The sequence below is a fragment of the Citrobacter sp. C13 genome (assembly GCF_014596815.2).
Lineage (GTDB): Bacteria > Pseudomonadota > Gammaproteobacteria > Enterobacterales > Enterobacteriaceae > Citrobacter > Citrobacter portucalensis.
Genome location: NZ_CP115024.1, coordinates 4,720,776 through 4,836,118 on the forward strand (window position 1 = coordinate 4,720,776; position 115,343 = coordinate 4,836,118).

The following is a 115,343-nucleotide window of genomic DNA, read 5'->3' on the forward strand; positions in this document are numbered from 1 at the left end:
TGATTGATTATATTAACGCGAATTATAAAGTGGATAGAAGTGACTATGGGTATGTTACCCATAACTGTGCAACTATGGTTATAAATGCAATGGATCATGCCGGGGTTGCAAGAGATGCAATAGACGCAGTTTTAATACCAAATAGATATGATGAATTTCTACAAGGAACGCCAGCATACCTTCCATCTACAGTATCGATGATTGCCACGCTATCATCGGATATGCCTCCAGTTATTTCACCTCAGAATGGTGCAATCCCCACTAACTTAACGGAGTTTAATCAATGAGCAAGAATCATATAGTAATACCATTCCTATTAGCAGGCTTATTTATCTTATTGGGGATGTATGTTTATCGGATATTTCATCATGGTGAATTAGCAAATAAACCTATATGGGCTTTAATGCAATCGTTTGCTGCAAAAGAAGAATACACACCACCTCATACTCTCGGCGTGAAAATTGAGCCAGTTTTCGTTAAGGATGCTATAAAATATAAAAATCTTACGATTTATTGGGGATTCCCACGAAAAATGTACAATTCCCTTACTATTGGATTATCACCAATACTCACATTGATAATGATACGTCTTTGCCTATATTAGAGATAATTACGAACAGTGAAATTATTATTTTTCTTTTGGCGTATCCTCCGCATCAATAATTCTATTAGGAAATTCTAAGTTAGTGGATAGACAATATTTACTGGGAGATGAGAGAGTATCCATTTCAAACCTTTTGCAAAGATAAAAAAAGCCGCTGATAATCAGCGGCTTTTTTATTCTTACCTGAAAAAGAGCGTTAATTACTCTTCTTTCGCGCCACGCATTGCACGGCGACGATCGTTTTCAGTCAGGTGACGCTTACGGATACGGATAGAGGTTGGTGTTACTTCTACCAGTTCGTCGTCATCGATGAATTCCAGAGCCTGCTCCAGAGTCATCTTAACCGGCGGAACCAGAACCGTTGCTTCGTCAGTACCGGACGCACGCATGTTGGTCAGTTTCTTACCGGTCAGGCAGTTTACAGTCAGGTCGTTAGAGCGGCTGTGAATACCGATGATCTGGCCTTCGTAAACTTCAGCACCGTGACCCAGGAACAGCTTACCGCGATCCTGCAGGCTGAACAGTGCGAACGCAACTGCTTTACCCTGGCCGTTGGAGATCAGAACGCCGTTCTGACGCTGACCCACATCACCCGCACGAACGTCGTCGTAGTGGCTGAATGTGGAGTACAGCAGACCGGTACCGGAAGTCATGGTCATGAATTCTGAACGGAAGCCGATCAGACCACGGCTTGGGATCACGTAGTCAAGACGTACGCGGCCTTTGCCATCTGGATTCATGTTTTTCAGGTCGCCTTTACGCTCACCCAGAGCCTGCATCACAGAACCCTGATGCTGCTCTTCAACGTCCAGCGTTACGTTTTCGAACGGCTCTTGTTTACGGCCGTCGATTTCGCGGAAGATTACTTTCGGACGGGAAACCGCCATTTCGAAACCTTCACGACGCATGTTTTCGATCAGAACAGACAGGTGCAGCTCACCACGACCGGATACACGGAACGCATCCGCATCTTCGGTTTCTTCAACGCGCAGCGCAACGTTGTGCACCAGCTCTTTGTTCAGGCGGTCAAGGATCTGACGAGAGGTAACATATTTACCTTCTTTACCGCAGAACGGAGAGGTGTTTACGCAGAAGAACATGGTTACGGTCGGTTCATCAACGGACAGAGCTGGCAGCGCTTCAACATTCTGCGGGTCGCAGATGGTGTCGGAGATGTTCAGTTCGCCCAGACCAGTGATCGCGATGATATCGCCTGCTTCGGCAATGTCACTCTCGATACGTTCCAGACCCAGATGGGTCAGAACTTTACCGACTTTACCGTTACGGGTTTTGCCTTCGCTATCAATGATAGTGATCTGCTGGTTCGGTTTAACTTTACCGCGTTTGATACGGCCGATACCGATTACGCCAACGTAGTTGTTGTAGTCCAGCTGAGAGATTTGCATCTGCAGCGGGCCATCAAGGTCTACGCTCGGAGCCGGTACACGATCAACGATGGTCTGATACAGCGGAGTCATGTCTTCAGCCATGTCTTCGTGATCCAGACCCGCGATACCGTTCAGCGCAGAAGCGTAAACGATCGGGAAGTCCAGCTGCTCGTCGGTAGCGTCGAGGTTAACGAACAGGTCAAATACCTGATCAACAACCCAGTCAGGACGCGCGCCAGGACGGTCAACTTTGTTGATAACAACAATTGGCTTCAGGCCATGGGCAAAGGCTTTTTTGGTCACGAAGCGCGTCTGCGGCATCGGACCGTCCATTGCATCCACCACCAGCAGCACGGAGTCGACCATGGACATTACACGTTCAACTTCACCACCGAAGTCGGCGTGACCCGGGGTATCAACGATGTTGATACGGTAGTCATTCCATTTGATAGCGGTGTTTTTAGCGAGGATGGTAATCCCACGCTCTTTCTCCAAATCGTTGGAGTCCATCACGCGCTCTTGGGTTTCAGCACGTGCATCGAACGTACCGGATTGTTGGAGCAGCTTGTCTACCAGGGTCGTTTTACCATGGTCTACGTGCGCGATGATGGCGATGTTACGCAAATTTTCGATCACAACTTTGCCTCAGGCATTTTAGAAATAGCGCGTTATTGTACACGGATTAATCGCAGTACAAAACAGGATCACAAACATCCTCCGCAAACAAGTATTGCAGAGTTTCTTTGTGATCACATTCACGGAGCGTTAAAAGGGGTAATCTGACATGCTTTGCACCAATATGGTGCTTAATGTTCACATTAAAGCACTATAATGGTGCAATACAACCTTCATGGTGCAGCCCCTTTGCACGATGGTGCGCATGATAACGCCTTTTAGGGGCAATTTAAAAGTTGGCACAGATTTCGCTTTATATTTTTTATGGCGACACGGCCAATTTTTGCAGAATTGAAGACTTCGTTACCACGACGACAATAACCAATCCGGGAGAGTAAGTATGTCCGCTGAACACGTTTTGACGATGCTGAACGAACACGAAGTGAAGTTTGTTGATTTACGCTTCACTGATACCAAAGGTAAAGAACAGCACGTCACTATTCCTGCTCATCAGGTAAATGCCGAATTCTTTGAAGAAGGCAAAATGTTTGACGGCTCCTCAATCGGTGGCTGGAAAGGCATTAACGAATCAGACATGGTTCTGATGCCAGATGCGTCTACTGCTCTCATCGACCCGTTCTTTGAAGAGTCTACCCTGATCATCCGTTGCGATATCCTAGAACCAGGTACGCTGCAGGGCTACGACCGTGACCCACGCTCCATCGCTAAACGTGCTGAAGAATATCTGCGTTCTACCGGCATCGCAGACACCGTTCTGTTCGGGCCAGAGCCAGAGTTCTTCCTGTTTGACGACATCCGTTTCGGCGCATCTATTTCCGGTTCCCACGTGGCTATCGATGATATCGAAGGCGCATGGAACTCCTCCACCAAATACGAAGGTGGTAACAAAGGTCATCGTCCTGGCGTGAAAGGCGGTTACTTCCCGGTTCCTCCGGTAGATTCTTCTCAGGATATCCGTTCTACCATGTGTCTGATCATGGAAGAGATGGGCCTGGTTGTTGAAGCGCATCACCACGAAGTGGCGACTGCTGGTCAGAACGAAATCGCGACCCGCTTTAACACCATGACCAAAAAAGCGGACGAAATTCAGATCTACAAATATGTCGTTCACAACGTCGCTCACCGTTTCGGTAAAACCGCAACCTTTATGCCAAAACCAATGTTTGGCGATAACGGTTCCGGCATGCACTGCCACATGTCCCTGTCCAAGAACGGCGTAAACCTGTTCTCCGGTGACAAATATGCGGGTCTGTCTGAGCAGGCGCTGTACTACATCGGTGGCGTAATCAAACACGCTAAAGCGATCAACGCCCTGGCTAACCCGACCACCAACTCCTACAAGCGTCTGGTCCCGGGTTACGAAGCACCGGTCATGCTGGCTTACTCTGCCCGTAACCGTTCTGCGTCTATCCGTATCCCGGTAGTTGCTTCTCCGAAAGCTCGTCGTATCGAAGTGCGTTTCCCGGACCCGGCTGCTAACCCGTACCTGTGCTTCGCAGCGCTGCTGATGGCTGGTCTTGACGGTATTAAGAACAAGATCCACCCGGGCGAAGCAATGGACAAAAACCTGTACGACCTGCCGCCGGAAGAAGCGAAAGAGATCCCACAGGTTGCTGGTTCTCTGGAAGAAGCACTGAAAGAACTGGATCTGGACCGCGAGTTCCTGACCGCAGGCGGCGTGTTCACCAATGAAGCGATCGATGCGTACATTGCGCTGCGTCGCGAAGAAGATGACCGCGTGCGTATGACTCCGCACCCGGTAGAGTTTGAGCTGTACTACAGCGTTTAATCGTTTGAGTTGCCGTGGAACTTTTAGCCTGCTTAGGCAGGCTTGAGATCGATGGCGAATGATAGGACGCCTGATGGAGCAAACTTATCAGGCCTGGAGGGTAACATTACCTTGTAGGCCGGATAAGGCAAAACCGCCATCCGGCATCTATGTTTGCCAGTCATCTGTAGCCCATCCCAGGATGGGCTTTTTTCTCCACTAACAACCTGCTTTTTCGCGCTTTTTTGATGTAAAAAGCTATAATGCACTAAATTGGTGCAACACTTTTCAGGAGACTGCTGAATGGCAACCGGCACGCTGCCCGATGCTGGGCAGATCCTCAATTCTTTAATCAACAGCATCTTACTTGTCGACGATGAGCTGGCTGTACATTACGCCAACCCGGCGGCACAGCAGTTGCTCGCCCAAAGCTCCCGCAAACTGTTTGGTACACCGCTTCCCGATCTGTTGAGTTATTTCTCCTTAAACATCGGACTGATGCGAGAGAGCCTGGAAGCAGGCCAGGGCTTTACGGATAACGAAGTGACGCTGGTGATAGACAGCCACTCACATATCCTCTCTGTGACCGCTCAGAGGCTGCCTGATGGCCTTATCTTGCTGGAGATGGCCCCTATGGATAACCAGCGCCGTCTGAGTCAGGAACAGCTCCAGCACGCCCAGCAGATTGCCGCCCGCGATCTGGTGCGTGGTCTGGCACATGAAATTAAAAACCCGCTGGGCGGATTACGCGGTGCGGCGCAACTTCTCAGTAAAGCGCTTCCGGACCCGGCACTGACCGAATATACCAAAGTTATTATTGAACAGGCGGACCGCCTGCGTAACCTGGTCGACCGTCTGCTGGGACCGCAACAGCCCGGCATGCACATCACGGAAAGTATTCACAAAGTGGCGGAACGCGTGGTGGCGCTGGTCTCAATGGAGCTGCCGGAAAACGTCACGCTAATCCGGGATTACGACCCAAGTCTGCCCGAATTACTGCACGACCCGGACCAGATCGAGCAGGTTTTGCTGAACATCGTACGCAATGCTTTGCAGGCGCTGGGACCGGAAGGCGGCGAGATCATTCTGCGCACCCGCACCGCGTTTCAGCTCACGCTACACGGCATGCGTTACCGTCTGGCGGCACGAATTGATGTAGAGGATAACGGTCCAGGTATTCCCTCGCATTTGCAGGATACGCTGTTCTACCCAATGGTTAGCGGTCGCGAAGGCGGTACCGGCCTTGGATTATCTATCGCCCGTAATTTGATTGATCAACATTCCGGCAAAATTGAATTTACCAGTTGGCCGGGTCATACCGAGTTCTCGGTTTACCTGCCTATCAGGAAATAAGGTGACGTTTATGCAACGAGGAATAGTCTGGGTCGTTGATGACGATAGTTCCATCCGTTGGGTGCTTGAACGTGCGCTCGCAGGGGCAGGGCTAAGCTGTACCACATTTGAAAGTGGTAAAGAGGTACTGGACGCGCTGGCCAGCAAAACGCCGGACGTGCTGTTGTCGGATATCCGCATGCCGGGTATGGACGGCCTGACGCTGTTAAAACAGATTAAACAGCGGCATCCGATGCTTCCGGTCATCATAATGACCGCGCACTCCGATCTGGATGCCGCCGTCAGCGCCTATCAGCAAGGGGCGTTTGATTATCTGCCTAAACCTTTTGATATTGATGAAGCCGTGGCGCTGGTCGAGCGCGCCATCAGCCATTATCAGGAACAGCAGCAGCCGCGCAATGTTCAGATTAACGGCCCCACAACCGACATCATCGGCGAAGCGCCGGCAATGCAGGATGTCTTTCGCATTATTGGCCGCCTGTCCCGATCGTCAATCAGCGTATTGATAAACGGAGAGTCAGGGACCGGTAAAGAGCTGGTCGCCCATGCGTTGCACCGTCATAGCCCGCGCGTCAAAGCGCCGTTTATCGCGCTGAACATGGCGGCTATTCCGAAAGATTTGATCGAATCTGAGCTGTTTGGTCACGAGAAAGGCGCGTTTACCGGGGCGAATACCATTCGTCAGGGGCGCTTTGAACAGGCAGACGGCGGTACGCTGTTCCTCGATGAAATTGGCGATATGCCGCTGGACGTGCAAACGCGTTTATTGCGCGTATTAGCCGACGGACAGTTTTACCGCGTTGGCGGTTACGCGCCCGTAAAGGTAGATGTACGCATTATCGCCGCCACGCACCAGAATCTTGAACTACGCGTGCAGGAAGGCAAATTCCGTGAGGACTTATTCCATCGGCTGAACGTCATTCGGGTACATCTGCCACCGCTGCGTGAACGTCGGGAGGATATCCCCCGCCTGGCGCGTCATTTCCTGCAGGAGGCCGCCCGCGAACTGGGGGTGGAAGCCAAACAATTACACCCGGAAACTGAGGCTGCGCTCACCCGTCTGGCCTGGCCAGGTAACGTGCGTCAGCTTGAGAACACCTGCCGCTGGTTAACCGTAATGGCCGCCGGGCAGGAAGTACTGATTCAGGACTTACCAACCGAGCTGTTTGAAACCTCCGTGCCAGACGCACCGTCCCATATGCAGCCGGATAGTTGGGCAACGCTATTGGCACAGTGGGCAGATCGGGCATTACGCTCCGGCCATCAAAACTTGCTTTCCGAGGCCCAACCGGAGATGGAGCGCACGCTGTTGACTACCGCGCTCCGTCATACTCAGGGGCATAAACAGGAAGCGGCACGCTTGCTCGGCTGGGGTCGTAATACCTTGACGCGTAAGCTAAAAGAACTCGGAATGGAGTGACATATCGTCACTGTGTAAAGATTAATAATTGAGCGCAAATAGCTGCTATTTTGCGCTTTACTGTTCCGATGAGTTAAGTATGATCGTGCCCGGAAAACGGGGGGGAAGTCATCATGCTGGAATCAATCATTAATCTGCTGTCGAGCGGTGCAGTCGAAAGCCATACGCCACAAACTGCGGTCGCCGCAGTATTGTGCGCAGCGCTTGTTGGGCTTTTCAGCTAGCGGGTTCGCCGGGTGGCGCTTCGCTTACCCGACCTACGTATTGAGATTTTCGTAGGCACGATAAGCGAAGCGCCACCCGGAAAAGCGTTAAATCACCCGCGAGAATTGCTGCATCCGCGCTTTCTGGCGCAGATACGCATCGAAGCACATGCAAATATTACGGATCAGCAGACGGCCCTTCGGCGTGACCTGAATCCCCTTCTCATTGACATCCACCAGCCCATCCTTCGCCAGCGGTGCCAGCAGTTTCAGGTCTTCGGCAAAATAGTCAGCGAAGTTCAGATCCCATTGCTGTTCCACAGCGGCATAGTCGAGGCGGAAGTTGCAGATCAGGAGCTTAATAACATCACGACGAATGCAGTCATCGCGGGTCAGGGCAATTCCGCGCCACAGCGCGTCACCCTGCTCGTCTACCTGCTGATAATAGCGCTTCAGCTCTTTCTGGTTCTGCGCGTAGTTGTCACCAATCATACTGATGGCTGACACGCCCATTCCCAGCAGATCGGTATCACCCTGGGTGGTATAACCCTGGAAATTACGATGCAGCACACCCTTGCGTTGAGCAATCGCCAGCTCATCATCCGGGCGGGCAAAGTGATCCATACCAATGAACTGATAGCCAGTTTCGGTCAGTGAAGAGATGGTTTCCTGCAGGATATCCAGCTTCTGCTGCGCGCTGGGCAGGTCGGCATCTTTAATTTTGCGCTGAGCGGCAAACAGCGTCGGCAGGTGCGCGTAGTTAAAGACGCTCAGTCGGTCTGGATTCAGCTCAGAAACGCGTTTCAGGGTGAAGGCGAAACTTTCCGGCGTCTGTTTTGGCAAACCATAAATCAGATCGATGTTCGTTGAGGTAAAGCCAATCTCACGCGCATGATTCAGCAGCGCAAAGATAAACTCCTCATCCTGCTCACGGTTCACCAGGCGCTGAACTTCTTTATTGAAGTCCTGCACCCCCATGCTCAGGCGGTTAAAACCTTCAGCGCGTAAATGATCGAGCACATCCAGCTCAATTTCACGCGGATCCACTTCGATCGAAATTTCGGCGTCGTCGTTAAAGTTAAAGTTGCCACGTAGCAGCGACATCAAACGGCTGATTTGCGCTTTATTCAGGTACGTTGGCGTGCCGCCGCCCCAGTGCAGCTGACTGACATGGCGTCCGGCGAACAGCGGTGCGCGATGAATAATTTCTTGTTCTAAGACATCGAGGTATTGGTCGGCTTTATGCTGCTGGCGAGTCACGACCTTGTTACAGCCGCAGAAATAACACAGCTTGTGGCAGAATGGGATGTGAACGTACAGCGAGAGAGGACGCTCAGGATAACGCGCCACGGCCTTTAGAAATGCCTCAGTGCCGTAGTCTTCAGAAAACTCCAGCGCGGTCGGGTACGAGGTATATCGTGGCCCGGAATAGTTATATTTCTGGATCAGGGCCAGGTCCCAGTCTATTAACTGCTCTGACATGCTCACTCCTTCCGATGGCGTCTCTGGCGGGTACGGCGTACCGACTTAACCCCAGTACGGGTGATAAGTCGGTTGCGCAGCCACTTCTGTCGCCGCGACAACCGCTGTAGTTTAACGAATAACCACACCAGATAACATATAACCGGAAGGGTTATAAGCAGGACGGGAAGACCCACGGTGTAAAACCGTTAGTTGCCGCCTTTCAGCAGGCGCATCATGTCTTCCTGCTTTTCTTCTTCTTCCTCTTCTTCCTCGTCATCGTAAGAAAGACCCAGCTTTTGCATCAGCTCATCGATGCGATCCAGCTTGGCATCAACCCAGGACTGATCTTCCGCGCTCAGGGTTTCTCCTGCTTCAAGACGCTCCAGCAGCGCATCCAGGCGCTCATCCGTTTCCAGTAAATCCAACTCAGCCTGTGGTGAAAGCATAGGTTTCTCACTCTTCGGTTTGTGCTGTTTGGTGACTTTTTCGGTCACGCCCAATGGAATGGGGGTTTTGCTGCCAATACGAGGATCTTTTTGCTTATTTTGGTTTCCGCCACCAGATGCGCCTTCGCTACCGGACGCACGGCTACCTGCCGCATGACCACGGTGTTTTTTCTGGCGCTTACGGTCGCGAGCTTCCTGGTTAATTTCTTCGCGTGTTTTACGACGCGCTTTTGCAGGACCTTTACCGCGTGGTGTAGAAGTTGGTTTCATCATGATTCGTCTTTGGCTGTTTTTATTCAGTATATAATTGCGCCGGAATCTAGCAGAAATAAAGAAAAAAGGCGACAGAGTAATCTGTCGCCTTTTTTCCTGACTCTCAACCCTTACGGGCTCTACAATCCCTGTTGGCTATCAACACACCCTGTTTTTCCCTTAGCCTGTAACATTCCGTGTTGTTTCCATTTCCTTTTACTAACGTCTCCGGACGTTTGTCTTCCTGACAATCCTGTGTCTTCGCCTCCTGGCGCTCCTGACCTGAATCGCCACGGGTTTAACAGACACCTCAGAGTCATTTAAGATGGCTTAAAGAGAGGTGCCCATGAGCGGTAAGCGTTATCCCGAAGAGTTTAAAACTGAAGCAGTCAAACAGGTTGTTGATCGCGGTTATTCTGTTGCCAGCGTGGCAACACGTCTCGATATCACCACCCACAGCCTTTACGCCTGGATAAAGAAGTACGGTCCGGATTCTTCCACTAATAAAGAACAGTCAGATGCTCAGGCCGAGATCCGTCGTCTCCAGAAAGAGCTGAAGCGGGTTACCGACGAACGGGACATATTAAAAAAAGCCGCGGCGTACTTCGCAAAGCTGTCCGACTGAGGTACGCCTTTATCCGTGACAACACCTGTTGCTGGCCTGTTCGCCTGCTCTGTCGGGTGCTGGATGTTCATCCCAGTGGTTTTTACGCCTGGCTTCAGCAGCCGCATTCTCAACGCCATCAGGCAGACCTGAGACTGACAGGACAGATTAAACAGTTCTGGCTGGAATCGGGATGCGTCTATGGTTATCGCAAAATCCATCTGGATCTGCGGGACAGCGGGCAACAGTGCGGAGTGAACAGAGTCTGGCGACTGATGAAACGTGTCGGGATAAAGGCTCAGGTCGGATACCGGAGCCCGCGGGCACGTAAAGGCGAGGCCAGTATCGTGTCGCCCAACAGGCTCCAGCGACAGTTCAATCCGGATGCTCCTGATGAGCGTTGGGTAACAGACATAACCTACATCAGGACCCACGAAGGCTGGCTGTATCTTGCTGTGGTTGTTGATCTGTTCTCACGCAAAATTATCGGCTGGTCCATGCAATCCCGGATGACAAAGGACATTGTCCTGAACGCACTGCTGATGGCTGTATGGCGGCGTAATCCCCAAAAACAGGTGCTGGTTCATTCGGATCAGGGCAGTCAGTACACAAGCCATGAGTGGCAGTCTTTCCTGAAATCACACGGCCTGGAGGGCAGCATGAGCCGTCGCGGTAACTGCCATGATAATGCGGTTGCAGAAAGCTTTTTCCAGTTGTTGAAACGCGAACGGATAAAGAAAAAGATCTACGGAACGCGGGAAGAAGCCCGCAGTGATATTTTTGATTACATCGAAATGTTTTATAACAGTAAGCGTCGGCATGGTTCTAGCGATCAGATGTCACCGACAGAATATGAAAACCAGTATTATCAACGGCTCGGAAGTGTCTAGATTATCTGTGGCGATTCAACCCTCATCCTGAGTCATCTATCCTTTCAGCTTCCTCGCTATGGACGCTACTTTACCGTTTTGGTTTAAACGTACAAGTAACCTGGGTAACAATTTCTGATTTTAAGAATAGCGCCCAAATGTAACCATATGATTTATTTTAGTTCTGTCATTTTTTACTCTGTCATCTCGTATAGAAACTGTCGGCAATGTCTCACAAAGCGCGGGGTTTTTACTTACACAGCCCACTCGTCGAAAAACCAGCCTTTTGCTGGGGTTCAGGTATAATCGCTGCAAAGCCCTGATTGATGGAGAGGACTGCTTTGACTAACTTGAATTATCAACAGACGCACTTTGTGATGAGTGCGCCTGATATTCGCCACTTACCTTCCGATACCGGTATCGAAGTGGCTTTTGCTGGCCGTTCCAACGCAGGCAAATCCAGTGCGCTAAATACCCTGACGAATCAAAAAGGTCTGGCGCGTACATCTAAAACGCCGGGTCGTACTCAGCTCATCAACCTGTTTGAAGTCGTTGACGGCAAACGCCTGGTCGATTTACCAGGATACGGTTATGCCGAAGTTCCGGAAGAGATGAAGCGTAAATGGCAACGCGCGCTGGCTGAATATCTGGAAAAGCGTCAGAGCCTGCAAGGTCTGGTAGTGCTGATGGATATTCGTCACCCGTTAAAAGATCTCGATCAACAGATGATCCTGTGGGCGGTTGAGAGCAACGTTCAGGTTCTGGTACTGCTGACTAAAGCAGATAAGCTGGCCAGCGGTGCACGCAAAGCGCAGCTGAATATGGTACGTGAAGCCGTACTGGCATTTAACGGTGACGTGCAGGTAGAAGCATTTTCATCGCTGAAAAAACTGGGTGTGGACAAACTGCGGCAAAAACTGGATAGCTGGTTTAGTGAACTGGCACCGGTTGAAGAGGAGCAGGACGGGGAATAACCCACCGATATGCCGGATGGCGCCGCTGCGCGTCTTATCCGGCCTACAGATCTTTATTTTTGCTCTAAATAATTCGAGTTGCATAAAGGCGGCGACGCAGCAAATCCCAGGAGCTTACATAAGTAAGTGACTGGGGTGAGCGAGGAACCCAACGCGTATGCAGCTTGAAGTATGACGAGCAAAATAAAAAACGCCCCAGTCATTACTGACTGGGGCGGCTAAAATATTCAGCCAAATCCGATTACGTGAAGTAAAAGGTCTGAAAGATAGAACATCTTACCTCTGTACCCTACGAGAATAACTTTACTCTTTTTTGAGCAGCTCAGAAAGCACTTTTTGTAATTTTTTTTCATTCCTTACATAGGGAATTCTAATGGACATCACAAAAAGCTCTCTCTTATGTTGCTTAGTTACGAAAAAGGGGCGTTATTAAGTAAACCCTTAGTGCGCCTGATCCCAGTTTTCACCACTCCCGACTTCCACCAGCAACGGCACGTCAATCTGGGTCTCGTTTTCCATCAGTTGGTGGATCTTTTTAGAGACGCTTTCCAGATCATCTTTGTGCACTTCAAACACCAGTTCATCGTGTACCTGCATGATCATGCGCACTCGCGGTTGCTCGGTTTGCAGCCATCCATCCACAGCAATCATGGCTCGCTTGATAATATCTGCGGCAGTTCCCTGCATCGGGGCGTTAATGGCCGCACGTTCAGCACCAGCGCGACGAGCACCATTACTGGATTTAATATCCGGTAAATAGAGACGGCGACCTTCCAGCGTTTCTACATAGCCTTGCTCTTTCGCCTGCGCGCGAGTGCGTTCCATATATTCCAGCACGCCTGGGTAGCGTTCGAAGTAGAGATCCATGTACTTCTGTGCTTCTTTGCGCGGAATATTCAACTGGCGCGCCAGACCAAAGGCGCTCATCCCGTAGATCAAACCGAAATTGATGGCTTTCGCGCTGCGGCGTTGCTCGCTGGTCACGGAATCAAGCGGTAAACCAAAGACTTCAGCCGCCGTTGCGCGGTGAATATCTTTCCCTTCAGCGAACGCGGTAAGCAGACCTTTATCACGTGAAAGGTGCGCCATGATACGCAGTTCAATCTGTGAGTAGTCCGCAGAGACAATCACGTAGTCTTCTGGCGCAATGAACGCCTGACGAATACGACGACCTTCGTCATTACGTACCGGGATGTTTTGCAGGTTTGGATCCGTTGAAGACAAGCGCCCGGTGGCGGTAACCGCCTGATGGTAGGAGGTGTGCACGCGTCCGGTTTTCTTGTTAATCATCAACGGAAGCTTATCCGTATAGGTCGACTTCAGTTTTGCTAAACCACGATATTCCAGAATCACTTTCGGCAATGGGTAATCCAGCGCGAGCTCTTCCAGTACCTCTTCCGACGTTGATGGCGCGCCGCCTGGGGTTTTCTTCAACGGCTTAATACCCTGCTTTTCAAACAGGATAGTTTGCAGTTGCTTAGTGGAAGAGAGGTTAAACGCTTCTCCGGCGATCTCGTGCGCTTTTTGCTCCAGCTCATTCAAACGCAGCGTCAGCTCTTCTGAATGCTTGTGCAGAACAGCCGGATCGATTTTCACACCGTTGCGCTCAACGCGAGACAAAACCGGCACCAGCGGCATATCGATATTTTCAAAGACGTTCAACGGCCCTTTATGCTGCTGCAATTCTGGCCACATCTTCAGATGCAGCTGTAACGTAACGTCGGCGTCTTCCGCAGCGTAACGACCAGCCTCTTCCAGTGCTATCTGGTTAAAGGTCAGCTGGTTTTTGCCTTTTCCAGCAATCTCTTCAAAGGTGATGGTCTTATGTTTCAGCCAGCGGTCCGACAGGCTGTCCATATCGTGTCGTCCAGCGACGCTGTTAAGAATGTAGGATTCGAGCATGGTGTCAAAAGTGATGCCGCGCAGCTCGATGCCATAGTTCGCCAGGATGCCGCGATCGTACTTCAGGTTTTGCCCGACTTTGTGCGCGTTCTCATCTTCCAGCAGCGGCTTTAGCAGCTCCAGCGCGCGGTCGCGCGCGATCTGGTCAGGGGCATCCAGGTAATCGTGGGCAACAGGAACATACGCCGCCACACCCGGTTCAATGGCAAAAGACAGGCCAACCAGATTCGCGGAAATGTTGTCCAGGCTGTCAGTTTCAGTATCGAAGGCAAAGACAGGTGCTTTTTTCAGCTTAGCGATCCACGCTTCCAGCGTCGCTTCGTCCAGAATCGTCACATAGTTATCGTACGAAAGAACCGTGGCCGGCTCCTCAGGCGTTTCATCGACGACAATAGTTTCTTGCGGTTTTGCCGCCGGCTTCGTCCCTTTAGCCTGTAGCCATTTACCCGCTTCAACGTCGGTAACCCAACGTTTAAATTCATACTGTTTAAACAGGCCAAGCAGTTCTTCTGCAGCGGGCTGACGCACTTCAAGCTGCTCACAGGTCAATTCCAGCTCAACATCCGTTTTGATGGTAGCCAATTGATAAGAGAGGTACGCCACCTCTTTGTTCTGCTCAAGTTTGCCCGCCATGGTTTTCGCACCACGGAAGGTCAGCCCCGCTATTTTGTCTGATTCGGCATAGAGGGTATCCAGCCCACCCAGCCCCTGCAGCAGTGCCTGAGCGGTTTTTTCGCCTACGCCTGGAACGCCAGGAATGTTATCTGAGGAATCCCCCATCAGCGCCAGGAAATCGATGATCAGTTCCGGCGGGACGCCGTACTTATTCACAACTTCTTCCGGGCCGAGGATCGTATTGGTCATGGTGTTGATAAGGGTGATATTCGGCGTCACTAACTGAGCCATATCTTTATCACCGGTGCTAATCAGCACCGGGCGACCGATCTTCTCTGCTTCCCGCGCCAGCGTACCGATAACATCGTCCGCCTCCACGCCAGAAACAGCCAACAGTGGCAGCCCCATCGCTTTTACCATCGCATGCAGGGGTTCTATCTGTGCACGCAGATCGTCCGGCATAGGTGGGCGGTGAGACTTATAATGTTCGAATAATTCATCACGGAAGGTTTTACCCTTGGCGTCGAATACCACCGCAGCATGGGTTGGTTGATATTGCAGAATCAAGCTACGCAGCATGTTGAGGACACCGTACATCGCGCCCGTAGGTTCTCCTGCGCTGTTAGTCAGCGGTGGGAACGCGTGGTATGCGCGATACAGGTAAGATGAGCCATCTACAAGGATAAGTGGGTTTTCTGGGATCTGAACCATAATGTCCGTGCCTGTTTATCAGATTATGGGTAAAGGATGCCACAGACAGGATGAAAACATGAGTTTTTCGCCGCATTTGTCGAAAAACTTTTGCAGATCTTCTGCTTTGCTCGCAAAGACAGCTGTGGATAACTTTGTGAATAAATAATTTTCAGCTCTTTAAATATAGCAAGGCAATTAATGCTCCATTATATTTATACAACAATTTCAATTAGTTAAATAAACTCACGGCATTTTATTCCATTTTTACAGCTTATATCCTGATGTGGATAGATATTCTCTTTTTTTCTATTCAGGGAAGATCCATCATTTGGTTCGTTTTCTGATAAAATCAGCCCCTTGCGCCTCTTTCGCGCACTGTCTATGGCTAACCTTTTGAATAATTTAATTATGACGAGAATACTCGCTGCGATAACGCTGTTGCTGAGTATCGTGTTGACCATATTGGTCACGATTTTTTGTTCTGTGCCGATCATCCTTGCCGGAGTTGTGAAACTCCTTTTGCCCATTCCTGTCGTCTGGCGCAAGGTTTCCGTCTTCTGTAATTTCATGATGTACTGCTGGTGTGAAGGTCTGGCGCTACTGCTGCACCTTAATCCGCGGCTGAAGTGGGATGTTGAAGGGCTGGAAGGTCTTAGCAAGAAAAACTGGTATCTGCTCATTTGTAATCATTACAGCTGGGCCGATATCGTTGTGCTTTGCGTTCTGTTCCGTAAGCACATCCCGATGAATAAATATTTCCTCAAGCAGCAGTTGGCCTGGGTGCCCTTTATTGGCCTGGCCTGCTGGGCGCTGGATATGCCGTTTATGAAACGCTATTCACGTGGCTATCTGCTTCGCCATCCGGAACGCCGTGGTAAAGATGTCGAAACAACGCGTCGTTCCTGCGAGAAGTTTCGCGTACACCCGACAACCATTGTGAATTTTGTCGAAGGTTCACGCTTTACCAAAGATAAACGTGAGCAAACCCGCTCTCCTTATCAAAACCTGCTCCCTCCTAAAGCGGCAGGTATTGCAATGGCATTGAACGTACTGGGGTCACAGTTCGATAAAATGTTGAACGTCACGTTGTGCTATCCGGAAAACAGTAGCCGACCGTTCTACGATATGCTGAGCGGTAAGCTAACGCGGATTGTCGTGCGGGTGAATCTGGAGCCAATCCATGAAGAGTTACACGGTGATTACGTGAACGATAAGGCATTCAAGCGCCGCTTTCAGCTGTGGTTGAATACGCTGTGGAGTGAGAAAGACGCGCAGCTCGACGCGATTAAAGCCTCAAAATAAAAAAGCCGGTCAGTGACCGGCTTTTGCTTTTACTTCTGACCGACCAGGTATTTCACGGTATCCGCATACTGTTGTACAAAGATATCCATGCTGCTGGTATCCATGCCTTGCGGATTTACCTGATATTTACCATTCACGAACATCGCCGGAACGCCCTGCAGCTGTAAATCAGCCGCTGCTTTTTCCTGCTGTGCCACGAGAGATTTCACTACGAAGCTGTTCCATGCCGCATCATAGTCTTCGCCTTTAATACCCGCATCGACAAACACTTTACGGATATCAGCAACAGACTGAACGGTCTGGGTTTTCTGAACCCCTTCAAACAGAGGAACAGTGACCTGATCTTCAACACCCAGCGCCATTGCAACCGCCCATGCCTGCGTCAGGTCTTTGCCCAAAGGCCCGAGAAACTCGACGTGGTATTTGGTCATCTTGGTGCCTTCCGGCAGTTTTTTCTTCACGTTATCAGATACATGAAGCACTTCTTCAAACTGATAGCAGTGCGGGCAGTAGAAGGAGAAGAACTCCAACACTTGCGGTTCACCCGCAACAGGCTTCTCCAGGGTGATGTATTGTTTACCATCCTGGAACTGCGCTGCAGATGCGCTAAAAGCTAAGACCATACCAGCCAGCGCCAGCCATATTTTTTTCATGTTCAAGTTTCTCCGATTAATACATTGGCGTTAATTGTAAGGGGGGCTCTTGCAGAATTTTTGCCTGCTCAATAAAGGTCGCGGTCTGACGATGCCAGTAATCTTCCCCAGTTAACCACGGGAAATTTTTTGGAAATGCAGGGTCAGCCCAACGTCGAATTAGCCAGGCAAGATAATAAACTAAACGCATAGCGCGTAAAGGTTCTATCAGTCCGATTTCAAAGGTGTCGAACTCACTAAACTCTTCATAAGCCTCGATAATGGTTTCCAGCTGCATACGTTGTTCAGCTTTATCACCATTGAGGAGCATCCATAAATCCTGAATAGCCGGACCGTTTCGGGCATCATCTAAATCGACAAACATCGGGCCATCGCGCCACAGAATATTACCGGCATGACAATCACCGTGCAGGCGTAATGTGGTAAAACGCGTATGCCAGCGTTCGGTAACGATCGCGATAAGCGCATCCGTTGCCTTCAGGAATGCCGCTTTTTGCCCTGATGGGATTAGCTGTGCGTGTTCAAAAACTTTACGCGGTTCGGTCAGGTATTCTTCAAGGCCAATCGTTGGGCGGAAGGTAAAAATACGCTTGCTTCCGGTCTGGTGCATACGCCCGAGATAGCGCCCCACCGCTTCCATCTGATCGATGTTGTCGGCTTCAAACTGGCGTCCACCGACGCTGGGGAAGATCGCATAATGGAAACCCTGGTGGCTTAACAGCGTTTGGCCGTTCAGTACCAACGGCGCAGCTACCGGGACTTCATCGCTTACCAGTTCCAGAGCAAACTGGTGCTCTTCCTGGATCTGATCGACAGACCAGCGTTCAGGGCGATAAAACTTAACGACAAAGCGTCGACGGTCTTCGTCCTGGAATTGATAGACACGGTTTTCATAGCTGTTAAGCGGGGTAAGCCCGGAGTCCACCCGGATCCCCTGCTCAAACAGTGCATCCATGATGGTATCCGGGTGTAGCGTCTGGAAATTAAAAGCGTTGTCGTTCATCCCATCATCCGGAAAATACTACGAATGATTCAGGATATCATCTCGCAGCGCTTTCGGTGGCGGCGATTACAAGCTTTTACTCTTTAATTACGCCACGTGCGCGGAGTAGTGCGGTTTTAAAATCTTCTTCATAATCTTTCTGAATACCAGGAATGACCGCGTCTTTCGCCGAGTCACGCATTTTCAGGTGATAGATCAGAATGTCATCAGTTAAATCCGCCAGTTCGCCGTCAAAACCTGACTCTTGCGCCAGTTTCTGTAAAAATTGCATCAGGTTAAGATCGGGTTCCTTCTGCCAGGCAGGCTGGAGGAGTTCAATAACTTCATTCAGACGTTTACATTTCATGGTTGTGCTCCTTAGGCTCAATACAGATACGTTAGCAGGGTCAATCCCACATTAAAAGAGGCGATATCAGTGATTCTGGATAGTGCAATAACAGGGGTTGTGCTGGCTGGAGGTAAGGCCAGACGGATGGGTGGAACCGATAAAGGTCTGCTTGAACTGGACGGTAAACCTCTTTGGCGGCATGTGGCCGACATTCTCGCTTTGCAGGTCGAAACCGTGGTGGTTAATGCCAATCGCCACCGGGATATATACCAGCAAAGCGGCCTGAAAGTTATTCCCGATTCCTTGGCCGATTTCCCTGGCCCACTGGCCGGGATGCTATCGGTATTCCTGCAGCAAACGGGGGAGTGGTTTCTGTTTTGCCCGTGCGATATGCCCTATATTCCTCACGATCTGGTCGCTCGTCTAAAAGAGCAACGTAAAGATGCACCCGTTGTCTGGGTGCATGATGGGGAAAGAGATCACCCAACCATTGCGCTGATGCACCGCTCTATGCAGCCTTTGCTGCAGGATTATCTTCAGTCCGGTGAACGACGTGTCATGGTCTTTATGCGTCTGGCTGGCGGTCATGCTGTCGATTTCAGCGATCATAAAGATGCGTTCGTAAACGTGAACACCCCCGAAGAGCTCGCAAAATGGCAGGAAAAATCATGATCCCATTACTCGCCATTGCGGCATGGAGCGGCACGGGAAAAACCACGCTGCTCAAAAAGTTGATCCCGGAACTACGTGCCAGAGGTATACGCCCCGGATTGATTAAACATACTCACCACAATATGGATGTCGACAAGCCCGGTAAAGATAGCTATGAACTGCGCAAAGCCGGTGCAGCACAAACGCTGGTCGCCAGCCAGCAACGTTGGGCATTAATGGTAGAAACACCGGAAGAGCCCGAACTGGATTTAGCGTATCTGGTAAGCCGGATGGATGCTTCAACGTTGGATATGGTATTGGTTGAGGGATTTAAGCATGAACCTGTCGCTAAGATCCTACTTTTTCGCGAAGGCTGCGGGCATAGTCCTGAGGAATTGGTGATGGACGAATATGTTATCGCAGTTGCCAGTGACGTTCCGCTGGCGGTGGATGTTCCATTGTTAGATATCAACGATATACAGCAACTTGCTGATTTTGTTACGCAATGGATAAGATGGTAACCGTGGTGTTGTGATGTGCCTGATGCGCTGCGCTTATCAGGCCTGCAAAATACGTTCAGCCCGGCCCCTGCAGGCCGGATAAGGCGGCACGCCGCATCCGGCGGTTTTCATCCCGCACAGACGCAAAAAAGCCCATCCGGCAGGATGGGCTTCTTCACTTTAATTGATGCCTGGCAGTTCCCTACTCTCGCATGGGGAGACCCCACACTACCATCGGCGCTACGGCGTTTCACTTCTGAGTTCGGCATGGGGTCAGGTGGGACCACCGCGCTACAGCCGCCAGGCAAATTCTGTTTATCAACACGCTTTTAGCATGTCGATGTCATCTGTAATCAGGCTGAAATCGATGTCTTTCTTTCGCCAAAACATCTTCGGCGTTGTAAGGTTAAGCCTCACGGTTCATTAGTATCGGTTAGCTCAATGTATCGCTACACTTACACACCCGACCTATCAACGTCGTCGTCTTCAACGTTCCTTCAGGACTCTCAAGGAGTCAGGGAGAACTCATCTCGGGGCAAGTTTCGTGCTTAGATGCTTTCAGCACTTATCTCTTCCGCATTTAGCTACCGGGCAATGCCATTGGCATGACAACCCGAACACCAGTGATGCGTCCACTCCGGTCCTCTCGTACTAGGAGCAGCCCCCCTCAATTCTCCAGCGCCCACGGCAGATAGGGACCGAACTGTCTCACGACGTTCTAAACCCAGCTCGCGTACCACTTTAAATGGCGAACAGCCATACCCTTGGGACCTACTTCAGCCCCAGGATGTGATGAGCCGACATCGAGGTGCCAAACACCGCCGTCGATATGAACTCTTGGGCGGTATCAGCCTGTTATCCCCGGAGTACCTTTTATCCGTTGAGCGATGGCCCTTCCATTCAGAACCACCGGATCACTAAGACCTGCTTTCGCACCTGCTCGAGCCGTCACTCTCGCAGTCAAGCTAGCTTATGCCTTTGCACTAACCTCCTGATGTCCGACCAGGATTAGCTAACCTTCGTGCTCCTCCGTTACTCTTTAGGAGGAGACCGCCCCAGTCAAACTACCCACCAGACACTGTCCGCAACCCGGATCACGGGTCTACGTTAGAACACCAGCCATTAAAGGGTGGTATTTCAAGGATGGCTCCATGCAGACTGGCGTCCACACTTCAAAGCCTCCCACCTATCCTACACATCAAGGACCAGTGTTCAGTGTCAAGCTATAGTAAAGGTTCACGGGGTCTTTCCGTCTTGCCGCGGGTACACTGCATCTTCACAGCGAGTTCAATTTCACTGAGTCTCGGGTGGAGACAGCCTGGCCATCATTACGCCATTCGTGCAGGTCGGAACTTACCCGACAAGGAATTTCGCTACCTTAGGACCGTTATAGTTACGGCCGCCGTTTACCGGGGCTTCGATCAAGAGCTTCTCCTTACGGATAACCCCATCAATTAACCTTCCGGCACCGGGCAGGCGTCACACCGTATACGTCCACTTTCGTGTTTGCACAGTGCTGTGTTTTTAATAAACAGTTGCAGCCAGCTGGTATCTTCGACTGATTTCAGCTCCATGGGTAAACCACTTCACCTACATATCAGCGTGCCTTCTCCCGAAGTTACGGCACCATTTTGCCTAGTTCCTTCACCCGAGTTCTCTCAAGCGCCTTGGTATTCTCTACCTGACCACCTGTGTCGGTTTGGGGTACGATTTCGTGTTACCTGATGCTTAGAGGCTTTTCCTGGAAGCAGGGCATTTGTTACTTCAGCACCGTAGTGCCTCGTCATCACACCTCAGCGTTAAAAGAAGTCCGGATTTACCTAAACTTCCCGCCTACATGCTTAAACCGGGACAACCGTCGCCCGGCTAACATAGCCTTCTCCGTCCCCCCTTCGCAGTAACACCAAGTACAGGAATATTAACCTGTTTCCCATCGACTACGCCTTTCGGCCTCGCCTTAGGGGTCGACTCACCCTGCCCCGATTAACGTTGGACAGGAACCCTTGGTCTTCCGGCGTGCGGGTTTTTCACCCGCATTATCGTTACTTATGTCAGCATTCGCACTTCTGATACCTCCAGCATACCTCACAGTACACCTTCAACGGCTTACAGAACGCTCCCCTACCCAACAACACATAGTGTCGCTGCCGCAGCTTCGGTGCATGGTTTAGCCCCGTTACATCTTCCGCGCAGGCCGACTCGACCAGTGAGCTATTACGCTTTCTTTAAATGATGGCTGCTTCTAAGCCAACATCCTGGCTGTCTGTGCCTTCCCACATCGTTTCCCACTTAACCATGACTTTGGGACCTTAGCTGGCGGTCTGGGTTGTTTCCCTCTTCACGACGGACGTTAGCACCCGCCGTGTGTCTCCCGTGATAACATTCTTCGGTATTCGCAGTTTGCATCGGGTTGGTAAGTCGGGATGACCCCCTAGCCGAAACAGTGCTCTACCCCCGAAGATGAATTCACGAGGCGCTACCTAAATAGCTTTCGGGGAGAACCAGCTATCTCCCGGTTTGATTGGCCTTTCACCCCCAGCCACAAGTCATCCGCTAATTTTTCAACATTAGTCGGTTCGGTCCTCCAGTTAGTGTTACCCAACCTTCAACCTGCCCATGGCTAGATCACCGGGTTTCGGGTCTATACCCTGCAACTTAACGCCCAGTTAAGACTCGGTTTCCCTTCGGCTCCCCTATTCGGTTAACCTTGCTACAGAATATAAGTCGCTGACCCATTATACAAAAGGTACGCAGTCACACCCCAAAGGGTGCTCCCACTGCTTGTACGTACACGGTTTCAGGTTCTTTTTCACTCCCCTCGCCGGGGTTCTTTTCGCCTTTCCCTCACGGTACTGGTTCACTATCGGTCAGTCAGGAGTATTTAGCCTTGGAGGATGGTCCCCCCATATTCAGACAGGATACCACGTGTCCCGCCCTACTCTTCGAGTTCACAACACATGCACTTTTGTGTACGGGACTTTCACCCTGTATCGTGCGACTTTCCAGACGCTTCCACTAACACACATGCTGATTCAGACTCTGGGCTGCTCCCCGTTCGCTCGCCGCTACTGGGGGAATCTCGGTTGATTTCTTTTCCTCGGGGTACTTAGATGTTTCAGTTCCCCCGGTTCGCTTCATTACGCTATGTATTCACGTAATGATAGTGTGACGAATCACACTGGGTTTCCCCATTCGGAAATCGCCGGTTATAACGGTTCATATCACCTTACCGACGCTTATCGCAGATTAGCACGTCCTTCATCGCCTCTGACTGCCAGGGCATCCACCGTGTACGCTTAGTCGCTTAACCTCACAACCCGAAGATGTTTCTTTCGATTCATCATCGGTTTGCAAAAATTTGAGAGACTCGAACACACCGCTTTTCATTTCTTATTACGGAGAAATGAAACAGTGTGTCGTTTCAATTTTCAGCTTGATCCAGATTTTTAAAGAGCAAAACTTCGCAGTGAACCTTTTCAGGTACACTCTGAAGTTTTCTTGTGTTTTTGCAGTAAGGGATGGTGGAGCTATGCGGGATCGAACCGCAGACCTCCTGCGTGCAAGGCAGGCGCTCTCCCAGCTGAGCTATAGCCCCATCGTAGTTATCTCATTCACCTTAATTCTTGCTGAGACAAGGCGTGGAACGGTGAAGCATACTGAAGTATGCGAGTCGTTTCACAACGCGGTATCAGAAAGAATTTGGTAGGCCTGAGTGGACTTGAACCACCGACCTCACCCTTATCAGGGGTGCGCTCTAACCACCTGAGCTACAAGCCTGCAGAGATTTTCTTACTGCTAATTTTCATCAGACAATCTGTGTGAGCACTACAAAGAACGTTTCTTTAAGGTAAGGAGGTGATCCAACCGCAGGTTCCCCTACGGTTACCTTGTTACGACTTCACCCCAGTCATGAATCACAAAGTGGTAAGCGCCCTCCCGAAGGTTAAGCTACCTACTTCTTTTGCAACCCACTCCCATGGTGTGACGGGCGGTGTGTACAAGGCCCGGGAACGTATTCACCGTGGCATTCTGATCCACGATTACTAGCGATTCCGACTTCATGGAGTCGAGTTGCAGACTCCAATCCGGACTACGACATACTTTATGAGGTCCGCTTGCTCTCGCGAGGTCGCTTCTCTTTGTATATGCCATTGTAGCACGTGTGTAGCCCTACTCGTAAGGGCCATGATGACTTGACGTCATCCCCACCTTCCTCCAGTTTATCACTGGCAGTCTCCTTTGAGTTCCCGGCCGAACCGCTGGCAACAAAGGATAAGGGTTGCGCTCGTTGCGGGACTTAACCCAACATTTCACAACACGAGCTGACGACAGCCATGCAGCACCTGTCTCAGAGTTCCCGAAGGCACCAAAGCATCTCTGCTAAGTTCTCTGGATGTCAAGAGTAGGTAAGGTTCTTCGCGTTGCATCGAATTAAACCACATGCTCCACCGCTTGTGCGGGCCCCCGTCAATTCATTTGAGTTTTAACCTTGCGGCCGTACTCCCCAGGCGGTCGACTTAACGCGTTAGCTCCGGAAGCCACGCCTCAAGGGCACAACCTCCAAGTCGACATCGTTTACGGCGTGGACTACCAGGGTATCTAATCCTGTTTGCTCCCCACGCTTTCGCACCTGAGCGTCAGTCTTTGTCCAGGGGGCCGCCTTCGCCACCGGTATTCCTCCAGATCTCTACGCATTTCACCGCTACACCTGGAATTCTACCCCCCTCTACAAGACTCTAGCCTGCCAGTTTCGGATGCAGTTCCCAGGTTGAGCCCGGGGATTTCACATCCGACTTGACAGACCGCCTGCGTGCGCTTTACGCCCAGTAATTCCGATTAACGCTTGCACCCTCCGTATTACCGCGGCTGCTGGCACGGAGTTAGCCGGTGCTTCTTCTGCGAGTAACGTCAATTGCTGCGGTTATTAACCACAACACCTTCCTCCTCGCTGAAAGTACTTTACAACCCGAAGGCCTTCTTCATACACGCGGCATGGCTGCATCAGGCTTGCGCCCATTGTGCAATATTCCCCACTGCTGCCTCCCGTAGGAGTCTGGACCGTGTCTCAGTTCCAGTGTGGCTGGTCATCCTCTCAGACCAGCTAGGGATCGTCGCCTAGGTGAGCCGTTACCCCACCTACTAGCTAATCCCATCTGGGCACATCCGATGGCAAGAGGCCCGAAGGTCCCCCTCTTTGGTCTTGCGACGTTATGCGGTATTAGCTACCGTTTCCAGTAGTTATCCCCCTCCATCGGGCAGTTTCCCAGACATTACTCACCCGTCCGCCACTCGTCACCCAAGGAGCAAGCTCCTCTGTGCTACCGTTCGACTTGCATGTGTTAGGCCTGCCGCCAGCGTTCAATCTGAGCCATGATCAAACTCTTCAATTTAAAAGTTTGATGCTCAATGAATTAAACTTCGTAATGAATTACGTGTTCACTCGTTGAGACTTGGTATTCATTTTTCGTCTTGCGACGTTAAGAATCCGTATCTTCGAGTGCCCACACAGATTGTCTGATAAATTGTTAAAGAGCAGTGCCGCTTCGCTTTTTCTCAGCGGCGCGGGGTGTGCATATTACGCCATCCCGCTACGAAGTCAAGCATTTAATTTCGCTTTCTTCGCCGGAGTTCTCAGTGGAACCCCGCTGACCCGGCGGCTTGTAATCCGTTGTTCCGTGTCAGTGGAGGCGCATTATAGGGAGTTATTTCAGGCTGACAAGGGGAAATTTAAAATAATCTTCCGAGTGCGTATTTTTTATTCTTTACGCTTATTTTAACGACGCTTTGTTGGTTAATTGGGCTATTTCCCGCGCGAATCTCGCAACCTGTTCCCAATCGGTATACACCACTTCTTTATTCGTATCCGTTTCACCACCTGACATCTTCATTATCAGTTGGATCATAACGCGGTCATACCAGCGATAGCGTGGATACAGCAAAGCACCCGCAATAACTGCACTGTGGTCTGGTCGCCACGGCGAACTCATCAGGAACTTACGCGCATAGCTGTTGGTTTGCGGCGTACGTTTCTCCGGTTTACGGGCAACCAGGTTTACGGAGTAGAACGCGCTCGGCATCGAATTCAGCCGTGTGGCATGCTTTTTCACAAACTCCTGAAAAGCAGCATGGTAATGACCGTAGCGAATCGAGGCGCCAATTACCACGCTGTCATAATTTTGCCAGTCCGGCTCCGCAGTACGATGCAAATTAACAACATCTGCCCAAACGCCCAGCTCTTTGAGTTCAGAAGCCAGATATTCAGCGATTTCACGCGTTTGTCCGTCCCGGGAAGAAAAAAGAATCAGTGTTTTCACGTGTTACTCCATTATTCACGCCAGAAGGTAGGGGTAAAGAGCACCAGCAGAGTAAAGACCTCCAGACGACCAAACAGCATATTGGCAATCAGGATCCACTTCGCCACAGGGTTCATACTGGCAAAGTTGTCAGCGACAACCCCCAGTCCAGGCCCCAGGTTATTCAACGTTGCCACTACGGAGGCAAACGCGGAGAAGTCATCAACACCGGTCGCAATAATCGCCAGCATACTGATAATAAAGACCAGCGCATAGGCAGAGAAGAATCCCCATACGGCTTCAAGAATTCGCTCCGGCAACGCACGGTTACCCAGTTTGATACTGTAAACCGCATTCGGATGGACCAGTCGTTTCAATTCGCGGTTACCCTGCTTAAACAGCAGCAGGATACGAATCACCTTCAAGCCACCGCCCGTCGACCCGGCACAGCCGCCGATAAAAGCAGAACACAGCAACAGCACTGGCAGGAACAAGGGCCAGCGGGCAATACTGTCCGTGGTAAATCCGGCGGTCGTCGCCATCGATACCACCTGGAAAAAGGCCTGGTTGATCGTCGTGAGCGCCGAGCCATAGGTATTGTGTATCCATAGCACCAACGTACAGACTGCCACCAGCGTCAACTGCACGCCGATAAACATGCGGAATTCTGGATCCCGCCAGTAGACCTTCAGACTACGCCCACTTAATAAAGAGAAGTGCAGACCATAGTTACAACCGGAGATCAGCAAGAAGATAGCAATGATAGTGTTAATCGTGGGACTGTCGAAATACCCCACACTGGCATCGTGTGTGGAAAAACCACCGATGGCGATTGTGGCAAAACTGTGCCCAATGGCGTCAAACGCGGGCATCCCGGCAAACCATAGCGCCAGCGCGCACGCCACCGTCAGCAATACATAGATTAGCCACAGCGTTTTCGCCGTTTCGGCAATACGCGGGCGCATTTTATTATCTTTCAGCGGCCCCGGCATTTCTGCACGATAGAGCTGCATCCCACCAACGCCAAGAATAGGCAGGATAGCCACCGCCAGCACGATGATCCCCATCCCGCCGAACCATTGCAGCATCTGGCGATAAAAGAGAATCGCGTGTGGCAATGAATCCAGCCCCACCAGCGTCGTCGCACCTGTAGTGGTTAATCCGGAAAAGGATTCAAAAAAAGCGTCGGTTATCGTCAGGTTAGGGCTTTCCGCAAAAATGAACGGTAGCGCACCCACACTGCCCAGAACGGTCCAGAACAAAACGACAATCAGAAATCCTTCGCGCGATTTCAGTTCACCCTTCTCTTTACGGTTTGGCCACCACAGCATGGAGCCGATCGCCAGAGCAACGAAGAAAGTTTGGGTGAATGCACGCCCTGCCCCATCGCGGTAGATGAGCGCTACCAGTCCGGGGATAATCATTGTCCCCGAGAATAAGATGACCAGTAGTCCAACGATTCGGGTGATGGCGCGAAAATGCATCTCTGCCGCTTCCTTAGTTCTTTAAAATGAGGTGGGGATTATTCTTCAATCGCTAACAATTGCAATGAACCACGACTAAAATCCGCCAGTTTTGCCGAAAACTCATCCACTTTGGCAAAAGGAAGCGCCACCCTGAGCCGAACAAAAGCCTGGTAATCACTGGCAACGACTTTACCGTCAAACTGCCCCAGCAAGGCTTCAATGCCTGCCAGCTGACCGTACTCACACTGCAAAGTATATTCGGTTAATGGCGTCTTGCGCTGTGTCGTTAACTGGCGCAACGCCTGATTCACACCGCCACCGTAGGCTTTTACCAACCCTCCAGTACCGAGAAGGATACCGCCGTAGTAGCGCACGACTACAGCGGTAATCTCGCCGACGCCGCTCCCCATCAGCTGCGCGAGCATCGGTTTACCTGCCGTACCCGCCGGTTCGCCATCGTCTGAAAATCCCAGTTGCTGCGAGTCATTGGGCGCACCCGCCACCCACGCCACACAATGGTGGCGGGCGTCAGGGTGTTCCGCTTTGACTGACTCAACAAACGCCTTTGCCGCTTCTACGCCGTCCGTATGGGCGAGCAGCGTAATGAAGCGGCTTTTTTTGATCTCTTCAACGACGCTGACCGGCGCCGCAGGGATTAACCAACTGTCCATTACGCCAGTTTCAAATCCCGCGTCATGTTTTCGATATTGTTCTCGTGGACCACCACGTTGTCTTCAATACGAATACCGCCGAACGGTTTCAGAGCTTCAATTTTCTGCCAGTTGAAGTGTTTGCTGAACTGCCCTTCACGCCACGGCGCCAGCAGAGATTCAATGAAGTAGATGCCCGGTTCGATGGTCAGAACCATGCCCGGTTGCAGTACGCGGGTGCAACGCAGGTAAGGATACTTCGACGGCGCAGCCAGATGAGTACCGCTGTCATCCTGCATAAAGCCTGCGACATCATGTACCTGCAGACCCAGCGGGTGGCCAATACCGTGCGGCATAAACGGCCCGGTAAGATCGTTTTCCACCATCGCCTCTTCACTCATATCAGTGATGATTTGATGCTTACGCAGCAGCTTCGCGATGCGCTGATGGAACTGAATGTGATAATCCACGTAGCTGGTGCCTGCTTTCATGGTGGCAATCAGCGCCAGCTCTTCGTCGTTAACGTCTTTCACCAGATGCGCATAGTCATTGTCGCTTTTCGCCGACCAGGTACGCGTCAGATCTGCCGCATAACCGTTGTATTCCGCACCAGCGTCGAGCAGGAAGCTGCGGATTTCAGACGGTGCCTGATGATCCAGCTTGGTGTAATGAAGCACCGAAGCATGCTCGTTAAGCGCCACGATGTTGCTGTATGGCACGTCGGTGTCGCGGTGACCGGTGGCAGTCAGATAAGCGAGGTTGATGTCAAACTCGCTCATTCCGGAACGGAACGCTTCTTCTGCGGCACGGTGTCCATTTACCGCCATTTTCTGCGCTTCGCGCATACAGGCCAGTTCGTAATCAGTTTTATAAGCACGGTAATAATGCAGGTAGTCGATCACCCCTTTCGGGTTGATGTTGCTGGCCGCGATGTCCAGTTGCAGTGCACGTTCAGGAACCGGGCCGATGTAACCGATATTGCCGCGAGCAGCAGGCAGTTGGCTACCGATACCATCTGCTTTCGGCAGCGCGATGATCTCAATTTCTTCCGTCCAGAAGGAAGTAGGCAGCGGCTCAACGTTGTGCCAGTAATCAACCGGCAAGTAGAACCACAGTTTCGGCTTGTTTACGCCATCCACCAGCAACCAGCAGTTAGGAACCTGCGTGACAGGCACCCAGGCTTTGAATTGCGGATTGACCTTAAACGGGTACGGATGATCGTCGAGAAAGACGTTAACAAGTTCGCCTGAGTGAATAAGTAACGCATCCAGCTTGAAGCGCTCCAGCGCGTCGCGCGTCCGTTCCTGTAAGGTAACGATATGATTTTTATAGAGTGCGGCCAGCGATTCCATTTTCTATCCTTCTGTTTTTTGACCTCAAGTCTCCGCATCTTAGCACATCGCTTTGTGAGTGCGTGATTTCTGCCGAGCGTGATCGAATCGTCATTTCTTTAATCATTCATTTGCATTTTATTAACATAAAACACACACTTCGATTCATCTGGTATGACCAGATCACCTTGCGGATTCAGGAGACTGACATGCTTTACAAAGGCGACACCCTGTACCTCGACTGGCTGGAAGATGGCATCGCCGAACTGGTGTTCGATGCCCCTGGTTCGGTCAATAAACTCGACACGGCAACCGTTGCCAGCCTGGGCCATGCGCTTGATGTGCTGGAAAAACAACCGAATTTAAAAGGGCTGCTGCTGCGTTCTAACAAAGCAGCCTTTATTGTTGGTGCCGATATCACCGAATTCCTTTCACTGTTCCTCGTGCCTGAAGAACAACTGAGCCAGTGGCTGCATTTTGCCAACAGCGTCTTTAATCGCCTCGAAGATCTGCCTGTTCCGACCCTGTCAGCGGTAAACGGCTACGCGCTGGGTGGCGGCTGCGAGTGTGTTCTGGCAACCGATTATCGTCTGGCAACGCCGGACCTGCGCATTGGCCTGCCGGAAACCAAGCTGGGCATTATGCCGGGCTTTGGCGGCTCCGTGCGTATGCCACGTATGCTGGGTGCGGACAGCGCGCTGGAAATTATTGCGGCAGGTAAGGATGTTGGTGCTGAGCAGGCGCTAAAAATCGGCCTGGTCGATGGCGTAGTGAAGCAAGACAAACTGCTTGATGGCGCGATCGCGGTATTACGTCAGGCGATTAACGGCGACCTCGACTGGAAAGCCAAACGTCAGCCGAAACTGGAGCCGTTGAAACTCAGCAAAATTGAAGCGGCGATGAGCTTTACCATTGCTAAAGGCATGGTAGCGCAGACGGCTGGTAAACATTACCCCGCACCGATTACCGCGGTAAAAACCATTGAAGCAGCAGCCCGTTTTGGTCGTGAAGAAGCGCTGAATCTGGAAAATAAAAGCTTTGTTCCACTGGCGCACACCAGTGAAGCCCGCGCGCTGGTAGGGATCTTCCTTAACGATCAGTTCGTGAAAGCCAAAGCCAAAAAGCTCACCAAAAATATTGAAGCACCGAAGCAAGCCGCGGTGCTGGGCGCGGGCATTATGGGCGGCGGCATCGCTTACCAGTCAGCCTGGAAAGGCGTGCCGGTTGTCATGAAAGATATCAACGACAAATCATTAACGCTGGGCATGACCGAAGCGGCCAAGCTGCTGAACAAACAGCTTGAGCGCGGCAAAATTGACGGTCTGAAAATGGCGGGCGTGATTTCCACTATTCATCCAACCCTCGACTATAGCGGTTTTGAGCGTGTGGACGTGGTGGTTGAAGCGGTCGTGGAAAACCCGAAAGTGAAAAAAGCGGTACTGGCGGAAACCGAAGATCAGGTACGCCCGGGCACCGTACTGGCGTCGAATACCTCTACCATCCCAATCAACGAGCTGGCCAGCGCGCTCAAGCGCCCGGAAAACTTCTGTGGAATGCACTTCTTTAACCCAGTACACCGCATGCCACTGGTTGAGATCATTCGCGGCGAGAAAAGCTCGGATGAAACCATCGCCAAAGTTGTCGCCTGGGCAAGCCAGATGGGCAAAACGCCAATTGTGGTCAACGACTGCCCTGGTTTCTTCGTGAACCGCGTGCTGTTCCCGTATTTTGCCGGTTTCAGCCAGCTGCTGCGCGATGGGGCGGATTTCCGCAAAATCGACAAAGTCATGGAAAAACAGTTTGGCTGGCCGATGGGCCCGGCTTATCTGCTGGACGTGGTGGGAATTGATACCGCGCATCACGCGCAGGCAGTGATGTCCGCAGGCTTCCCTCAGCGTATGCAGAAAGATTATCGCGACGCGATAGACGCCCTGTTTGATGCGAACCGTTTCGGACAGAAAAACGGTCTTGGATTCTGGCGTTATAAAGAAGACAACAAGGGCAAGCCGAAGAAAGAAGAGGATGCCACCGTTGACGATCTGCTGGCAGAAGTCAGCCAGCCGAAACGCGACTTCAGCGATGAAGAGATTATCGCCCGCATGATGATCCCAATGGTCAACGAAGTGGTGCGTTGTCTGGAAGAAGGCATTATCGCCAGCCCGGCAGAAGCCGATATGGCGCTGGTTTATGGCCTGGGCTTCCCTCCGTTCCATGGTGGCGCGTTCCGCTGGTTGGATACGCTCGGCAGCGCGAAGTATCTCGATATGGCCCAGCAGTATCAGCACCTCGGAGCACTGTATGAAGTTCCGGCTGGTCTGCGTGATAAGGCGCGCCATAACGAACCGTATTATCCCCAGGTTGAGCCTGCCCGCCCGGTTGGCAGCCTGAAAACGGCTTAAGGAGTCACAATGGAACAGGTTGTAATTGTTGATGCGATCCGTACCCCGATGGGCCGTTCGAAAGGGGGAGCGTTTCGTAACGTGCGGGCAGAAGATCTCTCCGCACACTTAATGCGTAGCCTGCTGGCGCGAAATCCTGCGCTGGAGCCATCCGCGCTTGATGATATTTACTGGGGCTGCGTGCAGCAAACGCTGGAGCAGGGTTTCAACATCGCCCGTAACGCCGCGCTGCTGGCGGAAGTTCCGCACTCCGTTCCGGCCGTCACGGTCAACCGCTTGTGCGGTTCATCAATGCAGGCGCTGCACGACGCGGCACGTATGATCATGACCGGCGATGCTCAGGCGTGCCTGATTGGCGGCGTGGAACATATGGGCCATGTGCCAATGAGTCACGGCGTTGATTTCCATCCGGGCATGAGCCGCAACGTGGCAAAAGCCGCGGGAATGATGGGTCTGACTGCGGAAATGCTCTCTCGCATGCACGGCATCAGCCGTGAAATGCAGGACGCTTTCGCCGCACGTTCACATGCTCGTGCCTGGGCTGCAACACAGTCTGGCGCATTTAAAAACGAAATCATCCCGACCGGTGGCCATGATGCCGACGGCGTGCTGAAGCAGTTTAACTACGATGAGGTTATCCGCCCAGAGACAACCGTTGAAGCGCTCTCCACCCTGCGCCCGGCGTTCGATCCGGTTAGCGGAACGGTCACTGCCGGTACCTCCTCCGCGCTCTCCGACGGCGCAGCAGCGATGCTGGTCATGAGCGAAAGCCGCGCCCGTGAGCTGGGTCTGACGCCGCGTGCCCGAATCCGTTCGATGGCTGTTGTTGGCTGTGACCCGTCAATTATGGGTTATGGTCCGGTTCCGGCCTCAAAACTGGCGCTGAAAAAAGCGGGACTCTCCACCAGCGATATCGGTTTGTTTGAGATGAACGAAGCCTTTGCCGCTCAGATCCTGCCGTGCATTAAAGATCTGGGGCTGATGGAGCAGATCGATGAGAAGATCAACCTCAACGGCGGGGCGATCGCTTTGGGTCATCCGCTGGGTTGCTCCGGGGCGCGTATCAGCACCACCTTGCTCAATCTGATGGAACGCAAAGACGTACAGTTTGGCCTGGCGACGATGTGTATCGGGTTAGGCCAGGGCATCGCGACGGTATTTGAGCGAGTTTAATCAAAGCATGTGACTTATTGTAGGCCGGGCAAGCGAAGCGCCCCCGGCGACTATGCCGGATGGCGACGCTGATGCGTCTTATCCGGCCTACAACACAAATGCCATTGTATAACAATTTAGTTGCCGTTCTTCCCGCCTGTCAGGGGCGGGTTTTTTTATTTCCCTGAACTACCTCGCACCACTAACTGCACCGGCAACAGCAGATTCTCTTCCTGATTTTCTTCCAGCAATAAACGCAGCGCTTCACGCCCCAATTGTTGTTTATCAACCGCAATAGTAGTGAGTGGTGGATGTGACCAGGCCGCAGCATCGATATCATCAAACCCCACCAGCGCGAGATCTTCCGGGATGCGTATCCCCTGCTGTGCGCACACCCGTTGAACAACCAGCGCTGCCGCATCGTTATAGGCAAAAATAGCGTCGGGCGGCTCCGGCAATCTGAGTAGCTCATTTACCGCCTCAACAAGAGATTGATCAGTATCCAACAGCGGCGGCGCAACGGCTTCATACTCTGGCGGCATCAGCAAACGGGCCTCATACAATGCCTGACGGTAGCCCTTCTCGCGCTGACGGATGCTGTAGTGCGCAAGCGTGCTGGCAAGAAAAGCAATACGGCTGCGACCTTGTGCAATCAAATGTTGCGTGGCCAGATACCCACCCTGAGTGTTATCCGGGTTCACGCAAGGCAAGCCCGGCGCCCAGAGATCCACCAGCACCAACGGCAGCTTCATCTGTTGCAGCAAGCCAAGTAATTCAGGCTCAAAAAATCCGGCACAGATCAGTGCATCAGGCTGGTGCAGCAGCACCTGCTCACTCACTGCATCGCCTGGACCAATGGAGAGAAAGCTCAGCGCAATACCATGGTCACGACAGTTATCTTCTATCCCCAGCAGTAGTTGAGAATAAAACGGCAATGCCCGGCTGATATTGTGCTGGCGGTGAAGCAAAAACAGGACGCGTTTGATCTTGTCAGTATGCAGACGGGAAAAATCATAACCCTGCTGCTGCGCCACAGAAATAATGCGCAGCCGGGTGTCTTCACGTAGCCCCGGCTGCCCTTTTAGGGCGCGGGAAACTGCGCCAACTGAAACACCACAAGCTTCAGCAATATCTCTGATACGTACAGGTTTCGTCATTTCACTCTCATTGATTCTACTATGGCTTATTGTGCCCCCAGCCAGGCCGCACCGCGTACGCCGCTGCTGTCGCCGTGACGGGCCCGAACAATCGGTGTGCGGCACTGCTTACCAAATACGTACTGCGCCACTCGCGCCTGTAAACCCGAATACAGTAAATCGATATTGGATACCCCGCCCCCTAGCACGATAACATCGGGATCGAGCGTATTCACCACGCCCGCCAACGCACGCGCCAGTTGATCGCAATAGCGTTTCCATACAAAGCAGGCATCCGCATCACCCGATTCTACCTGTTGCATAATTTGTGGCACACCCACATGCTGCGCGGTGTGATTCAGGTACTGGCGTTCCAGACCGCTGCCGGAAATAAAGCTCTCAATACAGTTCAACTGTCCGCAATAGCATGTCACTCCAGCCCCGTCCTGAGATTCGTGGTAGCGCGGCAATGCATTATGCCCCCACTCTCCTGCGCAGGCGTTAGGTCCAGAGATCAAGCGGTTATCGATGCATAGTCCACCGCCGCAACCGGTACCGAGGATCACGCCAAATACCACGCTATGCCCGTGTCCGCTACCGTCCATCGCTTCCGACAAGGTAAAGCAGTTGGCATCATTAGTAACAGGCACGGGCATTCCTAACGCTCGCTCAAGGTCTTGCGCAAAGGCCTGTTGATTGAGCACCAGGATGTTGGAGTTCTTAATTAACCCCTCGCTATCCACCGCGCCAGGCACCCCAATGCCAACCGATAAAGGCTGATTAACGGCCAGTCTGGCCTTAGCAATCATCTCCGTCACGGCCTGGAAAAAATCACCGTAACTCTGCTTTGGTGTCGCGCATCGCTCGCGGTAAACAATTACACCCGCGTTATCAATCACCACCGCTTCGATTTTAGTCCCGCCAATATCCAGTCCGAGCCTCATGGTTTTCCTCGTTTGCGCCTCGCAATTTGATTGTGTCTAGTTTGCCAATTTTGTTTACTAAACAAAAAGAGACCTGTCACAAAAGCTAAGTTTTGTGATTAATAGATAGGAAAAATATGTTTACTAAAAAACGTGGTAAAAAAGAGAAACAACGAGATCGGGCTTGCACCCTGTTAGAAGAAGTAAGGTTGGTGATGAATGCGCCGGAAGGACTCCGGCGCACAGCGCTTAAATGAACGCGAAAGCGTCGCCAAACAGGCGATCTTCACGCGCACTGCGTTCATTACAGAACAGATCGCGCGCGATTTTGGCCATTTCGAAACGACCAGCGATGTAGATATCATGCTCCGCCAGGGTACCGTAATCCTGTAATACTGCCGTTAACACGGTTCCCGTACGACCACGCCAGCCGTCTTCAGGCTGTTCCACCACTGGCTCAACGCGCAAATTCGGGTGATTCACTGACAGCGCTTCCAGCTCGGAGAGATCGTAGAGATGCTTCTCTTCGCGCCCGCCCCAGTAAATGGTGATATCGCGATTTGGATTGCGCGCCAGCGCGGTAAGCAGAATGGAACGCACGTAAGAGAACCCTGTACCACCGGCAATCAGGATCAGCGGGCGCTCGTCTTCATCACGCAGCCAGGCTTCGCCATGCGGAATGTCGACCTTGATCTCCCGGTCTTTCAGAATACGGTCCATCACGGCCATGGCATAAAGATTTAGCTCAGAGGCGCCAACGTGCAGCTCAATGAATCCTTGCTCGTCCGGCGTTGATGCCATGGAGAACGGACGCTTATCCCTTTCGTCCATCACGACCATTAAATACTGGCCAGCACGAAAGGAAAACGCCGCGTCTGGCACTAAACGAACGCGATATACGGTGTCAGTGATAGCTTCTACCGAGGTCACTTTACAGCTTAAGGTTGTCATGCGCTCTCTCTGTCGGATCAATAGGCAAAACGATCGCGCCTCAGGCGCTTTTGCCGTCATTAAAGATGGCCAGTTCATCCCAAATTGCGTCAATGCGCGCAGTCACTTCAGGATCTTTTTTAATCGGACGTCCCCATTCACGTTGGGTTTCGCCCGGCCATTTATTTGTGGCATCCAGCCCCATTTTTGAACCAAGGCCGGAAACCGGCGAGGCAAAGTCCAGGTAATCAATTGGCGTATTCTCTACCAGTACCGTATCCCGGGCCGGATCCATACGGGTAGTAATTGCCCAAATCACATCATTCCAGTCACGTGCGTTGACGTCATCATCGCAAACAATAACAAATTTGGTGTACATAAACTGACGCAAAAACGACCAAACACCCATCATGACGCGTTTGGCATGGCCAGCGTACTGTTTTTTCATCGTCACGACGGCCAGGCGATATGAACAGCCTTCCGGAGGTAGATAAAAATCGACGATTTCCGGGAACTGCTTTTGCAGAATCGGCACGAAGACTTCGTTCAGCGCCACGCCGAGCACCGCGGGTTCATCTGGCGGGCGTCCGGTATAGGTAGAGTGATAAATTGCATCTTCACGCTGGGTAATGTGCGTGACGGTAAAGACCGGGAAGCTATCTACTTCGTTGTAGTAGCCGGTATGATCGCCATACGGCCCTTCCGGAGCCAGCTCGCCCGGTTCAATGTACCCTTCCAGCACGATTTCTGCACTGGCAGGCACTTCCAGGTCGTTGGAAATACATTTAACTACTTCGGTCTTGGTTCCGCGCAACAGCCCGGCAAATGCGTACTCGGATAATGTATCAGGAACCGGCGTCACGGCCCCCAGAATGGTCGCAGGATCGGCTCCTAACGCCACTGAAACCGGGAAACGTTCACCAGGATGCGCCGCGCACCACTCCTGATAATCAAGCGCACCGCCGCGATGGGACAACCAGCGCATAATGAGCTTGTTTTTGCCAATCAGCTGCTGACGATAGATGCCCAGATTCTGCCGCTCTTTATGCGGACCACGCGTTACGGTGAGCCCCCAGGTAATCAGCGGCGCGGCATCTTCCGGCCAGCAGGTCATAATCGGAATGCGGTTTAAATCAACGTCATCGCCCGAGTAGATTTTTTGCTGACAAGGTGCACCGCGCAACCGCTTAGTCGGCATGTTCAACACCTGCTTAAACTGCGGCAGCTTATCAAACAGATCGCGGAATCCTTTCGGTGGCTCTGGCTCTTTCAAAAACGCCAACAGTTTACCGACTTCTCGTAGCGCCGAGACATCTTCTTGTCCCATCCCCATCGCAACACGTTTTGGTGTGCCAAACAGGTTACACAGCACCGGCATTGAATAGCCTTTCGGATTCTCAAACAGCAACGCAGGCCCACCGGCACGCAGGGTGCGATCGGCAATTTCAGTAATTTCCAGGTGGGGATCCACCTCAAGCGAAATGCGTTTGAGCTCGCCCTGCTGTTCAAGCAGCGTCAGGAAGTCGCGTAAATCGTGATATTTCATGGCGTCCATTGTGGCCTCTTCGTAAGCGCTTCATTATACGGCGTTCATCATTGTGATGCTGTATTTTTGTTAAATTAGCGTGAACTCTGGCGATACATATAAGCCCCGGGCGTATATACCCATTGGGTTTCAGCCTGCGTTGAGGCGGGTATAATTAACTTAACGCATGGCTTTTGCTATGCTGGCGCTCAGAACAAGCGGATAAGAGTTATTATGCAATCCTGGTATTTACTGTACTGCAAACGTGGGCAACTTCAGCGAGCCCAGGAACACCTGGAAAGACAGGCGGTGAACTGTCTGACGCCTATGATCACCCTGGAAAAAATAGTGCGCGGTAAACGTACCACAGTCAGTGAACCACTATTCCCTAATTACATGTTTGTCGAGTTCGACCCGGAAGTGATCCACACCACCACTATCAATGCCACGCGTGGTGTCAGCCATTTCGTCCGTTTTGGCGCGACGCCTGCGACCGTCCCTTCTCCCGTTATTCACCAGCTTTCTATCTACAAGCCTGAAGGAATTGTTGACCCGCAAACTCCTCAGCCAGGGGACAGCGTGATTATTACTGAAGGGGCGTTTGAGGGGCTAAAAGCGATCTTCACCGAACCGGATGGCGAAGCGCGTTCCATGCTACTGCTTAACCTGTTGAATAAAGAGGTTAAGCAGAGCGTGAAAAATACCGGCTTTCGAAAAATTTAAGCCGTTTAGAAGGTCACTTCGAACAGCGTTCTGACGTTAGCATCAATGGTTGCTGACAGCCATTGAGGATCTTCTCCGCGCCAGTGGGCAATACGCTCAAGAATATGTGGCAGGTGCGCCGGTTCATTGCGCCGTGACGTCGGTTTAGGCGTTAAGTCGCGAGGAAGTAGGTAAGGCGCATCAGTTTCGATCAGTAGTCTTTCTACCGGAATAAACGGCAGCAGTTCCCGCAGTTCCATCCCCCGACGCTCATCACAGACCCAGCCGGTAATACCAATATAAAGCCCTCGGTCCACACAGTCCTGCATCTCCTGCCGCGTTCCGGTAAAACAGTGCAGCACCGCGCCCGGGAGGCTATCCAGCCACGGCTCCAGCAACGTCAGAAAACGCTCATGGGCGTCCCGACAATGCATGAAAATCGGCATCTGCAGTTCAGCAGCAATGCGCAGCTGCGCCTCAAAAGCACGTTCCTGCTCCTGCGGCGTGGAGAAATTTCGATTGAAATCCAGACCGCACTCGCCAATAGCGACCACCTCAGACTGGTTTGCCAGCGCGATAATCTCGTCTTCCGTTGAGGATTGCCATTGGCTACTGTCATGCGGGTGCACGCCAGCCGTGGACCAGCAATGTGGATAATGTTGCGCCAACTTCAGCGCCTGCTGGCTTTCGTGCAGGTTTGTTCCGGTCAGAAGCATACCGTTTACGCCCGCAGCAAAGGCGCGCGCCACAACATCATCCCTGTCTTTCGCAAATTGTGAACTGGTTAAATTAACGCCAATATCAAACATGCTACCTCCCATATGACAACCGCCCTGACGGGCGGTTGAATTTACTCTTCTGTTTTCTCGGTGGCTTCGGCTTCTTTTGCTTCTTCAGCCTCGTTGTCCTCATCTCGCGTACGTCGCTTACCGACATAGAAACGAGAGAAGAAAACGCCCACTTCAAACAGACAGTACATCGGTATCGCCAACAACGTTTGCGAGAAGACATCTGGCGGGGTCAGTAGCATCCCGACGACAAATGCGCCCACCACAACGTAAGGGCGTTTCTTGCGTAAATCATCAGGCGTCGTAATGCCCATCCAGCATAGCAGCACGATGGCGACCGGAACCTCAAAAGAGACACCGAAAGCCATAAACAGCGCCATTACGAAACTGAGATAGCTGGCAATGTCCGTCGATACCTGCACGCCTTGCGGAGCCGTGTTGGCCAGAAAACCAAACGCCAACGGAAAGACGACAAAATAGGCGAATGCCATGCCGATGTAGAACAACAACGAACTGGAAACCAGCAGCGGCACAACCAGTCGACGTTCATGTTTATACAAAGCAGGCGCAATAAATGCCCACACCTGGTAGAGGATCACTGGCGCTGACAGGATCAGCGACACCATGAAGGTCAACTTTATTGGGGTAAAGAACGGCGAGGCCACATCGGTGGCGATCATCGTTGCACCCTGCGGCATCTGTTTAATCAGCGGCGCCGCAACCATATGGTAAATGTCGTTGGCAAAGTAAACCAACGCCAGAAAGATCACGATAACCGCAATAATGCAGTTCAGGAGTCGCTTACGCAGCTCGATAAGATGCGTAATGAGCGGTTGGGTATCTTCTACAGCCATGTTTACGGTTTATCACTCGACGAGGGGGAGGATTCGACAACAGGTGCGGCAGCTTTCTTTTCTGCATCCATCAACGTGGCGGAAGTGTTTTCCGTCTGCTCTGGCGTTTTAGCACCCGCGGATTCCGGTTTTTGCTCCGGCGAACTGGCCTGGTTTTCAGCGGCGGCAGGGGTGACCCCTTCTCGCTGCGCTTCACCGTCTTTCACCACCGGATTATGGATAGTGTGCGCTTCATCGCTCGCTTTCTCAGGATCGTGCACGCTGTAAGAACGCTTCATCGATTCCGCCGCTTCACGCAGCTCATCCATTGACGCTTTCAGCTCCGGGGTCAGATTTGTCAGGCTCGCTTTCTCTACTTTCTTCAGGCTGTCCTGAAACTCCTGAAGCTTAAGCTCCTGGGTCAGTTCATTCTGAACAGTAGTTGCAAGGGAACGCAAAGCGCGAACCCAGCCAGCAACCGTTTTTACCGCTACAGGTAATCGTTGCGGCCCCAGAACAATGAGGCCGATCACGAACACCAATAACAGTTCGCTAAAACCGATATCAAACACGGATTATACCTGCTCTTTATCTTGGCTTTTGGCGTCTTCCTTTTTCACTTCACCCTGCTTATCGGTGATGGATTTAGCAGTAAAATCAGCGTCCTGGCTGGTTTTATCTTGTTTAGGCTCATCATCACCCATCGCTTTTTTGAAGCCTTTGATCGACGCGCCAAGATCGGAACCGATGGAGCCGAGTTTCTTGGTGCCAAATAGCAGTACAACGATGACGGCAATGATCAACAACTGCCAAATACTGATACCACCCATACATGTTCCTCTGTCATAGATGATGAATTAATAAGGCCGTAGTATACGTTACACGACCTGCCTTGGGCGATGAAAAATTCAGCGCATTTTGCGCCAGCCGATCAACCAGGCTATGACGCCTCCCGCCATTAACCAGCCCGGCATAAGCCCCCACTCAGGGCGGCTTACCAGCAGGAATGTTCCACTTAGCAACAATGTTGCGCCAATGCCCAATAAATAACGGGATTGTCCCTGGCGTACATGATTCGCGTGAAGCTCGCGGGCAATCTTATCAACACTGTGCTGTAAATATTTGCCCTGGCGCAAACTGTCATACACCAGTTCAGGTATTTCTGGCATTTTTTCGACCCAGAACGGTGCTTTTTCTTTAAATGCCCTAACGAGCGCCGGAATACCGACCTGATCTTTAATCCAGGATTCGAGGAATGGCTTAGCCGTTTTCCACAAATCTAACTGCGGGTAGAGTTGTCGTCCGACACCTTCTACGTACAGCAGCGTCTTCTGGAGCAATACCAGTTGAGGCTGAACTTCCATATTGAAGCGGCGCGCAGTGTTGAACAGATTCAGCAGCACGTGACCAAAGGAAATCTCCGCCAGCGGTTTTTCAAAAATCGGCTCGCACACGGTACGAATGGCAAATTCAAACTCTTCTACGTTGGTATCCGGCGGAACCCAACCAGAATCCACGTGCAGTTCAGCAACTTTGCGGTAATCGCGGTTAAAGAACGCAATGAAGTTTTCAGCCAGGTAACGCTTATCTTCTTTGTTTAAAGAGCCCACAATCCCACAATCAATACCAATGTATTTCGGGTTTTCAGGGTGCTCATAACTGACAAAAATGTTCCCGGGGTGCATATCCGCATGGAAAAAGCTGTCGCGGAATACCTGAGTAAAGAAGACCTGAACACCACGCTCGGCCAACAATTTCATATTGGTGCCGTTCTTCTCAAGCGTGGTGACATCTGAAACCGGGATGCCGTAAATGCGCTCCATCACCATCATGTTCTGACTGCAATAGTCAGAATACACTTCCGGGATGTACAGCATCGGACTATCTTCAAAATTACGTCGTAGCTGAATGGCGTTCGCCGATTCGCGCAGCAGATTCAGTTCATCGATCAACGTTTTTTCATATTCACGGACGACTTCTGTTGGTCGCAGGCGACGCCCATCTGGCAGCAGACGAGGAACCCAACGAGCCAGGCGGTAGATCAGTTTTAAATCCGCTTTGATGACCGGAAGTATGTCCGGGCGAATAACTTTGATCACCACCTCTTTGCCATTCGATTTCAACCGCGCAGTGTGGACCTGAGCAACAGACGCAGATGCCAGCGGCGTGATCTCAAAATCATCAAACCATTCCTCGACGGGCAGCCCGCCCATAGCCTCTTCGATTTGTTTTTTCGCTCTAAGCCCATCGAACGGGGCAACCCGATCCTGCAATAGCGCAAGCTGATCGGCGATGTGCGGAGGGAAAAGGTCACGACGGGTAGAGAGCATTTGCCCAAACTTGATCCACACCGGGCCGAGTTCCTGTAAAGCCAGTCTCAGCCTTTCTCCCAGCGGTTTATCTTTATGTCGGTTGGGCATCCAGAACAACGAGTAACGCCACAACCGAAGCGGCAGCGTGATTCGCATTTTGGGGATGAGTTCATCAAGACCGTAGCTTAAAAAAGTGCGAATGATGAAATAAAGGCGCCGTACTTCACCTGGCGTCATTTGGCCTCCAGTTTTTCCAGCCGTTTGGCCAGAGATTCAACCGCGCGCTCAACGGCTGCCGTTTCTTCAGCAAACCATGCAACCTCTAGTGGACCAGGTGCCATGCGCCACTCTTCGGTGATCGCTTCGGCGACATAGCGCTGCTGGCGCTGAAAGTTATGGCACAGGAACTTCGCTCCACCACGCAAGACTTTGCTGACCCCTTCTGCGACGATATCGCCGGTATAGGGTGCTAACAGTTCTGCAGGATCCAACTCCGCCAGATCGGCCAGCGCAACAAAGTTCTGTACTACCTGGATATCGCCCTGGACTTCCAGTTCACCGCTGCGGATAAGCGTGGTGAGTTGCTGTCGGTCACGCAATTTCGGTAACACACTGGCATATGTGATTACGGTGCAATCGGCTTCGCCTTCCCATGCCCCCAGCACATCGACCTGGCGCTCGCTAAACACCAGGACTAACGGTGTTGAAAATCCTTTGAGATCAACACGCAGCACCTTCCCTTGTAAACGCGTTCTGGCTGACTTCAGCGCAGGAGAACGGTACAGAAAGGTGTTGAGCAGATTTTCAACGCCTGCGGTTACTAAGGGTTTTAAAGGCATCCCCACTCTCCTGTCAGAACTTGTAACCACGATGCAGCGCAACGACACCTGCTGTCAGGTTGTAGTAATCAACGCTTTCGAACCCGGCATCTTGCATCATTGCTTTTAAGGTGTCCTGATCGGGATGCATACGGATGGACTCCGCCAAATAACGGTAGCTGTCCGCATCGCTTGCTACCATTGAACCTATGCGCGGCAGAACATGGAAAGAGTATGCGTCGTAGGCTTTGCTCAACGGTTCGATGATGGGTTTGGAGAATTCCAGCACCAGTAGACGTCCGCCCGGCTTCAATACGCGGTACATGGAGCGCAATGCTTTGTCTTTATCCGTTACGTTGCGCAGACCGAAAGAGATGGTGATGCAGTCAAACGTGTTGTCAGGGAAAGGTAATGCTTCCGCATTCGCCTGAACGTACTCAACGTTACCCACCACGCCAATATTACGCAGCTTTTCGCGACCCATTTTGAGCATTGAGTCATTGATATCCGCCAGCACAACTTTGCCGGTTTCACCAACCATGCGAGAGAATTTCGCCGTCAGATCGCCGGTACCGCCTGCTAAATCGAGAACGGTTTGCCCGCGACGCACGCCACTGCAATCAATGGTGAAGCGCTTCCACAAACGATGAATGCCAAATGACATTAAGTCATTCATAACGTCATATTTAGACGCCACAGAATGAAAAACGTGGGCCACCATGTCAGCTTTCTGCTCTTTAGCGACGGTCTGAAAGCCAAAGTGCGTCGTTTCTTGTGAATTATCCACCATCTCAGTGCCTGCTCATCCAAAAAATGTTCGAGAAGTGTAACAGATTGGGCCAATTTGCCCTACCCTTCTACCGGGTTCAACTACCCCAAATGGACTAGTTTGATTGCTGATTTATCGCTTCATCCTCGGGGTAAGACGCATCTTGTTGCGTCTCAGGGACCGAGCGCAAGCGGTATTCTTCATCCTGTGTAGTAGCTTGTTCAGCCAGCTCAGGATTAATCTCGCGCTTAATTTCCACGCCTAAACTACGAAACGCTTCTGCCTGCGACAGGACGTTTCCACGACCGGAAGAGAGTTTTTTCATCGCCTGTCGGTAGTTGTCCTGGGCTTTGTCCAGGCTTTGGCCTATTGCCGACATATCATCCACAAACAACCGCATCTTGTCATAAAGTTTGCTGGCCCGATCGGCAATTTGTTGCGCATTACGACTCTGATGCTCGTAGCGCCACAGGTTGGCGATCGTGCGCAATGCCACCAACAGCGTGGTAGGACTCACCAGCATAATGTTATTTCTAAGCGCTTCGGTAATCAGTTCGGGCTGTCTGTCGAGCGCCAGCAAAAAAGCGGGCTCAACGGGGATAAACATCAACACATAGTCAAGCGTACGCAGCCCAGGAAGCTGCTGATAATCTTTGCGACCCAGTAGTCGAATATGGTTGCGCACCGAGGCGATGTGCTCCTGCAATGCACTTTCGCGGGTGTATTCATCTTCTGCGTTAAAATAGCGCTCATAGGCGACCAGCGTCATTTTCGCATCGATCACCACATCTTTACCCTGCGGTAGCCGAACGATGACATCAGGCTGCATTCGCGAACGGCCGTCGTTTTCGATGCTAACCTGGGTTTCATATTCATAACCTTCACGCAGACCAGAGGCTTCGAGTACCCGCGTGAGTACGACCTCTCCCCAGTTACCCTGCGTTTTGTTATCGCCTTTTAATGCCCGCGTCAGGTTTACCGCTTCCTGCGCCATCTGCGCATTCAGTTGCTGGAGATTACGAATTTCGTGTGCCAGGGTATGGCGTTCTTGCGCCTCTTTACCAAAGCTATCCTGAACCTGGCGACGAAAACCGTCCAGTTGTTCACGAAGCGGCGCAAGCAGGCTGTTCAGACTTTGGCGATTTTGCTCATCAACACGGCGGTTGCTGTGCTCAAAAATACGATTCGCCAGATTTTCAAACTGTTCGCTCAGACGCTGTTCGCTGTTGATCATCTGGCGGATTTTATCTTCCGCATGCTGTTGGGTTGCTTCCAGCCGGGTAGTGACTTCACGGAGATCGGCTTCCAGAGAGGTGTTGATACTGTTCAGACTGCGTAATTCGTTATTGAGTAGTTCGCACTCATCGCGCCAGTGAGCTTCCTGCGAGAGCTGCTGGCGAGCGGCGCTTAGCGCAATATCCAGTTCACGTCGCTCTTCGATGAGGTCGGCACGGATTTGATCGGCGCGTGCTTTTGTCGCCAGCCACCCTACCAGTAGCCCTGCGGCTAACGCCAACACGGCACTCATCATAATTGAAATATCCACAACGCCCCCTTACAGCAACGACTTACCCGCACAAAATAGAATTGTGCTGTATAAACGTCCAGTTTAAAAGGAATTTCCTGCGAGGCACTACGCAAAATAAAAAGGCCGAACGCGTCGGCCTTTTTGAATAGAAGGGGGAATTACAGTAAACGACGCGCGGCTTCAACCACGATTTTCACCGCGTGACTTTCCGTTTGTTTCATCGTTTCCGCATTAGGGATCTCTTGCTGAGTACGGTTCACGATAACACCTGCGACCATACCGGCACGCAGACCCTGGCTTGCGCACATGGTCAGCAGCGTAGCAGATTCCATTTCGTAGTTCATGACGCCCATAGACTGCCACTCTTCCATTGAGCCTTTGAAACGGCTCACGACGCGACCAGAGAAGGTGTCATAACGCTCCTGGCCCGGGTAGAAGGTGTCAGAAGACGCGGTGACCCCCACGTGAGTGGTGGCGCCGATAGATTTCGCCGCTTCCACCAGCGCGGTGGTGCACTCGAAGTCCGCAACGGCCGGGAATTCCATTGGTGCGAAGTGCAGGCTTGCGCCGTCCAGACGAACAGATGCAGTGGTAACCAGTACATCACCTACGTTGATATGCGGCTGGATAGCGCCAGTCGTACCGATACGCAGGAAGGTACGAATGCCCAGCTGTGCCAGTTCTTCTACGGCAATAGAGGTGGACGGGCCGCCGATACCGGTAGAACAAACGATCACGGCTTTACCATCCAGCTCAGCACGCCAGGTAGTGAACTCGCGATGAGATGCCAGCTTAACCGGCTTATCCATCAGCGCGGCGATCTTTTCCACACGCTCCGGGTCGCCAGGGACGATAGCAAGCGTAGCCCCTTGTAAATCGTTCTTAGTGAGGCCGAGATGAAAAACATCAGACTTAGACATAAAAACTCCTCTGTGAATCGGTTTTGTCAGAAGAAGCAAAAACACACTTTACCGAAGGCATAAACATATTTTCGTGACAGTCATCACTATGATGTAAATCAATTGCATTCAATTACCATCAAAAAGTGATTAATGTCACATAAATGATGTGATGTAAGGAAGCCCTGCACAAAAGATAGCCCGTTTAAGGCAATGTGGTTCGTTGCATGTGTCTATAGTTAACAATGCGCTTTTTTGCTGAATATTTAAGGGTACGGAGAATACCATGACAACACGACAATCTGGCTTTGCACCTGCTGTATCTCCACCGACGTCTACCACGGTTCACACCCCGGATAATGCAATTATCGCCGGTGTAACGTCCATACCTTCACAAGGCGATGATATGCCAGCGTATCACGCACGACCAAAACAGACTGATGGCCTGCTGCCCGTAGTCATTGTCGTGCAGGAGATTTTTGGTATTCATGAGCACATTCGTGACGTTTGCCGTCGTTTGGCTCTGGAAGGGTATCTGGCTATCGCACCAGAACTCTATTTTCGCGAAGGCGATCCCAATGACTTTGCCGATATCCCTACGCTGCTTAGTGGCCTTGTCGCCAAAGTGCCTGACTCTCAGGTACTGGCCGATCTGGACCACGTCGCCAGCTGGGCCTCCCGCAACGGAGGAGATGCGCACCAGTTGATGATCACCGGATTTTGCTGGGGTGGGCGCATCACCTGGCTGTATGCCGCACATAATCCGCAGTTAAAAGCGGCCGTGGCGTGGTATGGCAAACTGGTGGGTGATAAAACCCTCAACTCGCCAAAACATCCCGTTGATATCGCAACCGATCTTAACGCCCCCGTTTTGGGGCTTTATGGCGGCCAGGACACCAGCATTCCGCAAGATACCGTTGAAACAATGCGCCAGGCACTACGCGCCGCCAATGCTAAAGCGGAAATCGTGGTCTATCCCGATGCCGGACATGCGTTCAACGCCGATTATCGCCCGAGCTATCACGAAGAGTCCGCGAAAGACGGTTGGCAGAGAATGCTGGAGTGGTTCGTGCAATACGGTGGGAAGAAATAAACGTTAATTGCCCGGTGGCAGCGACGCCTGACCGGGCCTACAACTATTGCGATTTCCTGTAACCCGGGTAAGCGCCAGCGCTTCCCGGGCACCGAATTACGCCTGACGCAAATTCTGCGCCGCTTTGACCATGTTCGCCAGCGCGGCACGGGTTTCCGGCCAGCCGCGGGTTTTCAGGCCGCAGTCCGGGTTCACCCACAGACGTTCTGCTGGAATGCGCAGCTCGGCTTTCTTCAACAGGGCTTCAATCCACTCCACGCTCGGGACGTTCGGCGAGTGAATATCGTATACGCCCGGCCCGATTTCGTTCGGATAGTCGAACTCTTCAAACGATTCCAGCAACTCCATATCAGAGCGCGAGGTTTCAATGGTAATCACGTCCGCATCCAGCGCCGCAATGGAGTCCATGATGTCGTTGAACTCGCAATAACACATGTGGGTGTGGATCTGGGTTTCATCCTTCGCTACCGCCGCGTTAATGCGGAAGGCTTCCACGCCCCACTCCAGATACGCCGCCCAGTCGCTGCGACGCAGCGGCAGACCTTCGCGCAGTGCCGGTTCATCAATCTGGATGATGCCGATACCCGCCGCTTCCAGATCCGCCACTTCATCACGCAGCGCCAGTGCAATCTGCTTCGCGATGGTTTCACGCGTCACGTCTTCACGCGGGAATGACCAGCAGAGAATGGTCACCGGACCGGTCAGCATGCCTTTTACCGGTTTGTCGGTCAGCGACTGGGCATATTTCGCCCACTCCACTGTGATCGCTTCCGGGCGGCTGACGTCGCCAATCACCACCGGCGGCTTCACGCAGCGAGAGCCGTAGCTCTGCACCCAACCGTTCTGGGTGAAGACGAAGCCGTCCAGGTGTTCGCCAAAGTATTCGACCATGTCATTACGCTCGGCTTCACCGTGTACCAGCACGTCGAGACCCAGACGTTCCTGTTCAACAATCGCCTGTTTAATATGTTCCGCAATTCCGGTGCGATAGTTACCAGCATCCAGGTTGCCCTTTTTGAAATCCAGCCGCAGGCCGCGAATTTCTGTGGTTTGCGGGAATGAACCGATAGTCGTAGTCGGCCATGCCGGCAGATTAAAGCGGGCACGTTGCGCCTCGGCACGAACCGGGTAAGCGTTAGCGCGCTGGCTGTCCTGGGCGGTGATTGCCGCCAGACGTTTTTCCACTGCGGCGTTGTGTACGCGGGTAGAGTGACGACGAGCCTGAATCGGTGCGCTCCACTCGACAATTGCCGCCGTATCACCGCTATTCAATGCATCGCGCAGCAGCGCCAGCTCGCCGCATTTTTGCAGGGCGAAGGCAAACCAGCTCTTCACTTCTGCATCAAGGCGGGTTTCAACACTGAGATCGATTGGGCTGTGCAGCAGGGAGCAGGAAGAAGCCACCCACAGGTTACGTTTCCCGACGATATCTTTGATTTGTGCGTATTTTTCGCTGAGATCGGCACGCCAGACGTTGCGGCCGTTCACCAGCCCCGCTGACAGCAGCCAGTCGGCAGGCAGACGTTTATGCAACTCGGCTGCATCATCTTTGCCGTGCACGAAGTCAACGTGCAGTCCCTGCACCGGCAGGGCGGTAATGGTATCCAGGTTTGGCGTTACGCCTTCGAAGTAAGTGGTCAGCAGCAGCTTCACCTGACCCGTCAGCGCGTCATAAGCTGGTTTGAAGGCGTCCAGCCACGCTTGCGGCAATTCCAGCACCAGAGCGGGTTCGTCAATCTGCACCCACTCAATACCGCGTTTCGCCAGCTCGGCCAGCACCTGCTGGTAAACCGGCAGAATGTCGTTCAACAGGCTCAGACGGTCAAACTGCTCGCCTTTCACTTTACCCAACCACAGGTAGGTTACCGGCCCCAGCAACACAGGCTTCACTTTGTGACCGAGCGCCAGCGCTTCGTCCACTTCATCCAGCAGTTGGGTCCAGGTCAGTTTGAACTGCTGACCTTTAGTGAACTCTGGCACCATGTAGTGATAGTTGGTGTTAAACCATTTGGTCATTTCTGCCGCCGCCGCGGGTTCACCCGTTGGTGCGCGGCCACGGCCAATGCGGAATAAGGTATCGATATCGACCGAGCCGTCTTTATTTTGATGGCGAGCCGGAACGTTGCCGAGCAGCAGGCTAGTAGTCAGCACGTGATCGTACCAGGCAAAATCACCCACCGGCAGCAGGTCAACGCCCGTCTGCTTCTGCTGATCCCAGTGGCGGGCACGCAGCTCGCGGCCAACGGTCAGCAAATCTTCACGGGAAGAATTTCCCGCCCAGTAGCTTTCTTGCGCTTTCTTCAACTCGCGACGCAGGCCAATGCGAGGGAAACCGAGGGTGTGATTCAATATTGTCATTTTTCTTCCTCTCTTATTTTATTGAATCTGAAGCAAAAACTCTAAATAGTTCGGTTTGCAGGAAGGCGGCGACACAGCGCATCCCCAGGAGCTTACTGAAGTAAGTGACTGGGGTAAGCGAGGAAGCCAACGCATCTGCAAGCCGAAATATGACGAGTTTTGGACGTCCAGATGTTTACACATCCATAATTGGCGGTTACTGTATATTCCTCAAGCGCAATTTATTCATGCCGAAGTGAAGGACTTTCATGATCGAGATTAAACACCTGAAAACGCTCCAGGCGTTGCGGAATAGTGGTTCTCTGGCAGCCGCTGCGGCGACGTTGCATCAGACCCAATCCGCCCTTTCTCACCAGTTCAGCGATCTGGAGCAGCGCCTTGGCTTTCGACTTTTTATCCGTAAAAGCCAGCCTCTGCGCTTTACGCCGCAGGGAGAAATCCTGCTGCAGTTAGCCAGTCAGGTGTTGCCGCAAATTGGTCGTGCGCTGCAGGCCTGCAACGAACCGCAGCAAACCAGGTTGCGAATCGCGATTGAATGTCACAGTTGTATTCAATGGCTGACGCCCGCGCTGGAGAATTTTCGTGCTAACTGGCCGCAGGTGGAGATGGACTTTAAATCCGGCGTGACGTTCGATCCGCAACCGGCGCTACAGCAGGATGAGCTGGATCTGGTGTTAACCTCCGACATCCTGCCGCGCAGCGGATTGCACTACTCGCCGATGTTCGATTTTGAAGTCCGCCTGGTACTGGCGCCTGACCATCCGTTGGCCAGCAAAACGCAAATCACGCCAGAAGATTTGGCCAGTGAGACGCTGCTCATTTACCCGGTGCAACGGAGTCGACTGGATGTATGGCGGCATTTCCTGCAACCTGCAGGCGTTAGTCCGTCGCTGAAAAGCGTGGATAACACCTTGCTGCTGATTCAGATGGTTGCAGCCAGAATGGGTATCGCGGCGTTACCGCACTGGGTGGTGGAGAGTTTTGAACGCCAGGGCCTGGTAGTGACCAAAACCCTGGGTGATGGATTGTGGAGCCGACTGTACGCCGCCGTGCGTGATGGCGAGCAGCGACAGCCGGTCACAGAAGCGTTTATTCGCTCAGCGCGGAATCACGCCTGCGATCACCTGCCGTTTGTACGGAGTGCGGAACGACCCACTTTCGATGTACCCACAGTGAAGCCACTATCACAGCCGCACCAATGATGAAGCTTGGCCAGTGAGGTTGTTGATGCCAGATAGCCAGGTTAACCAACAGTCCGGCAGGGACATGCATATTGTTCATGATGCCCAGCGTGCCCGCATCCACCTGGGTCGCACCGTAGTTCCACATAAAGTAACCAATGCCGGACGCCGCCACGCCAAGAAAGACCAGAATTCCCCACTGTAGCGTGGTTGCAGGCATTTTCTGCGCATTGCCCAGCATGAACCAGGCCACGACAGCCACCATAAAGGCGCCCATATAAAACCAGGCAAAGGCGTTGTGCTGCGGCATTGGCCGCGTCTCCATCAGACGTTTATAGCCCACCATACCAATGGCAAAGCTGATATTGGACAACTGCACCAGCAGCAGACCGGTCCAGAAGTGGCTGGTCACCTGATCGTAACGAATGATCCCCGCGCCAATCACCGCCAGTAACGCACTAAAGGCGTAACTCCAGCGCAGACGACGTCCGCTCATCAGATCATAAATCAGCGTAATGTAGAGCGGCGTCAGCACGGTAAAGAGCAGCAGTTCTGAAACCGTCAGGTACAGATAGGCGTGAAAACTCAGCATGTACATAATGCCAAGCTGCATGGCACCCACCAGCATATACAGCCCGATCGTTTTTACGCTGTGCCCACGAGTACGTAGAAACGGCAGGAACACCAGCGCAGCCAGCCCAACGCGCACCAGCACCGCAAAATAGCTATCGACATGACCGGCAAGGTACTCGCCAAACAGGCTAAAGGAAAAGGCCCACAGAATTGTGGTAATGATGAGTAACGCCACAATGGATGTCTCTTAACAAAAGGTACACCCATTGTAGCGAAGTTTTTAGTTGACAACTGGTCAACTAACGAACAGAAGGTTACTGCAAAAACAGTTCACGCAGATAGTGTGGCACGGCATCGTCGGCATTAAGACCAATGACTTCCAGTTCCGGGTGCAGATCCTTCAGGCGCTGGTGGGCGTTGCCCATGATGCAGCCTTTACCTGCCATGGAGAGCATTTCCGCATCGTTCATCCCGTCGCCAAAGGCGATGCAGTCTTTCAGGCTGTAGCCCATCGCTTTTGCTACCGCTTCCAGCGCATGACCTTTCGATACGCCGCCAGCCATGACTTCCAGACAGGTAAGCGTAGAGAAGCTGACGTTAACGCGATCGCCCCAGCGGGCGTTAATCGCCTGCTCCAGCGGCAGTAGCCTTTCGTGAGAGTCGGTGGTGAAGAACACTTTGCTGACGCCCTCAGGCTCCAGTAATGCAGGTTCAAACAGGGAATAGTTAAACACCGCTTCTTTGAAGAAACGCATTTCGTCCGGACGATGGCGATTCATAAACCACTCATCATCGCGATAAACGTTGGTCACGATGTCCGGGTTTGCATTCACTACGCCAAACAGGTCGCTGGCAATATCGCGATCCAGGTTATGGGAAAACACCAGATTCCCGTCAGAATCATGCACGCGCGCGCCGTTAGACGTGATCATGTAGGTTTTAATGCCGAGGTTATCGCGAATTTGCCCCACATCAACATGATGACGGCCTGTCGCAAACACGAAGTTAACGCCACGAGCGGTCAATAACTTCAGCGTCTCTTTGGCATAAGGGGACAAAGTATGGTCGGGAGAAAGCAGCGTACCGTCTAAATCAGACGCAACAACCTGATACATAAGAAAATTCAACCTCTAGGCAAAGCGGGTTCCGCTGGATGAGTTATGCTTGTCGAAAAATTCGACAATAGCGTTAAGCGCGACTGAGCGCATTGCGTCCTTTTCAAAAAGGATCTCATGGTACGCGCCTTTGATGACAAGCGGCTGACCCCCTTCTACAGGATGGCCTGCTGCGGCGCGGAGTTCACAAAAACGATCGTGCATGCGGTTATCTACCACCCGCTCTTCTTCAGCCTGAATCAGCAGCGTCGGCGTCGCGTCGTCTCCTGCTCCGGCCAGAACCTGTTCGCCTGCCAGAATACCTTCACGAACCCAGTGGTAGGTGGGGCCGCCAACGCGCAGTCGCGGCTCATCCGCATAGAAGCGCAGATTGCGCCGATAGCGCTGTCGACTATGCGTTAACGCATTCATACCGAATGGCAGCGCCCGCCAGCGCCCGGTTCCCATGGCATAGCCTTCGCGGATCCGCGGATGCCCTTCGGCCCAGTCCAGAATATGGCGTACCATCCAGTCGGGAAAGCGCATCACAATACCAAACATCGGCGCACAAAGCGCGATAGCATCACACTGATTCGGGTGGCGCTGCAGGAACAATGTGGCAATCGCACCGCCCATAGAATGCGCCAGGATATAGCGTTTTCTCCACGGACCGGGTAGCACTTCCTGCTGCCAGAAGGCGGTTAGATCGTCGACATAATCATTAAAGTTATCGACATGACCGCGGTGCGGATCCGAAAGCATACGCCCGGAACGCCCCTGGCCACGGTGATCGATAATGAGAACGTCAAAACCAGAATGAAACAGGTCATACGCCAGTTCAGCGTATTTCACGTAACTTTCAATGCGTCCAGGACAGACGACGATGACGCGATCGTTTTTTTCTGCATGAAAACGGACAAAATGTACGGGGATATCATCTACGCCCGTAAATTCCGCTTCTTCCCGCTGACGCCAGAAATCTGTCAGTGGCCCCATGGAAAAAGCAGCAAACGCGTTTTCTCTTGTTTCCCAGTCTTTTTGCTGCTGAAACATCGGGTATCCAGCCTCGCTGACCAAGTAAAATCGTTTTTTTCGCCGTCACTGACACAACCTAACGGCAGTAGCGTATTGTGGCATAAAAATAGACAATCCGGGAGTTTCTCATGACCTTTGAATGGTGGTTCGCCTACCTGCTGACCTCTATTATTTTGAGCTTGTCCCCAGGCTCTGGCGCAATCAATACCATGACCACCGCCATCAGCCACGGATATCGCGGTGCCAGCGCGTCGATTGCAGGTTTGCAGACCGGGTTGGGCATTCATATCGTTCTGGTTGGCGTAGGACTGGGAACGCTATTTTCACGTTCGGTGATCGCATTTGAGGTGCTGAAGTGGGCGGGAGCGGCCTATCTGATTTGGCTGGGTATCCAGCAGTGGCGCGCGGCGGGTGCTATCGATCTGAATACCATGGCGAATACGCAATCGCGCAGCCGCCTGTTCAAACGCGCGGTCTTTGTTAATCTGACCAACCCCAAGAGCATAGTTTTTCTTGCCGCTCTGTTCCCACAGTTCATCCTGCCGCAGGAACCGCAGTTGATGCAGTACGTGGTGCTTGGCGTCACGACCATCGTGGTCGATATCATTGTGATGATCGGTTACGCGACGCTGGCCACGCGCATTGCAGGCTGGATTAAAGGGCCAAAGCAAATGAAGGCGCTCAACAAAGTGTTTGGCTCGCTATTTATGCTGATAGGCGCTCTGCTGGCATCGGCAAGGCATGCCTAGCAAATGGAACAACGCTCGCAATGAAATGCTAACAGTATGAGCGTCTGAACATGACTTTTCGTACTTTGCCGCAAAGGGAGAAAAGCCTTTTATTCTGTACTGTTAGACGTTGATTGCTAATGCCAGAATTCCGCCACATTCACCTTTCACGGATGATTAACGATGGCGGAAGTAACAACACCACATGATGCAGTATTTAAGACCTTCCTCTCCCGCGTGGAAACTGCGCGGGACTTTATCGAACTTCATCTTCCGCCCTCGCTGATCAAAATCTGCAAACTGGATACGCTCCGTCTGGAATCAGGCAGTTTTGTGGAGGACGATCTGCGTCCCTATTTCAGCGATATTCTCTACTCACTGGAAACCACCAGCGGGCATGGCTATGTACACGTGCTCATTGAGCATCAAAGCTCACCGGACAAGCATATGTCATTTCGCCTGATGCGCTACGCTATCGCAGCGATGCAACGTCATCTTGAGGCGGGAAACGACACTCTGCCGCTGGTTATTCCAGTGCTCTTTTACCATGGCAAGCAAAGCCCATGGCAAGGTTCGATGAACTGGCTGGATCACTTTGAGGATTCAGCGACCGCCCTTCAACTTTACAGCACACCGTTTCCGTTGGTGGATGTGACGGTTATTCCAGATGATGAAATCATGCAGCATCGCAGCATGGCGGCACTGACATTAGTACAAAAACACATTCGCCAGCGCGACATGGCGCAGCTGCTGGATAAACTTACCCGTCTGTTTATGCTGGAGAAGATGAGCGGACAACAAATAACCGTGCTGGTAAACTACATGGTGCAAGCAGGGAATACACAAGATGTTCAGACATTATTGTATAAGCTGGCACAGCGTGTGCCGCAGCATGGAGACAAACTGATGACAATGGCGGATCAACTAAAGCAGATAGGCCGCGAAGAGGGTAAACGTATTGCCCTTACTGATGTGGCAAAAGCGATGCTAAAGCGGGGTCTTGATACCGACGCAATTATGGAAATGACCGGCCTTTCGAAGGACGAATTACAGAAGCTTGCGCAATAAACCGCATACCGCCTGGGACTCCCAGGCGGGTAACAAACTTAGCGCGAAATAATCAGGTGGATGCCGAAACCCGCAAACAGCGCGCCAGCAAAACCATCAATCCACTTCGCCAGACGCTGATAGCCACGACGCATTTTCGGCAACGCAAACAGGCTGGCGACCACGGTAAACCACGCCAGCGTTTCCACGATGATCAGGGCAAAAATCCCCCAACGCGCGCCCGTTCCCACGTTATCGCCAACGAACAATGAGAAGACGGAGCCGAAATAGATAATGGCTTTAGGGTTCGCCAGGTTGGTCAGCAGACCTTTCAAAAAACTGCGTCCGCTCTGCGCCAGCTCCACCTGCGGAGTGGGAGCTGCAACATCCTGTTTTTTAAACGCGCCGCGCAGCATCTGATAACCCATCCAGCACAGATACAGCCCCCCGCCCACCATAATAATGGTGTGCAGCCAGGCCATTTTTTCGATAATCAGATGCAGGCCGAGCAGCGCCACGCCAGCCCAGACCATGACGCCGCAGGTAATACCCAGCACGCCCATCATGGCCTCTTTACGCGAACGGCTAACCGCAGTTTGAGAAACAAAAAAGAAATCGGGACCGGGGCTCATCAGCGCAACGATATGCACCAACGCAACGGTGAAAAATAGCGTTAACATAAAAATGACTCGCGGGGGAATAGTTCAGTGAGTCACCATCCTGGCACTTTTTTGCCCGGCTGACTACTCTTCGTCGTCACCATCAACGTGTGCGCGAATAAGCGCCATAAACTCTTTACCGAAACGCTCAAGTTTACGCATCCCCACACCGTTAACGCTTAGCATTTCACTCGGTGAAACCGGCATCTGCTCGGCCATTTCAATCAGCGTGGCGTCGTTGAACACCACGTATGGCGGGATGTTCTCTTCATCGGCAATGGCTTTACGCAGCTTACGCAATTTGGCGAACAGTTTGCGGTCGTAGTTACCACCGAAGGATTTCTGCATCGCACGCGGTTTCAGCGCCACAATACGTGGTACAGCAAGCTGTAACGCAACGTCACCGCGCAACACCGGACGCGCGGCTTCGGTTAGCTGTAACGCGGAGTGATGAGCAATATTCTGCGTCACCAGGCCCAGGTGAATAAGCTGGCGAATAACGCTCACCCAGTGTTCGTGGCTTTGCTCGCGACCAATGCCATAGACCGGCAGTTTGTCATGAGCCAGTTCGCGAATACGCTGGTTATTCGCTCCGCGCAGCACTTCCACGACGTACCCCATGCCGAAGCGTTGGTTAACACGATAAATCGTCGACAGCGCTTTGCGCGCATCCATGAGTCCGTCATACTGTTTTGGCGGGTCGAGGCAGATGTCGCAGTTACCACACGGTTCCTGACGCCCTTCGCCAAAATAGTTCAGCAGCACCAGACGACGACAGGTCTGCGCCTCGGCAAACGCCCCCATCGCATTGAGCTTATGACGTTCGATATCCAGCAGTTGCCCAGCGGGTTTCTCTTCGAGGCAGCGGCGTAGCCATGCCATATCAGCCGGATCGTAAAACAGCATCGCTTCCGCAGGCAGGCCATCACGCCCGGCGCGGCCGGTTTCCTGGTAATAGGATTCGATGTTGCGCGGAATATCGAAATGCACCACGAAGCGTACGTTAGGTTTGTTGATCCCCATACCGAACGCCACGGTCGCCACTACGATTTGCAGGTCGTCGCGCTGGAATTTCTCCTGCACCTCGGCGCGTATAGCGTTTTCTAGCCCGGCATGATAAGCCCCGGCGCTGATGCCACGGCTTTGCAGACGCGCGGCGGTGTCTTCGACTTTGGCGCGACTGTTACAATAGATAATGCCAGACTTACCGCGCTGCTCTTGCACGTAGCGCATCAGCTGATCGAGCGGCTTAAACTTCTCCATCAGCATGTAGCGAATGTTCGGGCGGTCAAAGCTGCTGATCTGAATTAACGGATCGTTCAGTCCCAGCAGACGCACAATGTCCAGCCGGGTTGTCTCATCCGCGGTCGCGGTCAGCGCCACAAACGGCAGGGTTGGGAAACGCTGACGTAACTGGCCCAGCGCAGCGTACTCGGGGCGGAAATCATGCCCCCACTGCGAAATACAGTGCGCTTCATCAACCGCCAGCAGCACCGGATTCCAGTGCGCCAGATGCTCAAGGAAGTTATCCAGCATCAGGCGTTCGGGCGCAATATACAGTAAGCGAATCTGCCCGCTGCGACAGCCCGCCATCACCTCAAGCTGCTGTTCACGACTTTGAGTAGAATTCAGGCACGCCGCCGCCACGCCGTTGGCCAGCAGTTGATCGACCTGATCTTTCATCAGGGAAATCAGCGGGGAAACGACAACGGTGAGTCCGTTTAGCAATAACGCGGGAATTTGATAGCACAGGGATTTACCGCCGCCGGTCGGCATAACGACCAGGCAGTCGCGACCAGAGAGCACGGTATCAATGATTTCTTCCTGACCGGGGCGAAACTGTTGGTAGCCAAAGGTTTCCTGCAAAACCTGTTTAGCGCCCATTTCCAGATTCAACACTTCCGCCTGCGCCACATTAACCCCATTAGCCTGAAATAAAAACAGGCGCTATTTTCAGCGCCTGAGAGAGAAACTGCAATGATTAAAATACTCTCAATACCTGTCAGAAGATATCGTTGAGCATCACACCCACGCCAACACGGGTCTGATTGAAGTTGTAGTCGATCAGCGATTCGCCGTAACCACTGTAGACCTGAGTGTATAGACGCACATGCTTCGTGATGGGGTAACTGGCTCCCAGTTCTGCGCCACCGTAGCCGGTATTCCAGTTGTACTGGCCTTTCACGCTGATAACCGCGTCACCCAGGTGATAACCCATTTTCAGCTGATAGTAGCCCATATATTTGGTGATATCAGGGTTATCGTCAGTGCTACCAATCACGTACCACGGCTTAACTTCCACCAGCCAGTTACCATTTTCAGCCATCAGACGGGTATAAAGACGGTTCCAGCTACGTGAAGTGGGATCGGATCGGCCGTTGGAGTCATGGTTATAACCCATTTCGACATCACGAAGTGTCCAACCGGCAAAGCGATAGTCGGTGGCGAAACCGAGGAACAATTGCGGTTCGTAGTTGGTTTCGCGAAACGGTGAAGACTCTTCACTGTTCGAAAGCTGCCACCAGGACTTCTGGGTATAGGAACCGCCAAGTACCGAGTTTGGGCCTAATATCCCGCGCCAGAGCGGAAACGCCAGGCTTAGCTGAAACTTAACCTCATCTTTGCGCGCATTTTCGGACCAGCTATAACTGCTGATCGCCTCTTTGTTCATGTCGCTGGTATTGGTGTAAATAAGATAGTTGGTGTCATACGGATAAAGCGTGAAAGGGTTGTCATGTTCCTGCAGCATATTGGCGATAATACTGCCACGAACCGCCGGTGCATCATGAATCTCTTTCACTGTCGCTTCCTGCGCATACGCGGTCAACGGCAGCATAATTGCTGGTAGTAACCATCCCAGAATCGCCCGCATCGGTAATGTTCTCCTGAACCAAAATATTGATGAATTGTATAATTATCTGGCAAGTATTCTACATACTTAGCTAGTTCCTCGTTAGTTATCCCGTCCTAAAGTAGAAAACAACAAATAATAAGCATAATATCAACATTTCATTAACCATTGAGATGTAGGGATCGTATGTCTGCCGTACTTACTGCTGAGGAAGCGCTGAAGTTAGTGGGTGAAATGTTTGTCTATCATATGCCGTTTAACCGGGCGCTGGGACTGGAGCTCGAACGCTATGAGAAAGAATTTGCTCAATTAGCCTTTAATAACCAACCGATGATGGTCGGCAACTGGGCGCAAAGCATTCTGCATGGCGGCGTGATCGCCTCGGCGCTGGACGTCGCCGCGGGGCTGGTATGCGTTGGGAGTACGCTGACCCGCCATGAAACGATCAGCGAGGACGAACTGCGTCAGCGAATGTCACGCATGGGCACAATCGATTTGCGTGTTGATTATCTGCGCCCCGGAAGAGGGAGCCGCTTTACCGCCACCAGTAGCCTGCTGCGGGCGGGCAATAAAGTCGCTGTGGCGCGCGTGGAACTGCATAACGAAGAACAGCTTTATATTGCCAGCGCAACCGCCACTTATATGGTGGGGTAAGTGCCTAAAAAAAGGTAAACTGCTGTTACATTTCTGCAATGAGTTTTCCCGATGGATGCTAAACAAACGCGGCAGGGCGTGCTACTCGCTCTTGCTGCTTATTTTATTTGGGGTATCGCTCCCGCCTACTTCAAGCTGATTTACTATGTTCCGGCGGATGAGATCCTGACGCACCGCGTCATCTGGTCATTTTTCTTTATGGTGGTACTGATGAGCATCAGCCGCCAGTGGTCAGGTGTCAAAACGCTGCTACAAACGCCAAAGAAGATCTTCCTGCTGGCGCTCTCTGCAGTGCTCATCGGCGGAAACTGGCTGCTGTTCATTTGGGCGGTCAATAATCACCATATGCTGGAAGCCAGCCTCGGCTATTTTATTAACCCACTGGTGAATATTGTGCTGGGAATGCTATTCCTCGGTGAGCGCTTTCGTCGCATGCAGTGGCTGGCGGTACTGTTAGCCGCCTGCGGCGTGCTGGTACAGCTGTGGACCTTCGGATCGCTGCCAATAATCGCGCTGGGACTGGCGTTCAGCTTTGCGTTCTATGGGCTGGTGCGCAAGAAGATTGCCGTCGAAGCACAAACCGGCATGCTGATCGAAACCCTGTGGCTTTTACCTGTCGCCGCCATCTATCTGTTTGGCATTGCGGACAGCTCAACCAGCCATATGGGGCAAAACCCCATGTCGCTCAACCTGCTGTTGATTGCCGCGGGTGTCGTGACCACCATTCCGCTGTTGTGCTTTACCGGCGCGGCAACCCGCCTGCGTCTGTCAACGCTGGGATTCTTCCAGTATATCGGGCCTACGCTGATGTTCCTGCTGGCCGTCACCTTCTATGGTGAAGTTCCGGGAACGGATAAAATGGTCACGTTTGCGTTTATCTGGGTGGCGCTGGCGATTTTCGTGATGGATGCGATTTATACGCAACGACGGGTTCGTCGGAGCTAGGGGAGTGTCGGATGGCGCTTCGCTTATCCGGCCTACAAAAGCACATCGCCGTAGGCCGGATAAAGTACAGTGATTACAGCCAGTTCTTGCGCTTAAAGTACAGATACGGCGCCAGACCCGCGAGCATCATAAAGACAATCGCGCCCGGGTAACCGAAGCTCCAGTGCAATTCCGGCATAAACTCAAAGTTCATCCCGTAGCTGGAAGCCACCAGCGTCGGCGGCAGGAATACCACAGAAACCACCGAGAAGATCTTGATGATGCGGTTCTGCTCGATGTTGATAAAGCCCATCGCCGCCTGCATCAGGAAGTTAACCTTCTGGAACAGCGATTCATTATGCGGCAGCAGGGACTCGATATCGCGCAGGATCTCACGCGCCTGCTCCAGCTGACTGCCCGGCAAACGCGCTTTACGTACCAGGAAGTTCAACGCGCGCTGGGTATCCATCAGACACAGACGTACCTTCCAGCCGATATCTTCCAGTTCCGCCAATGTCGACAGCGCTTCGTCATACTCATCGCCCTGACGCCCTTCCATGATCACACGGCTGAGTTTTTCCAGGTCGCTGTAGATGTTTTCGATCTCATCCGCCAGCTGTTCAATTTTGGTTTCGAACAGGTCGAGCAACAGCTCGTAGGCGTTGCCATCCACCATCGCCTGGTTACGCGCACGCATGCGGTACAGGCGGAAGGCCGGCAGTTCGCGCTCGCGCAGAGTAAACAGGCGGCCTTCGCGAATGGTAAATGCGACGGTTGAGTTACCTGCGTGATCGTCGGCGTCTTCGTAAAAGAAGAAGGAGTGGATGTGCAGACCGTCTTCGTCTTCAAAAAAACGTGCGGATGCTTCGATGTCTTCCAGTTCAGGGCGCGTAGCCAGATTCTGGCCCAAGTCCTTTTGCACACGGTTTCGTTCTTCGTCATCCGGCTCGACTAAATCGACCCAGACCGAACTGGCCAGATGCTCGATCTCGTCTGCCTCAAGGCGAGTTAAACGATTGTTTTCCAGTTGAAATGCGCTCAGCATGACCGGGACTCCCAATGCAAAAAATTATCGGACAGTTCGGAGGGCACACAGAAACAAATTGGGTTTCAGACCATTAAACAGCCTGACTCAGCGCGACGGGAAAAAACAGAAGGTCGCTGACAACCGCGAAGGCTATCAGCAAAAAGGGATAGCCTTAGGAGTTGATCCTGGATGACAGGATAATGAGCCAGTATCTACTGGGTGTGTCCAAGGCGAATGTCCTCTTAGCGTAATCGTGCGCGCATGTTACGCCAGCAAAATTTTGACGTCAACACGCAACGGATGGCGAAAAAGTAATAATTTCCCCTTATACAGAAAGGTTAGCAGAGGGGAATTATTTATCTATGATTTCAGAATATTAACCGACAGATAGCCGGATGGCGGCTTCGCCTTATCCGGCCTACAAATCAAAATATTACGTTCTGCGTAGGCCTGATAAGCGCAGCGACATCAGGCGATCATACCGTTTCCAGTCTGGCGTAGGCGGCAACCAGCCATTTGATTCCCTGCCCCTGGAATGCGACCTGCAAACGACTGTGTTCGCCGCTTCCTTCCAGATTAACGATGGTGCCCTCGCCAAACTTAGCGTGGCGCACGCGCTGGCCGAGCTTGTAGCCGGTATCATTTTCCGCCATTGGCGTGCCCATCCGCTGATGACTCACCGGGCGGCTAACCGTGGCACGCAGGCGAACCTCTTCAACGCACGCTTCCGGCAGTTCGCCGATAAAGCGCGACGGACGATGGTAAACCTCTTTGCCGTACAGACGACGCGTCTCGGCATAGGTCAGCGTCAGCTTCTGCATCGCGCGGGTTACACCGACGTAAGCCAGGCGGCGCTCTTCTTCGAGGCGACCACCTTCGTCCAGCGACATCTGGCTGGGGAACATGCCTTCTTCCATTCCCACGATAAACACCTGCGGGAACTCCAGACCTTTCGCCGAGTGCAGCGTCATCAGCTGTACCGCGTCCTGCCAGGTATCCGCCTGCCCTTCGCCCGCTTCCAGCGCGGCGTGAGACAGGAACGCCTGCAGCGGCATTAAGTCTTCGTCTTCTTCGTTGTAGCTGAACTGGCGCGTTGCCGTCACCAGTTCGTCTAAGTTTTCGATACGCGTCTGGCCTTTCTCACCTTTTTCCTGCTCGTACATCATGCGCAGGCCGGAGTCTTTAATCACCCGGTCAGTCTGCACGTGCAGCGGCATATCGGCGGTCTCCTGCGCCAGTGCGTCAATCAGCTCCATAAAGCGCTGTAAGGCGCTGGCGGCGCGACCCGCGAGGGCTTTTTCCTGCAACAGCTCACGACAGGCCTGCCACAGTGTTAGCTGGCGGTCACGGGAGGTCTGACGCACCACATCTAAAGTACGATCGCCAATCCCGCGGGTTGGCGTATTCACCACGCGCTCAAACGCGGCGTCGTCATTGCGGTTGGCGATCAGGCGCAGGTAAGAGAGCGCATCTTTGATTTCCTGGCGTTCGAAGAAGCGCATCCCGCCATAAATCCGATACGGCATGCTGGCCTGTAACAACGCCTCTTCCAGTACGCGCGACTGGGCGTTGCTGCGATAAAGAATAGCGCATTGCTCCAGCGCACCACCGTTGTCCTGCCAGGTCTTGATACGATTGACCACAAAGCGCGCTTCATCGAGTTCGTTGAACGCGCAGTACAGCGAGATCGGTTCGCCGTCGACGCCGTCGGTCCACAGCTTTTTACCCAGACGCCCGTTGTTGTTTTCAATCAGGGCGTTGGCCGCGCTGAGGATATTGTTAGTCGAGCGGTAGTTTTGCTCCAGGCGAATAGTTTCTGCGCCGGGGAAGTCAGTGAGGAAGCGCTGGATGTTCTCCACCTGCGCTCCGCGCCAGCCATAGATCGACTGATCGTCATCGCCGACGATCATTACCTTGCCGGTATCGCCCGCCAGCAGGCGGATCCACGCGTACTGAATGTTGTTGGTATCCTGAAATTCGTCCACCAGGATATTAGTAAAGCGTTCGCGGTAGTGCTGCAGGATATGCGGTTTGTTGAGCCACAGCTCGTGGGCGCGCAGCAGCAGCTCGGCGAAATCCACCAGCCCCGCGCGGTCACACGCTTCCTGGTAAGCCTGATACACTTTCTGCCAGGTTTGCTCAACCGGGTTGCCGTAGCTTTGCAGATGATGCGGACGCAGCCCTTCGTCTTTCTGGCTGTTGATGAACCACATCGCCTGACGCGGCGGCCACTGCTTCTCATCAAGGTTCATCGCCTTGATCAGACGCTTGAGCAAACGCAGTTGGTCTTCACTGTCGAGGATCTGAAAATCCTGCGGCAGGTTTGCATCCATATGATGCGCGCGCAGCAGACGGTGGGCCAGACCGTGGAATGTACCGACCCACATACCGCCCTGGCTGGTTCCCATGATCTGGCCGATACGGTGGCGCATTTCCGCCGCCGCTTTGTTGGTAAAGGTCACCGCCATAATGGAGTACGGCGAGTTGTTCTCAACCGTCAGTAACCAGGCGATACGGTGCACCAGCACGCGCGTTTTACCACTCCCCGCGCCTGCCAGAACCAGCATGTTGCTGCGTGGCGCGGCCACCGCTTCACGCTGTTTATCATTAAGGCTGTCGAGCAGGTAAGAAACGTCCATTGGCACCGCCGCGTAAAAGTAGGTAAGGCGGATAAGCGTAGCGCCATCCGCCAAAAAGCTGGGTATATATACAGAGTTCTGCTGGTGATTATATCAGCGAGGTCAGAGATGCCAACTGTGAAATTTCGATATGCGGAAGCAAACGACTGTCTGCGGTTTGCATCAGGTCGGCATTTTCCGGTTTGATCCAGCAGGCCTGCATACCACAACGGATGGCGCCCGCGACGTCCGTCGTCAGGTCATCACCCACGTGCAGAATCTCACCCACAGGCATTTTCAGTTTTTCCGCCGCCAACGTGTACATGTCGCTAAAGGGCTTTGATCGCCCGTCGGGACCGGCGCGCAGCACAAACTCAAAGTAATCACCCAGGCCAAACAGTTCCGGCTGCGCGTTACCGTTGGTGATCGCCACCAGCGGCCATTTGTGGGCCAGCGCCTTCAGCGTGTCATGCGTCGTCTGCGGGACTTCAATGCGGCTACGCCATTTGGCAAAATTCATCATTGCCGCATTCGCCCCCATTCTGGCTTCTGCCGCTGACAACCCCGCCTCCAGCATAGCGCGCTCTACGGCACGGTGACGCCATTGGGTAACATCGTGGTAGATTTCCGGCTCGGCGTCGCGAACGGCCTGACGTAAGCGCTGTAGGTCGCTATTTTGCAGCGAATTCAACGCCGGATGGTAATTCTGTACAAACGCGAGCGCTTCCTGCTCGGTGCGTGTGATAACGGGACGGTTATCGTAAAGGGTGTCATCAAGGTCAAAGGTGAGCGCAGAAATGCGCCCCAAAGGCCGGTAAAAACGCATTATTTCCCCCGTTTGGCGCGCGGATGCGCCGCATCGTACACTGAAGCCAGGTGTTGAAAATCAAGATGGGTATAGATTTGAGTCGTGGAGAGATTGGCATGACCCAATAACTCCTGCACTCCGCGCAGATCGCCGCTCGACTCCAGCATATGCGTCGCAAAGGAGTGACGCAATTTGTGGGGATGTACGTGGCTGTTCAGCCCCTGCTTGATACCCCATTCAGCAAAGCGTTTCTGCACGTTACGCGCTGAGATACGTTTGCCCAGTTTGGACAGAAATAGCGCATCGTCATCGCTGCCAAATAGCCCGCGTAGATCCAGCCAGTGCTCAATCCACGCCACCGCGTTGCGGCCAATCGGCAGGCGACGCTCTTTACTGCCCTTACCCATCACCCACACTTCGCCGGTGTCGAGGTCGAGATGTTTAATATCCAGCCCAACCAACTCAGATAAACGCAGACCCGCGCCGTACATCACTTCCAGCATTGCTCTATCGCGCACGGCAAGGGGATCGTTGAGATCGATATCCAGCAGACGATTAACATCGTCTACATCGATATTTTTAGGGAGATGACGCGGTGCTTTCGGCGCGGAAACGCTTTTTGCCGGATTGGCTTTCAGCTCGCCCTGATTAACCAGCCAGTCGAAGAAACTGCGTAACGCGGAGAGACGCAGCGCCAGACTCGCCGGCCCCAGTCCCTTACGACGGCTGCGAACAGCAAAACTACGTACCATCGCAGCATCACATTGTTGCCAGCTTTGCAGACCGGTCTCTCCGGCTAACGCAATGATGGCATCAAGCTGACGCTGATAATTAAGCAATGTGACTGGGCTAAGCTGACGCTCAACGCCCAGATAGCGCAAAAAGCGTGCCACATCCTGAGAAAAGGGTGAATCGGTCATACGCGTTCAATCCAGCGCTCCAGCAGCTCCGGCAACATCAGCGAGATTTCCTGCAGCAATTGCGTGCCTTGCCCCTGCTGGTAATGATTAACGTCACGGCTGCTAAACAGCATCACGCCCAGAGAGCCATCTTGCCCGAGCATCGACATCGCCACCGAGCCTATGGCTTTCGCCTCCGGCATCATGACCAGCAATTCCGGACCATTAAGCGGCCCAAGATAGTGCTGTGACTGACCCAGACGCTGGATACGCAGCGGTTCAAAAGCCTGACGGCTTAATGCCAGATGGGTGAATTTTGATGGCGCGCCAAGTCGCCAGCGATCCGGGAACAGACGAACCGTCGCTCCGGCCAGCCCTAACTCACGCGCCCAGCGATGAAATCGCATCAGCATGTCGTCAAGGCTGCTGGCCGACACCAGCCGTCCTTGCAGATTTAACAGACGATAGAACAGGCTTTCATTGGCGTTGGCTTGTTCCATCAACAACGCCATGTTCTCTTCCAGCACGTTAATATGATTACGTGCCCGCGCCATATGCCATTCCACTAAAGAGACCGTGCCCCGCACTGGGTGCGGAACTCGCATCGCTTCAACGGCCTGGGCATTACGGATAAAAAACTCAGGATTACGTTGCAGGTAATCGACGACCGTCCGGTCGTCCAGCTCCATGAGCGTTTCCTGTAGTTCTTCCCCTGGTTGCTTCATAAGTGAATAAATCCGTCGTAGACATGTGCCGCCGGGCCTGTCATATACAGCGGATGACCCGGACCTTTCCAGGCGATATCAAGTCGACCGCCCGGTAATTCCACCCTCACTTCTTCCGCCAGCAGACCCTGCTGGATACCGACCGCAACGGCAGCGCACGCACCGCTGCCGCAGGCCTGCGTTTCACCCGCGCCGCGCTCATAGACGCGCAGTCGGATATGCTCGCGTTTTACCACCTGCATAAATCCAATATTGGCGCGTTCAGGGAAGCGTTCGTGGCTTTCCAGAACCGGTCCCAGTGTTTCTACCGTGGCCGTATCAACATCATCAACCTGAATCACGCAGTGCGGGTTCCCCATTGAAACCACGCCGCACAATACTGTCTGTTCGGCCGCGCGCATAATATAGGTCTTCTCTGCTTTGTTAGCGCGAAAAGGAACCTGCGAGGGTTCAAAATTGGGTTCGCCCATATTCACCCGCACCAGCTCGTCGTCGGTTACGGTTAATACCATACGACCATTCGCGGTACTGACGCGAATATCACGTTTATTGGTCAGCCCTTTCAGGCGAACAAAGCGGGCAAAACAGCGGGCGCCATTGCCACACTGTGACACTTCACTGCCGTCGGCATTAAAAATACGGTAGTGGAAATCCAGCTCCGGATCATACGGAGGCTCAACCACCAGCAGTTGATCAAATCCAACGCCGAGATGTCTGTCGGCCAGGCGGCGGATCAGCTCTGGTGAGAAAAAGACATTCTGCGTTACCGCGTCGACGACCATAAAATCGTTGCCAAGGCCATGCATTTTAGAGAATTGCATCATTCACTCCGTTCACGCGGGTACAGAAATGTAAAATCTATTTCTGCCGTTAGTAATTCACCTGAGAAGGCCCATCACTAATCCCACGATCGTTTTTCTCAGGCGTGGTGGATTGCGATTGCGGCTGAACGCTCTTGGTCGGAGGCGGCGCGGTTTTATCAGCTGGCGGGAAATAGAGCGGGCCTTTTAACCCACAGCCCGTCAGGCTGAACAGAGTAAAAATGACAGCGAGTGGCTTTAACACGTTTTTCATTATGGATTGCCTGTAAAGTTCATGCTTTCTGTTTTCTATCATCGCAGGAGAAGGCGTAAAAGCAAGAGTTTGGCTAAAAACTGCATCGCGATTTATTCCACGTTATACTGCGAGCATCACGAAAAATAGGATAAGAAAATGAACGACAGTGAATTTCATCGCCTTGCTGACACCCTGTGGATGACCATTGAAGAACGTCTGGATGACTGGGATGGCGACAGCGATATCGATTGTGAGATCAACGGCGGCGTGCTGACCATCAGCTTCGAAAACGGCAGCAAAATTATCATTAACCGTCAGGAGCCGCTGCATCAGGTGTGGCTGGCGACCAAACAGGGCGGCTACCACTTTGACCTGAAAGGCGACGAGTGGATCTGCGACCGAAGCGGCGAAACGTTCTGGGATCTGTTGGAGCAGGCGGCAACACAGCAGGCGGGTGAAGAGGTGAGCTTCCGTTGATTTATTTGCCGGATGCGCTTTGCTTATCCGGCCTACTGTAGGCCCGGTAAACATAGCGCCACCGGGCAAGTTAACTCACGAGAAATACTGCTGTAACAGCGGCGTGTCGTTGTCCTGACTGGCTGGCGGAACGGCGCTAATCGGTTGGGTACGGAACGGAATCACCTGCGCGCGCCCGTCGGTTTTCACAATCTGATAGAACTGCGGCAGGTTAAAGTTGATGAAGCTGGAGCCGTAGGTAAAGCGATCGTGCGACGATGAGTAGAAACGGCTTACGTCGCGTACCAACTCCTCTTTGCTACCTTCGCAGTGGTGATACACCTCGGCCCGGTTACTTTCGTCCAGAATGTAGATATTAAAGCCCTGCTCATCACCCGTTTCTTCGAAAAAGAACTGAATAATCCCTTCGCTGGCAAAACCGTCGACCACCGACGGCAGTTTCACATGGTTGGTCTCAACCTGGACGGAAAGGCCGTGCAGTTTGTTATGTGAAATCGCACCATAGAATTCAATTGCGTTTTCCAGCTTCTGTACCGAAACGTTCAGGCGCTCGAAGAACAATCCCCACGTCTGGCCGGAAACACGCAGCGCTTTGAAACGTCCGGTTTCCTGACGGGTACTGGAGAGGCGTAGCTCGATGCACTCAGACACCAGTTGCTGCACGCGGGTGCGAATTAAACCGCGCAGATGCTGGCTATAGCAGAAGACCTCGACGCTATCCGGCGGCGCGGCATCCTGGTGCATTTTGCCCAGAATCGTTTTTAACGCTTCAATCATCGCCTGCTCGCCGTTGAAGTGCAGCGTACGCACTTCATTCCACGAGTTGCGGTACAGCAGGTCGACGCTTCCTACCAGGCAATTTTGCTCTTCGCCAAAGCTGAAGACATCCAGCTTACGGAAATCAAAATGTACCACCTGATTACGGAATGCGGCCGTTGGGTCATATTCGAGGTTAACGATAATCGCCAGATGGCGAATTTCGCATGGGCTATAGAGCGCTTTCGGCGTTGGTGCAGGCAGTCGCAGCGGGAAGTGGTGCGACACGTCGGCGACCATTTCCTGTAGCTTCGGCAAATCAACAATGCCGTTGCCCTTAATAAACAAATGCGTACGCGAGGTCAGCAGGCCGTTGAACCAGGCCCACGCCACCAGCTTGTTGAGATAGCGGTTATATTCCAGCGGCTGATGGCTGATGATCGAGTCCATGTTAGGCGCGCGGTTGTAGAGATACCAACCGGAACGGTTGGCACGGCCCGGCGGCACATGGATGAAGGTCAGATTCGGTTCCGAGAGATCCGGAGATATCTGTGGGTTCACCAGCGTGACTTTACCCGGCAACGCTTCAAACGCGGCATACAGCTTACGGGTCAGCACGCCGATATCCTGCGGGCTGGCGCTGACGCTGAGGTTATTGCGCCGCGCAAAGCGGATCAGGTTACGATAGCTCTGCATCATCGCATCGAGCAGTTCGTTATGCGCTTCGCGTACCTGGTCAATCTTCCAGTTAGCGCGGTTATCCAGCATGGTCAGACGGGCGTCATCCCAGCCCCACTCTTTCACTAACTGACTTAATACTTCACGACGCCAGCCCACGCAGGCGCGCTCACGGCTCAGTTTCTCACACACTTTTAAGTAGAAACATCGACGCACTAAATCCAGGCGCGTCGGATCTTCGATCGCCGTGAGGTACTCGGTAACGCGCTCCAGCATCATACAGTAAGGATCGAGACCAAAAGAGACGATCTCGCCGTCATGCAGGCGCTGTTTAATGTCTTTCGCCAACAGGCGTGGATTGGGATATTCCCAGGAATAGGCTTCCAGCAGCAGCGTTTTCAGCACCGCTTTGTATGGGGAGTCGATACTCTTGTACAACTGCCAGAGGCTGGCGCCAAAGTACTCTTCGGCGGAAAGCGAACTGAGTCCGCCGAGATCCAGCCATTCGTTTGGCGTTAACACCCCCTGCGCGTAGAGCGTCATGACGTAATCGTCGTAATGCTCTTCTTCGTCGCCCGGCACCATATTCCACAGAATACGTTTACCCGCGAGGCGCACAGCGGTGCGATAGAATTCATCAAGCAACAGGATATGCTGCGTCGAGCCACAGTCTTCACCACCCAGACTGCCGCTTTCATTGTGACGGAAACGGTTTTCATCAATCAGGAAGAAACTGACTTCCACGCCCAGCGAGGCGGCCCAGCTTTCCAGCAGACTACATTTTCGCTGCAGCAGCTGGCGCTCTTCGCTATCCAGCCAGGATTGATGGCAGACCCAGATATCAAGGTCAGAGGAACAGCTTTGCCCTACCGAAGAGGTGCTGCCCATTGAGTAAACGCCGGTGATCGGCAGTTCGCCCTTGGGAGGATCCTGCGGCGACATACCGCGGTACAGTTCCAGTTCGTTCAGGTAGTGGCGTTGGGTTTCATCAGGCGTGTAAAAGCATATGCCTTTGGGAACGTTACCATCGAGGTAACCCGGCATCAGCGGATGGTGGTAGTGCAATAATGTCGGCAGCAGACTGTATACCTGCTGGAAGGCAGGTCCCATGGCAGCAAGCGCGCGATCCACACGCAGTTGATTTATGGCATCCAGTCTCTGTTTCAGAGTCTCAATATAGAGGTACAAGACGTATCGCCTGATGTTGCTATCCGTCATGTTGTCGATTGCCGCGGCGCAAGCGCTCACAATAATCGCCATCAATTCGGATAAACCGTATGTCAAAAATAACCGTTACCTGTTTTTCGCCCATATTTTTTTATGCTGTTCAGCCGAAAAAATGGTCTAAAACGTGATCAATTTAACACCTTGCTCATTGACCGTAAAGAAAGATGCGCTACATACAAGTGTAGCACCGTTCGTTACGTGTAAATTCCTTCATACGGTCGGGAGGTTTCTCGTCATTATTCACTGCCAGTGATGATGCAGCGCCTTTTCCTCTCACTTACGTTTGAGCGTAACGCTGACATCCCTTTGATAAGGATGTTAGGATGGTCAATGATTGATAATGACGGTAACAAGCATGTTAGACAATGTTTTGAGAATTGCCACACGCCAAAGCCCCCTTGCGCTCTGGCAGGCACATTATGTCAAAGACGCCTTAATGGCAAACCACCCCGGTCTGATCGTGGAACTGGTTCCTATGGTAACCCGTGGCGATGTGATCCTTGATACCCCGCTGGCGAAAGTCGGGGGGAAAGGGTTGTTTGTTAAAGAGCTGGAAGTCGCGCTGCTGGAAAAACGCGCCGATATCGCTGTGCATTCCATGAAGGATGTGCCGGTTGAATTCCCTGACGGTCTTGGGCTGGTCACCATTTGTGAGCGAGAGGATCCGCGTGATGCTTTCGTATCAAATAAGTACAACTCGCTGGATGAACTCCCCGCAGGCAGCATCGTCGGGACATCCAGTTTGCGCCGCCAGTGCCAGTTGGCGAAGCGTCGCCCGGATCTCGTCATCCGTTCGCTGCGCGGCAACGTAGGCACGCGCCTCAGCAAACTGGATAACGGCGATTATGACGCCATTATTCTGGCTGTCGCCGGATTAAAACGTTTAGGTCTTGAGTCGCGAGTCCGCACCGCTCTGCCGCCGGAAATCTCCCTGCCCGCTGTCGGGCAAGGCGCAGTAGGCATAGAATGTCGACTGGATGATATGCGCACTCAGGCACTGTTAGCGCCGCTCAACCATGAAGAGACCGCGCTACGCGTCAAAGCAGAACGCGCCATGAACACCCGCCTGGAAGGGGGATGTCAGGTACCTATTGGTAGCTATGCCGAAATCATCGACGGTGAGATTTGGCTACGTGCGCTGGTCGGCGCGCCTGACGGTTCACAGATGGTATGCGGAGAACGTCGCGGCGCCACACAGGATGCCGAACAGATGGGTATCTCTCTGGCAGAAGAACTGCTGGAGAACGGTGCGCGCGCCATTCTGGCGGAAGTTTATAACGGAGAAGCCCCCGCATGAGTATTCTGGTCACCCGCCCGTCTCCCGCAGGGGAAGAGTTAGTGAGCCGACTGCGCACACTGGGGCAGGTGGCCTGGAGTTTTCCGCTCATCGAGTTTTCACCTGGTCGGGAACTGGCAACGGTTGCTTCCCGACTGTCGGCGCTGACGGAGAACGATCTGGTCTTCGCCCTCTCGCAGCACGCCGTTACCTTTGCAGATGCCGAACTTCGCCAGCAAGAGAAAAGCTGGCCATCCCTTCCACGTTATTTTGCCATTGGCCGTACAACGGCGCTGGCGCTGCATACTGTTAGCGGCTTCAATATTCACTACCCTCTGGATCGGGAAATTAGCGAAGTCTTGCTACAATTACCTGAATTACAAAATATTGCGGGAAAACGCGCGCTTATATTACGCGGCAACGGTGGCCGGGAGCTGATAGGTGAAACCCTAACGGCACGCGGAGCCGATGTCGATTTTTGTGAATGTTATCAACGCAGTGCAAAACATTACGATGGTGCGGAAGAAGCGATGCGCTGGCAATCCCGTGGCGTAACCACGGTGGTTGTCACCAGCGGAGAGATGCTACAACAGCTCTGGTCGCTCATTCCGCAGTGGTATCGTGAGCACTGGTTACTACGCTGTCGGCTGTTGGTCGTCAGTGAGCGTCTGGCGCACCTCGCCCGGGAACTGGGCTGGCAAGATATTAAGGTCGCTGATAACGCCGACAACGATGCGCTACTACGCGCATTACAATAACTCTCATAATGGGATGCCATAATGACGGAACAAGAAAAATCCTCCGCCGTGGTTGAAGAGACCAGGGAGGCCGTGGAAACCACGTCACAGCCAGTTAATACTGAAAAAAAGAGTAAGAACAGCACGGCGCTGATTCTGAGCGCTGTGGCGATTGCTATTGCGCTGGCTGCAGGCGTTGGGTTATACGGCTGGGGGAAACAACAGGCAACAACACAAACGGCAACCAGCGATGCGCTGGCGAACCAGCTGACGGCACTGCAAAAAGCGCAGGAAAGCCAAAAAGCTGAGCTGGAAGGTATTATTAAACAGCAGGCAACGCAGCTGGATGAAGCCACTCGCCAGCAGGCCGCGCTGGTCAAACAGCTTGATGAAGTCCAGCAAAAAGTCGCCACCATCTCCGGCAGCGATGCTGGTACATGGCTGCTGGCGCAGGCTGATTTTCTGGTGAAACTGGCCGGTCGCAAATTATGGAGCGATCAGGACGTCACCACCGCCGCGGCGCTGTTGAAAAGCGCCGACGCCAGCCTGGCAGATATGAACGACCCGAGCTTAATTACCGCCCGTCGCGCGATTACTGACGATATCGCGAGCCTCTCCGCGGTGACTCAGGTCGACTATGACGGCATTATCCTGAAAGTGAATCAGCTCTCTAACCAGATCGATAACCTGCGTCTGGCCGACAACGACACCGACGATTCGCCGATGGATTCCGATAGCAGCGAGCTTTCCAGCTCAATTAGCGAATGGCGCGTCAATCTGCAAAAAAGCTGGCAGAACTTTATGGACAGCTTTATCACTATTCGCCGTCGTGATGAAACCGCCGTCCCGCTGTTGGCGCCGAACCAGGACGTTTACTTACGTGAAAATATCCGTTCCCGCCTGTTAGTGGCTGCCCAGGCCGTGCCGCGTCATCAGGAAGAGACATACCGCCAGGCGCTGGAAAATGTCTCCACATGGGTGCGTGCTTACTACGACACCGACGATGCAGCGACCAAAGCGTTCCTTGAAGAAGTAGACCAACTGAGCCAGCAAAGCATCAGTATGGATGTTCCAGAATCGCTGCAGAGCCAGGCTATTCTCGACAAGTTAATGCAGACCCGCGTACGTAATTTACTGGCGCAGCCTGCCACAGCACCGGTAGCAGCAGCGCCAGCGCCTTCGACAGACGCTCCGGCAACCGCGCCGCAAGGAGAATAATGATGCTAAAAGTATTGTTGCTCTTTGTGCTGTTGATCGCCGGGATCGTCGTCGGTCCGATGATAGCCGGTCATCAGGGTTACGTGCTGATCCAGACGGATAACTACAATATCGAAACCAGCGTGACGGGCCTGGTGATCATCCTGATCGTCGCCATGGTCGTCCTGTTTGCGATTGAATGGCTGTTGCGCCGAATTTTCCGCACCGGCGCACATACCCGTGGGTGGTTTGTGGGTCGTAAGCGTCGTCGCGCCCGTAAGCAGACCGAACAGGCGCTGCTCAAACTGGCAGAAGGTGACTATCAGCAGGTTGAGAAGCTGATGTCGAAAAATGCCGATCATGCAGAACAGCCGGTAGTGAATTACCTGCTGGCGGCAGAAGCGGCTCAGCAGCGCGGTGACGAAGCGCGCGCCAACCAACACCTTGAGCGTGCTGCCGAACTGGCCGGAAATGATACGATCCCGGTAGAAATCGCTCGCGTTCGCCTGCAACTGGCGCGCAATGAAAATCACGCCGCACGCCACAGCGTAGACAAACTGCTGGAAGTGACGCCACGTCATCCGGAAGTACTGCGTCTGGCTGAGCAGGCTTACATTCGCACCGGCGCATGGAGCTCCTTGCTGGATATCATCCCATCCATGGCAAAAGCGCATGTGGGTGATGACGAGCACCGCGCCATGCTGGAACAACAGGCATGGGTTGGTTTGATGGATCAGGTCCGCGCCGATCAGGGCAGCGAGGGGCTGCGTGCATGGTGGAAAAACCAGAGCCGTAAAACCCGTCATCAGGTTGCTTTGCAGGTAGCGATGGCTGAACATCTGATTGAGTGTGACGATCACGATACGGCGCAGCAGGTCATCATTGATGGTTTGAAACGTCAGTACGATGACCGCCTGGTGCTGCCGATCCCGCGTCTGAAAACCAATAATCCGGAACAGATAGAAAAAGTGCTGCGCCAGCAGATTAAAGCCGTGGGCGATCGCCCGTTGCTGTGGAGTACGCTGGGTCAGTCGTTAATGAAGCATGGGGAATGGCAGGAAGCTACGCTCGCCTTCCGTGCCGCTCTCAAACAGCGCCCGGATGCCTATGACTACGCCTGGCTTGCTGACGCACTGGACAGACTGCACCAGCCGGAAGAAGCCGCCACCATGCGCCGCGATGGCCTGATGTTGACGCTGCAGAACAACAATCCCCCGCAGTAACTCCTGAATGCCCGGTGGCGCTTTCGCTTACCGGGCCTACATATTTTTCAATCGTATAAACAAAATCCTTCGAGCGACTTCTCGAAGGATTTTGTTTATGCATAAAAAAACGCCCGCTCGGTAAGGAGCAGGCGTTAAACAGGTCTGTATGACAACATAAATGGGTGCTTCACTCAACGTTATGTCCATGGTGTTTGATGAGGCTTGAGCGACATCTGTCTGTGGACGATAAGCACCGTAAACGGCTCTGCATCATTCCTGAGTTTATGAGGCCAGATGGCGAACATAAGAGATGGAATGAGCATCTACCCGCATATTATTGCACAACGCATGCCACGATTGCACTGCAAAAACCAGGTATTCGGACTTTTTAAGACTTCAGGAAATTCGCAGGTGTGAAGGCTAAGAAGGGAAAATCTGAAAACAAAAAACCCCGCCGAAGCGGGGTTCAAAATTGGTCGGCGAGAGAGGATTCGAACCTCCGACCCACTGGTCCCAAACCAGTTGCGCTACCAAGCTGCGCTACTCGCCGTTTTACTGCTTTTTGAATTTTTAGTTCAATTCTTTAAGTCGTGGTGCGAGGGGGGGGACTCGAACCCCCACATCCTAAGGACACTAACACCTGAAGCTAGCGCGTCTACCAATTCCGCCACCTTCGCATTTCACAACTTTAAATTAATGGGGTGGCTAATGGGATTCGAACCCACGACAACTGGAATCACAATCCAGGGCTCTACCAACTGAGCTATAGCCACCACTGCAAATCTTTTACGCGGTATTAAAACCACCGCAGCTCTGGCACCCTACTAAATGGTGCGCCCGACAGGATTCGAACCTGAGACCTCTGCCTCCGGAGGGCAGCGCTCTATCCAGCTGAGCTACGGGCGCTTAGCGCCGTTGCGGGGCTGGATATTACGGAGGTCTCGGTCTTCTGTCTAGTGCTTTTTTAAAATAAATTATCGTTTGGTCATGGTTTGTGCGTTTTGTCGCTTATTCCCGCAATTTATGGGCTGTGCCATGACGATTCAGACCAAAAACCTTATAAATGAGCGTCACGGCCAGTAAGAAACCCATGCCAACAAAAAGCGACATTCGGGTATCTTCATTAAAGTACATGCCAATTAATACGCAAATCAGGAACGCCATCGTCAAATAATTCGCCCACGGGAACAGAATGGAGCGGAATGGATGACTGGCAATCGCCGCTTTATGCGCCTGACGGAAACGCAACTGGCTTATCAGGATCACAAACCACGGCACCATCCCCGGCAACACGCTGGCACTATAGACATAAACAAACACGCGCTGCGGGTTAGGAATGATGTAGTTCAGGCATGAGCCAATCAGCAGGATCGCGATAGAAATAGCCACTCCGGCAACCGGCACGCCATGGCGTGATACTTTTCCAACAACGGCAGGAAGCTGGCGATTCTTTGCCAGCGCGTAGAGCATACGCCCACAGCTATACATGCCGCTGTTACATCCAGACAGTGCCGCCGTCAGCACCACAAAGTTAATAATCCCTGCCGCAGCAGTAATACCAATCTTGGCAAAGGTGAGCACAAACGGGCTACCGTTGCTGCCAATCTCATTCCACGGGAAAATAGTGACGATGACAAAAATCGCACCAACGTAGAAAATCAGAATGCGCCACAACACTTTACCCACCGCGCTACGCAGCGTGACCTGTGGATTCTTCGCTTCCCCTGCAGTGATGCCGATCAGCTCCACGCCCTGGTAAGACGCCACAACAATACACAATGCCGTCAGGAAGCCCTTCCAGCCCCCAGCAAAGAAGCCACCGTGCTCGGTCAGGTTGCCAAAACCAATCGCCTGGCCGCCATTGCCGAAGCCGAAGAAAATCACCCCAACCCCAATGACGATCATCACAATGATGGTGGTCACTTTGATCATGGCAAACCAGAACTCAATTTCACCATACAGGCGAACCGCTGCGAGGTTTGCCAGCGCAACCAGTCCGACTGCGATCAGTGCGGGTATCCATTGTGCCATTTCCGGGAACCAGAACTGTACGTACACCCCGATGGCGGTAATCTCTGAGATCCCCACCGCCATCCACATAAACCAGTATGACCAGGCGGTAAGATAGCCAAAGAAGGGGCTCATATAACGGTGGGCGTAAACAGCGAATGAACCGGCAACCGGCTCGAGGAATAACATCTCCCCCATAGAACGCATGATGAAAAAGACGAACAGCCCGGCGACGATATACGCCAGCAGAACCGAAGGTCCCGCCCATTTAAGGGTACTGGCGGCCCCCATAAATAGCCCAACGCCAATAGTGCCCCCAAGGGCAATTAATTCGATGTGACGAGCCTCCAGCCCACGCTGTAGCTCAGGTTTGTTCTCGGCCATAAATCCTCTTGTTGTGTTTGCATGCTGTCCGGTATTACCGGTTCTCGTTATGGGTACATCTTGTTATGCCATAACAGGCCATACGGCACCGACCGCTTTAACGGTTGGCGCCAAACACACCATGGCACTGCAATGATTGTTGCGAATGGTTTCCTAAAATCGCTTAAATGGCAATTAAAGCATTCAAAAAATAAATAGATTGTGCGAGAAAGCAGCGATAATGTTGTGAATAAGTAGCGTAATTAGCAGATCACGCTACTTACCAGAGGAGAAAGGGCGTCAGAGGTTGCCGGTATAGTGCCAACGGAGATAGCGTAATAAGCGAAGTTGTCGAGTAATACGGCTCGGCTGCGACAATAAGCGATACAGCCACTCCAGCCCCAGATTTTGCCAGATTTTAGGTGCGCGCTTAACGTGACCGGTAAAGACGTCGTAGGTACCTCCCACGCCCATATACAGCGCGTCAGGGTGAGTCTTGCGGCAATCACGCATAAAGATCTCTTGTTTTGGCGAACCCATCGCCACCGTCACAATTTGCGCACCGCTGGCGTGAATACGCTCAAACAACGCCTGACGCTGCTCTGGGGCAAAATAACCGTCCTGACTACCCACAATGTTCACGCGCCACTGCGCACGTAGTTTTGCTTCTGTTTGCGCCAGAACTTCAGGCTTGCCACCAACCAGGAAAACAGGCGTTCCGTTTTGCCCGGCTCGCGCCATCAGCGCTTCCCAAAGGTCAGCTCCGGCCACGCGTGAAACCTGTGCCTGCGGGAATTTTTTGCGCACCGAACGCACCACGCTAATTCCATCCGCATATTTGAACTCCGCGGCGTTGATCAGCTCCCTCACTTCAGGGTTATCTTCTGCTGTCAGCATCTTCTCAGCGTTGATAGCCACCAGCGTTCCTGACCTGAGGTGTCCTTCGGCAAACAGGTAATTCAGCGCATGTTGCATATCGCGCCAGCCAATCAGTTGTAATCCGCGCAACGAATACAGCGGCGCAGTTGTGTTATCTGTCATTACGATCCTTCAATCTGTGTACGGGGCAGCGATTTGATTCGTTTATGGATGAGTCCCGCGCTATCGAATAGCCAGAACAGCAGTTTTGCCACCAGTAGGCAAACGCCGAAAATCACGAGGAAAAAGACCACTCGTGAGACAAACGAATCCAGCCCTTCACGTGCCAACACAATCATATTGAAAATGGCGCCAAAACAGAAACTGTGCAAAATCGCCGCCTTATATCGATTGGTTTCTCGGTTACCTAGCTCATACAGCCAGTCGAACCACTTGATGATAAGCCCAACAACAATCGCGCCTAATGGTATAAACAGCGCCCCGCCCATCACCACCAGTGAACCAATTAACGTCGGCGAAATCGCCAGTCCTGAGTGGTTGTTCAACACTTCCCAGGTAAAGTAGTTCGCTGAGTTGAGTACAATACTCGGCCGCCCAGGCCACAGCCAGGAGGGAATAAAGACGTAGAAGTCACGGACGATCGGCGCCAGCCCCTGGAACTCAATATTGTGGTAATTCTGCAGCAACAGCGCCAGGTTCTCCCACGGCGAGAAGGTGTCGCGCGTAAGGTACAGGAACGTATAGAACGCCTCATCGCCGCTAACGCTCATTCCGTAGCGCTTCAACGCCAGCCAGAACATCCCGACAATGCCCAACACGCCTGCAGCGGCCAACATCCACAGCGAAATCCAGCCGCGAATAATGCCGATAAACAAGAAGATGGCAAACGCGATAATGATATTGGCACGCGTCCCGCCAACAATCATATAGGTCAGTAAACCAAACGCGACGGTGCTCACCAGGAAGAACAACCACGCTTTGCTGTCCTGACGCAGGAAATAGACCACCAGCATTGCCGGAATGAAGAAGTAGAAGAAACGCTTCAGAGCGACGCCAGAGACTTCACTGGAAAAAATCTGGCTATAGGATTGCAGTCTGAACAGCAGGAATCCATTGTGCATAAAGAAGACGCCCACGCTCACCAGCGCAATCGCCATCAGGATAACCCAGGTCAAATGGGCTTCAACGCGATTGATGGTAAACAGCGGCCTGCGCGGCTTATCCTCTACTCGCTTACGCAAGCGCGTTTTATACGTCACGTAGTAGACGGCATAGAAACAGGCGGCTGACAGCAAGGCCTGCAATAGGATCTCCGGCGGAGCCACTGCCACATCAAAGCGGAACACCAGGATGCTGGTCAGCGGGAACCCAAAGAAGAACGTCAGCAAGAACAACAATGAGAAGAAAACATTGAAGTTAAAACGTACGCGGCGGAACTCAAACCAGGTCAGCGTGGCGATAAACAAGGTGGAGAGTAACCAGACCACCAGCAGACCGCTGAATTGCATCAGGCTCATGCGGTTTCTCCTGAAGCAATGCGCAGCGCGTTATGCCACGGCTGCAGATAATTCGGGCTAAAGAAGGTAATAGTATTTTTATCTACTGATGCCAACTGGCGCTGCGCTTCACGTACGACGCCTTCATTGAGATCATCAGTGGTGAATAACACCGGAAGATTTTGTTCCACCATATCCTGCCAGAAGGGATTTTCACGGTTGAGCACGCATGGGATACCCGCCTGGATCAGCAAACACAGGGTACCGATTCCCTGTTGACGGGCAAAAATAAAGCAACCCAAATCGCATTGACGCAATAACGCGAGATAAGCGTCAAATTCCAGCTTTTCACTCAAAATTTGCAGATTGTCAGCGCTAAATAACGCCAGACCGGCCTGGCGAACCTCGTCGATATAGGCCGTATTATTGGCGGGATAACCCATCGGCACAATCACATTCACCGTGTCGCCAAACTGCTGATGGACGGCGCGAAGCGCGGCAACATGCTCATTGCTGCGATCGCCAGAGTTGCCAACCAGCACCGTCATCTTGCCGCTGCGCTGGCAATCATTGCTCATGTTATTGAGTGAAGGGTCCATTCGCGTTGGGAAATAGAGCAACTCACCCCGCACACGGGGATGTTGCTCGGCGAAATAACGTAAATCGCCCCGTGTGGCAAACACGCAGCCCACACGATTCTGTGCCATGCGGCGAATCGGGTAAAACAGGCGGAATTTCAGCCCACTGGAGACTTCGTATAAATCAGCGCCCCAGATATGCCAGTAAAACTGCGCCGGTTTAATCCCGCCACTCAGCAGCGCCAGCCACAGGCTGGTGTTGAACTGACCGTGGAAGAAGAAACGCTGCTGGCGATCCGCTTTTGCTTTCGCGATCACAGCGTCAGCAAGCGCCTTTTTCCCGCTGTAGAAGCTTAGCGATAACGCCGGGCAGCTCTCACTGAGTCCCGCATCCTGACCGGCAACCATAAACGTGCGCGCATGCTCGCTCGTCGCAGCCAGCGAGTCGTTGAAAAACCGCAGCACGGTTTGGTTATGGTGAGGGATATCCGATCCCAGAACGTGAATCAGTACAGTCATACCCGCCTACGCCAGAGTAAAAACACGCCACAACAAAGAGAAAAATAGACGATGTACGTTGCCATATAAGCCTGTGCCGCTCCCAGCGCACCGTGTGCAGGGATCAGCCAGTGAGCAAACACCGTCAATAACATGAACTGGCTAATTTCAGCCAAAATATAAAACCGCAGTGACGCTTTCGCGATCACTAGATACCCAAAGACATACGCCCCAACTTTCAGTACATCTCCAACCAGTTGCCAGGCAAACAGATCGCGCATGGCGGTGAATTTTGCGGAGAAAAGCAGCCAGATCGCAAAATCACGCAGCAGCCAAACGGTAAAGCTCGCGGCGGCAACCGCCGGTAACACGAACTTCAGCGACTTAACTACTTCGCGCGTAATGTCGCGCTTTTCGGTCAGTCGCGACAACGTCGGAAGCAAGTAAACGCTGAATGAAGCGGTAATGAATTGCAGATAAGCATCAGAGATACTGCTTACTCCCTGCCAGATCCCTACATCATCCCAGCTATACTGCGCCGCCAGCAGGTTTCGCATCATCACGTATGCCACAGGCAGCGTTACGGAAGTAATCAGCGCCATCAGCGTAAACTTGCTTAGCTGCCCAGCCAGACCGTTATCCCACGAGGGTCTCAGGTAATGCAGGGGAATAGTGCCACGCTTAATCAGCATAATAGCAGCGGGGATAACCACCAACGCGGGCACTAACGCCAGACCCAGCAAGGCGCCTTCATACCCTCCCAGGCGATAACAGGCATAATAAGCCACCACGCCCACCAGACTACCCACAATCAGCGACAGCGCGTTACCCGCCGCATCGCGAAAACCCTTCATCAACGCAAGAAGTAGGTTCGCCCAGGCAATACCCATCTGCACCAGCGCAACCAGTCTTACCAGCCCCTGATAATGAGTATGACCAAACAATCCCTGACTGATTGGCGCGGCCGCCAGCAGAAAAATCACCGCCATCAGCGTAGAGAATCCCAGCACCATCGCGGAAGATGTACCGACTACCTTACGGAGTCGGGTCGGATCGTCATGGTGCTGTGCAACATATTTCGTGACGCCGTTGAAAATGCCGGCCCCCGCCAGGACACCAAGCACGGTAACCATCTGGCGGAAGTTACCCGCCTGCCCCACGCCTGCCGGGCCAAACGACACCGCCAGCAGCTTCACGACCAGCAAACCCGCACCAATTTTTACCAGCGTACTGGCTGCCGTCCATAAGGACGCTTTAGCAAGCGACATTTCAGGCGAAGTAGTTGAGTAAGGTCGAAATGACCGTTCGCTGGTTGACCGGCGACAGGTTGTAAAACAGCGGCAAGCGCAGCAGACGCTCGCTCTCTTTAGTGGTGAAACGATCAACACCGGCAAATACGCCGAATTTATCGCCAGCCGGACAATCATGTAGCGGGATATAGTGGAACACCGCCATAATTTCAGCTTCTTTCAAGAAGTTAATCAACGCCGTGCGATCGTCGATATCGCGCAGCTTGATATAAAACATATGGGCGTTTTGCACGCAGCCGTCCGGGACAGAAGGCAGCTCGATACGTCCGGCACGCGCCAGCGGTTCGAGAGCATCATAGTAGTTCTGCCACAGCGCCAGACGCTGCTGGTTAATACGGTCAGCCGCTTCCAGTTGCGCCCACAGATAGGCAGCCTGCAGATCGGACATCAGATAGCTGGAGCCAATATCACGCCAGGTATACTTATCCACCTGACCGCGGAAAAACTGGCTGCGGTTAGTTCCTTTTTCACGGATGATCTCTGCACGTTCGACTAATTTTTTATCATTAATCAGCGTCGCACCACCTTCACCGCCTGCGGTATAGTTTTTGGTCTCATGGAAGCTAAAGCAACCGATGTGACCAATCGTCCCCAGCGCCCGACCTTTGTAAGTCGACATGACGCCCTGGGCCGCATCTTCCACGACAAACAGGTTATGTTTGGTCGCCAGCGCCATGATGGTATCCATTTCACAGGCTACGCCCGCGTAATGCACCGGAACGATAGCGCGGGTCTTGTCGGTGATCGCCGCTTCAATCAGCGTTTCGTCAATGTTCATGGTATCCGGGCGGATATCAACAAAGACAATTTTCGCACCGCGCAGCACGAAAGCATTGGCCGTGGAGACAAACGTATAGCTCGGCATAATGACTTCATCGTCAGGCTGGATATCCAGCAGCAATGCCGCCATCTCAAGCGATGCGGTGCAGGAAGGCGTCAGCAATACTTTCTCGCTGCCAAAATGCTGTTCCAGCCACTGTTGGCAGCGACGGGTAAAACCACCGTCACCACACAGCTTGCCGCTGTTCATCGCAGACTGCATGTAATCGAGTTCAGTGCCCACCACCGGCGGTGCGTTAAATGGAATCATCGTGTCACCTGTATAACCAATACGCGGTGCTTTCCACATTCGCACCACTGTGTATATAGCGTTTAAGCGCGGCGGTATTGCCCATTTGGGTCGCCACGCGCAATGTTGTTTTACCGCGAGCCTGCGCCCAGCAAAGGGCAGCCTGCATCAGTTCTGCTCCCGCCCCACGCCCGGCCAGCAGGCCAATTCGCGCCTCGGTCGCATTCAGTTCACGCAACGAGACATAGCCACGAATATCACCAGCCGGTGTACGAAAAACGAGGCATTGATGATCGAACGTCCCCAGCACCGCGTTTTCAATCCACTGCGCGTAAAAACGCGCGCTGGCATCTGCGGCATACCACGGGGCGCGAAAACGACTTTGCGCGAACGCCTGTCCTGCCAGTTGGCGTAATGCAGGGATATCCGTAGTTTGTGCGACCTGCGCACCGGGGTCGCCATGCGCACACGTCACCGGCAGCACAAAATCCACTTCACCTTCAACCAGTGAGAAGCCCAACTGTTGCAGGGCATCTAATTCATGGATATTGGCGGCAGGAATTTTTGCCTGTACCCGCGACCAGGGCTGCAACACATCCGCAGTCAGAACCGGCGCGTGTTGGTCAAAACGCACAATGGCGCTATTCACGCCAAAGAACGTATTTTCCCAGCTAAGCGGCTCAATACTGGCGCGGATTTTCACCGCCAGACCCCTTTGGTATCAACGATATATTGCTGGTGAACCGCATCGCCTTTAATGGCTTTAAATTCATTATGGTCGACCAGCAAGACCAGCACATCGGCGCTTGCCAGGGCATCGTCCAGCGCTGCCAGTTGGCACAGACCGTCCAGTTTTTTCGGCAGTTGATGGATGTTCGGTTCCACCACCAATGTTTCGCCTTTGTGCCAATGCGCGATGCTTTGCGCAATTCCCATCGCCGGGCTTTCACGTAAGTCATCAATATTCGGTTTAAATGCCAGACCAAAACAGGCAATTTTCACTTCGCTGGCCCGTTTATTGGTATCCGCCAGACAGTCGGCCACGGCAGCTTTTACCTGATCAACCACCCAATGAGGCTTTCCGTCGTTTACCTCACGCGCGGTGCGAATCAATTTCGCCTGCTGCGGGTTCTGCGCCACGATAAACCACGGATCAACCGCGATACAGTGCCCGCCAACCCCCGGACCCGGTTGCAAAATATTCACGCGCGGATGGCGATTTGCCAGTCGAATCAGTTCCCAGACGTTGATCCCCTGATCGGCGCAAATCAGCGACAGCTCATTGGCGAAGGCGATATTGACGTCACGGAAGCTATTTTCAGTCAGTTTGCACATTTCCGCCGTACGGGCGTTGGTCACGACACATTCGCCCTCAAGGAAAATGTTGTACAGTTCGCTAGCACGCGCGGAACAGACGGAGGTCATTCCCCCAATCACGCGGTCGTTTTTAATCAGTTCAACCATCACCTGGCCCGGCAGCACGCGCTCTGGGCAATAAGCAATGTTAACGTCCGCGTGTTCACCGACTTGCTGCGGGAAAGTCAGGTCAGGACGCATTTCAGCCAGCCATGTGGCCATCTGTTCAGTGGCCCCGACAGGCGACGTCGATTCAAGGATCACCAACGCGCCTTTTTTCAGCACCGGTGCAAGAGACTTGGCTGCGGCTTCCACATAAACCATATCGGGTTCGTGCTCCCCCTTAAACGGAGTAGGCACAGCAATCAGATAGGCATCCGCATCTACAGGGGTTGTGGTCGCACGAAGAAATCCATTTTCGACCGCCGTTTTCACCACTGCGCCCAAATCTGGCTCAACGATATGAATTTCACCGCGATTAATGGTATCCACCGCGTGTTGATTTACATCTACGCCAATCACATGCTTTTGACGGGAAGCAAAGGCAGCCGCCGTCGGCAGTCCGATATAACCCAGCCCAATGACAGAAATGGTCGTAAAACTCATAGCGATATCCGATTATTTTTTAACGCGTGTAAAATGCGGCCACATGCCTGCCCGTCACCATACGGATTATGGGCGCGGCTCATGGTCTGATATTCATTGTCGTCATGCAGCAAACGCGTGACTTCTTCGACAATACGCTGCGGGTCGGTCCCTACCAGACGTACTGTGCCTGCAGTAATCGCTTCCGGACGTTCCGTCGTTTCGCGCATCACCAGAACCGGTTTCCCCAGAGATGGGGCTTCTTCCTGAATCCCGCCAGAGTCGGTAAGGATCAGCCAGGCGTGATTCATCAGCCAGACAAACGGCATGTAATCCTGCGGTTCAATCAGGATGACGTTTTCAACGTGACCCAGAATGCGATTAACCGGTTCGCTGACGTTAGGATTCAGGTGCACCGGATAGACAATCTGTACGTTCTGATTGGCCGCAGCAATTTCCGCCAGCGCATGGCAAATGTGTTCAAAACCGCGACCGAAGCTTTCCCGACGATGACCGGTCACCAGTATCATCTTTTTATCCGAGCTCAGGAATGGGTAATGCTCTGCCAGTTCAGCTCGCAATGCATCGCTCGCCAGTACGCGATCGCGTACCCAGATCAACGCATCAATAACCGTATTACCTGTAACGAAGATACGGCTATCAGAAATGTTTTCTCGTAACAGGTTTTGGCGCGAGTTTTCTGTTGGTGCAAAATGATACATCGCCAGATGCCCGGTCAGCGTACGGTTCGCCTCTTCCGGCCAGGGAGAGTAGAGATCGCCTGTACGTAAGCCTGCCTCCACATGCCCTACCGGGATGCGCTGATAGAACGCGGCCAGGCTAGTAGCAATGGTGGTTGTGGTATCGCCGTGAACTAACACAACGTCAGGTTTAAAATCAGCCAGAATTGGCTTTAATCCTTCCAGTATTCGGCAGGTAATTTCTGTTAGTCCCTGACCTGGCTGCATAATATTGAGATCGTAGTCAGGTACAATGGAAAAGAGGTTCAACACCTGATCGAGCATCTCCCGATGCTGCGCCGTGACGCAAACTTTTGCCTCAAAATCAGGATCTTTTGCCAGCGCATGAACCAGAGGTGCCATTTTTATGGCCTCCGGTCGCGTGCCAAATACAGTCAGTACTTTCACATCGATTCTCTTCGGATTGGCAGTGAGGGCCCAGCCCCTCACGGCAACGATATTGCTAAATCGTGCGGCGACGGGTTAACGCGACACCGGCACCGATCAGAGCCCCAACGATGCCCCACATAATCATCAGGAAGGCACGACGAGGGCTGTCACGTTTTACCGGTTCCTCCGGCGTACGCAAATAACGATAGGTCTGAAAACGCGGATCCAGAGTTGGCCCAACGTTCAGTGTGTTAAGCATGGCTCGGTTTTGGAAGTAGTCCAGATCGAAATCGGGACCAACAGATTGCAGGTTTTCGAGTCGTGCCTGCAGCATAGGACGTCCAAGCAAAAACAGTTCAGAATCGGGTAGCTCTTCAGCCGGAACGTCAGTGGAAGTACGCGAAATATTATGCTGTTCAGCAATTTTGAGAGCCTGCTCAATGTTGTGAACTCGGCGAGAGAAAATCGATTTCGCCACTTCTTCCTGGCGTTTAACCTGCGCCTTCATCTGCACAGTGCGCGCAGCCCAGGCTCCCTTTAACTCGTCGTTCAGATGACGCGCCGCACGCTGACTGGCAAACGCGACGTACTGACGCAACAGATTGTTGGCATCAGGTGCCGTTTCGGCAATCAGCTTCACGCTGTCATTGGTATTACGAACCGCATCGCCGGGCATAAACTGAATGTTATTAATCAGTTCATCCAGCATCGCCGCATCGGCTTTACTGTTACCCACCATACGTTGCTTGTAATAATCAGTCTGCTGCCAGAATTCACGGCGCGTATCCCATGAGGCAAGCTGCATGATAAATTCTTTATAGGCCTCATCCATCACTGACGGCTGATCCGCAGATGCAAGACTGGCCTTGATGTCCAGGTTACGTAAGAACTGCTGCTGAGAGTAATAGCCGCCCAACATATTAACCGTTGGCCTGTCTGAAATCGCCGTCGCGCTCCACTCCTGACGAGCAAAAAACGTATAGGCGAGAGCGACTAACGCGAAGGCGAGAGCCATACTGACGATCCACACCTTCCCTGTCCACAAAGTACGAAACAACCCACGGATGTCCAGTTCATTTTCAGCGCTCATGGCATGTTCCCCCGGTAATGGTTGTGTCATCGTACCCTCAATTTATTTGGTTAAGTTTGGTTTACTGTCACGGTTTCTACGCAACTTGCGCTTCCAGCGTTTGATAAATCTCGCTACCTTCCAGGCACGTTTAATACAATAGTCGTACAAGACAAATGCCAGTAAAAAGAGCACCAGCATCACCCATTCCGGAACGACCCGAGAATATTCAGCCAACACGCCGATAGAAGCCAGGATCGCAGCAGCCAGCGTAATCAGGACAAAAGCCTGTCGGGAGGTAAACCCGGCACGCATGATTAAATGGTGAATATGTTGACGGTCCGGGGAGAAAGGGCTCATGCCTTTACGTAAACGACGATACATGATCGCCACCATATCCATTAACGGAATAGCAATAATCCACAGTGCGGTGACCGGACTAATAGGATGCGTTTTACCTTGAGTGGTCTCCAGCAGGATCCAGATGACCGTAAAGCCAATCAGCGTACTCCCCGCATCGCCCATAAAGACCTTATAGCGCCGTCCGAGAATACCCAGGTTCAGCATGATGTAAGGCAGAATGGCGGCGATCATGGCAAAACACCAGATAGCCAGGCTTGTCTGGCCGTCAAACCACAAGATAAGCCCCATTGCGGCGAATGATACGCTGGATAGCCCGCCTAACAGACCATCAATCCCATCCACCATGTTAAAGGCGTTAATTGCAGCCCAAACGGCGAAAAGGGTAAGGAAATAGCCAAAAGGACCGAGCACCATCTCCCAAGGGCCAAAAATGAACCCAAGGCTCAACAGATAGAGCTTACCTACCGCCATCATAATGATGCCGATGATAGCCTGGATGGTCGCACGGATTTTTACACTGATATCAAAGCGGTCGTCCAGTGCACCGATAAATACCAGTACACCAGCACAAGCCAGGTAAAGAGTTGCATGCGGGATATAATAATCGGCGATGAGGAACGTAAAGCAAATGCCTGCGTAAACCGAAATCCCCCCAACCAACGGAATCAGTCCCTGATGACGTTTGCGGAAGTTGGGTTTATCCACCAATCCTATCTTTTTCGCAACCTTACGGGCAAAGAAAAGAAACAGCGTTGTGAATAAAAAAATACTGATGAGATCAGTACTTGCTGTCAGTAAATTCACTATACATACTCTCAAAGAATATCAATATATGAAGTATAACCATCCAGGCGATTATTCAGAAGAGAAACCCGATTCCATATCAGGTGGTTCTGTATGATTATTAACCACAAAATACGAATTACAACCCTTCGTCGCCAGGCGGTATGTCATACCGGATTATTATTATTGTGTCGTTAAGATTACATCCACAAAAGCAAAACGCCACGTAAAAACGTGGCGTTTTCAGATGATGCCCGAATCAGGAACGCTTCATCATATCGAAGAAGTCGTCATTGGTCTTGGTCATCGCCAGTTTGTTAATGAGGAATTCCATTGCGTCGATTTCACCCATCGGATGGATGATTTTGCGCAGGATCCACATTTTCTGCAGCTCTTCCTGGGTAGTGAGCAGCTCTTCTTTACGGGTACCGGAACGGTTGTAGTCGATAGCCGGGAAGACGCGTTTTTCAGCAATCTTACGAGAGAGATGCAGTTCCATGTTGCCGGTACCTTTAAACTCTTCGTAGATAACTTCATCCATTTTAGAGCCGGTATCAATCAGCGCAGTCGCGATGATGGTCAGGCTACCGCCCTCTTCCACGTTACGTGCAGCACCAAAGAAACGCTTCGGACGATGCAGGGCGTTGGCGTCCACACCACCGGTCAGTACTTTACCGGAAGCCGGAACCACGGTGTTATATGCACGCGCCAGACGGGTGATGGAATCAAGCAGAATGATAACGTCTTTCTTGTGTTCAACCAGACGTTTCGCCTTCTCGATAACCATTTCCGCAACCTGAACGTGGCGGGAGGCTGGTTCGTCAAAGGTAGAGGCAACCACTTCACCTTTCACCAGACGCTGCATCTCGGTAACTTCTTCCGGACGTTCGTCAATCAGCAGCACCATCAGCACGCAGTCAGGATGATTGTATGCAATGCTCTGCGCGATGTTCTGCAGCAGCATGGTTTTACCCGCTTTCGGCGGAGCAACAATCAGACCACGTTGGCCACGACCGATCGGCGATGCCAGATCCAGTACACGCGCCGTTAAGTCTTCAGTAGAACCGTTACCACGTTCCATACGCAGACGAGAGTTTGCGTGCAGCGGCGTTAAGTTCTCAAAGAGGATTTTGTTACGGGCGTTTTCTGGTTTGTCGTAGTTAACTTCGTTAACTTTCAACAGCGCAAAGTAGCGTTCACCTTCTTTCGGCGGGCGAATCTTACCAGAAATGGTATCACCAGTGCGGAGGTTGAAACGGCGGATTTGGCTGGGAGAAACGTAGATGTCATCAGGACCGGCGAGGTAGGAGCTGTCTGCAGAGCGGAGGAAACCAAATCCATCCTGCAATATCTCCAGCACACCGTCACCAAAGATATCTTCGCCACTCTTTGCGTGCTGCTTCAGGATGGCAAAAATAATGTCCTGCTTGCGCATACGAGCCAGGTTTTCAAGGCCCATATTTTCGCCGAGAGTGATCAGCTCAGAAACCGGCGTATTCTTTAATTCGGTAAGATTCATAATGGTGTGAGTTCTTAAACTTGGGGTAAATCTCGAACTTAATGTTGTGAATGGTATGGCAGGGTCATCCATGCCTGTTTACGGCCATCAACTCATGTCTGTTCGCTGTCTGGTCACAGGAAAGTACGCAGAACTGAAACGACAAGACGGATTGAGTGACAAGCCAGGAATCTGTCCACTCCTCGCGCGAGAAACAACGGGAAGTATTGGATATAACTAGATTCAAACTTAATAAGGTATGTTTAATACGAAGTCAACACTAACTTAGCACGACTCAAGTCGGGCGTCCAGTCATCCGAATCATTTCGAAGTAGGGTCGCCCGATCATGAGACTTCCTTACGCTAAATTAGCGTCGAGGAATTCTTTCAACTGACCTTTGGACAGCGCGCCGACTTTCGTCGCCGCAACTTCGCCGTTTTTAAACAGCAGCAGGGTCGGGATGCCACGGATACCATACTTCGGCGCGGTGCCTGGGTTTTGGTCAATGTTCAGTTTAGCAACCGTCAGTTTGCCCTGATATTCGTCAGCGATTTCATCCAGAATCGGAGCGATCATTTTGCACGGACCGCACCACTCTGCCCAGAAATCAACGAGGATTGCTCCGTCCGCTTTGAGTACATCCGTGTCAAAACTGTCGTCAGTCAGGTGAATAATTTTATCGCTCATAATAACTCCACAGGAATAAGCCTGGTGCATTGGTGTAGCATTAATCAACGACGTGTTGATGTAGCATTAACCAACTAAAGGTTGACTTTATTTCACCGGATACGCTTTCGTAAAGCAATAGTAAGCTGATATTCTACCACACTATGAGCAAAACACATTTAACAGAACAGAAGTTTTCCGACTTCGCCCTGCACCCAAAGGTGATAGAAGCCCTTGAAAATAAAGGCTTTCATAACTGTACGCCCATTCAGGCCCTCGCGCTGCCGCTAACGCTGGCTGGTCGTGATGTTGCCGGGCAGGCGCAAACCGGTACCGGAAAAACGATGGCGTTCCTGACGTCAACGTTTCATTATCTTCTCTCTCATCCCGCGATTGCCGATCGCAAGGTGAACCAACCGCGTGCGTTAATTATGGCGCCAACGCGTGAGTTAGCCGTGCAGATCCACGCCGATGCCGAGCCGCTGGCACAGACCACTGGTCTGAAATTAGGCCTGGCGTATGGCGGCGACGGTTACGATAAACAGCTGAAAGTGCTGGAAAGCGGCGTCGATATTCTTATCGGCACGACCGGTCGTCTCATCGACTATGCAAAACAGAACCACATTAATCTGGGCGCGATTCAGGTCGTGGTGCTGGATGAAGCCGATCGTATGTACGATCTGGGCTTTATTAAAGATATCCGTTGGCTGTTCCGTCGTATGCCGCCAACCACCCAACGTCTGAACATGCTGTTTTCTGCAACCCTCTCTTACCGCGTTCGCGAACTGGCGTTCGAACAGATGAATAACGCTGAGTACGTTGAAGTCGAACCGGAACAGAAAACTGGCCACCGCATTAAAGAAGAGCTCTTCTACCCTTCCAACGAAGAGAAAATGCGTTTGCTGCAAACGCTGATTGAAGAAGAGTGGCCAGATCGCGCCATTGTTTTTGCTAACACCAAGCATCGTTGTGAAGATATCTGGGGCAGCCTTGCTGCGGACGGTCATCGCGTCGGTCTGCTGACCGGTGACGTAGCACAGAAAAAACGTCTGCGTATTCTTGATGAGTTCACCCGTGGCGATCTCGACATTCTCGTTGCGACGGATGTCGCTGCGCGTGGCCTGCATATCCCAGCAGTAACGCACGTATTTAACTATGACCTGCCGGATGACTGTGAAGATTACGTTCACCGAATCGGTCGTACCGGACGTGCTGGCGCAAGCGGTCACTCTATCAGCCTGGCCTGTGAAGAGTACGCGCTGAATTTACCCGCAATCGAGACCTATATCGGCCACTCGATTCCGGTCAGCAAATATAACCCGGATGCGCTGATGACCGATCTGCCGAAACCGTTGCGCTTAACGCGCCCGCGTACAGGCAATGGCCCACGCCGTACCGGTGGTGCTCCGCGTAATCGTCGTCGTTCAGGTTAAGAAAAGTTATGCCATACACAAAATCATTCAGCCTGTATCAAGGCGGCAAGAAAACGAATCCCGATGAGCTTATTTTAGTAGGTGATTCGGGTGAGAGAACGCAGCCAACACAGATACAGGTTGAAGGATGAAGTGTATGAATTCTACTTCGCTGTATGCAGCAATCGATCTCGGCTCGAATAGTTTTCATATGCTGGTTGTACGCGAGGTGGCAGGAAGCATCCAGACGCTCACGCGTATCAAACGCAAAGTGCGTCTGGCCGCTGGACTCAACGGTGACAACGAGCTCTCTGTTGAAGCGATGGAGCGCGGCTGGCAATGTTTGCGCCTGTTTGCTGAACGTCTGCAGGATATTCCGCATCCACAAATCCGGGTGGTCGCCACGGCAACATTACGCATCGCCGTAAATGCCGATGTGTTTATTGCCAAAGCGCAAGAGATCCTTGGCTGCCCTGTCCAGGTGATTAGCGGTGAAGAAGAAGCGCGACTGATTTATCAAGGTGTGGCCCACACAACCGGCGGTGCCGATCAGCGTCTGGTTGTGGATATTGGTGGCGCCAGCACTGAATTAGTCACCGGTTCCGGCGCACAAACCACCTCTCTGTTCAGCCTGTCAATGGGCTGCGTCACCTGGCTCGAACGCTATTTTACCGATCGTAATCTGGCACAGGAAAACTTTGACGAGGCAGAGAAGGCCGCACGTGAAGTTCTGCGCCCGGTCGCCGACAAACTGCGTTTTCATGGCTGGAAAGTTTGCGTTGGTGCCTCTGGTACCGTCCAGGCGTTGCAGGAAATCATGATGGCGCAGGGTATGGATGAGCGTATTACGTTGGCCAAACTGCAGCAGCTTAAGCAGCGCGCCATTCACTGCGGTCGTCTGGAAGAGCTGGAAATCGAAGGGTTAACGCTGGAACGTGCGCTGGTTTTCCCCAGCGGGCTGGCCATTCTGATTGCTATTTTCACCGAACTGAACATTCAATGCATGACCCTGGCCGGCGGCGCATTACGTGAAGGTCTGGTCTACGGCATGCTGCATCTGGCGGTGGATCAGGATATTCGTAGCCGCACATTACGCAATATCCAGCGTCGCTTTATGGTCGATACAGAGCAAGCACATCGCGTTGCCAATTTAGCGACTAAATTTCTCGATCAGGTAGAAAAAAAGTGGCATCTTGAACCGATTAGCCGCGAACTACTGATTAGTGCCTGTCAGCTGCATGAAATTGGCCTGAGCGTTGATTTTAAACAGGCACCACAGCATGCCGCTTATCTGGTGCGCAATCTCGATCTCCCGGGTTTTACCCCTGCGCAAAAGAAACTGCTAGCAACGCTGTTACTCAACCAGACCAATCCCGTCGATCTCTCTTCGCTCCACCAGCAAAACGCAGTGCCACCGCGCATCGCAGAGCATCTTTGCCGTTTGCTACGTTTGGCGATCATCTTCGCCAGCCGTCGCCGTGACGATCTTGTGCCGGAAATTCAAATGGATGCAAGAAACGAGCACCTGACGGTCACGCTACCAGAAGGCTGGCTGGAACATCATCCGCTGGGTAAAGAGTTAATCGATCAGGAAAGTCAGTGGCAAAGCTATGTCCACTGGCCACTGGACGTTCATTAGATGTTGGTTGCCGGATAGCGCGCGTTTACACGTATCCGGCCTACAAAATACCTACTTCGCTTTGGCTTTCGCCATCATTGCCCGAATATTAGCGATGCTGGCCTGCCCTTTTTGCATCCGCTCCTCAGCGCTCACCACTTTACGCTCTTGCTCCCAGATAACGTCATCCTGTGGCAGCTCCAGCAGGAAACGACTCGGTTCCGGACGCACCAGCTCACCGTACTGACGACGCTCTTTACACAACGTGAAGATGAGTTCTTTCTGTGCACGCGTAATCCCTACGTAAGCCAGACGACGTTCTTCGTCGATATTGTCTTCATCGATACTGCTCTGGTGCGGCAAAAATCCTTCTTCCATTCCCACCATAAACACGTACGGGAACTCCAGCCCTTTGGAGGCATGCAGCGTCATCAATTGCACCTGATCCAGCTCTTCTTCACTCTCTCCACGTTCCATCATGTCGCGCAGAGTAAAGCGGGTAACGACCTGGGTCAGGGTCATTGGCTCTTCCAGCTCACTGCCTTCCAGCATCTCCGTCATCCAGCTGAACAGCGTATTGACGTTTTTCATACGCATTTCAGCCGCTTTCGGGCTCGGCGAGGTTTCATACAGCCAGGATTCGTAATCAATACCGTGAATAAGATCGCGCACAGCGGCAACCGGTTCGCGCTCCGCCAGGCGCTGAATTTCACCCAGCCAATGCGTAAAGCGGGTCAGAGAGTCATACCCGCGCCCGGTCAGTGTCTGGCTAAGCCCCATATCAAAGCTGGCGGTAAACAGGCTTTTATTACGCGTCATCGCCCATTCACCCAACTTTTGCAGCGTAGCCGGACCGATTTCACGCTTTGGCGTGTTTACGATGCGCAAAAATGCGCTGTCGTCATCCGGGTTGCTCAGCACACGCAGGTAGGCCAGCAGATCTTTAATTTCCGGACGCGAGAAGAACGATGTTCCGCCGGAAATTTTGTACGGGATACGGTTCTGCATTAGAAACTTTTCGAACACGCGTGACTGATGGTTGCCGCGATACAGGATGGCGTAGTCTTTATATTGAGTCTTGTTCACAAAGTGATGGGCAATTAATTCCCCGGTCACGCGTTCCGCTTCGTGCTCTTCATTATTGGCACTTAGTACCTTCAGCTCAGCACCGTAACCCAGCTCGGAAAAGAGCCGCTTTTCAAAGACGTGTGGATTGTTCGCAATGAGGATGTTCGCCGCCTTAAGGATGCGACCTGATGAACGGTAGTTTTGCTCCAGCTTCACCACCTGCAAAGCCGGAAAATCTTTGCTCAACAGTACCAGGTTCTGCGGACGGGCGCCGCGCCAGGAGTAGATCGACTGATCGTCATCGCCCACGACGGTAAAGCGCGCACGTTTCCCTACCAGCAACTTCACCAGCTCGTACTGGCTGGTGTTAGTATCCTGATATTCATCCACCAGCAGGTAGCGGATTCTGTTTTGCCAGCGCTCACGTACTTCTTCATTGCGCTGTAGCAGCAGCGTGGGAAGCAGGATCAGATCGTCAAAATCGAGGACGTTGCACGCCTTCATATGCGCGTCATACAGACCATAGCAGTGGGCAAAAATACGATCGCGCTCGCCTTTTGCGCTGGCTGCCGCCTGCGCTGGCGTCATCAGATCGTTTTTCCAGTTGGAGATCGTCGAGATCAGCTGCTGGAGAATAAGCTTATCGTCTTCGATTAGCCCTTCGGTCAGTTCCTTAAGCAAGGCCACCTGGTCAGTATCGTCAAACAACGAGAAGTTAGACTTCATCCCCAGCGCCGCGTATTCACGCTTAATGATATCCAGTCCCAGGGTGTGGAAGGTGGAGATCATCAACCCACGCGCCTCTTTACGACCCAGCGTTTGCGCCACGCGCTCTTTCATCTCGCGCGCAGCCTTATTGGTAAAGGTCACTGCCGCAATATGTCGTGCCTGATAGCCACATTCACGGATCAGATGGGCTATTTTGTTGGTGATAACACGCGTCTTGCCGGAACCCGCTCCCGCCAGCACCAGGCAAGGTCCGGTGACGAATTCGACGGCTTGTTGTTGTCCGGGGTTCAAACGCATAAAGGGTCACTCATGAAAGTCGGGAGGGGAGAATAACAGCGTGGTAGTATAGCCAGCCTTAACCACCCCACTCAAGGCACGATCATGGCAAAAACAGCAGCAGCAGTGCATATCCTTGTTAAAGAAGAGAAACTGGCACTGGATCTTCTGGAGCAGATTAAAAACGGCGCCGACTTCGGCAAACTGGCGAAAAAACACTCCATCTGCCCATCAGGCAAACGCGGCGGTGATTTGGGCGAATTCCGTCAGGGCCAGATGGTTCCGGCATTCGACAAAGTGGTCTTTTCCTGCCCTGTGCTGGAGCCAACCGGTCCGCTGCACACTCAGTTCGGTTACCACATCATTAAAGTACTGTACCGTAACTAATAGAAAGCCCGGTGTTTAAACACCGGGCTTTTTTTGCCGGATAGCGCTTGGCTTATCCGGCCTACGAAGCGCTGTTGATATGCCATTCCTCTATGAGGAATTATCCTGCGACCGCAATGCGCTTCATATCGGTCATGTAGCCACGCAGTTTCTGGCCCACTTTCTCGATAGCATGGCCGCGAATCGCATCGTTCACGTCACGCAGCTGCGCGTTGTCTACCGCGCCTTCAGCAATCGCTTTGCCCAGGTCGCCGGTCTGCAGGGTGGTCATGAACTCTTTCAGCAGCGGTACGCAAGCGTAAGAGAACAGGTAGTTGCCGTATTCTGCGGTATCAGAGATAACCACGTTCATTTCGTACAGACGCTTACGCGCAATGGTGTTGGCGATCAGCGGCAGTTCGTGCAGTGATTCGTAGTAAGCAGATTCTTCGATGATGCCGGAATCCACCATAGTTTCGAACGCCAGCTCAACGCCCGCTTTCACCATCGCAATCATCAGAACGCCTTTATCAAAGTATTCCTGCTCGCCGATTTTACCGTCGAACTGGGCAGCGGTTTCGAACGCGGTTTTGCCGGTCTCTTCACGCCAGGTCAGCAGTTTCTTATCGTCGTTAGCCCAGTCAGCCATCATACCGGAAGAGAATTCACCGGAGATGATGTCATCCATGTGTTTCTGGAACAGCGGTGCCATGATCTCTTTCAGCTGTTCGGACAGCGCGTAAGCACGCAGTTTCGCCGGGTTAGACAGACGGTCCATCATCAGGGTGATGCCGCCCTGCTTCAGCGCTTCGGTGATGGTTTCCCAGCCGAACTGAATCAGTTTTTCAGCATATGCCGGGTCAGTACCCTCTTCCACCAGCTTATCGAAGCACAGCAGAGAACCGGCCTGCAGCATACCGCACAGGATAGTCTGCTCACCCATCAGATCAGATTTCACTTCCGCAACGAAGGAGGACTCCAGCACACCCGCACGGTGACCGCCAGTAGCCGCAGCCCAGGCTTTAGCAATCGCCATGCCTTCGCCTTTCGGATCGTTTTCCGGGTGAACGGCGATCAGCGTAGGTACGCCGAAACCACGTTTGTACTCTTCACGCACTTCTGTACCCGGACATTTCGGTGCCACCATCACGACGGTGATGTCTTTACGGATCTGCTCGCCCACTTCCACGATGTTGAAGCCGTGGGAGTAACCCAGCGCTGCGCCGTCTTTCATCAGCGGCTGTACAGAACGCACAACGTCGGAGTGCTGCTTGTCCGGCGTCAGGTTAACCACCAGATCAGCCTGCGGGATCAGCTCTTCGTAGGTACCCACTTTGAAGCCGTTTTCGGTCGCTTTACGCCAGGAAGCACGCTTCTCAGCAATGGCTTCTTTACGCAGTGCGTAGGAGATATCCAGACCGGAGTCACGCATGTTCAGGCCCTGGTTCAGACCCTGAGCACCACAGCCGACGATGACCACTTTTTTACCCTGAAGGTAGCTCGCACCATCGGCGAATTCGTCGCGACCCATAAAGCGACATTTACCCAGCTGTGCCAGCTGCTGGCGCAGGTTCAGTGTATTAAAGTAGTTAGCCATGATGGTGTACTCCGTGATGTTGTGTTGTGGTGCTTATTATTCGGTTCGCAGATTTGTATTTGCGAGATTGAATCCACATTACAACAGGAAATTTATTGCGGAAATTGATATATTCACAACGTCACATTGCAATTTATGCAACGTAGAAAATCGGAGGCTCGTCTGTGGATTTACGCGATCTGAAAATGTTCCTGCATTTGGCTGAAAGTCGTCACTTTGGCCGCAGCGCGCGGGCAATGCACGTCAGCCCATCCACGCTTTCCCGGCAGATTCAGCGCCTCGAAGAAGACCTCGGCCAGCCGCTGTTTGTGCGCGATAACCGCACGGTTACGCTGACCGAAGCCGGTGAAGAGCTGCGCGTGTTTGCCCAACAGACGCTGTTGCAGTACCAGCAGTTACGTCACACCCTCGATCAACAAGGGCCGTCGCTGTCAGGCGAACTGCATATCTTCTGTTCGGTAACTGCCGCCTACAGCCATCTGCCGCCAATCCTTGACCGTTTCCGCGCCGAGCATCCATCGGTGGAAATTAAGCTCACCACCGGCGACGCCGCCGATGCGATGGACAAAGTGGTCACTGGCGAAGCCGATCTGGCGATTGCCGGTAAGCCCGAAACGCTGCCCGGCGCGGTGGCATTCTCGATGCTGGAGAATCTGACGGTCGTGCTAATCGCCCCGGCGCTGCCCTGCCCGGTGCGTAATCAGGTATCGGTCGATAAGCCCGACTGGTCAACGGTGCCGTTTATCATGGCCGACCAGGGTCCGGTACGCCGCCGCATCGAGCTGTGGTTTCGCCGTCACAAAATCAGCAACCCATCGATTTACGCCACGGTGGGTGGCCACGAAGCGATGGTCTCAATGGTGGCGCTGGGCTGCGGCGTGGCGCTGCTGCCGGAAGTGGTGCTGGAAAACAGCCCGGAGCCGGTACGCAACCGCGTGATGATTTTAGAACGCAGCGACGAAAAAACGCCGTTCGAGCTGGGCGTCTGCGCGCCGAAAAAACGGCTGCATGAGCCGCTGATTGATGCGTTCTGGAAGATTGTTCTGGAACGTAAATCCGCCGAGTAGCGCCAGCGTCAGGCCTAAAATCAGTGGTAGATTCAGTATTGGCGCTCCTTTTCTGTATAATGTCGTGATCCATTGTAGTGGGGGGCTTGTTAACCATCGCGTTAAGCAGGCCAGAACAGACGGTGTCATTGCGCACTTGACAGCGAAAATACAAACTTAATTAGCCATCATTATGATAATCAAACCAAAAATTCGTGGATTCATCTGTACAACGACCCATCCGACTGGCTGCAAAGTCAACGTGGAAAAGCAGATCGAGTATGTTAAGCAGAACGGGAAAATCGAGAACGGCCCGTCTCGCGTGCTGGTGATCGGTGCTTCCACCGGTTACGGTCTGGCTTCCAGAATTTCCGCCGCCTTTGGCAGCGGTGCCGCCACTATCGGCGTATTTTTCGAAAAACCGGGCACGGATACCAAACCAGGTTCCGCAGGCTGGTATAACTCTGCAGCTTTCGACGAAGCGGCCAAGCGTGAAGGTCTGTACTCCAAAAGCATCAACGGCGATGCGTTCTCTGACGAATGCCGTGATGAAGTGATTAAACTGATTAAAGAAGACCTGGGTCAGATTGACCTGGTGGTTTACTCACTGGCTTCCCCAGTGCGTAAAATGCCGAAAACCGGTGAAGTTGTCCGCTCTGCGCTGAAGCCAATCGGTGAGGTTTACACCTCTAAAGCGATCGATACCAACAAAGATCAGATCATCACCGCCAGCATTGAGCCGGCTACCGAAGAAGAAGTACAGAACACCGTCACCGTGATGGGCGGCGAAGACTGGGAATTGTGGATGGGCGCGCTGAGTGAAGCAGGCGTGCTGGCTGAAGGCGTGAAAACCGTAGCCTACTCCTACATCGGTACCGACCTGACCTGGCCAATCTACTGGCACGGCGCGCTGGGCAAAGCGAAAGAAGACCTCGATCGCGCGGCGGGTGAGCTGCGTAACCAGCTGGCACCGCTGAACGGTTCCGCTAACGTTGCGGTACTGAAGTCCGTCATCACCCAGGCATCTTCTGCGATTCCGGTAATGCCGCTGTACATCTCCATGGTCTTCAAGCTGATGAAAGCGCAGGGCATTCACGAAGGTTGTATTGAGCAGATCAACCGTCTGATGACCACCAGCCTGTACGGCGATAAAGTGGCGCTTGATGACAACCAGCGTATCCGTATGGATGACTGGGAACTGCGTGACGACATTCAGCAGGCATGCCGCGATCTGTGGCCGCTGATCACCACCGAAAACCTGGCGCAAGAAACTGACTATGCAGGATACAAGCAGGAATTCCTGAATCTGTTCGGTTTTGCTCTCGACGGTGTGGATTACGATGCAGACGTGAACACCGAAGTCGAATTCGACGTTATCACGCTGTAATCTGCTGATACAGTAGCAAAAAGGGTTCATGTTTTTACATGAACCCTTTTTTAATGGCTGTCTTTAACCCGCCAGGAAGAACCTGAACGCTGGGTTATGTGTTTCATCGTGACAGTCATAACCCAGTTCGTTTAGCCGCGTTTCGAAATCAGGCTCGTGTTCACCCAACTCAAACGCCGCCAGTACGCGACCATAATCGGTGCCGTGACTGCGATAGTGGAACAATGAAATATTCCAGTGCGTCCCCAGGGTATGCAGAAATTTGAGCAATGCCCCCGGCGATTCAGGAAATTCAAAGCTGTAGAGACGTTCCTGTAAGGATTTCGACGGGCGTCCACCGACCATATAACGTACGTGTAGCTTCGCCATCTCGTCATCAGACAGATCCACTACGCTATAGCCGCCCTCATTGAGCAGTTGCAGGATTTCCTTACGCTCTTCCAGCCCGCGGCTCAGACGTACACCGACAAAAATGCAGGCGTCTTTCGCATCAGCAAAACGGTAGTTAAATTCGGTCACCGAGCGCCCGCCCAGCAGCTGACAGAACTTCAGGAAGCTGCCCTTTTCTTCCGGAATAGTTACTGCCAGCAAGGCTTCGCGCTGTTCCCCAAGCTCGCAACGTTCGGAAACGTAGCGCAGGCCGTGGAAGTTAACGTTAGCGCCGGAAAGAACATGCGCCAGACGCTCGCCGCGAATATTATGCTGGGCGATGTATTTTTTCATCCCCGCCAGCGCCAGCGCCCCGGAAGGCTCCGCCACCGCGCGCACATCTTCGAACAGGTCTTTCATTGCCGCGCAAATAGCATCGCTATCAACAGTAATAATATCGTCGAGATATTCCTGGCACAGACGGAAGGTTTCATCGCCGATACGTTTCACCGCCACGCCTTCGGCAAAGAGACCCACACGCGGCAGATCCACCGGATGACCGGCATCCAGCGCCGCTTTCAGGCAGGCCGAATCTTCCGCTTCCACGGCAATTACTTTGATTTGCGGCATCAGCTGTTTAATCAGCACCGCAACACCTGCCGCTAATCCGCCACCACCAACTGGCACGAATACGCGATCGAGATGCGCGTCCTGCTGGAGCAGCTCCAGCGCCAGCGTGCCCTGCCCGGCAATCACCATCGGATGATCGAACGGTGGAACCCAGGTAAAACCTTGCTGCTGCGACAATTCAATCGCTTTAGCTTTAGCTTCATCAAAATTCGCGCCGTGCAGCAGCACTTCTCCGCCGAAGCCGCGAACGGCATCGACTTTGATATCGGCGGTAGCCGTTGGCATGACAATCAGCGCCTTCACGCCTAATCGCGCAGAAGAGAACGCGACACCCTGAGCATGATTACCAGCCGATGCGGTAATGACGCCATGCGCTTTTTGTTCTTCGGTCAAGCCCGCCATCATGGCATAGGCACCGCGTAGCTTGAAGCTGTGAACGGGTTGACGGTCTTCGCGCTTCACCAGAATGACGTTGTCGAGGCGCGAAGAGAGTTTTTCCATTTTCTGTAGCGGCGTTACCTGTGCCGCTTCGTATACCGGCGCACGCAGTACCGCTCTGAGATACTCGGCGCCCTCAGGAGCGCCGGATAGAGGTTGTGAATCCGCCATGATCATTATCCCCCGAGCTTCGACTTATCGCGCACCGCACCTTTGTCGGCGCTGGTTGCCAGGCTGGCGTAGGCGCGCAGTGCAAAGGAGACCTGACGCTGACGATCTTTTGGCGTCCAGGCTTTGTCACCGCGAGCTTCCTGCGCTTCACGGCGCGCAGCGATTTCCGCATCACTCAGTTGCAATTGAATGCCACGATTCGGGATATCGATGGCAATCATGTCACCATCTTCGATAATCGCGATATTACCGCCGCTGGCCGCTTCCGGAGAAACGTGACCAATGGAAAGCCCCGAAGTACCGCCGGAGAAACGACCGTCGGTAATCAGCGCGCAAGCCTTACCGAGGCCCATCGATTTCAGGAAGGTGGTTGGGTAGAGCATTTCCTGCATGCCTGGTCCGCCTTTCGGCCCTTCGTAGCGAATGACAACCACGTCGCCAGCCACCACTTTACCGCCGAGGATGGCTTCAACCGCATCGTCCTGGCTTTCATACACTTTTGCCGGGCCGGTGAATTTCAGGATACTGTCATCCACGCCTGCGGTTTTTACAATACAGCCGTTTTCCGCGAAGTTACCGTACAGAACTGCCAGACCGCCGTCTTTGCTATAAGCGTGCTCCAGCGAGCGAATGCAGCCTTCAGCGCGGTCGTCATCCAGCGTATCCCAACGGCAATCCTGTGAGAATGCCTGGGTAGTACGAATGCCGGCCGGGCCGGCACGGAACATTTTTTTCACCGCGTCGTCTTTGGTCAACATCACGTCATACCGATCAAGCGTTTGCGGCAGAGTCAGACCCAGCACGTTTTTCACGTCGCGGTTCAGCAGTTCGGCACGATCCAGTTCGCCTAAAATACCCAACACACCGCCTGCGCGGTGCACGTCTTCCATATGGTATTTCTGCGTGCTCGGCGCCACTTTACACAGCTGCGGGACTTTGCGGGACAGCTTGTCGATATCACTCATGGTGAAGTCGATTTCCGCTTCTTGCGCGGCCGCCAACAGGTGCAGAACGGTATTGGTGGAGCCGCCCATGGCGATATCCAGCGTCATGGCGTTCTCAAACGCCGCTTTGCTGGCAATGTTGCGCGGCAGGGCGGAGGCATCATCCTGCTCGTAATAGCGTTTGGTCAGCTCGACGATGCGTTTACCTGCGTTAAGGAACAGTTCTTTACGGTCGGCGTGAGTTGCCAGCAGTGAACCGTTACCCGGCTGTGACAATCCCAGCGCTTCGGTCAGGCAGTTCATCGAGTTAGCGGTGAACATCCCGGAACAGGAGCCGCAGGTTGGGCAAGCGGAACGTTCAACCTGCTCGCTTTGTGAGTCGGAAACTTTCGGGTCAGCCCCCTGAATCATCGCATCAACCAGGTCGAGCTTGATGATTTGGTCAGAGAGCTTGGTTTTCCCGGCTTCCATCGGACCGCCGGAAACAAAGATCACCGGAATATTCAGGCGCAAAGAGGCCATTAACATCCCGGGGGTGATTTTGTCGCAGTTGGAGATGCAGACCATCGCATCAGCGCAGTGGGCGTTAACCATGTACTCAACGGAGTCAGCGATCAGCTCACGCGACGGCAGTGAATACAGCATGCCGCCATGGCCCATGGCGATACCATCATCCACAGCAATGGTGTTGAACTCTTTCGCCACGCCGCCTGAGGCTTCGATTTGTTCGGCAACCAGCTTACCGAGATCGCGCAGGTGGACGTGACCCGGCACAAACTGGGTAAAGGAGTTCACCACAGCGATAATCGGTTTGCCGAAGTCATCATCGGTCATCCCGGTAGCGCGCCACAATGCGCGGGCACCCGCCATATTGCGGCCGTGGGTGGTGGTAGCAGAACGATACTTAGGCATGCTTGATTAACTCCCGTCTGTCTTTCCCCTGCATACTTCACGCCGCAGGTGCGTTGGCCGCCTCGCTCACCCCAGTCACTTACTACAGTAAGCTCCTGGGACTTGCTGCGTTGCCGTCTTCCTGCAACGTGAATTATTTTGGGGAAATATTAATTTTGTTATTGGTTTACTGAATCCAACCAGCCGTATTTATCTTCCGTTTCACCGGTGAAGAGGCCAAAGAAGGCCTGCTGGATGCGTTTGGTGACCGGACCGCAGCGGCCTTCGCCCACCTGGATACCATCGACACTGCGTACTGGGGTGATTTCGGCCGCGGTACCGGACATGAACACTTCGTCAGCCAGGTACAGTGATTCACGGGACAACACCTGCTCACGTACTTCGATATCGAGATCTTTCGCCAGCTTAATGATCGCGTCACGGGTAATACCCGGCAGTGCAGAAGAGGTAAACGGCGGGGTAAACAGAATGCCGTCTTTTACTTCAAACAGGTTTTCGCCCGCACCTTCGGAGATGTAACCATTCACATCCAGCGCAATGCCTTCCTGATAGCCATGACGACGCGCTTCGCTACCCACCAGCAGCGAAGACAGATAGTTACCGCCCGCTTTAGCAGCAGTAGGGATGGTGTTCGGCGCAACGCGGTTCCAGGAAGAAACCATCGCGTCGATCCCCTGCTCCAGCGCTTCTGCACCAAGGTAAGCACCCCACGGGAACGCGGCGATGATCACGTCAGTGGTGTATCCCGCTGGCGGGTTAACGCCCATCCCCACGTCGCCAACAAACACCAGCGGACGAATATAGGCGCTGGTCAGATTGTTTTTACGAATCACCTCGCGGCAAGCTTCCATCAGCTCATCAACGCTCTGAGAAACCGGAAAACGATAGATCTTGGCTGAATCACGCAGACGCTGCATATGTTCGCGATGACGGAACACCACCGGCCCTTTGTGAGAATCGTAGCAACGGATGCCTTCGAATACTGAAGTACCGTAGTGCAGCGCGTGGGACATCACGTGAACCTTCGCGTCTTCCCAACGAATCATCTCGCCATTAGACCAAATGTAATCAGCTTTTTTCGTCGTCATTTTTCTTCCTTTTGCGCTCAGGCGCGGATTTGTTGTGATGTGGTTGTGCTCTGGCAGATAGCAACATGTGCAACGTCTACCAGTTTACTTAACTGACTAAACAGTAAGTCGACCGACCGGGGGCTGGCAACGGTCAATTCGATATTTATATTTTGCGCATCGCTGGCGGCTTCCATATTCATGGAGCACACCTGAAAACCACGATGGCGTACCACGCGTAAAACACGTTCTAACGTTTCCGGATTGAAACGAGCCTCAACGGCGACCTGATGTTGCATCATGATAATTTCTCCAGCATTTCTGAGTTACTGGCACCTGGCGGTACCAGAGGCCAGACATTCTCAAGTTCGTCGATTGAGACATGAAGCAGGTATGGCCCCTCGCTGTTCAGCATGGTGTCGAGTGCCGCTTCAACCTGGTCTTTACGGGTGATGTGTTGACCTGGTATGCCGAAGGCGCTGGCCAACATGAGGAAATCGGGGTTATCGGTAAGGGTGGTTTCGCTATAACGTTCCTGGAAAAACAGCTGCTGCCATTGTCGCACCATGCCTAACCGCTGGTTGTCGAGTAAGACTATTTTCAGCGGCAACTGCTTGCGTTTTACGGTGCCCAGTTCCTGTACATTCATCATGAAGGAACCGTCACCGGAGATACAGATTACCGTATCGTTCGGGCGAGCAACCTGCGCGCCAACCGCTGCTGGCAGGCCAAAGCCCATCGTACCCAGGCCGCTCGAGGTGATGAAATTTTCCGGGCGGGTGTAGGTCATATGCTGCGCCGACCACATCTGATGCTGACCAACATCCGTTGTCACTACGCTGTCCGCGGGTTTGCGATCGGACAACTGCTTCAACAACAGTGGCGCGTAGATAGCCTCACCGGGATGATCATAGCGCCAGATATGCTCTGTGCGCAGTTCAGCGCTATGCTGACGCCATGCGTCAATCTTCAGAGATTGCTGCAATGCCGGCAGCAGAGAATTTAAATCACCCTGCAGGGCGACGTGCGCCTGGCGCAGCTTGTTCATTTCCGCCGGGTCGATATCCATGTGGATCACGCTGGCATTCGGTGCGAAGGTATTCAGCTTGCCGGTCACCCGGTCATCAAAACGCGCGCCCACTGCAATCAGTAAATCACATTCTTGCACCGCAAAATTTGCCGCTTTAGCGCCATGCATTCCCAACATACCCAAATAGTATGGGTAGTCAGCTTCTACTGCGCCCAGCCCCTTCAACGTGCAGGCGACCGGCATTTGGGTTACCGCGATAAATTCACGCAGGGCCGGGACCGCCTGCGCCATACCAACACCGCCACCGACGTACAGGATCGGTTTTTGCGCCTGCGCCAGCATTTTACGCGCCTGCTCAACATCAGCGTGCGGGAAAACCTCTACATTTTCGACGGTCGTAAAATACGGCTCCAGCGTACCGCTGGCCAGCTGGATGTCTTTCGGGATATCAACCAGAACCGGACCCGGACGACCGGAGTTCGCCACAGCGAAAGCCTCTGCCATAATGCGCGGCAGCTCTTCCAGTGACTGCACCAGGAAACTGTGTTTGGTGCAGGACAAAGACATACCGAGAACGTCCACTTCCTGGAACGCATCCGTTCCGATGAAAGGTGAGGCCACCTGACCGGTGATCGCCACCACAGGAACAGAATCTAACAGCGCATCGGCGAGTCCGGTGATCAGGTTGGTAGCGCCAGGACCTGAAGTGGCGATACACACACCGGTTTTACCGGTCGCACGGGCATAGCCAATTGCCGCCATTGCCGCACCCTGCTCGTGTCGGCACAACAGGTGTTCTACGCCGCCGTCATACAACGCATCGTAAACCGGCATAATTGCGCCACCAGGATAACCAAAGACGGTTTGAACCCCTTGTGCACGCAACGCATGTACCACCCACTGTGCCCCATTCATAGTTACATCCCCGCCGTAAATCTTGAGAAACAGAATTTTATGCTACCGTTCACTTTCTGCTCCTCATGTATGTTTTTAAGGTCAAAAAAACCCCCGGACCTTTCGGTGCGGGGGTCTTAGTTCGTTAAGGCTTGTTTTCTAAGCCTTTCCTCGTCCAAGTGCAGCCCCGCACGGTGGGATAATAATCACCACCACGCTAATCACGACCAGGCTAATCACTCGTAGAAGGGCTGTCATTTTTGTATTTTCTTGCATCTTGTTCGAAGGAATACCTAAAGAGTTACCATAGAATTTGCAAATGACACAAGATATTTTTTTATTCGTTTTTCTGACGCCGTTAACGGTTTAGATAAATATCATTGTTTTTTATACAAAAAATCAAAAGTGAAAATATTTCACTTTTCAGGTGATTCTCGGCAACCCGTTCCCTACTAAAAACGTTATTCAAAAGCGTTTGCGAGCGCTATTCCAGGCTTTATGCAAGCAGTATTGAGCTACATAAAAACACGGGAATAAGCCTCTAAAAACCGTAATTATGTGAAATCTTGCCGCGATGTATTGCGACATAATGCTTTCATCAGGAGGGCTTATGTCACTATCGATTGTTCACACACGCGCTGCGCTGGGCGTGAATGCGCCAGCTATTACTATCGAGGTACATATCAGTAATGGTTTGCCTGGTTTAACCATGGTGGGATTACCCGAAACAACGGTAAAAGAAGCCCGCGATCGGGTTCGCAGTGCGATTATTAATAGCGGTTATGAATTCCCGGCGAAGAAGATAACCATAAACCTCGCTCCGGCCGATCTCCCGAAAGAAGGGGGACGATATGATTTACCTATCGCAGTTGCGCTTCTGGCAGCGTCTGAGCAGCTTACAACCCATAACCTCGATACATATGAGCTGGTAGGCGAATTAGCGCTTACAGGCGCGTTACGCGGCGTTCCCGGTGCGATATCAAGTGCAACTGAAGCTATTCGCGCAGGCAGGAGAATTATTGTCGCAAAAGAGAATGCAGCTGAAGTGGGACTGATACACGGTGAAGGGTGCCTTATTGCCGATCATCTACAGGCTGTATGCGCATTTCTCGAAGGTAAGCATGATTTAGACAGACCATCATCGGCAGATTTTACCCCCTGCGCATTAGCAGATGATCTGAGCGATGTTATCGGCCAGGAACAAGGTAAACGCGGACTGGAACTTACCGCAGCTGGCGGTCATAACCTCTTACTCATCGGGCCGCCGGGAACGGGTAAGACCATGCTGGCCAGTCGCCTGAGAGGATTGCTTCCGCCACTGAGCAATGATGAGGCACTGGAAAGCGCCGCGATTCTAAGTCTGGTCAATTCCGACACGCTACAAAAACAGTGGAAACAACGCCCTTTTCGTTCGCCGCATCACAGTGCTTCATTAACCGCCATGGTCGGTGGAGGCTCTATTCCTGCGCCAGGCGAGATATCTCTGGCGCATAACGGCATACTGTTTCTGGATGAACTTCCCGAGTTTGAGCGGCGCACGCTGGATGCACTGCGAGAGCCCATTGAGTCCGGGCAGATTCATTTATCCCGCACTCGGGCAAAAATAACTTACCCCGCGCGTTTTCAGCTTATTGCTGCCATGAATCCCAGCCCAACAGGACATTATCAGGGGAACCATAACCGCTGTACCCCAGAGCAGACGCTACGCTACCTCAATCGATTATCAGGTCCATTTCTTGACCGCTTCGATCTCTCCCTCGAAATCCCCTTACCGCCGCCCGGCATACTCAGCCAGAGCCAGGTAAAAGGGGAAGATAGCGCAACGGTGAAGCAACGCGTTATGGCAGCACGAGAGCGTCAGTATCGGCGGCAGAATAAGTTAAATGCGCACCTGGACAGTCAGGATATCCATAAATACTGTCCATTGCGTAGCGACGATGCGCAGTGGCTTGAAGAAACGCTCGCGCATCTCGGATTATCCATCCGCGCCTGGTTACGCCTGATAAAGGTCGCTCGAACGATCGCGGATATAGAACAATCTGACCATATCTCTCGCCAGCACTTACAGGAGGCTGTTGGGTATCGGGCGATAGACAGATTACTCATTCATTTGCAGAAACTACTGGCATAAAAAAAGGGCTTTCGCCCTTTTTTATTAATCATCAGATTCGGTGTAGTCTTCCGCACCTTCCACCTGAGGTTTCCCGCCAGACAGCGTGTGGAAGCGTTTTGGACGCTTAATGCGCGTCATGTATTTGGACCACACACGTTCAGCTTCGGTAACCGGTTCGCGCTCACCACGGCATACCGCAACAAACAGTTTTTCTTCTTCCGTTACCGGCTCACGCTTGCCCAGATCCAGCTCGTTGAAAGCATAACCGTGACGCTCAAGCAGTTGTGCTTCTTTAATGGTGAAATCACCATGACGGGAGAATCCGCGGGGATAATATTTATTATCGAAATATCGATTAGTCGTCGTAAAGCTTTCCGCCATCCTGCACGCTCCTAATTCTTTGGCCGAGCTATTTATGGCGCGGAGTATTAGTTACGCTTGACAGAGCGTCAAACAAAAGATTTAAATCATAACGACAAATAATTTTATGGAGCGAGTTGTGGATACGGAATTGTTAAAAACTTTCCTGGAAGTTAGCCGGACACGCCACTTTGGCAGGGCTGCTGAAGCGCTCTATCTGACCCAATCAGCGGTTAGTTTTCGGATCAGACAACTGGAAAATCAATTGGGTGTAAACCTGTTCACCCGACACAGAAACAATATCCGTTTAACCGCTGCAGGTGAAAAATTATTACCTTACGCTGAAACGCTGATGAATACGTGGCAAGCAGCACGTAAGGAGGTTGCGAATACCTCGCGGCATAACGAGTTTTCTATTGGTGCCAGCGCATCCCTCTGGGAATGCATGCTTAATGGCTGGCTGGGGCGTTTGTACCAATCCCAGGAGCCACAATCCAGCCTACAATTTGAAGCGAGGATCGCGCAGCGACAGTCGTTAGTAAAACAGCTTCATGAACGACAGCTTGATCTATTGATTACTACCGAAACGCCCAAAATGGACGAATTTAGCAGCCAACTGTTGGGATATTTCACGCTGGCGCTCTATTGCAGTTCTCCTTCACAAACCAAAGATGAACTGAATTATCTGCGTCTGGAATGGGGACCTGACTTTCAGCAACACGAGGCTGGATTGATTGCGGGAGATGAAGTGCCGGTACTTACCACCAGTTCGGCAGAATTAGCCAGGCAGCAACTTTCAGTCCTCAAAGGTTTTAGCTGGCTACCGGTCAGCTGGGCTAAAGGTAAAAGCGATCTCCATACGGTTACCGACAGTACAACGCTTTCACGCCCGTTATATGCAGTTTGGCTGCAAAATAGCGATAAACATGCACTGATTTGCGATCTGCTGAGAACGAATATTCTGGAAGATTAAGGAAAACGCTGGCAAGGATGCCGGGAGTAAAATAGAAAGAAGGAAAAACTCAAATTACAGGTAAAAAAAAATCCTTAGCAATAATGCTAAGGATTGTTTCTGGCAGGGGCGGAGAGACTCGAACTCGCGACACCCGGTTTTGGAGACCGGTGCTCTACCAACTGAGCTACGCCCCTAAATCTTCTTATCATTAAGCCTGCTTAGTAGCAGGCTTAATTTTCTAATAAGTGGCGGAACGGACGGGACTCGAACCCGCGACCCCCTGCGTGACAGGCAGGTATTCTAACCAACTGAACTACCGCTCCACCGAATTTCTTTGTCACCACCCGGATTCTTCATCCCGGTTTACTGCAATTTGATGCCTGGCAGTTCCCTACTCTCGCATGGGGAGACCCCACACTACCATCGGCGCTACGGCGTTTCACTTCTGAGTTCGGCATGGGGTCAGGTGGGACCACCGCGCTACAGCCGCCAGGCAAATTCTGTTTATCAACACGCTTTTGCATGTCGATGTTATCTGTAATCAGGCTGAATATTGTCTCTGTCTTTCGCCAAAACACCTTCGGCGTTGTAAGGTTAAGCCTCACGGTTCATTAGTATCGGTTAGCTCAATGTATCGCTACACTTACACACCCGACCTATCAACGTCATCGTCTTTAACGTTCCTTCAGGACTCTCAAGGAGTCAGGGAGAACTCATCTCGGGGCAAGTTTCGTGCTTAGATGCTTTCAGCACTTATCTCTTCCGCATTTAGCTACCGGGCAATGCCATTGGCATGACAACCCGAACACCAGTGATGCGTCCACTCCGGTCCTCTCGTACTAGGAGCAGCCCCCCTCAATTCTCCAGCGCCCACGGCAGATAGGGACCGAACTGTCTCACGACGTTCTAAACCCAGCTCGCGTACCACTTTAAATGGCGAACAGCCATACCCTTGGGACCTACTTCAGCCCCAGGATGTGATGAGCCGACATCGAGGTGCCAAACACCGCCGTCGATATGAACTCTTGGGCGGTATCAGCCTGTTATCCCCGGAGTACCTTTTATCCGTTGAGCGATGGCCCTTCCATTCAGAACCACCGGATCACTAAGACCTGCTTTCGCACCTGCTCGAGCCGTCACTCTCGCAGTCAAGCTAGCTTATGCCTTTGCACTAACCTCCTGATGTCCGACCAGGATTAGCTAACCTTCGTGCTCCTCCGTTACTCTTTAGGAGGAGACCGCCCCAGTCAAACTACCCACCAGACACTGTCCGCAACCCGGATCACGGGTCTACGTTAGAACACCAGCCATTAAAGGGTGGTATTTCAAGGATGGCTCCATGCAGACTGGCGTCCACACTTCAAAGCCTCCCACCTATCCTACACATCAAGGACCAGTGTTCAGTGTCAAGCTATAGTAAAGGTTCACGGGGTCTTTCCGTCTTGCCGCGGGTACACTGCATCTTCACAGCGAGTTCAATTTCACTGAGTCTCGGGTGGAGACAGCCTGGCCATCATTACGCCATTCGTGCAGGTCGGAACTTACCCGACAAGGAATTTCGCTACCTTAGGACCGTTATAGTTACGGCCGCCGTTTACCGGGGCTTCGATCAAGAGCTTCTCCTTACGGATAACCCCATCAATTAACCTTCCGGCACCGGGCAGGCGTCACACCGTATACGTCCACTTTCGTGTTTGCACAGTGCTGTGTTTTTAATAAACAGTTGCAGCCAGCTGGTATCTTCGACTGATTTCAGCTCCATGGGTAAACCACTTCACCTACATATCAGCGTGCCTTCTCCCGAAGTTACGGCACCATTTTGCCTAGTTCCTTCACCCGAGTTCTCTCAAGCGCCTTGGTATTCTCTACCTGACCACCTGTGTCGGTTTGGGGTACGATTTCGTGTTACCTGATGCTTAGAGGCTTTTCCTGGAAGCAGGGCATTTGTTACTTCAGCACCGTAGTGCCTCGTCATCACACCTCAGCGTTAAAAGAAGTCCGGATTTACCTAAACTTCCCGCCTACATGCTTAAACCGGGACAACCGTCGCCCGGCTAACATAGCCTTCTCCGTCCCCCCTTCGCAGTAACACCAAGTACAGGAATATTAACCTGTTTCCCATCGACTACGCCTTTCGGCCTCGCCTTAGGGGTCGACTCACCCTGCCCCGATTAACGTTGGACAGGAACCCTTGGTCTTCCGGCGTGCGGGTTTTTCACCCGCATTATCGTTACTTATGTCAGCATTCGCACTTCTGATACCTCCAGCATACCTCACAGTACACCTTCAACGGCTTACAGAACGCTCCCCTACCCAACAACACATAGTGTCGCTGCCGCAGCTTCGGTGCATGGTTTAGCCCCGTTACATCTTCCGCGCAGGCCGACTCGACCAGTGAGCTATTACGCTTTCTTTAAATGATGGCTGCTTCTAAGCCAACATCCTGGCTGTCTGTGCCTTCCCACATCGTTTCCCACTTAACCATGACTTTGGGACCTTAGCTGGCGGTCTGGGTTGTTTCCCTCTTCACGACGGACGTTAGCACCCGCCGTGTGTCTCCCGTGATAACATTCTTCGGTATTCGCAGTTTGCATCGGGTTGGTAAGTCGGGATGACCCCCTAGCCGAAACAGTGCTCTACCCCCGAAGATGAATTCACGAGGCGCTACCTAAATAGCTTTCGGGGAGAACCAGCTATCTCCCGGTTTGATTGGCCTTTCACCCCCAGCCACAAGTCATCCGCTAATTTTTCAACATTAGTCGGTTCGGTCCTCCAGTTAGTGTTACCCAACCTTCAACCTGCCCATGGCTAGATCACCGGGTTTCGGGTCTATACCCTGCAACTTAACGCCCAGTTAAGACTCGGTTTCCCTTCGGCTCCCCTATTCGGTTAACCTTGCTACAGAATATAAGTCGCTGACCCATTATACAAAAGGTACGCAGTCACACCCCAAAGGGTGCTCCCACTGCTTGTACGTACACGGTTTCAGGTTCTTTTTCACTCCCCTCGCCGGGGTTCTTTTCGCCTTTCCCTCACGGTACTGGTTCACTATCGGTCAGTCAGGAGTATTTAGCCTTGGAGGATGGTCCCCCCATATTCAGACAGGATACCACGTGTCCCGCCCTACTCTTCGAGTTCACAACACATGCACTTTTGTGTACGGGACTTTCACCCTGTATCGTGCGACTTTCCAGACGCTTCCACTAACACACATGCTGATTCAGACTCTGGGCTGCTCCCCGTTCGCTCGCCGCTACTGGGGGAATCTCGGTTGATTTCTTTTCCTCGGGGTACTTAGATGTTTCAGTTCCCCCGGTTCGCTTCATTACGCTATGTATTCACGTAATGATAGTGTGACGAATCACACTGGGTTTCCCCATTCGGAAATCGCCGGTTATAACGGTTCATATCACCTTACCGACGCTTATCGCAGATTAGCACGTCCTTCATCGCCTCTGACTGCCAGGGCATCCACCGTGTACGCTTAGTCGCTTAACCTCACAACCCGAAGATGTTTCTTTCGATTCATCATCGGTTTGCAAAAATTTGAGAGACTCGAACACACCGCTTTTCATTTCTTATTACGGAGAAATGAAACAGTGTGTCGTTTCAATTTTCAGCTTGATCCAGATTTTTAAAGAGCAAATATCTCAAACGTGACTCGGAAGTCAGTTTTGAGATACTTCGGTCGGCGACTTTCACTCACACATACCAGCAAGTGGCGTCCCCTAGGGGATTCGAACCCCTGTTACCGCCGTGAAAGGGCGGTGTCCTGGGCCTCTAGACGAAGGGGACACTGAAGTCTCAATCGCAAGACGCCTTGCTATTTACTTTTCATCAGACAATCTGTGTGAGCACTACAAAGAACGTTTCTTTAAGGTAAGGAGGTGATCCAACCGCAGGTTCCCCTACGGTTACCTTGTTACGACTTCACCCCAGTCATGAATCACAAAGTGGTAAGCGCCCTCCCGAAGGTTAAGCTACCTACTTCTTTTGCAACCCACTCCCATGGTGTGACGGGCGGTGTGTACAAGGCCCGGGAACGTATTCACCGTGGCATTCTGATCCACGATTACTAGCGATTCCGACTTCATGGAGTCGAGTTGCAGACTCCAATCCGGACTACGACATACTTTATGAGGTCCGCTTGCTCTCGCGAGGTCGCTTCTCTTTGTATATGCCATTGTAGCACGTGTGTAGCCCTACTCGTAAGGGCCATGATGACTTGACGTCATCCCCACCTTCCTCCAGTTTATCACTGGCAGTCTCCTTTGAGTTCCCGGCCGAACCGCTGGCAACAAAGGATAAGGGTTGCGCTCGTTGCGGGACTTAACCCAACATTTCACAACACGAGCTGACGACAGCCATGCAGCACCTGTCTCAGAGTTCCCGAAGGCACCAAAGCATCTCTGCTAAGTTCTCTGGATGTCAAGAGTAGGTAAGGTTCTTCGCGTTGCATCGAATTAAACCACATGCTCCACCGCTTGTGCGGGCCCCCGTCAATTCATTTGAGTTTTAACCTTGCGGCCGTACTCCCCAGGCGGTCGACTTAACGCGTTAGCTCCGGAAGCCACGCCTCAAGGGCACAACCTCCAAGTCGACATCGTTTACGGCGTGGACTACCAGGGTATCTAATCCTGTTTGCTCCCCACGCTTTCGCACCTGAGCGTCAGTCTTTGTCCAGGGGGCCGCCTTCGCCACCGGTATTCCTCCAGATCTCTACGCATTTCACCGCTACACCTGGAATTCTACCCCCCTCTACAAGACTCTAGCCTGCCAGTTTCGGATGCAGTTCCCAGGTTGAGCCCGGGGATTTCACATCCGACTTGACAGACCGCCTGCGTGCGCTTTACGCCCAGTAATTCCGATTAACGCTTGCACCCTCCGTATTACCGCGGCTGCTGGCACGGAGTTAGCCGGTGCTTCTTCTGCGAGTAACGTCAATTGCTGCGGTTATTAACCACAACACCTTCCTCCTCGCTGAAAGTACTTTACAACCCGAAGGCCTTCTTCATACACGCGGCATGGCTGCATCAGGCTTGCGCCCATTGTGCAATATTCCCCACTGCTGCCTCCCGTAGGAGTCTGGACCGTGTCTCAGTTCCAGTGTGGCTGGTCATCCTCTCAGACCAGCTAGGGATCGTCGCCTAGGTGAGCCGTTACCCCACCTACTAGCTAATCCCATCTGGGCACATCCGATGGCAAGAGGCCCGAAGGTCCCCCTCTTTGGTCTTGCGACGTTATGCGGTATTAGCTACCGTTTCCAGTAGTTATCCCCCTCCATCGGGCAGTTTCCCAGACATTACTCACCCGTCCGCCACTCGTCACCCAAGGAGCAAGCT

General features: G+C 52.6%; 95 protein-coding genes, 9 tRNA genes, 6 rRNA genes and 1 pseudogene (2 of these 111 cut by a window edge). 32 read left to right on the top strand and 79 right to left on the bottom strand.

All coding sequences use genetic code 11. The features are described 5' to 3' along the window. Positions 1 to 287 carry the 3' end of an RHS repeat-associated core domain-containing protein gene (locus IB222_RS22550; protein ID WP_348925551.1) on the top strand. The gene continues 382 nt to the left of window position 1, outside the view, so the window shows 287 of its 669 coding nt (coding positions 383-669); its start codon lies beyond the left edge, outside the window; its stop codon occupies positions 285 to 287. Beyond that, complete coding sequence (locus IB222_RS22555; RefSeq protein ID WP_149385130.1) at positions 284 to 604, top strand: hypothetical protein; 321 nt, start codon at positions 284 to 286, stop codon at positions 602 to 604. The genes IB222_RS22550 and IB222_RS22555 overlap by 4 nt, the downstream gene beginning before the upstream one ends. 200 nt (positions 605 to 804) lie before the next feature. Here the strand turns inward: IB222_RS22555 and typA are convergent, their stop codons facing one another. Beyond that, positions 805 to 2,628: a ribosome-dependent GTPase TypA gene (typA, locus tag IB222_RS22560; RefSeq protein ID WP_008786988.1), complete on the bottom strand. Its 1,824-nt coding sequence runs from the start codon at positions 2,626 to 2,628 to the stop codon at positions 805 to 807. Positions 2,629 to 3,007: 379 nt separating this feature from the next. Here typA and glnA point away from each other — a divergent pair, with 379 nt between their 5' ends. The 4 genes from glnA to IB222_RS22580 all read left to right on the top strand — a co-directional run bounded on the left by glnA (position 3,008) and on the right by IB222_RS22580 (position 7,393). Further along, the gene (glnA, locus tag IB222_RS22565; RefSeq protein ID WP_003825314.1) at positions 3,008 to 4,417 is read left to right on the top strand and encodes a glutamate--ammonia ligase; all 1,410 of its coding nucleotides are present in this window, start codon (positions 3,008 to 3,010) and stop codon (positions 4,415 to 4,417) included. A gap of 282 nt (positions 4,418 to 4,699) precedes the next feature. Beyond that, the gene (glnL, locus tag IB222_RS22570; RefSeq protein WP_008786986.1) at positions 4,700 to 5,749 is read left to right on the top strand and encodes a nitrogen regulation protein NR(II); all 1,050 of its coding nucleotides are present in this window, start codon (positions 4,700 to 4,702) and stop codon (positions 5,747 to 5,749) included. A 10-nt stretch (positions 5,750 to 5,759) separates the two neighbouring features. Then, on the top strand, positions 5,760 to 7,169 hold the full coding sequence (gene glnG, locus IB222_RS22575) for a nitrogen regulation protein NR(I) (protein ID WP_003825317.1): 1,410 nt from the start codon (positions 5,760 to 5,762) through the stop codon (positions 7,167 to 7,169). A gap of 113 nt (positions 7,170 to 7,282) precedes the next feature. Continuing rightward, entirely contained in the window at positions 7,283 to 7,393 is a 111-nt protein-coding gene (locus tag IB222_RS22580; RefSeq protein ID WP_020996121.1) for a YshB family small membrane protein, read from the top strand. Between the two features lie 87 nt (positions 7,394 to 7,480). Here the strand turns inward: IB222_RS22580 and hemN are convergent, their stop codons facing one another. From hemN to IB222_RS22595, 3 genes and pseudogenes are all read right to left on the bottom strand, one after another. Continuing rightward, on the bottom strand, positions 7,481 to 8,854 hold the full coding sequence (hemN, locus tag IB222_RS22585; protein ID WP_149385128.1) for an oxygen-independent coproporphyrinogen III oxidase: 1,374 nt from the start codon (positions 8,852 to 8,854) through the stop codon (positions 7,481 to 7,483). A gap of 188 nt (positions 8,855 to 9,042) precedes the next feature. Beyond that, positions 9,043 to 9,552: a Der GTPase-activating protein YihI gene (yihI, locus tag IB222_RS22590; protein ID WP_003028627.1), complete on the bottom strand. Its 510-nt coding sequence runs from the start codon at positions 9,550 to 9,552 to the stop codon at positions 9,043 to 9,045. A 106-nt stretch (positions 9,553 to 9,658) separates the two neighbouring features. Further along, positions 9,659 to 9,823 (bottom strand): annotated as a pseudogene (locus IB222_RS22595) (hypothetical protein); the annotation flags it as partial. Between the two features lie 57 nt (positions 9,824 to 9,880). Between IB222_RS22595 and IB222_RS22600 the strand changes: the two are divergent. After that, positions 9,881 to 11,028, top strand: a protein-coding gene (locus IB222_RS22600; protein WP_113772681.1) for an IS3 family transposase whose coding sequence is annotated in 2 segments (ribosomal slippage) — positions 9,881 to 10,118 and positions 10,118 to 11,028 — 1,149 coding nt in all. Because the reading frame shifts where the segments join, the coding sequence is not laid out codon by codon here. Between the two features lie 320 nt (positions 11,029 to 11,348). After that, positions 11,349 to 11,981: a ribosome biogenesis GTP-binding protein YihA/YsxC gene (yihA, locus tag IB222_RS22605; RefSeq protein ID WP_063941722.1), complete on the top strand. Its 633-nt coding sequence runs from the start codon at positions 11,349 to 11,351 to the stop codon at positions 11,979 to 11,981. 441 nt (positions 11,982 to 12,422) lie between these two features. On the opposite strand, the gene polA is transcribed toward yihA, so the two are convergent. Then, positions 12,423 to 15,209, bottom strand: coding sequence for a DNA polymerase I (gene polA / locus IB222_RS22610; protein WP_126319657.1), 2,787 nt, complete (start codon positions 15,207 to 15,209; stop codon positions 12,423 to 12,425). A gap of 363 nt (positions 15,210 to 15,572) precedes the next feature. Between polA and IB222_RS22615 the strand changes: the two genes are divergently transcribed. After that, entirely contained in the window at positions 15,573 to 16,493 is a 921-nt protein-coding gene (locus tag IB222_RS22615) for an acyltransferase (protein ID WP_003825330.1), read from the top strand. Positions 16,494 to 16,522: 29 nt separating this feature from the next. On the opposite strand, the gene dsbA is transcribed toward IB222_RS22615, so the two are convergent. The 3 genes from dsbA to IB222_RS22630 all read right to left on the bottom strand — a co-directional run bounded on the left by dsbA (position 16,523) and on the right by IB222_RS22630 (position 18,495). Continuing rightward, positions 16,523 to 17,146 (bottom strand): thiol:disulfide interchange protein DsbA, encoded by a 624-nt coding sequence (dsbA, locus tag IB222_RS22620; protein ID WP_003028621.1) that lies wholly within the window; start codon positions 17,144 to 17,146, stop codon positions 16,523 to 16,525. A 16-nt stretch (positions 17,147 to 17,162) separates the two neighbouring features. Next, entirely contained in the window at positions 17,163 to 18,149 is a 987-nt protein-coding gene (locus IB222_RS22625) for a serine/threonine protein kinase (protein WP_149385181.1), read from the bottom strand. A 76-nt stretch (positions 18,150 to 18,225) separates the two neighbouring features. Continuing rightward, the gene (locus tag IB222_RS22630) at positions 18,226 to 18,495 is read right to left on the bottom strand and encodes a YihD family protein (RefSeq protein WP_003028616.1); all 270 of its coding nucleotides are present in this window, start codon (positions 18,493 to 18,495) and stop codon (positions 18,226 to 18,228) included. 69 nt (positions 18,496 to 18,564) lie between these two features. On the opposite strand from IB222_RS22630, the gene mobA reads away from it, so the two are divergent. Together mobA and mobB are read left to right on the top strand one after the other, a co-directional pair. Further along, complete coding sequence (gene mobA, locus IB222_RS22635; protein ID WP_003825335.1) at positions 18,565 to 19,149, top strand: molybdenum cofactor guanylyltransferase MobA; 585 nt, start codon at positions 18,565 to 18,567, stop codon at positions 19,147 to 19,149. After that, positions 19,146 to 19,649, top strand: a complete 504-nt coding sequence (gene mobB / locus IB222_RS22640; RefSeq protein WP_149385180.1) for a molybdopterin-guanine dinucleotide biosynthesis protein MobB — start codon at positions 19,146 to 19,148, stop codon at positions 19,647 to 19,649. Before mobA ends, mobB begins: the two co-directional genes overlap by 4 nt. 168 nt (positions 19,650 to 19,817) lie before the next feature. Here mobB and rrf (IB222_RS22645) read toward each other — a convergent pair. The 9 genes from rrf (IB222_RS22645) to pepQ all read right to left on the bottom strand — a co-directional run bounded on the left by rrf (IB222_RS22645) (position 19,818) and on the right by pepQ (position 29,389). Further along, positions 19,818 to 19,933: ribosomal RNA gene (gene rrf, locus IB222_RS22645) — 5S ribosomal RNA — on the bottom strand. Between the two features lie 97 nt (positions 19,934 to 20,030). Continuing rightward, positions 20,031 to 22,938 (bottom strand): 23S ribosomal RNA (locus tag IB222_RS22650). Between the two features lie 209 nt (positions 22,939 to 23,147). Then, positions 23,148 to 23,223, bottom strand: a tRNA-Ala gene (locus IB222_RS22655). A gap of 105 nt (positions 23,224 to 23,328) precedes the next feature. After that, positions 23,329 to 23,405 (bottom strand) — tRNA-Ile (locus tag IB222_RS22660). A 71-nt stretch (positions 23,406 to 23,476) separates the two neighbouring features. Further along, positions 23,477 to 25,018: ribosomal RNA gene (locus IB222_RS22665) — 16S ribosomal RNA — on the bottom strand. The 16S, 23S and 5S rRNA genes sit together here with 2 tRNA genes alongside, the layout of an rRNA operon. A gap of 378 nt (positions 25,019 to 25,396) precedes the next feature. Further along, the gene (hemG, locus tag IB222_RS22670) at positions 25,397 to 25,942 is read right to left on the bottom strand and encodes a menaquinone-dependent protoporphyrinogen IX dehydrogenase (RefSeq protein WP_003828882.1); all 546 of its coding nucleotides are present in this window, start codon (positions 25,940 to 25,942) and stop codon (positions 25,397 to 25,399) included. Between the two features lie 11 nt (positions 25,943 to 25,953). After that, a complete protein-coding gene (gene trkH / locus IB222_RS22675) occupies positions 25,954 to 27,405 on the bottom strand; it encodes a Trk system potassium transporter TrkH (RefSeq protein ID WP_003017848.1) in 1,452 nt (483 codons plus the stop codon). 38 nt (positions 27,406 to 27,443) lie between these two features. Beyond that, positions 27,444 to 28,058: an IMPACT family protein gene (locus IB222_RS22680; protein ID WP_003017851.1), complete on the bottom strand. Its 615-nt coding sequence runs from the start codon at positions 28,056 to 28,058 to the stop codon at positions 27,444 to 27,446. Continuing rightward, the gene (gene pepQ, locus IB222_RS22685) at positions 28,058 to 29,389 is read right to left on the bottom strand and encodes a Xaa-Pro dipeptidase (protein ID WP_032950648.1); all 1,332 of its coding nucleotides are present in this window, start codon (positions 29,387 to 29,389) and stop codon (positions 28,058 to 28,060) included. Before pepQ ends, IB222_RS22680 begins: the two co-directional genes overlap by 1 nt. Before the next feature lie 188 nt (positions 29,390 to 29,577). On the opposite strand from pepQ, the gene fadB reads away from it, so the two are divergent. After that, positions 29,578 to 31,767 carry a fatty acid oxidation complex subunit alpha FadB gene (fadB, locus tag IB222_RS22690; protein WP_126319667.1) on the top strand — a complete coding sequence of 730 codons (2,190 nt, stop codon included), beginning with the start codon at positions 29,578 to 29,580 and terminating at the stop codon, positions 31,765 to 31,767. Positions 31,768 to 31,776: 9 nt separating this feature from the next. Beyond that, entirely contained in the window at positions 31,777 to 32,940 is a 1,164-nt protein-coding gene (gene fadA, locus IB222_RS22695; RefSeq protein WP_003828895.1) for an acetyl-CoA C-acyltransferase FadA, read from the top strand. Between the two features lie 155 nt (positions 32,941 to 33,095). Here the strand turns inward: fadA and IB222_RS22700 are convergent, their stop codons facing one another. The 4 genes from IB222_RS22700 to ubiD form a co-directional block, all read right to left on the bottom strand. Next, positions 33,096 to 34,076 (bottom strand): LacI family DNA-binding transcriptional regulator, encoded by a 981-nt coding sequence (locus tag IB222_RS22700; protein WP_149384961.1) that lies wholly within the window; start codon positions 34,074 to 34,076, stop codon positions 33,096 to 33,098. 26 nt (positions 34,077 to 34,102) lie between these two features. Continuing rightward, the gene (locus IB222_RS22705; RefSeq protein WP_148362622.1) at positions 34,103 to 34,999 is read right to left on the bottom strand and encodes an ROK family protein; all 897 of its coding nucleotides are present in this window, start codon (positions 34,997 to 34,999) and stop codon (positions 34,103 to 34,105) included. A 228-nt stretch (positions 35,000 to 35,227) separates the two neighbouring features. Continuing rightward, the gene (gene fre / locus IB222_RS22710; RefSeq protein WP_003828903.1) at positions 35,228 to 35,929 is read right to left on the bottom strand and encodes an NAD(P)H-flavin reductase; all 702 of its coding nucleotides are present in this window, start codon (positions 35,927 to 35,929) and stop codon (positions 35,228 to 35,230) included. A gap of 40 nt (positions 35,930 to 35,969) precedes the next feature. Next, a complete protein-coding gene (gene ubiD, locus IB222_RS22715; RefSeq protein ID WP_003828905.1) occupies positions 35,970 to 37,463 on the bottom strand; it encodes a 4-hydroxy-3-polyprenylbenzoate decarboxylase in 1,494 nt (497 codons plus the stop codon). A 204-nt stretch (positions 37,464 to 37,667) separates the two neighbouring features. On the opposite strand from ubiD, the gene rfaH reads away from it, so the two are divergent. Then, a complete protein-coding gene (gene rfaH, locus IB222_RS22720) occupies positions 37,668 to 38,156 on the top strand; it encodes a transcription/translation regulatory transformer protein RfaH (protein WP_003017881.1) in 489 nt (162 codons plus the stop codon). A gap of 5 nt (positions 38,157 to 38,161) precedes the next feature. Here the strand turns inward: rfaH and tatD are convergent, their stop codons facing one another. The 9 genes from tatD to udp form a co-directional block, all read right to left on the bottom strand. Further along, positions 38,162 to 38,944 (bottom strand): 3'-5' ssDNA/RNA exonuclease TatD, encoded by a 783-nt coding sequence (gene tatD / locus IB222_RS22725; RefSeq protein WP_003841237.1) that lies wholly within the window; start codon positions 38,942 to 38,944, stop codon positions 38,162 to 38,164. Positions 38,945 to 38,985: 41 nt separating this feature from the next. Then, complete coding sequence (gene tatC, locus IB222_RS22730; RefSeq protein WP_016155142.1) at positions 38,986 to 39,777, bottom strand: Sec-independent protein translocase subunit TatC; 792 nt, start codon at positions 39,775 to 39,777, stop codon at positions 38,986 to 38,988. Between the two features lie 2 nt (positions 39,778 to 39,779). Then, positions 39,780 to 40,328, bottom strand: coding sequence for a Sec-independent protein translocase protein TatB (gene tatB / locus IB222_RS22735; protein ID WP_003828913.1), 549 nt, complete (start codon positions 40,326 to 40,328; stop codon positions 39,780 to 39,782). 3 nt (positions 40,329 to 40,331) lie between these two features. Continuing rightward, on the bottom strand, positions 40,332 to 40,586 hold the full coding sequence (gene tatA / locus IB222_RS22740; RefSeq protein WP_003017888.1) for a Sec-independent protein translocase subunit TatA: 255 nt from the start codon (positions 40,584 to 40,586) through the stop codon (positions 40,332 to 40,334). Between the two features lie 78 nt (positions 40,587 to 40,664). Continuing rightward, a complete protein-coding gene (gene ubiB, locus IB222_RS22745; protein WP_003828916.1) occupies positions 40,665 to 42,305 on the bottom strand; it encodes a ubiquinone biosynthesis regulatory protein kinase UbiB in 1,641 nt (546 codons plus the stop codon). Further along, positions 42,302 to 42,907: a ubiquinone biosynthesis protein UbiJ gene (gene ubiJ / locus IB222_RS22750; protein ID WP_003828918.1), complete on the bottom strand. Its 606-nt coding sequence runs from the start codon at positions 42,905 to 42,907 to the stop codon at positions 42,302 to 42,304. Before ubiJ ends, ubiB begins: the two co-directional genes overlap by 4 nt. 13 nt (positions 42,908 to 42,920) lie before the next feature. Next, a complete protein-coding gene (ubiE, locus tag IB222_RS22755) occupies positions 42,921 to 43,676 on the bottom strand; it encodes a bifunctional demethylmenaquinone methyltransferase/2-methoxy-6-polyprenyl-1,4-benzoquinol methylase UbiE (protein ID WP_003017897.1) in 756 nt (251 codons plus the stop codon). Positions 43,677 to 43,770: 94 nt separating this feature from the next. Next, a complete protein-coding gene (gene rmuC / locus IB222_RS22760; protein WP_149384960.1) occupies positions 43,771 to 45,201 on the bottom strand; it encodes a DNA recombination protein RmuC in 1,431 nt (476 codons plus the stop codon). Between the two features lie 140 nt (positions 45,202 to 45,341). After that, positions 45,342 to 46,103 carry a uridine phosphorylase gene (gene udp / locus IB222_RS22765; RefSeq protein WP_003828923.1) on the bottom strand — a complete coding sequence of 254 codons (762 nt, stop codon included), beginning with the start codon at positions 46,101 to 46,103 and terminating at the stop codon, positions 45,342 to 45,344. A 265-nt stretch (positions 46,104 to 46,368) separates the two neighbouring features. Here udp and IB222_RS22770 point away from each other — a divergent pair, with 265 nt between their 5' ends. Next, positions 46,369 to 47,175 (top strand): dienelactone hydrolase family protein, encoded by an 807-nt coding sequence (locus IB222_RS22770; RefSeq protein WP_003828924.1) that lies wholly within the window; start codon positions 46,369 to 46,371, stop codon positions 47,173 to 47,175. 96 nt (positions 47,176 to 47,271) lie between these two features. On the opposite strand, the gene metE is transcribed toward IB222_RS22770, so the two are convergent. Then, on the bottom strand, positions 47,272 to 49,533 hold the full coding sequence (metE, locus tag IB222_RS22775; protein ID WP_149384959.1) for a 5-methyltetrahydropteroyltriglutamate--homocysteine S-methyltransferase: 2,262 nt from the start codon (positions 49,531 to 49,533) through the stop codon (positions 47,272 to 47,274). Between the two features lie 248 nt (positions 49,534 to 49,781). On the opposite strand from metE, the gene metR reads away from it, so the two are divergent. Then, a complete protein-coding gene (gene metR, locus IB222_RS22780) occupies positions 49,782 to 50,735 on the top strand; it encodes an HTH-type transcriptional regulator MetR (RefSeq protein WP_003828928.1) in 954 nt (317 codons plus the stop codon). Here the strand turns inward: metR and IB222_RS22785 are convergent. From IB222_RS22785 to pldB, 3 genes are all read right to left on the bottom strand, one after another. Next, complete coding sequence (locus IB222_RS22785) at positions 50,623 to 51,522, bottom strand: carboxylate/amino acid/amine transporter (RefSeq protein ID WP_003828930.1); 900 nt, start codon at positions 51,520 to 51,522, stop codon at positions 50,623 to 50,625. The two genes, metR and IB222_RS22785, sit on opposite strands and share 113 nt — an antisense overlap. 79 nt (positions 51,523 to 51,601) lie before the next feature. Continuing rightward, on the bottom strand, positions 51,602 to 52,402 hold the full coding sequence (gene yigL, locus IB222_RS22790; protein ID WP_008787091.1) for a sugar/pyridoxal phosphate phosphatase YigL: 801 nt from the start codon (positions 52,400 to 52,402) through the stop codon (positions 51,602 to 51,604). 15 nt (positions 52,403 to 52,417) lie between these two features. Further along, complete coding sequence (pldB, locus tag IB222_RS22795) at positions 52,418 to 53,434, bottom strand: lysophospholipase L2 (protein ID WP_003017911.1); 1,017 nt, start codon at positions 53,432 to 53,434, stop codon at positions 52,418 to 52,420. Positions 53,435 to 53,544: 110 nt separating this feature from the next. Here pldB and rhtB point away from each other — a divergent pair, with 110 nt between their 5' ends. Together rhtB and IB222_RS22805 are read left to right on the top strand one after the other, a co-directional pair. Further along, positions 53,545 to 54,165, top strand: a complete 621-nt coding sequence (gene rhtB, locus IB222_RS22800) for a homoserine/homoserine lactone efflux protein (RefSeq protein WP_003828938.1) — start codon at positions 53,545 to 53,547, stop codon at positions 54,163 to 54,165. Positions 54,166 to 54,327: 162 nt separating this feature from the next. Then, the gene (locus IB222_RS22805; protein ID WP_149384958.1) at positions 54,328 to 55,212 is read left to right on the top strand and encodes an Rpn family recombination-promoting nuclease/putative transposase; all 885 of its coding nucleotides are present in this window, start codon (positions 54,328 to 54,330) and stop codon (positions 55,210 to 55,212) included. Positions 55,213 to 55,250: 38 nt separating this feature from the next. Here IB222_RS22805 and rhtC read toward each other — a convergent pair whose 3' ends face one another. The 3 genes from rhtC to pldA form a co-directional block, all read right to left on the bottom strand. Continuing rightward, complete coding sequence (gene rhtC / locus IB222_RS22810; RefSeq protein ID WP_003828942.1) at positions 55,251 to 55,871, bottom strand: threonine export protein RhtC; 621 nt, start codon at positions 55,869 to 55,871, stop codon at positions 55,251 to 55,253. A gap of 63 nt (positions 55,872 to 55,934) precedes the next feature. Further along, positions 55,935 to 57,764 carry an ATP-dependent DNA helicase RecQ gene (gene recQ, locus IB222_RS22815; RefSeq protein ID WP_148362629.1) on the bottom strand — a complete coding sequence of 610 codons (1,830 nt, stop codon included), beginning with the start codon at positions 57,762 to 57,764 and terminating at the stop codon, positions 55,935 to 55,937. Positions 57,765 to 57,852: 88 nt separating this feature from the next. After that, entirely contained in the window at positions 57,853 to 58,722 is an 870-nt protein-coding gene (gene pldA, locus IB222_RS22820; protein ID WP_003828947.1) for a phospholipase A, read from the bottom strand. 165 nt (positions 58,723 to 58,887) lie between these two features. Between pldA and yigI the strand changes: the two genes are divergently transcribed. Further along, positions 58,888 to 59,355, top strand: a complete 468-nt coding sequence (gene yigI / locus IB222_RS22825; RefSeq protein ID WP_003828949.1) for an acyl-CoA thioesterase YigI — start codon at positions 58,888 to 58,890, stop codon at positions 59,353 to 59,355. Between the two features lie 51 nt (positions 59,356 to 59,406). Next, positions 59,407 to 60,300 (top strand): EamA family transporter RarD, encoded by an 894-nt coding sequence (gene rarD / locus IB222_RS22830; protein WP_003828953.1) that lies wholly within the window; start codon positions 59,407 to 59,409, stop codon positions 60,298 to 60,300. Positions 60,301 to 60,373: 73 nt separating this feature from the next. Here rarD and corA read toward each other — a convergent pair whose 3' ends face one another. From corA to IB222_RS22870, 8 genes are all read right to left on the bottom strand, one after another. Continuing rightward, positions 60,374 to 61,324 (bottom strand): magnesium/cobalt transporter CorA, encoded by a 951-nt coding sequence (gene corA / locus IB222_RS22835; protein ID WP_003017920.1) that lies wholly within the window; start codon positions 61,322 to 61,324, stop codon positions 60,374 to 60,376. Between the two features lie 154 nt (positions 61,325 to 61,478). After that, the gene (gene ysgD, locus IB222_RS22840) at positions 61,479 to 61,535 is read right to left on the bottom strand and encodes a YsgD/CorL family protein (protein ID WP_212723238.1); all 57 of its coding nucleotides are present in this window, start codon (positions 61,533 to 61,535) and stop codon (positions 61,479 to 61,481) included. 247 nt (positions 61,536 to 61,782) lie between these two features. Continuing rightward, on the bottom strand, positions 61,783 to 63,945 hold the full coding sequence (uvrD, locus tag IB222_RS22845; protein ID WP_003828957.1) for a DNA helicase II: 2,163 nt from the start codon (positions 63,943 to 63,945) through the stop codon (positions 61,783 to 61,785). An 88-nt stretch (positions 63,946 to 64,033) separates the two neighbouring features. Beyond that, positions 64,034 to 64,750 (bottom strand): 5-amino-6-(5-phospho-D-ribitylamino)uracil phosphatase YigB, encoded by a 717-nt coding sequence (yigB, locus tag IB222_RS22850; protein WP_149384957.1) that lies wholly within the window; start codon positions 64,748 to 64,750, stop codon positions 64,034 to 64,036. After that, on the bottom strand, positions 64,750 to 65,652 hold the full coding sequence (gene xerC, locus IB222_RS22855) for a tyrosine recombinase XerC (protein ID WP_149384956.1): 903 nt from the start codon (positions 65,650 to 65,652) through the stop codon (positions 64,750 to 64,752). The genes yigB and xerC overlap by 1 nt, the downstream gene beginning before the upstream one ends. After that, positions 65,649 to 66,356: a DUF484 domain-containing protein gene (locus tag IB222_RS22860; RefSeq protein ID WP_063941786.1), complete on the bottom strand. Its 708-nt coding sequence runs from the start codon at positions 66,354 to 66,356 to the stop codon at positions 65,649 to 65,651. Before IB222_RS22860 ends, xerC begins: the two co-directional genes overlap by 4 nt. After that, positions 66,353 to 67,177, bottom strand: coding sequence for a diaminopimelate epimerase (gene dapF / locus IB222_RS22865; RefSeq protein ID WP_003017933.1), 825 nt, complete (start codon positions 67,175 to 67,177; stop codon positions 66,353 to 66,355). The genes IB222_RS22860 and dapF overlap by 4 nt, the downstream gene beginning before the upstream one ends. Positions 67,178 to 67,226: 49 nt before the next feature. Further along, complete coding sequence (locus IB222_RS22870; RefSeq protein ID WP_003017937.1) at positions 67,227 to 67,430, bottom strand: lipoprotein; 204 nt, start codon at positions 67,428 to 67,430, stop codon at positions 67,227 to 67,229. Positions 67,431 to 67,568: 138 nt separating this feature from the next. On the opposite strand from IB222_RS22870, the gene cyaY reads away from it, so the two are divergent. Then, positions 67,569 to 67,889 carry an iron donor protein CyaY gene (cyaY, locus tag IB222_RS22875; RefSeq protein WP_003828967.1) on the top strand — a complete coding sequence of 107 codons (321 nt, stop codon included), beginning with the start codon at positions 67,569 to 67,571 and terminating at the stop codon, positions 67,887 to 67,889. A gap of 75 nt (positions 67,890 to 67,964) precedes the next feature. On the opposite strand, the gene cyaA is transcribed toward cyaY, so the two are convergent. After that, positions 67,965 to 70,511 (bottom strand): class I adenylate cyclase, encoded by a 2,547-nt coding sequence (gene cyaA, locus IB222_RS22880; RefSeq protein WP_032934207.1) that lies wholly within the window; start codon positions 70,509 to 70,511, stop codon positions 67,965 to 67,967. Positions 70,512 to 70,905: 394 nt separating this feature from the next. Here cyaA and hemC point away from each other — a divergent pair, with 394 nt between their 5' ends. From hemC to hemY, 4 genes are read left to right on the top strand one after another with little or no spacing between them, the layout of a single operon-like run. Continuing rightward, entirely contained in the window at positions 70,906 to 71,847 is a 942-nt protein-coding gene (hemC, locus tag IB222_RS22885; RefSeq protein ID WP_063941785.1) for a hydroxymethylbilane synthase, read from the top strand. After that, entirely contained in the window at positions 71,844 to 72,584 is a 741-nt protein-coding gene (hemD, locus tag IB222_RS22890; protein ID WP_003828974.1) for a uroporphyrinogen-III synthase, read from the top strand. Before hemC ends, hemD begins: the two co-directional genes overlap by 4 nt. Before the next feature lie 21 nt (positions 72,585 to 72,605). Further along, positions 72,606 to 73,781 carry a uroporphyrinogen-III C-methyltransferase gene (hemX, locus tag IB222_RS22895; protein ID WP_126319692.1) on the top strand — a complete coding sequence of 392 codons (1,176 nt, stop codon included), beginning with the start codon at positions 72,606 to 72,608 and terminating at the stop codon, positions 73,779 to 73,781. A gap of 2 nt (positions 73,782 to 73,783) precedes the next feature. Next, positions 73,784 to 74,983, top strand: coding sequence for a protoheme IX biogenesis protein HemY (gene hemY, locus IB222_RS22900; RefSeq protein ID WP_048215221.1), 1,200 nt, complete (start codon positions 73,784 to 73,786; stop codon positions 74,981 to 74,983). A gap of 455 nt (positions 74,984 to 75,438) precedes the next feature. Here the strand turns inward: hemY and IB222_RS22905 are convergent. From IB222_RS22905 to trxA, 18 genes are all read right to left on the bottom strand, one after another. Next, positions 75,439 to 75,515, bottom strand: a tRNA-Pro gene (locus IB222_RS22905). A 41-nt stretch (positions 75,516 to 75,556) separates the two neighbouring features. Then, positions 75,557 to 75,642, bottom strand: a tRNA-Leu gene (locus tag IB222_RS22910). Positions 75,643 to 75,662: 20 nt separating this feature from the next. Then, positions 75,663 to 75,738: transfer RNA gene (locus IB222_RS22915), tRNA-His, on the bottom strand. 56 nt (positions 75,739 to 75,794) lie between these two features. Beyond that, a tRNA-Arg gene (locus IB222_RS22920) sits at positions 75,795 to 75,871 on the bottom strand. A 102-nt stretch (positions 75,872 to 75,973) separates the two neighbouring features. Then, a complete protein-coding gene (locus IB222_RS22925; RefSeq protein WP_003828980.1) occupies positions 75,974 to 77,359 on the bottom strand; it encodes an amino acid permease in 1,386 nt (461 codons plus the stop codon). Positions 77,360 to 77,638: 279 nt separating this feature from the next. Continuing rightward, positions 77,639 to 78,379, bottom strand: a complete 741-nt coding sequence (gene wecG, locus IB222_RS22930) for a lipopolysaccharide N-acetylmannosaminouronosyltransferase (protein WP_003828982.1) — start codon at positions 78,377 to 78,379, stop codon at positions 77,639 to 77,641. Then, on the bottom strand, positions 78,379 to 79,734 hold the full coding sequence (gene wzyE, locus IB222_RS22935; RefSeq protein ID WP_149384955.1) for an ECA oligosaccharide polymerase: 1,356 nt from the start codon (positions 79,732 to 79,734) through the stop codon (positions 78,379 to 78,381). Before wzyE ends, wecG begins: the two co-directional genes overlap by 1 nt. After that, positions 79,731 to 80,810 (bottom strand): TDP-N-acetylfucosamine:lipid II N-acetylfucosaminyltransferase, encoded by a 1,080-nt coding sequence (locus IB222_RS22940; protein ID WP_148362631.1) that lies wholly within the window; start codon positions 80,808 to 80,810, stop codon positions 79,731 to 79,733. The genes wzyE and IB222_RS22940 overlap by 4 nt, the downstream gene beginning before the upstream one ends. Further along, complete coding sequence (gene wzxE / locus IB222_RS22945) at positions 80,807 to 82,057, bottom strand: lipid III flippase WzxE (protein WP_126319696.1); 1,251 nt, start codon at positions 82,055 to 82,057, stop codon at positions 80,807 to 80,809. The genes IB222_RS22940 and wzxE overlap by 4 nt, the downstream gene beginning before the upstream one ends. A 1-nt stretch (position 82,058) precedes the next feature. After that, complete coding sequence (rffA, locus tag IB222_RS22950) at positions 82,059 to 83,189, bottom strand: dTDP-4-amino-4,6-dideoxygalactose transaminase (RefSeq protein WP_003828992.1); 1,131 nt, start codon at positions 83,187 to 83,189, stop codon at positions 82,059 to 82,061. A 4-nt stretch (positions 83,190 to 83,193) separates the two neighbouring features. Next, on the bottom strand, positions 83,194 to 83,871 hold the full coding sequence (rffC, locus tag IB222_RS22955; protein ID WP_148362633.1) for a dTDP-4-amino-4,6-dideoxy-D-galactose acyltransferase: 678 nt from the start codon (positions 83,869 to 83,871) through the stop codon (positions 83,194 to 83,196). After that, on the bottom strand, positions 83,868 to 85,130 hold the full coding sequence (gene wecC, locus IB222_RS22960) for a UDP-N-acetyl-D-mannosamine dehydrogenase (RefSeq protein ID WP_008787073.1): 1,263 nt from the start codon (positions 85,128 to 85,130) through the stop codon (positions 83,868 to 83,870). Before wecC ends, rffC begins: the two co-directional genes overlap by 4 nt. Continuing rightward, the gene (wecB, locus tag IB222_RS22965; RefSeq protein WP_032934208.1) at positions 85,127 to 86,257 is read right to left on the bottom strand and encodes a UDP-N-acetylglucosamine 2-epimerase (non-hydrolyzing); all 1,131 of its coding nucleotides are present in this window, start codon (positions 86,255 to 86,257) and stop codon (positions 85,127 to 85,129) included. The genes wecC and wecB overlap by 4 nt, the downstream gene beginning before the upstream one ends. A gap of 55 nt (positions 86,258 to 86,312) precedes the next feature. Beyond that, positions 86,313 to 87,359 (bottom strand): ECA polysaccharide chain length modulation protein, encoded by a 1,047-nt coding sequence (gene wzzE / locus IB222_RS22970; RefSeq protein ID WP_148362634.1) that lies wholly within the window; start codon positions 87,357 to 87,359, stop codon positions 86,313 to 86,315. A gap of 12 nt (positions 87,360 to 87,371) precedes the next feature. After that, entirely contained in the window at positions 87,372 to 88,475 is a 1,104-nt protein-coding gene (wecA, locus tag IB222_RS22975) for a UDP-N-acetylglucosamine--undecaprenyl-phosphate N-acetylglucosaminephosphotransferase (protein WP_032945680.1), read from the bottom strand. 238 nt (positions 88,476 to 88,713) lie between these two features. Continuing rightward, positions 88,714 to 89,973, bottom strand: coding sequence for a transcription termination factor Rho (gene rho, locus IB222_RS22980; RefSeq protein ID WP_002437993.1), 1,260 nt, complete (start codon positions 89,971 to 89,973; stop codon positions 88,714 to 88,716). An 87-nt stretch (positions 89,974 to 90,060) separates the two neighbouring features. Continuing rightward, positions 90,061 to 90,180 carry a rho operon leader peptide gene (locus tag IB222_RS22985; RefSeq protein WP_049259789.1) on the bottom strand — a complete coding sequence of 40 codons (120 nt, stop codon included), beginning with the start codon at positions 90,178 to 90,180 and terminating at the stop codon, positions 90,061 to 90,063. 130 nt (positions 90,181 to 90,310) lie between these two features. Further along, positions 90,311 to 90,640, bottom strand: coding sequence for a thioredoxin TrxA (gene trxA, locus IB222_RS22990; RefSeq protein WP_001280776.1), 330 nt, complete (start codon positions 90,638 to 90,640; stop codon positions 90,311 to 90,313). A gap of 143 nt (positions 90,641 to 90,783) precedes the next feature. Here trxA and rhlB point away from each other — a divergent pair, with 143 nt between their 5' ends. Together rhlB and gppA are read left to right on the top strand one after the other, a co-directional pair. Further along, entirely contained in the window at positions 90,784 to 92,052 is a 1,269-nt protein-coding gene (gene rhlB / locus IB222_RS22995) for an ATP-dependent RNA helicase RhlB (protein WP_003829013.1), read from the top strand. Positions 92,053 to 92,188: 136 nt separating this feature from the next. After that, positions 92,189 to 93,670 carry a guanosine-5'-triphosphate,3'-diphosphate diphosphatase gene (gppA, locus tag IB222_RS23000; protein ID WP_003829016.1) on the top strand — a complete coding sequence of 494 codons (1,482 nt, stop codon included), beginning with the start codon at positions 92,189 to 92,191 and terminating at the stop codon, positions 93,668 to 93,670. A gap of 51 nt (positions 93,671 to 93,721) precedes the next feature. Here gppA and rep read toward each other — a convergent pair whose 3' ends face one another. Then, positions 93,722 to 95,743 (bottom strand): DNA helicase Rep, encoded by a 2,022-nt coding sequence (gene rep, locus IB222_RS23005; RefSeq protein ID WP_003829018.1) that lies wholly within the window; start codon positions 95,741 to 95,743, stop codon positions 93,722 to 93,724. Between the two features lie 84 nt (positions 95,744 to 95,827). Here rep and ppiC point away from each other — a divergent pair, with 84 nt between their 5' ends. Then, positions 95,828 to 96,109, top strand: a complete 282-nt coding sequence (ppiC, locus tag IB222_RS23010; protein WP_003017999.1) for a peptidylprolyl isomerase PpiC — start codon at positions 95,828 to 95,830, stop codon at positions 96,107 to 96,109. A gap of 100 nt (positions 96,110 to 96,209) precedes the next feature. Here the strand turns inward: ppiC and ilvC are convergent, their stop codons facing one another. After that, positions 96,210 to 97,685: a ketol-acid reductoisomerase gene (gene ilvC / locus IB222_RS23015; RefSeq protein WP_003829020.1), complete on the bottom strand. Its 1,476-nt coding sequence runs from the start codon at positions 97,683 to 97,685 to the stop codon at positions 96,210 to 96,212. Between the two features lie 164 nt (positions 97,686 to 97,849). Between ilvC and ilvY the strand changes: the two genes are divergently transcribed. Further along, positions 97,850 to 98,752: an HTH-type transcriptional activator IlvY gene (gene ilvY / locus IB222_RS23020; RefSeq protein WP_003829023.1), complete on the top strand. Its 903-nt coding sequence runs from the start codon at positions 97,850 to 97,852 to the stop codon at positions 98,750 to 98,752. 172 nt (positions 98,753 to 98,924) lie between these two features. Further along, positions 98,925 to 100,118 carry an enoyl-ACP reductase FabV gene (fabV, locus tag IB222_RS23025; protein ID WP_126319714.1) on the top strand — a complete coding sequence of 398 codons (1,194 nt, stop codon included), beginning with the start codon at positions 98,925 to 98,927 and terminating at the stop codon, positions 100,116 to 100,118. 63 nt (positions 100,119 to 100,181) lie between these two features. On the opposite strand, the gene ilvA is transcribed toward fabV, so the two are convergent. From ilvA to ilvL, 6 genes are all read right to left on the bottom strand, one after another. Then, positions 100,182 to 101,726 carry a threonine ammonia-lyase, biosynthetic gene (ilvA, locus tag IB222_RS23030; protein WP_149384954.1) on the bottom strand — a complete coding sequence of 515 codons (1,545 nt, stop codon included), beginning with the start codon at positions 101,724 to 101,726 and terminating at the stop codon, positions 100,182 to 100,184. A 5-nt stretch (positions 101,727 to 101,731) separates the two neighbouring features. Beyond that, positions 101,732 to 103,582 (bottom strand): dihydroxy-acid dehydratase, encoded by a 1,851-nt coding sequence (gene ilvD, locus IB222_RS23035; protein WP_103284534.1) that lies wholly within the window; start codon positions 103,580 to 103,582, stop codon positions 101,732 to 101,734. Positions 103,583 to 103,740: 158 nt separating this feature from the next. Then, the gene (locus IB222_RS23040) at positions 103,741 to 104,670 is read right to left on the bottom strand and encodes a branched-chain amino acid transaminase (protein WP_003829030.1); all 930 of its coding nucleotides are present in this window, start codon (positions 104,668 to 104,670) and stop codon (positions 103,741 to 103,743) included. A 17-nt stretch (positions 104,671 to 104,687) separates the two neighbouring features. Continuing rightward, positions 104,688 to 104,951, bottom strand: a complete 264-nt coding sequence (gene ilvM, locus IB222_RS23045; protein WP_003018017.1) for an acetolactate synthase 2 small subunit — start codon at positions 104,949 to 104,951, stop codon at positions 104,688 to 104,690. Continuing rightward, positions 104,948 to 106,594, bottom strand: coding sequence for an acetolactate synthase 2 catalytic subunit (gene ilvG, locus IB222_RS23050; RefSeq protein WP_148362638.1), 1,647 nt, complete (start codon positions 106,592 to 106,594; stop codon positions 104,948 to 104,950). Before ilvG ends, ilvM begins: the two co-directional genes overlap by 4 nt. 138 nt (positions 106,595 to 106,732) lie before the next feature. Beyond that, complete coding sequence (gene ilvL / locus IB222_RS23055) at positions 106,733 to 106,831, bottom strand: ilv operon leader peptide (protein WP_001311244.1); 99 nt, start codon at positions 106,829 to 106,831, stop codon at positions 106,733 to 106,735. A gap of 352 nt (positions 106,832 to 107,183) precedes the next feature. Between ilvL and IB222_RS23060 the strand changes: the two genes are divergently transcribed. After that, a complete protein-coding gene (locus IB222_RS23060; protein ID WP_057067459.1) occupies positions 107,184 to 108,704 on the top strand; it encodes a YifB family Mg chelatase-like AAA ATPase in 1,521 nt (506 codons plus the stop codon). 24 nt (positions 108,705 to 108,728) lie between these two features. Here the strand turns inward: IB222_RS23060 and maoP are convergent, their stop codons facing one another. Next, positions 108,729 to 109,067 carry a macrodomain Ori organization protein MaoP gene (gene maoP / locus IB222_RS23065; RefSeq protein ID WP_003018025.1) on the bottom strand — a complete coding sequence of 113 codons (339 nt, stop codon included), beginning with the start codon at positions 109,065 to 109,067 and terminating at the stop codon, positions 108,729 to 108,731. 106 nt (positions 109,068 to 109,173) lie between these two features. Here maoP and hdfR point away from each other — a divergent pair, with 106 nt between their 5' ends. Further along, positions 109,174 to 110,019, top strand: coding sequence for an HTH-type transcriptional regulator HdfR (gene hdfR, locus IB222_RS23070; RefSeq protein ID WP_008787063.1), 846 nt, complete (start codon positions 109,174 to 109,176; stop codon positions 110,017 to 110,019). A 100-nt stretch (positions 110,020 to 110,119) separates the two neighbouring features. Here the strand turns inward: hdfR and IB222_RS23075 are convergent. From IB222_RS23075 to IB222_RS23100, 6 genes are all read right to left on the bottom strand, one after another. Continuing rightward, positions 110,120 to 110,195 (bottom strand) — tRNA-Trp (locus IB222_RS23075). Between the two features lie 52 nt (positions 110,196 to 110,247). Beyond that, positions 110,248 to 110,324, bottom strand: a tRNA-Asp gene (locus IB222_RS23080). A gap of 55 nt (positions 110,325 to 110,379) precedes the next feature. Beyond that, positions 110,380 to 110,495, bottom strand: a 5S ribosomal RNA gene (gene rrf / locus IB222_RS23085). Positions 110,496 to 110,591: 96 nt separating this feature from the next. Continuing rightward, positions 110,592 to 113,499, bottom strand: a 23S ribosomal RNA gene (locus IB222_RS23090). Between the two features lie 221 nt (positions 113,500 to 113,720). Continuing rightward, positions 113,721 to 113,796: transfer RNA gene (locus IB222_RS23095), tRNA-Glu, on the bottom strand. An 85-nt stretch (positions 113,797 to 113,881) separates the two neighbouring features. Further along, positions 113,882 to 115,343: ribosomal RNA gene (locus IB222_RS23100) — 16S ribosomal RNA — on the bottom strand; it runs 80 nt beyond the window's last position.

Excerpts from the sequence above, each read along its gene's own strand:
- trxA (WP_001280776.1), bottom strand. The coding sequence starts at position 90,640 with ATGAGCGATAAAATTATTCACCTGACTGACGACAGTTTTGACACGGAT.
- uvrD (WP_003828957.1), bottom strand. The coding sequence starts at position 63,945 with ATGGACGTTTCTTACCTGCTCGACAGCCTTAATGATAAACAGCGTGAA.
- rhtC (WP_003828942.1), bottom strand. The coding sequence starts at position 55,871 with ATGTTAACGCTATTTTTCACCGTTGCGTTGGTGCATATCGTTGCGCTG.
- fadB (WP_126319667.1), top strand. The coding sequence starts at position 29,578 with ATGCTTTACAAAGGCGACACCCTGTACCTCGACTGGCTGGAAGATGGC.
- hemD (WP_003828974.1), top strand. The coding sequence starts at position 71,844 with ATGAGTATTCTGGTCACCCGCCCGTCTCCCGCAGGGGAAGAGTTAGTG.
- trkH (WP_003017848.1), bottom strand. The coding sequence starts at position 27,405 with ATGCATTTTCGCGCCATCACCCGAATCGTTGGACTACTGGTCATCTTA.
- yigL (WP_008787091.1), bottom strand. The coding sequence starts at position 52,402 with ATGTATCAGGTTGTTGCGTCTGATTTAGACGGTACGCTGCTTTCTCCC.
- ilvA (WP_149384954.1), bottom strand. The coding sequence starts at position 101,726 with ATGGCGGATTCACAACCTCTATCCGGCGCTCCTGAGGGCGCCGAGTAT.
- tatA (WP_003017888.1), bottom strand. The coding sequence starts at position 40,586 with ATGGGTGGTATCAGTATTTGGCAGTTGTTGATCATTGCCGTCATCGTT.
- pldB (WP_003017911.1), bottom strand. The coding sequence starts at position 53,434 with ATGTTTCAGCAGCAAAAAGACTGGGAAACAAGAGAAAACGCGTTTGCT.
- hemC (WP_063941785.1), top strand. The coding sequence starts at position 70,906 with ATGTTAGACAATGTTTTGAGAATTGCCACACGCCAAAGCCCCCTTGCG.
- rfaH (WP_003017881.1), top strand. The coding sequence starts at position 37,668 with ATGCAATCCTGGTATTTACTGTACTGCAAACGTGGGCAACTTCAGCGA.
- IB222_RS22860 (WP_063941786.1), bottom strand. The coding sequence starts at position 66,356 with ATGAAGCAACCAGGGGAAGAACTACAGGAAACGCTCATGGAGCTGGAC.
- IB222_RS22630 (WP_003028616.1), bottom strand. The coding sequence starts at position 18,495 with ATGAAATGTAAACGTCTGAATGAAGTTATTGAACTCCTCCAGCCTGCC.
- IB222_RS22615 (WP_003825330.1), top strand. The coding sequence starts at position 15,573 with ATGGCTAACCTTTTGAATAATTTAATTATGACGAGAATACTCGCTGCG.
- yigI (WP_003828949.1), top strand. The coding sequence starts at position 58,888 with ATGTCTGCCGTACTTACTGCTGAGGAAGCGCTGAAGTTAGTGGGTGAA.
- IB222_RS22705 (WP_148362622.1), bottom strand. The coding sequence starts at position 34,999 with ATGAGGCTCGGACTGGATATTGGCGGGACTAAAATCGAAGCGGTGGTG.
- ubiE (WP_003017897.1), bottom strand. The coding sequence starts at position 43,676 with ATGGTGGATAATTCACAAGAAACGACGCACTTTGGCTTTCAGACCGTC.
- dapF (WP_003017933.1), bottom strand. The coding sequence starts at position 67,177 with ATGCAATTCTCTAAAATGCATGGCCTTGGCAACGATTTTATGGTCGTC.
- wzxE (WP_126319696.1), bottom strand. The coding sequence starts at position 82,057 with ATGTCGCTTGCTAAAGCGTCCTTATGGACGGCAGCCAGTACGCTGGTA.
- IB222_RS23060 (WP_057067459.1), top strand. The coding sequence starts at position 107,184 with ATGTCACTATCGATTGTTCACACACGCGCTGCGCTGGGCGTGAATGCG.
- hemY (WP_048215221.1), top strand. The coding sequence starts at position 73,784 with ATGCTAAAAGTATTGTTGCTCTTTGTGCTGTTGATCGCCGGGATCGTC.
- IB222_RS23040 (WP_003829030.1), bottom strand. The coding sequence starts at position 104,670 with ATGACGACGAAAAAAGCTGATTACATTTGGTCTAATGGCGAGATGATT.
- hdfR (WP_008787063.1), top strand. The coding sequence starts at position 109,174 with ATGGAGCGAGTTGTGGATACGGAATTGTTAAAAACTTTCCTGGAAGTT.
- rhlB (WP_003829013.1), top strand. The coding sequence starts at position 90,784 with ATGAGCAAAACACATTTAACAGAACAGAAGTTTTCCGACTTCGCCCTG.
- hemX (WP_126319692.1), top strand. The coding sequence starts at position 72,606 with ATGACGGAACAAGAAAAATCCTCCGCCGTGGTTGAAGAGACCAGGGAG.
- mobB (WP_149385180.1), top strand. The coding sequence starts at position 19,146 with ATGATCCCATTACTCGCCATTGCGGCATGGAGCGGCACGGGAAAAACC.
- rhtB (WP_003828938.1), top strand. The coding sequence starts at position 53,545 with ATGACCTTTGAATGGTGGTTCGCCTACCTGCTGACCTCTATTATTTTG.
- IB222_RS22680 (WP_003017851.1), bottom strand. The coding sequence starts at position 28,058 with ATGGACAGTTGGTTAATCCCTGCGGCGCCGGTCAGCGTCGTTGAAGAG.
- rho (WP_002437993.1), bottom strand. The coding sequence starts at position 89,973 with ATGAATCTTACCGAATTAAAGAATACGCCGGTTTCTGAGCTGATCACT.
- ilvC (WP_003829020.1), bottom strand. The coding sequence starts at position 97,685 with ATGGCTAACTACTTTAATACACTGAACCTGCGCCAGCAGCTGGCACAG.
- IB222_RS22770 (WP_003828924.1), top strand. The coding sequence starts at position 46,369 with ATGACAACACGACAATCTGGCTTTGCACCTGCTGTATCTCCACCGACG.
- ubiB (WP_003828916.1), bottom strand. The coding sequence starts at position 42,305 with ATGACGCCAGGTGAAGTACGGCGCCTTTATTTCATCATTCGCACTTTT.
- IB222_RS22580 (WP_020996121.1), top strand. The coding sequence starts at position 7,283 with ATGCTGGAATCAATCATTAATCTGCTGTCGAGCGGTGCAGTCGAAAGC.
- ilvM (WP_003018017.1), bottom strand. The coding sequence starts at position 104,951 with ATGATGCAACATCAGGTCGCCGTTGAGGCTCGTTTCAATCCGGAAACG.
- IB222_RS22805 (WP_149384958.1), top strand. The coding sequence starts at position 54,328 with ATGGCGGAAGTAACAACACCACATGATGCAGTATTTAAGACCTTCCTC.
- yihI (WP_003028627.1), bottom strand. The coding sequence starts at position 9,552 with ATGAAACCAACTTCTACACCACGCGGTAAAGGTCCTGCAAAAGCGCGT.
- metR (WP_003828928.1), top strand. The coding sequence starts at position 49,782 with ATGATCGAGATTAAACACCTGAAAACGCTCCAGGCGTTGCGGAATAGT.
- pldA (WP_003828947.1), bottom strand. The coding sequence starts at position 58,722 with ATGCGGGCGATTCTGGGATGGTTACTACCAGCAATTATGCTGCCGTTG.
- fabV (WP_126319714.1), top strand. The coding sequence starts at position 98,925 with ATGATAATCAAACCAAAAATTCGTGGATTCATCTGTACAACGACCCAT.
- hemN (WP_149385128.1), bottom strand. The coding sequence starts at position 8,854 with ATGTCAGAGCAGTTAATAGACTGGGACCTGGCCCTGATCCAGAAATAT.
- glnA (WP_003825314.1), top strand. The coding sequence starts at position 3,008 with ATGTCCGCTGAACACGTTTTGACGATGCTGAACGAACACGAAGTGAAG.
- ppiC (WP_003017999.1), top strand. The coding sequence starts at position 95,828 with ATGGCAAAAACAGCAGCAGCAGTGCATATCCTTGTTAAAGAAGAGAAA.
- ubiJ (WP_003828918.1), bottom strand. The coding sequence starts at position 42,907 with ATGCCTTTAAAACCCTTAGTAACCGCAGGCGTTGAAAATCTGCTCAAC.
- dsbA (WP_003028621.1), bottom strand. The coding sequence starts at position 17,146 with ATGAAAAAAATATGGCTGGCGCTGGCTGGTATGGTCTTAGCTTTTAGC.
- ilvG (WP_148362638.1), bottom strand. The coding sequence starts at position 106,594 with ATGAATGGGGCACAGTGGGTGGTACATGCGTTGCGTGCACAAGGGGTT.
- corA (WP_003017920.1), bottom strand. The coding sequence starts at position 61,324 with ATGCTGAGCGCATTTCAACTGGAAAACAATCGTTTAACTCGCCTTGAG.
- wecC (WP_008787073.1), bottom strand. The coding sequence starts at position 85,130 with ATGAGTTTTACGACCATTTCTGTCATTGGGCTGGGTTATATCGGACTG.
- IB222_RS22940 (WP_148362631.1), bottom strand. The coding sequence starts at position 80,810 with ATGACTGTACTGATTCACGTTCTGGGATCGGATATCCCTCACCATAAC.
- tatC (WP_016155142.1), bottom strand. The coding sequence starts at position 39,777 with ATGGCTGTAGAAGATACCCAACCGCTCATTACGCATCTTATCGAGCTG.
- glnG (WP_003825317.1), top strand. The coding sequence starts at position 5,760 with ATGCAACGAGGAATAGTCTGGGTCGTTGATGACGATAGTTCCATCCGT.
- rep (WP_003829018.1), bottom strand. The coding sequence starts at position 95,743 with ATGCGTTTGAACCCCGGACAACAACAAGCCGTCGAATTCGTCACCGGA.
- IB222_RS22625 (WP_149385181.1), bottom strand. The coding sequence starts at position 18,149 with ATGAACGACAACGCTTTTAATTTCCAGACGCTACACCCGGATACCATC.
- ubiD (WP_003828905.1), bottom strand. The coding sequence starts at position 37,463 with ATGGACGCCATGAAATATCACGATTTACGCGACTTCCTGACGCTGCTT.
- xerC (WP_149384956.1), bottom strand. The coding sequence starts at position 65,652 with ATGACCGATTCACCCTTTTCTCAGGATGTGGCACGCTTTTTGCGCTAT.
- udp (WP_003828923.1), bottom strand. The coding sequence starts at position 46,103 with ATGTCTAAGTCTGATGTTTTTCATCTCGGCCTCACTAAGAACGATTTA.
- gppA (WP_003829016.1), top strand. The coding sequence starts at position 92,189 with ATGAATTCTACTTCGCTGTATGCAGCAATCGATCTCGGCTCGAATAGT.
- rffA (WP_003828992.1), bottom strand. The coding sequence starts at position 83,189 with ATGATTCCATTTAACGCACCGCCGGTGGTGGGCACTGAACTCGATTAC.
- fre (WP_003828903.1), bottom strand. The coding sequence starts at position 35,929 with ATGACAACCTTAAGCTGTAAAGTGACCTCGGTAGAAGCTATCACTGAC.
- IB222_RS22870 (WP_003017937.1), bottom strand. The coding sequence starts at position 67,430 with ATGAAAAACGTGTTAAAGCCACTCGCTGTCATTTTTACTCTGTTCAGC.
- IB222_RS22555 (WP_149385130.1), top strand. The coding sequence starts at position 284 with ATGAGCAAGAATCATATAGTAATACCATTCCTATTAGCAGGCTTATTT.
- wecG (WP_003828982.1), bottom strand. The coding sequence starts at position 78,379 with ATGACAGATAACACAACTGCGCCGCTGTATTCGTTGCGCGGATTACAA.
- rarD (WP_003828953.1), top strand. The coding sequence starts at position 59,407 with ATGGATGCTAAACAAACGCGGCAGGGCGTGCTACTCGCTCTTGCTGCT.
- IB222_RS22925 (WP_003828980.1), bottom strand. The coding sequence starts at position 77,359 with ATGGCCGAGAACAAACCTGAGCTACAGCGTGGGCTGGAGGCTCGTCAC.
- glnL (WP_008786986.1), top strand. The coding sequence starts at position 4,700 with ATGGCAACCGGCACGCTGCCCGATGCTGGGCAGATCCTCAATTCTTTA.
- polA (WP_126319657.1), bottom strand. The coding sequence starts at position 15,209 with ATGGTTCAGATCCCAGAAAACCCACTTATCCTTGTAGATGGCTCATCT.
- cyaY (WP_003828967.1), top strand. The coding sequence starts at position 67,569 with ATGAACGACAGTGAATTTCATCGCCTTGCTGACACCCTGTGGATGACC.
- wzyE (WP_149384955.1), bottom strand. The coding sequence starts at position 79,734 with ATGAGCCTGATGCAATTCAGCGGTCTGCTGGTGGTCTGGTTACTCTCC.
- maoP (WP_003018025.1), bottom strand. The coding sequence starts at position 109,067 with ATGGCGGAAAGCTTTACGACGACTAATCGATATTTCGATAATAAATAT.
- metE (WP_149384959.1), bottom strand. The coding sequence starts at position 49,533 with ATGACAATATTGAATCACACCCTCGGTTTCCCTCGCATTGGCCTGCGT.
- yigB (WP_149384957.1), bottom strand. The coding sequence starts at position 64,750 with ATGCGTTTTTACCGGCCTTTGGGGCGCATTTCTGCGCTCACCTTTGAC.
- wzzE (WP_148362634.1), bottom strand. The coding sequence starts at position 87,359 with ATGACACAACCATTACCGGGGGAACATGCCATGAGCGCTGAAAATGAA.
- ilvL (WP_001311244.1), bottom strand. The coding sequence starts at position 106,831 with ATGACAGCCCTTCTACGAGTGATTAGCCTGGTCGTGATTAGCGTGGTG.
- tatD (WP_003841237.1), bottom strand. The coding sequence starts at position 38,944 with ATGTTTGATATTGGCGTTAATTTAACCAGTTCACAATTTGCGAAAGAC.
- IB222_RS22700 (WP_149384961.1), bottom strand. The coding sequence starts at position 34,076 with ATGACGAAACCTGTACGTATCAGAGATATTGCTGAAGCTTGTGGTGTT.
- ilvD (WP_103284534.1), bottom strand. The coding sequence starts at position 103,582 with ATGCCTAAGTATCGTTCTGCTACCACCACCCACGGCCGCAATATGGCG.
- fadA (WP_003828895.1), top strand. The coding sequence starts at position 31,777 with ATGGAACAGGTTGTAATTGTTGATGCGATCCGTACCCCGATGGGCCGT.
- pepQ (WP_032950648.1), bottom strand. The coding sequence starts at position 29,389 with ATGGAATCGCTGGCCGCACTCTATAAAAATCATATCGTTACCTTACAG.